At 72.0% G+C, this 113,926-nt stretch carries 104 protein-coding genes, 3 tRNA genes and 2 pseudogenes (2 of these 109 only partly in view); 54 read left to right on the top strand and 55 right to left on the bottom strand.

The window, feature by feature from the left end; translation table 11 throughout:
* The 6 genes from HDA31_RS30965 to HDA31_RS30940 form a co-directional block, all read right to left on the bottom strand.
* Window positions 1-1,936, bottom strand: partial view of a coiled-coil domain-containing protein gene (locus HDA31_RS30965; protein WP_178066833.1) — the 5' portion only. 1,082 nt of this gene lie to the left of the window's left edge; only the first 1,936 of its 3,018 coding nucleotides appear in the window; it begins with the start codon at window positions 1,934-1,936; its stop codon lies beyond the left edge, outside the window.
* Window positions 1,933-4,044 (bottom strand): Hsp70 family protein, encoded by a 2,112-nt coding sequence (locus HDA31_RS30960; protein WP_178066834.1) that lies wholly within the window; start codon window positions 4,042-4,044, stop codon window positions 1,933-1,935. Before HDA31_RS30960 ends, HDA31_RS30965 begins: the two co-directional genes overlap by 4 nt.
* Window positions 4,041-5,711 carry an Hsp70 family protein gene (locus HDA31_RS30955; protein ID WP_178066835.1) on the bottom strand — a complete coding sequence of 557 codons (1,671 nt, stop codon included), beginning with the start codon at window positions 5,709-5,711 and terminating at the stop codon, window positions 4,041-4,043. Before HDA31_RS30955 ends, HDA31_RS30960 begins: the two co-directional genes overlap by 4 nt.
* Entirely contained in the window at window positions 5,708-6,403 is a 696-nt protein-coding gene (locus HDA31_RS30950) for a nucleotide exchange factor GrpE (RefSeq protein ID WP_178066836.1), read from the bottom strand. Before HDA31_RS30950 ends, HDA31_RS30955 begins: the two co-directional genes overlap by 4 nt.
* Window positions 6,400-6,813, bottom strand: a complete 414-nt coding sequence (locus HDA31_RS30945; protein ID WP_178066837.1) for a hypothetical protein — start codon at window positions 6,811-6,813, stop codon at window positions 6,400-6,402. The genes HDA31_RS30950 and HDA31_RS30945 overlap by 4 nt, the downstream gene beginning before the upstream one ends.
* A 215-nt stretch (window positions 6,814-7,028) precedes the next feature.
* The gene (locus HDA31_RS30940) at window positions 7,029-7,790 is read right to left on the bottom strand and encodes a crotonase/enoyl-CoA hydratase family protein (protein WP_178066838.1); all 762 of its coding nucleotides are present in this window, start codon (window positions 7,788-7,790) and stop codon (window positions 7,029-7,031) included.
* Window positions 7,791-8,238: 448 nt separating this feature from the next.
* Between HDA31_RS30940 and HDA31_RS30935 the strand changes: the two genes are divergently transcribed.
* The 13 genes and pseudogenes from HDA31_RS30935 to HDA31_RS32765 all read left to right on the top strand — a co-directional run bounded on the left by HDA31_RS30935 (window position 8,239) and on the right by HDA31_RS32765 (window position 22,074).
* Window positions 8,239-8,388 carry a hypothetical protein gene (locus HDA31_RS30935; protein ID WP_178066839.1) on the top strand — a complete coding sequence of 50 codons (150 nt, stop codon included), beginning with the start codon at window positions 8,239-8,241 and terminating at the stop codon, window positions 8,386-8,388.
* A 321-nt stretch (window positions 8,389-8,709) separates the two neighbouring features.
* Window positions 8,710-9,954, top strand: coding sequence for an IS256 family transposase (locus HDA31_RS30930; RefSeq protein ID WP_178062888.1), 1,245 nt, complete (start codon window positions 8,710-8,712; stop codon window positions 9,952-9,954).
* Between the two features lie 1,432 nt (window positions 9,955-11,386).
* Window positions 11,387-11,884: pseudogene (locus HDA31_RS33415) on the top strand (AfsR/SARP family transcriptional regulator); the annotation flags it as partial.
* A gap of 12 nt (window positions 11,885-11,896) precedes the next feature.
* Window positions 11,897-13,585, top strand: coding sequence for an AfsR/SARP family transcriptional regulator (locus HDA31_RS30925; protein ID WP_246384204.1), 1,689 nt, complete (start codon window positions 11,897-11,899; stop codon window positions 13,583-13,585).
* Window positions 13,576-15,441, top strand: coding sequence for an asparagine synthase-related protein (locus tag HDA31_RS30920; RefSeq protein WP_178066841.1), 1,866 nt, complete (start codon window positions 13,576-13,578; stop codon window positions 15,439-15,441). The genes HDA31_RS30925 and HDA31_RS30920 overlap by 10 nt, the downstream gene beginning before the upstream one ends.
* A complete protein-coding gene (locus HDA31_RS30915) occupies window positions 15,422-15,679 on the top strand; it encodes a lasso peptide biosynthesis PqqD family chaperone (protein WP_219824970.1) in 258 nt (85 codons plus the stop codon). The genes HDA31_RS30920 and HDA31_RS30915 overlap by 20 nt, the downstream gene beginning before the upstream one ends.
* A gap of 1 nt (window position 15,680) precedes the next feature.
* Window positions 15,681-16,085 (top strand): lasso peptide biosynthesis B2 protein, encoded by a 405-nt coding sequence (locus HDA31_RS30910; protein WP_178066843.1) that lies wholly within the window; start codon window positions 15,681-15,683, stop codon window positions 16,083-16,085.
* Between the two features lie 76 nt (window positions 16,086-16,161).
* The gene (locus tag HDA31_RS32780; RefSeq protein WP_246384205.1) at window positions 16,162-16,281 is read left to right on the top strand and encodes a keywimysin-related RiPP; all 120 of its coding nucleotides are present in this window, start codon (window positions 16,162-16,164) and stop codon (window positions 16,279-16,281) included.
* 98 nt (window positions 16,282-16,379) lie between these two features.
* Window positions 16,380-18,164 carry an ABC transporter ATP-binding protein gene (locus HDA31_RS30905; RefSeq protein ID WP_178066844.1) on the top strand — a complete coding sequence of 595 codons (1,785 nt, stop codon included), beginning with the start codon at window positions 16,380-16,382 and terminating at the stop codon, window positions 18,162-18,164.
* Between the two features lie 285 nt (window positions 18,165-18,449).
* Window positions 18,450-19,514, top strand: a complete 1,065-nt coding sequence (locus HDA31_RS30900; protein WP_178066845.1) for a sensor histidine kinase — start codon at window positions 18,450-18,452, stop codon at window positions 19,512-19,514.
* A 7-nt stretch (window positions 19,515-19,521) separates the two neighbouring features.
* Window positions 19,522-20,625, top strand: a complete 1,104-nt coding sequence (locus tag HDA31_RS30895; RefSeq protein WP_178066846.1) for a hypothetical protein — start codon at window positions 19,522-19,524, stop codon at window positions 20,623-20,625.
* A complete protein-coding gene (locus HDA31_RS33280; RefSeq protein ID WP_178066847.1) occupies window positions 20,604-21,263 on the top strand; it encodes a response regulator transcription factor in 660 nt (219 codons plus the stop codon). Before HDA31_RS30895 ends, HDA31_RS33280 begins: the two co-directional genes overlap by 22 nt.
* 499 nt (window positions 21,264-21,762) lie before the next feature.
* On the top strand, window positions 21,763-22,074 hold the full coding sequence (locus HDA31_RS32765) for a hypothetical protein (RefSeq protein ID WP_246384208.1): 312 nt from the start codon (window positions 21,763-21,765) through the stop codon (window positions 22,072-22,074).
* Window positions 22,075-22,609: 535 nt separating this feature from the next.
* Here the strand turns inward: HDA31_RS32765 and HDA31_RS30880 are convergent.
* Together HDA31_RS30880 and HDA31_RS30875 are read right to left on the bottom strand one after the other, a co-directional pair.
* Window positions 22,610-22,682, bottom strand: a tRNA-Arg gene (locus HDA31_RS30880).
* A gap of 35 nt (window positions 22,683-22,717) precedes the next feature.
* Window positions 22,718-22,808 (bottom strand) — tRNA-Ser (locus HDA31_RS30875).
* A 1,131-nt stretch (window positions 22,809-23,939) separates the two neighbouring features.
* On the opposite strand from HDA31_RS30875, the gene HDA31_RS30870 reads away from it, so the two are divergent.
* Complete coding sequence (locus HDA31_RS30870) at window positions 23,940-24,653, top strand: hypothetical protein (protein ID WP_181019398.1); 714 nt, start codon at window positions 23,940-23,942, stop codon at window positions 24,651-24,653.
* Here the strand turns inward: HDA31_RS30870 and HDA31_RS30865 are convergent.
* Window positions 24,640-25,413, bottom strand: a complete 774-nt coding sequence (locus HDA31_RS30865; protein WP_178066848.1) for a CPBP family intramembrane glutamic endopeptidase — start codon at window positions 25,411-25,413, stop codon at window positions 24,640-24,642. The genes HDA31_RS30870 and HDA31_RS30865 overlap by 14 nt on opposite strands.
* A 157-nt stretch (window positions 25,414-25,570) precedes the next feature.
* Between HDA31_RS30865 and HDA31_RS30860 the strand changes: the two genes are divergently transcribed.
* Complete coding sequence (locus tag HDA31_RS30860) at window positions 25,571-26,689, top strand: globin domain-containing protein (protein WP_178066849.1); 1,119 nt, start codon at window positions 25,571-25,573, stop codon at window positions 26,687-26,689.
* Window positions 26,690-26,884: 195 nt separating this feature from the next.
* Here the strand turns inward: HDA31_RS30860 and HDA31_RS30855 are convergent, their stop codons facing one another.
* Complete coding sequence (locus HDA31_RS30855; RefSeq protein WP_178066850.1) at window positions 26,885-28,417, bottom strand: peptide deformylase; 1,533 nt, start codon at window positions 28,415-28,417, stop codon at window positions 26,885-26,887.
* Between the two features lie 410 nt (window positions 28,418-28,827).
* On the opposite strand from HDA31_RS30855, the gene HDA31_RS30850 reads away from it, so the two are divergent.
* A complete protein-coding gene (locus tag HDA31_RS30850; protein WP_376701480.1) occupies window positions 28,828-29,553 on the top strand; it encodes an IucA/IucC family C-terminal-domain containing protein in 726 nt (241 codons plus the stop codon).
* A gap of 76 nt (window positions 29,554-29,629) precedes the next feature.
* Here HDA31_RS30850 and HDA31_RS30845 read toward each other — a convergent pair whose 3' ends face one another.
* Complete coding sequence (locus HDA31_RS30845) at window positions 29,630-31,480, bottom strand: hypothetical protein (protein WP_246384210.1); 1,851 nt, start codon at window positions 31,478-31,480, stop codon at window positions 29,630-29,632.
* 211 nt (window positions 31,481-31,691) lie between these two features.
* Here HDA31_RS30845 and HDA31_RS30840 point away from each other — a divergent pair, with 211 nt between their 5' ends.
* Window positions 31,692-32,402: a class I SAM-dependent methyltransferase gene (locus tag HDA31_RS30840; RefSeq protein ID WP_178066851.1), complete on the top strand. Its 711-nt coding sequence runs from the start codon at window positions 31,692-31,694 to the stop codon at window positions 32,400-32,402.
* Window positions 32,403-32,509: 107 nt separating this feature from the next.
* Here HDA31_RS30840 and HDA31_RS30835 read toward each other — a convergent pair whose 3' ends face one another.
* From HDA31_RS30835 to HDA31_RS30820, 4 genes are all read right to left on the bottom strand, one after another.
* Window positions 32,510-33,043 carry a YbhB/YbcL family Raf kinase inhibitor-like protein gene (locus tag HDA31_RS30835; RefSeq protein WP_178066852.1) on the bottom strand — a complete coding sequence of 178 codons (534 nt, stop codon included), beginning with the start codon at window positions 33,041-33,043 and terminating at the stop codon, window positions 32,510-32,512.
* 144 nt (window positions 33,044-33,187) lie between these two features.
* On the bottom strand, window positions 33,188-33,580 hold the full coding sequence (locus HDA31_RS30830; protein WP_052503557.1) for a type II toxin-antitoxin system VapC family toxin: 393 nt from the start codon (window positions 33,578-33,580) through the stop codon (window positions 33,188-33,190).
* Window positions 33,577-33,843, bottom strand: a complete 267-nt coding sequence (locus HDA31_RS30825) for a ribbon-helix-helix domain-containing protein (protein ID WP_074479044.1) — start codon at window positions 33,841-33,843, stop codon at window positions 33,577-33,579. Before HDA31_RS30825 ends, HDA31_RS30830 begins: the two co-directional genes overlap by 4 nt.
* A gap of 78 nt (window positions 33,844-33,921) precedes the next feature.
* A tRNA-Ser gene (locus HDA31_RS30820) sits at window positions 33,922-34,008 on the bottom strand.
* A 144-nt stretch (window positions 34,009-34,152) separates the two neighbouring features.
* On the opposite strand from HDA31_RS30820, the gene HDA31_RS30815 reads away from it, so the two are divergent.
* Window positions 34,153-35,127 (top strand): NAD(P)H-quinone oxidoreductase, encoded by a 975-nt coding sequence (locus HDA31_RS30815; protein ID WP_178066853.1) that lies wholly within the window; start codon window positions 34,153-34,155, stop codon window positions 35,125-35,127.
* Here the strand turns inward: HDA31_RS30815 and soxR are convergent.
* On the bottom strand, window positions 35,124-35,627 hold the full coding sequence (soxR, locus tag HDA31_RS30810) for a redox-sensitive transcriptional activator SoxR (RefSeq protein ID WP_178066854.1): 504 nt from the start codon (window positions 35,625-35,627) through the stop codon (window positions 35,124-35,126). The genes HDA31_RS30815 and soxR overlap by 4 nt on opposite strands.
* Window positions 35,628-35,714: 87 nt before the next feature.
* Window positions 35,715-36,422 carry a glycosyltransferase family 2 protein gene (locus tag HDA31_RS30805; protein ID WP_178066855.1) on the bottom strand — a complete coding sequence of 236 codons (708 nt, stop codon included), beginning with the start codon at window positions 36,420-36,422 and terminating at the stop codon, window positions 35,715-35,717.
* 124 nt (window positions 36,423-36,546) lie between these two features.
* Between HDA31_RS30805 and HDA31_RS30800 the strand changes: the two genes are divergently transcribed.
* Window positions 36,547-38,796, top strand: coding sequence for a glycosyltransferase family protein (locus HDA31_RS30800; RefSeq protein ID WP_178066856.1), 2,250 nt, complete (start codon window positions 36,547-36,549; stop codon window positions 38,794-38,796).
* Between the two features lie 65 nt (window positions 38,797-38,861).
* On the opposite strand, the gene HDA31_RS30795 is transcribed toward HDA31_RS30800, so the two are convergent.
* From HDA31_RS30795 to HDA31_RS30770, 6 genes are all read right to left on the bottom strand, one after another.
* Window positions 38,862-39,479: a hypothetical protein gene (locus HDA31_RS30795; protein ID WP_178066857.1), complete on the bottom strand. Its 618-nt coding sequence runs from the start codon at window positions 39,477-39,479 to the stop codon at window positions 38,862-38,864.
* A gap of 56 nt (window positions 39,480-39,535) precedes the next feature.
* Window positions 39,536-41,014 carry a sensor histidine kinase gene (locus tag HDA31_RS30790; protein ID WP_178066858.1) on the bottom strand — a complete coding sequence of 493 codons (1,479 nt, stop codon included), beginning with the start codon at window positions 41,012-41,014 and terminating at the stop codon, window positions 39,536-39,538.
* Window positions 41,007-41,702: a response regulator transcription factor gene (locus HDA31_RS30785; protein ID WP_074479039.1), complete on the bottom strand. Its 696-nt coding sequence runs from the start codon at window positions 41,700-41,702 to the stop codon at window positions 41,007-41,009. The genes HDA31_RS30790 and HDA31_RS30785 overlap by 8 nt, the downstream gene beginning before the upstream one ends.
* 69 nt (window positions 41,703-41,771) lie before the next feature.
* Window positions 41,772-42,281: a hypothetical protein gene (locus HDA31_RS30780; RefSeq protein WP_043960849.1), complete on the bottom strand. Its 510-nt coding sequence runs from the start codon at window positions 42,279-42,281 to the stop codon at window positions 41,772-41,774.
* A gap of 136 nt (window positions 42,282-42,417) precedes the next feature.
* On the bottom strand, window positions 42,418-43,446 hold the full coding sequence (locus HDA31_RS30775) for a phosphotransferase (RefSeq protein WP_178066859.1): 1,029 nt from the start codon (window positions 43,444-43,446) through the stop codon (window positions 42,418-42,420).
* Between the two features lie 58 nt (window positions 43,447-43,504).
* Window positions 43,505-44,677 carry a thiolase family protein gene (locus HDA31_RS30770; RefSeq protein ID WP_178066860.1) on the bottom strand — a complete coding sequence of 391 codons (1,173 nt, stop codon included), beginning with the start codon at window positions 44,675-44,677 and terminating at the stop codon, window positions 43,505-43,507.
* 143 nt (window positions 44,678-44,820) lie between these two features.
* Here HDA31_RS30770 and HDA31_RS30765 point away from each other — a divergent pair, with 143 nt between their 5' ends.
* Entirely contained in the window at window positions 44,821-45,291 is a 471-nt protein-coding gene (locus tag HDA31_RS30765; RefSeq protein WP_178066861.1) for a PH domain-containing protein, read from the top strand.
* Here the strand turns inward: HDA31_RS30765 and HDA31_RS30760 are convergent.
* Both HDA31_RS30760 and HDA31_RS30755 read right to left on the bottom strand, forming a co-directional pair.
* Window positions 45,288-46,199: a rhomboid family intramembrane serine protease gene (locus tag HDA31_RS30760; RefSeq protein ID WP_074479035.1), complete on the bottom strand. Its 912-nt coding sequence runs from the start codon at window positions 46,197-46,199 to the stop codon at window positions 45,288-45,290. The genes HDA31_RS30765 and HDA31_RS30760 overlap by 4 nt on opposite strands.
* A 64-nt stretch (window positions 46,200-46,263) precedes the next feature.
* On the bottom strand, window positions 46,264-46,794 hold the full coding sequence (locus HDA31_RS30755; protein ID WP_178066862.1) for a peptidylprolyl isomerase: 531 nt from the start codon (window positions 46,792-46,794) through the stop codon (window positions 46,264-46,266).
* 84 nt (window positions 46,795-46,878) lie between these two features.
* Between HDA31_RS30755 and HDA31_RS30750 the strand changes: the two genes are divergently transcribed.
* Window positions 46,879-47,625 (top strand): hypothetical protein, encoded by a 747-nt coding sequence (locus tag HDA31_RS30750; protein WP_178066863.1) that lies wholly within the window; start codon window positions 46,879-46,881, stop codon window positions 47,623-47,625.
* Between the two features lie 171 nt (window positions 47,626-47,796).
* Here HDA31_RS30750 and corA read toward each other — a convergent pair whose 3' ends face one another.
* Both corA and HDA31_RS30740 read right to left on the bottom strand, forming a co-directional pair.
* Window positions 47,797-48,945, bottom strand: a complete 1,149-nt coding sequence (corA, locus tag HDA31_RS30745) for a magnesium/cobalt transporter CorA (RefSeq protein WP_178066864.1) — start codon at window positions 48,943-48,945, stop codon at window positions 47,797-47,799.
* A 392-nt stretch (window positions 48,946-49,337) separates the two neighbouring features.
* On the bottom strand, window positions 49,338-50,432 hold the full coding sequence (locus HDA31_RS30740; protein ID WP_178066865.1) for an aminotransferase-like domain-containing protein: 1,095 nt from the start codon (window positions 50,430-50,432) through the stop codon (window positions 49,338-49,340).
* Window positions 50,433-50,666: 234 nt separating this feature from the next.
* On the opposite strand from HDA31_RS30740, the gene HDA31_RS30735 reads away from it, so the two are divergent.
* Window positions 50,667-51,497, top strand: coding sequence for a 3'(2'),5'-bisphosphate nucleotidase CysQ (locus HDA31_RS30735; protein WP_074479030.1), 831 nt, complete (start codon window positions 50,667-50,669; stop codon window positions 51,495-51,497).
* Between the two features lie 38 nt (window positions 51,498-51,535).
* Window positions 51,536-52,684, top strand: coding sequence for a glycoside hydrolase family 26 protein (locus tag HDA31_RS30730; protein ID WP_178066866.1), 1,149 nt, complete (start codon window positions 51,536-51,538; stop codon window positions 52,682-52,684).
* Window positions 52,685-52,690: 6 nt separating this feature from the next.
* Here HDA31_RS30730 and HDA31_RS30725 read toward each other — a convergent pair whose 3' ends face one another.
* The 4 genes from HDA31_RS30725 to HDA31_RS30710 are packed head-to-tail and all read right to left on the bottom strand — an operon-like array spanning window position 52,691 to window position 55,624.
* Window positions 52,691-53,641 carry a glycosyltransferase family 2 protein gene (locus HDA31_RS30725; protein ID WP_178066867.1) on the bottom strand — a complete coding sequence of 317 codons (951 nt, stop codon included), beginning with the start codon at window positions 53,639-53,641 and terminating at the stop codon, window positions 52,691-52,693.
* The gene (locus tag HDA31_RS30720; RefSeq protein ID WP_178066868.1) at window positions 53,638-54,603 is read right to left on the bottom strand and encodes a sulfotransferase family protein; all 966 of its coding nucleotides are present in this window, start codon (window positions 54,601-54,603) and stop codon (window positions 53,638-53,640) included. Before HDA31_RS30720 ends, HDA31_RS30725 begins: the two co-directional genes overlap by 4 nt.
* A complete protein-coding gene (locus HDA31_RS30715; RefSeq protein WP_083303059.1) occupies window positions 54,591-55,127 on the bottom strand; it encodes a glycosyltransferase in 537 nt (178 codons plus the stop codon). Before HDA31_RS30715 ends, HDA31_RS30720 begins: the two co-directional genes overlap by 13 nt.
* A gap of 56 nt (window positions 55,128-55,183) precedes the next feature.
* Window positions 55,184-55,624 carry a glycosyltransferase family 28 protein gene (locus HDA31_RS30710; protein ID WP_074479025.1) on the bottom strand — a complete coding sequence of 147 codons (441 nt, stop codon included), beginning with the start codon at window positions 55,622-55,624 and terminating at the stop codon, window positions 55,184-55,186.
* Window positions 55,625-55,874: 250 nt separating this feature from the next.
* On the opposite strand from HDA31_RS30710, the gene HDA31_RS30705 reads away from it, so the two are divergent.
* Entirely contained in the window at window positions 55,875-56,858 is a 984-nt protein-coding gene (locus HDA31_RS30705; RefSeq protein ID WP_083303046.1) for a sulfotransferase family protein, read from the top strand.
* Between the two features lie 104 nt (window positions 56,859-56,962).
* Here HDA31_RS30705 and HDA31_RS30700 read toward each other — a convergent pair whose 3' ends face one another.
* Window positions 56,963-57,886, bottom strand: coding sequence for a core-2/I-branching beta-1,6-N-acetylglucosaminyltransferase family protein (locus HDA31_RS30700; protein ID WP_178066869.1), 924 nt, complete (start codon window positions 57,884-57,886; stop codon window positions 56,963-56,965).
* A 202-nt stretch (window positions 57,887-58,088) separates the two neighbouring features.
* On the opposite strand from HDA31_RS30700, the gene HDA31_RS30695 reads away from it, so the two are divergent.
* The 14 genes from HDA31_RS30695 to HDA31_RS30630 all read left to right on the top strand — a co-directional run bounded on the left by HDA31_RS30695 (window position 58,089) and on the right by HDA31_RS30630 (window position 74,547).
* A complete protein-coding gene (locus HDA31_RS30695; protein ID WP_246384215.1) occupies window positions 58,089-59,936 on the top strand; it encodes a lipopolysaccharide biosynthesis protein in 1,848 nt (615 codons plus the stop codon).
* On the top strand, window positions 59,933-60,925 hold the full coding sequence (locus tag HDA31_RS30690; protein WP_178066871.1) for a DUF3048 domain-containing protein: 993 nt from the start codon (window positions 59,933-59,935) through the stop codon (window positions 60,923-60,925). Before HDA31_RS30695 ends, HDA31_RS30690 begins: the two co-directional genes overlap by 4 nt.
* Window positions 60,922-62,433, top strand: a complete 1,512-nt coding sequence (locus tag HDA31_RS30685; protein ID WP_178066872.1) for an O-antigen ligase family protein — start codon at window positions 60,922-60,924, stop codon at window positions 62,431-62,433. The genes HDA31_RS30690 and HDA31_RS30685 overlap by 4 nt, the downstream gene beginning before the upstream one ends.
* Window positions 62,433-63,674: an amino acid adenylation domain-containing protein gene (locus HDA31_RS30680; RefSeq protein WP_246384217.1), complete on the top strand. Its 1,242-nt coding sequence runs from the start codon at window positions 62,433-62,435 to the stop codon at window positions 63,672-63,674. The genes HDA31_RS30685 and HDA31_RS30680 overlap by 1 nt, the downstream gene beginning before the upstream one ends.
* On the top strand, window positions 63,671-64,519 hold the full coding sequence (locus HDA31_RS30675) for a sulfotransferase family protein (protein ID WP_178066873.1): 849 nt from the start codon (window positions 63,671-63,673) through the stop codon (window positions 64,517-64,519). The genes HDA31_RS30680 and HDA31_RS30675 overlap by 4 nt, the downstream gene beginning before the upstream one ends.
* Window positions 64,507-66,042: a lipopolysaccharide biosynthesis protein gene (locus tag HDA31_RS30670; RefSeq protein ID WP_246384221.1), complete on the top strand. Its 1,536-nt coding sequence runs from the start codon at window positions 64,507-64,509 to the stop codon at window positions 66,040-66,042. Before HDA31_RS30675 ends, HDA31_RS30670 begins: the two co-directional genes overlap by 13 nt.
* A 75-nt stretch (window positions 66,043-66,117) precedes the next feature.
* Complete coding sequence (locus HDA31_RS30665; protein ID WP_246384223.1) at window positions 66,118-67,155, top strand: glycoside hydrolase family 26 protein; 1,038 nt, start codon at window positions 66,118-66,120, stop codon at window positions 67,153-67,155.
* A gap of 282 nt (window positions 67,156-67,437) precedes the next feature.
* Window positions 67,438-69,396 (top strand): hypothetical protein, encoded by a 1,959-nt coding sequence (locus HDA31_RS30660; RefSeq protein ID WP_246384225.1) that lies wholly within the window; start codon window positions 67,438-67,440, stop codon window positions 69,394-69,396.
* Window positions 69,397-69,476: 80 nt separating this feature from the next.
* Window positions 69,477-69,926 (top strand): NUDIX hydrolase, encoded by a 450-nt coding sequence (locus HDA31_RS30655; RefSeq protein WP_178066876.1) that lies wholly within the window; start codon window positions 69,477-69,479, stop codon window positions 69,924-69,926.
* Window positions 69,923-70,693, top strand: a complete 771-nt coding sequence (locus tag HDA31_RS30650; protein WP_178066877.1) for a winged helix DNA-binding protein — start codon at window positions 69,923-69,925, stop codon at window positions 70,691-70,693. The genes HDA31_RS30655 and HDA31_RS30650 overlap by 4 nt, the downstream gene beginning before the upstream one ends.
* Window positions 70,694-70,834: 141 nt before the next feature.
* Window positions 70,835-71,566, top strand: a complete 732-nt coding sequence (locus HDA31_RS30645; protein ID WP_074479016.1) for a phosphocholine cytidylyltransferase family protein — start codon at window positions 70,835-70,837, stop codon at window positions 71,564-71,566.
* Window positions 71,554-72,618, top strand: coding sequence for an iron-containing alcohol dehydrogenase family protein (locus tag HDA31_RS30640; RefSeq protein WP_178066878.1), 1,065 nt, complete (start codon window positions 71,554-71,556; stop codon window positions 72,616-72,618). Before HDA31_RS30645 ends, HDA31_RS30640 begins: the two co-directional genes overlap by 13 nt.
* On the top strand, window positions 72,596-73,318 hold the full coding sequence (locus HDA31_RS30635; RefSeq protein WP_178066879.1) for a CDP-alcohol phosphatidyltransferase family protein: 723 nt from the start codon (window positions 72,596-72,598) through the stop codon (window positions 73,316-73,318). Before HDA31_RS30640 ends, HDA31_RS30635 begins: the two co-directional genes overlap by 23 nt.
* Before the next feature lie 419 nt (window positions 73,319-73,737).
* A complete protein-coding gene (locus HDA31_RS30630; RefSeq protein WP_178066880.1) occupies window positions 73,738-74,547 on the top strand; it encodes a pectate lyase in 810 nt (269 codons plus the stop codon).
* A 136-nt stretch (window positions 74,548-74,683) separates the two neighbouring features.
* Here the strand turns inward: HDA31_RS30630 and HDA31_RS30625 are convergent, their stop codons facing one another.
* Both HDA31_RS30625 and HDA31_RS30620 read right to left on the bottom strand, forming a co-directional pair.
* Window positions 74,684-75,901, bottom strand: coding sequence for a tetratricopeptide repeat protein (locus HDA31_RS30625; protein ID WP_178066881.1), 1,218 nt, complete (start codon window positions 75,899-75,901; stop codon window positions 74,684-74,686).
* Window positions 75,891-76,064, bottom strand: coding sequence for a hypothetical protein (locus HDA31_RS30620; RefSeq protein WP_178066882.1), 174 nt, complete (start codon window positions 76,062-76,064; stop codon window positions 75,891-75,893). The genes HDA31_RS30625 and HDA31_RS30620 overlap by 11 nt, the downstream gene beginning before the upstream one ends.
* 393 nt (window positions 76,065-76,457) lie before the next feature.
* Here HDA31_RS30620 and HDA31_RS30615 point away from each other — a divergent pair, with 393 nt between their 5' ends.
* Window positions 76,458-76,616, top strand: coding sequence for a hypothetical protein (locus HDA31_RS30615; protein WP_178066883.1), 159 nt, complete (start codon window positions 76,458-76,460; stop codon window positions 76,614-76,616).
* Window positions 76,617-76,710: 94 nt separating this feature from the next.
* Here the strand turns inward: HDA31_RS30615 and xynC are convergent, their stop codons facing one another.
* From xynC to HDA31_RS30595, 4 genes are all read right to left on the bottom strand, one after another.
* Window positions 76,711-78,423 carry a glucuronoarabinoxylan endo-1,4-beta-xylanase XynC gene (gene xynC, locus HDA31_RS30610; RefSeq protein ID WP_178066884.1) on the bottom strand — a complete coding sequence of 571 codons (1,713 nt, stop codon included), beginning with the start codon at window positions 78,421-78,423 and terminating at the stop codon, window positions 76,711-76,713.
* Window positions 78,424-78,758: 335 nt separating this feature from the next.
* Window positions 78,759-79,832, bottom strand: a complete 1,074-nt coding sequence (locus HDA31_RS30605) for a tetratricopeptide repeat protein (protein WP_246384227.1) — start codon at window positions 79,830-79,832, stop codon at window positions 78,759-78,761.
* A 136-nt stretch (window positions 79,833-79,968) separates the two neighbouring features.
* Window positions 79,969-82,224, bottom strand: a complete 2,256-nt coding sequence (locus tag HDA31_RS30600) for a CHAT domain-containing protein (RefSeq protein ID WP_178066886.1) — start codon at window positions 82,222-82,224, stop codon at window positions 79,969-79,971.
* Window positions 82,225-82,254: 30 nt separating this feature from the next.
* Window positions 82,255-82,584, bottom strand: coding sequence for an effector-associated constant component EACC1 (locus HDA31_RS30595; protein WP_178066887.1), 330 nt, complete (start codon window positions 82,582-82,584; stop codon window positions 82,255-82,257).
* Window positions 82,585-82,847: 263 nt separating this feature from the next.
* Here HDA31_RS30595 and HDA31_RS30590 point away from each other — a divergent pair, with 263 nt between their 5' ends.
* Entirely contained in the window at window positions 82,848-83,846 is a 999-nt protein-coding gene (locus HDA31_RS30590; protein ID WP_178066888.1) for a tetratricopeptide repeat protein, read from the top strand.
* 389 nt (window positions 83,847-84,235) lie between these two features.
* Here HDA31_RS30590 and HDA31_RS30585 read toward each other — a convergent pair whose 3' ends face one another.
* From HDA31_RS30585 to HDA31_RS30570, 4 genes are all read right to left on the bottom strand, one after another.
* Window positions 84,236-84,754, bottom strand: a complete 519-nt coding sequence (locus HDA31_RS30585) for a hypothetical protein (RefSeq protein ID WP_178066889.1) — start codon at window positions 84,752-84,754, stop codon at window positions 84,236-84,238.
* A gap of 596 nt (window positions 84,755-85,350) precedes the next feature.
* A protein-coding gene (locus HDA31_RS30580; protein WP_219825148.1) for an IS5 family transposase occupies window positions 85,351-86,150 on the bottom strand; the annotation gives its coding sequence in 2 pieces (ribosomal slippage) (window positions 85,351-85,814 and window positions 85,814-86,150; 801 coding nt in all).
* A gap of 1,147 nt (window positions 86,151-87,297) precedes the next feature.
* Window positions 87,298-87,480, bottom strand: a complete 183-nt coding sequence (locus tag HDA31_RS30575; RefSeq protein ID WP_178066891.1) for a DUF397 domain-containing protein — start codon at window positions 87,478-87,480, stop codon at window positions 87,298-87,300.
* 14 nt (window positions 87,481-87,494) lie between these two features.
* Entirely contained in the window at window positions 87,495-88,373 is an 879-nt protein-coding gene (locus tag HDA31_RS30570) for a helix-turn-helix domain-containing protein (protein ID WP_246384229.1), read from the bottom strand.
* Between the two features lie 363 nt (window positions 88,374-88,736).
* On the opposite strand from HDA31_RS30570, the gene HDA31_RS33275 reads away from it, so the two are divergent.
* Genes HDA31_RS33275 through HDA31_RS30560 form a run of 3 tightly spaced genes read left to right on the top strand, consistent with a single transcriptional unit; the run spans window position 88,737 to window position 90,401 of the window.
* Window positions 88,737-88,907, top strand: coding sequence for a hypothetical protein (locus tag HDA31_RS33275; protein ID WP_176734093.1), 171 nt, complete (start codon window positions 88,737-88,739; stop codon window positions 88,905-88,907).
* Window positions 88,894-90,096 carry a helix-turn-helix domain-containing protein gene (locus tag HDA31_RS30565; protein WP_246384231.1) on the top strand — a complete coding sequence of 401 codons (1,203 nt, stop codon included), beginning with the start codon at window positions 88,894-88,896 and terminating at the stop codon, window positions 90,094-90,096. The genes HDA31_RS33275 and HDA31_RS30565 overlap by 14 nt, the downstream gene beginning before the upstream one ends.
* A gap of 2 nt (window positions 90,097-90,098) precedes the next feature.
* Window positions 90,099-90,401 (top strand): hypothetical protein, encoded by a 303-nt coding sequence (locus HDA31_RS30560; protein WP_178066893.1) that lies wholly within the window; start codon window positions 90,099-90,101, stop codon window positions 90,399-90,401.
* A 337-nt stretch (window positions 90,402-90,738) separates the two neighbouring features.
* Here HDA31_RS30560 and HDA31_RS30555 read toward each other — a convergent pair whose 3' ends face one another.
* Complete coding sequence (locus tag HDA31_RS30555; protein ID WP_178066894.1) at window positions 90,739-91,398, bottom strand: TetR/AcrR family transcriptional regulator; 660 nt, start codon at window positions 91,396-91,398, stop codon at window positions 90,739-90,741.
* Between the two features lie 149 nt (window positions 91,399-91,547).
* Between HDA31_RS30555 and HDA31_RS30550 the strand changes: the two genes are divergently transcribed.
* Together HDA31_RS30550 and HDA31_RS30545 are read left to right on the top strand one after the other, a co-directional pair.
* Complete coding sequence (locus tag HDA31_RS30550; RefSeq protein ID WP_178066895.1) at window positions 91,548-92,348, top strand: SDR family NAD(P)-dependent oxidoreductase; 801 nt, start codon at window positions 91,548-91,550, stop codon at window positions 92,346-92,348.
* On the top strand, window positions 92,323-92,862 hold the full coding sequence (locus HDA31_RS30545) for a cupin domain-containing protein (RefSeq protein WP_178066896.1): 540 nt from the start codon (window positions 92,323-92,325) through the stop codon (window positions 92,860-92,862). The genes HDA31_RS30550 and HDA31_RS30545 overlap by 26 nt, the downstream gene beginning before the upstream one ends.
* A 199-nt stretch (window positions 92,863-93,061) precedes the next feature.
* On the opposite strand, the gene map is transcribed toward HDA31_RS30545, so the two are convergent.
* Window positions 93,062-93,844, bottom strand: a complete 783-nt coding sequence (map, locus tag HDA31_RS30540; protein WP_178066897.1) for a type I methionyl aminopeptidase — start codon at window positions 93,842-93,844, stop codon at window positions 93,062-93,064.
* Between the two features lie 66 nt (window positions 93,845-93,910).
* Here map and HDA31_RS30535 point away from each other — a divergent pair, with 66 nt between their 5' ends.
* Window positions 93,911-94,228, top strand: coding sequence for a helix-turn-helix domain-containing protein (locus tag HDA31_RS30535; protein ID WP_178066898.1), 318 nt, complete (start codon window positions 93,911-93,913; stop codon window positions 94,226-94,228).
* 52 nt (window positions 94,229-94,280) lie between these two features.
* Here the strand turns inward: HDA31_RS30535 and HDA31_RS30530 are convergent, their stop codons facing one another.
* Window positions 94,281-94,766, bottom strand: a complete 486-nt coding sequence (locus tag HDA31_RS30530; RefSeq protein WP_178066899.1) for a hypothetical protein — start codon at window positions 94,764-94,766, stop codon at window positions 94,281-94,283.
* A 49-nt stretch (window positions 94,767-94,815) separates the two neighbouring features.
* The gene (locus HDA31_RS30525; RefSeq protein WP_178066900.1) at window positions 94,816-96,078 is read right to left on the bottom strand and encodes a glycosyltransferase family 4 protein; all 1,263 of its coding nucleotides are present in this window, start codon (window positions 96,076-96,078) and stop codon (window positions 94,816-94,818) included.
* 24 nt (window positions 96,079-96,102) lie between these two features.
* Here HDA31_RS30525 and HDA31_RS30520 point away from each other — a divergent pair, with 24 nt between their 5' ends.
* The 6 genes from HDA31_RS30520 to HDA31_RS30495 all read left to right on the top strand — a co-directional run bounded on the left by HDA31_RS30520 (window position 96,103) and on the right by HDA31_RS30495 (window position 103,070).
* Window positions 96,103-96,963 carry an Fpg/Nei family DNA glycosylase gene (locus tag HDA31_RS30520; protein ID WP_178066901.1) on the top strand — a complete coding sequence of 287 codons (861 nt, stop codon included), beginning with the start codon at window positions 96,103-96,105 and terminating at the stop codon, window positions 96,961-96,963.
* Between the two features lie 266 nt (window positions 96,964-97,229).
* The gene (locus tag HDA31_RS30515; protein WP_178067940.1) at window positions 97,230-98,801 is read left to right on the top strand and encodes a sugar transferase; all 1,572 of its coding nucleotides are present in this window, start codon (window positions 97,230-97,232) and stop codon (window positions 98,799-98,801) included.
* Window positions 98,802-98,844: 43 nt separating this feature from the next.
* Window positions 98,845-100,068, top strand: coding sequence for a sensor histidine kinase (locus HDA31_RS30510; RefSeq protein ID WP_178066902.1), 1,224 nt, complete (start codon window positions 98,845-98,847; stop codon window positions 100,066-100,068).
* Window positions 100,065-100,826: a LytR/AlgR family response regulator transcription factor gene (locus tag HDA31_RS30505; protein ID WP_074478051.1), complete on the top strand. Its 762-nt coding sequence runs from the start codon at window positions 100,065-100,067 to the stop codon at window positions 100,824-100,826. The genes HDA31_RS30510 and HDA31_RS30505 overlap by 4 nt, the downstream gene beginning before the upstream one ends.
* A 233-nt stretch (window positions 100,827-101,059) precedes the next feature.
* The gene (locus tag HDA31_RS30500) at window positions 101,060-101,410 is read left to right on the top strand and encodes a DUF485 domain-containing protein (RefSeq protein ID WP_043963597.1); all 351 of its coding nucleotides are present in this window, start codon (window positions 101,060-101,062) and stop codon (window positions 101,408-101,410) included.
* Between the two features lies 1 nt (window position 101,411).
* A complete protein-coding gene (locus tag HDA31_RS30495) occupies window positions 101,412-103,070 on the top strand; it encodes a sodium/solute symporter (protein ID WP_178066903.1) in 1,659 nt (552 codons plus the stop codon).
* An 83-nt stretch (window positions 103,071-103,153) separates the two neighbouring features.
* On the opposite strand, the gene HDA31_RS30490 is transcribed toward HDA31_RS30495, so the two are convergent.
* Window positions 103,154-103,972: a class I SAM-dependent methyltransferase gene (locus HDA31_RS30490; protein WP_178066904.1), complete on the bottom strand. Its 819-nt coding sequence runs from the start codon at window positions 103,970-103,972 to the stop codon at window positions 103,154-103,156.
* 15 nt (window positions 103,973-103,987) lie between these two features.
* Window positions 103,988-104,389 carry a RidA family protein gene (locus HDA31_RS30485; RefSeq protein ID WP_219824973.1) on the bottom strand — a complete coding sequence of 134 codons (402 nt, stop codon included), beginning with the start codon at window positions 104,387-104,389 and terminating at the stop codon, window positions 103,988-103,990.
* Between the two features lie 178 nt (window positions 104,390-104,567).
* On the opposite strand from HDA31_RS30485, the gene HDA31_RS30480 reads away from it, so the two are divergent.
* The gene (locus HDA31_RS30480) at window positions 104,568-105,422 is read left to right on the top strand and encodes an NAD(P)-dependent oxidoreductase (protein WP_178066906.1); all 855 of its coding nucleotides are present in this window, start codon (window positions 104,568-104,570) and stop codon (window positions 105,420-105,422) included.
* A 66-nt stretch (window positions 105,423-105,488) separates the two neighbouring features.
* Window positions 105,489-106,442, top strand: coding sequence for a 3-oxoacyl-ACP synthase III family protein (locus HDA31_RS30475; protein ID WP_074478065.1), 954 nt, complete (start codon window positions 105,489-105,491; stop codon window positions 106,440-106,442).
* 575 nt (window positions 106,443-107,017) lie between these two features.
* On the opposite strand, the pseudogene HDA31_RS32760 reads toward HDA31_RS30475, so the two are convergent.
* The 7 genes and pseudogenes from HDA31_RS32760 to HDA31_RS30445 form a co-directional block, all read right to left on the bottom strand.
* Window positions 107,018-107,407: pseudogene (locus HDA31_RS32760) on the bottom strand (helix-turn-helix domain-containing protein); the annotation flags it as partial.
* Between the two features lie 5 nt (window positions 107,408-107,412).
* On the bottom strand, window positions 107,413-108,465 hold the full coding sequence (locus tag HDA31_RS30470) for a MupA/Atu3671 family FMN-dependent luciferase-like monooxygenase (protein ID WP_178066907.1): 1,053 nt from the start codon (window positions 108,463-108,465) through the stop codon (window positions 107,413-107,415).
* Between the two features lie 4 nt (window positions 108,466-108,469).
* The gene (locus HDA31_RS30465) at window positions 108,470-109,834 is read right to left on the bottom strand and encodes an MFS transporter (protein WP_178066908.1); all 1,365 of its coding nucleotides are present in this window, start codon (window positions 109,832-109,834) and stop codon (window positions 108,470-108,472) included.
* Window positions 109,831-111,390 (bottom strand): AMP-binding protein, encoded by a 1,560-nt coding sequence (locus HDA31_RS30460; RefSeq protein ID WP_178066909.1) that lies wholly within the window; start codon window positions 111,388-111,390, stop codon window positions 109,831-109,833. Before HDA31_RS30460 ends, HDA31_RS30465 begins: the two co-directional genes overlap by 4 nt.
* Window positions 111,387-112,502, bottom strand: coding sequence for an HAD-IIIC family phosphatase (locus tag HDA31_RS30455; RefSeq protein WP_178066910.1), 1,116 nt, complete (start codon window positions 112,500-112,502; stop codon window positions 111,387-111,389). The genes HDA31_RS30460 and HDA31_RS30455 overlap by 4 nt, the downstream gene beginning before the upstream one ends.
* A 14-nt stretch (window positions 112,503-112,516) precedes the next feature.
* Window positions 112,517-113,479, bottom strand: coding sequence for a 3-oxoacyl-[acyl-carrier-protein] synthase III C-terminal domain-containing protein (locus HDA31_RS30450; protein ID WP_178066911.1), 963 nt, complete (start codon window positions 113,477-113,479; stop codon window positions 112,517-112,519).
* Window positions 113,476-113,926 carry the 3' end of an acyl-CoA dehydrogenase family protein gene (locus HDA31_RS30445; RefSeq protein WP_178066912.1) on the bottom strand. 659 nt of this gene lie beyond the right edge of the window, so only the last 451 of its 1,110 coding nucleotides appear in the window; its start codon lies beyond the right edge, outside the window; the stop codon is at window positions 113,476-113,478. The genes HDA31_RS30450 and HDA31_RS30445 overlap by 4 nt, the downstream gene beginning before the upstream one ends.

Genomic DNA, 113,926 nt, shown 5'->3' with positions numbered 1-113,926 from the left:
TCCGGCGTACCTCGACCTGGGCGGCGTGCTCGGGCAGCGCCCAGGTCAGGATCACCCGGCCGTCCTGGACCTGACTACGCAGGTCGACGACGTCCGCGGCGACGAGGACCGGTTCGGTCAGCGCGGCGATCGAGTAGGTGCCGCGGCGTTTGGCGAAGACCGCGTACCAGATTGGCTGGCCGGCGAGTCTGGTCGCACCGCGGTCCAGCCAACTCGTGGTACCGGTCTCGGCGATCTGCTGGCCGGGCATCGCCTCGACCGACGTCGGTGGGTTCGGGCCGGTCGTGCGGAACACCACGTACGAGACGCCCGGCTCCGGGGAGGGCTCCCAGTTCAACGAGACGCCGACGGCGGGATCGGCCACGAGGCCCCGGGCCCGGGTGGGCGGCTCGGGCAGGATCTGCCGTAGCCCGATATGGGCCGGCTCGTAGTCGTCGCAGACCGCCAACGCCTCCGCGTACAGCTCGGCCCGGCTGGCTGAGAGCAGGCCCGGTCGGCCGGCCCGCTGGCAGAGCGCCTGCGCGGCGCGTACCGCCCGCTCGGCCTGCCGCAGCAGCTCGTCGCGGTGCAGCAGGCCGGCCGGCGCGGCCCGCAGCTGCCGCTCGGCGGCCACGAACCGCCGCGCAGTGATCATGAGCTGTACCGTCGCGGTCGCTTCGGCGATGGCCTGCTGGGCCTGTTCCAGGCTGAGTCGCTGGCCGGTGATCTGCTCGGCGAGCTGGTCGGCGCGTCCCGGTGGCAGCTGCCAGATCCGGGCGGCCCGGTCCAGGTGCAGCTGAGCCTCGGTGAAGTCCAGCCGCTCGATCGCTGTTCGCCCCAGCAGCACCAGACTCTCGACCAGCCGCCGCTGCCCGATCGGGAAGCCGCACCGGCAGTCCCCGCCGTACCGTCGCTCGGTGCGATCACAGCTCGGGCAGCGCACCTCGAGGTCCTCGCCGCAGGTCTGGCAGCGCCCGTCGGTCGGCTGATTGAGGTCCTGACAGTAAAGGCAGCGGAGCAGTTTGGCGATCTGCCGCTGGGCCTGCTCGGCCGGCAGCTGTACCGGCCAGCCCCGGGCCCGGAAGTGTTCGACCAGATAGGTCGTCGCTTGTTCGAGGTCGTCGACGCCCTCCGCCCGAGCCCGCAGGAGGAAGAGCTCCACCTGCGCGGCACGGACCTCGTTGGCCAGCGAGAGCGCCCACTCGAACCGTACGACCAGGTCCCGGAGCCGCTCCACCCGCATCGACTCGTCGTGCCGGCGACGGAGGTCCTCGGTGGCGAAGACCCGTCTGGCGTGGCTGCCGAGCTTCTGCTTGCGGCCGATGTTCGGATCACTCTTGTCCTTGAACCTCCGCATCTTTCTTTCGAGCGCTTCGGCCGCGTCCATCAGCCGTTCCCGGGGACTGCTGCTGGTCAGGTCAGGGTCGCACTCCTTCAGCACGTCGTAGAGGGAACGGGCCCTGACCTCGGCGAGCAGCGTTCGCAGCTGGTCCTCGACCTCGGTGTCGAGCCTCGAGGAGGCCGCCGGCGGCTGGAGGCTGCGTACCTTCGCCCGCCTGATCCGCTTGGCGAGTTTCGGGCTGCCGGCCAGCACGTCGCCGTACTCGGCCTCTGCCCGCTGCCGCTCGGCTTCGAGGAGGAAACCCCGGGCGAGCCAGACGTCGAGCAGCTCCGTCAACTCCCTACGCTCAGCGAGGACCGCGGCCTCCCGCAGCCGTAACGCGGCGGCCCGTTGCTGTTCGCGCTGCTCCGGGTTGCTCATGTCCCGCTCGGCGTTCCGGATCGCGTGCAGGTTCGTCTTGGCCTCGGATGCTCGAGTGCTCAGGCCGGTGGACGCCTTCGTCCACCGCTGCCGGGCCGCCTCCACCGTCCGGATGAACAGTGCCTGGTCCCAGGGCTGCTGCGGGTCGAGCTCGAGCAGGACGAAGTAGTTGGCTCCGTTGTCGGCGGCGGTCACGGCCGGGTGGCACCTTCGGTGATCTCCCGGGCGATGGTGCCGAACACGCTGCTGAGCTCTCCGAGGTCGGTGAAGAGCGCCTGCTCGGTCGAGGAGGCTATCCGCCGCAGGAAACCCTGGTCGGCACCGCCGAAGCCGACCGCGACGACGTCGATGCCGTCGCGGTGACAGTGCTGGGCCTGCTTGACCGCGCGGCTCTGGTTGGACCAGACCCCGTCGGCCAGCACCACCCCGAACCGGCGACCCGCGCTGCCGGCCAGCAGCTGGCGCAGCTCGTCGAAGGGATGGGTGGCGTTGCCGTACCCGGTGCTACCCACCACGAGTCCCCGGATCGCCCGCTCGATGACGGCGGCGTTGGAGGTCGCCTGCTGCTCGGCGCGCACCCGGTCGGAGAAGGCGATCAGGCCGACGGCGGTCGTGGTCAGATCGAGCTGGCTGACGAAGGTTTCCGCGGCCCGCTTGGCCTCGTTCAGCGGGAGGCCGGACATGCTGCCGGAGAGGTCGAACGCGAGGTAGACGGTCATCGGCTCGCGGGCCACCGAGCGGACCGGCGGCTGCAGGAAGCGGCCGGGAACGTCCTCCGGTAGCTCGGCGACGGTCACCGCCAACGGCGCTCCGCTGCTCCGCTCGGTCGCCGTCACCCCGACCAGGACGTTCTCGTCGTAGGCGTAGGCCACGTCGACGATCACCTTGCGCCGGCCACCGGGCGGGAACCTGGTGACCAGATAGCGGCCGAGGTAGACACAGGTGGACGGATCGTCGGTCTCCCCCTGGGTCAGGTAGACCTCCAGCAACTCCTCGCCCCCGCCGTCCAGCTCGAACTGGTAGGGCCGGGTCTCGGTGCAGGGGATCCGCTGGTTGCGGGGCAGCAGGACGCTGTTGACGTACCGGTCACCGGTCGAGTTCTCGGCGATCATGCCGAGGCTGTGCGCCACCACGCCGCTGACCCTGCGTGGCGCCGACAGCCGCAGGATCGGCTCGGCCGGGACCGCCGACGGGCCGGCCAGCCGCAGCTGGGCGGCGCTCTCCTCTTCGAGCAGGATGGCGGCCTGGGCGGCGGCGCCGAGCGCGACGGCGTGGTCCGGGTGCACGCCGCCCATCGGCGGCCGACCGGACAACTCCTCCAGATAGTCGCGCACCATCGGCATCCGGGTGGAGCCGCCGACCGGCAGTATCCCGTGGATGTCGGCCCAGCTCAGGCCCAGCTCGTCGAGGACCTGGCCGGTCAGCTGGCCGGTCTGCTCGAGCAGATCCCGGCTGGCCCCCTCGAACGACTTCCGGTCGATCCGGGTGCTGAGCGGCGGGCGCCCGTCGACCACCAGCCGAAGCTCGGCCGACTGCCGGGCGGAGAGGGTGCGCTTGAGTCGCTCGACCTCGACCAGCAACGCCCCCGGCTCGTCCTCAAGCGCGGCGGCCTCGGCCGGAAAGGCACGCAGCACGAGCCCGGCCAGCCGGTCGTCCCAGTCCCGGCCGCCCAGCTCGTGGTTGCCGTCGGTGCAGAGCACCCGGATCTCGTCCGGTCCGATCTCGACCAGCGAGACGTCGAACGTGCCGCCGCCCAGGTCGTACACCAGGACCCGGCGGGTCCGGGGACCGGGCCGCAGCCCGTAGGCGAGCGCGGCCGAGGTGGGTTCGCTGATGATCCGCCGGACGTCCAGCCCGGCCAGCCGGCCGGCCTCGATGGTCGCCGCCCGCTCCGGATGGGTGAAGTACTCCGGCACGGTGACCACCGCCCGGGTCACCGGCCGGCCCAGCGCCGCCTCCGCCTGCTCCTTGAGGTGGGCGAGAACGAGCGCGGAGAGCCGAGTGGCGCTCCACACCTCGCCGCCGAGCGGGAACTGGAACGACGGATTCCCCATCGACCGCTTGAACAGGTACGCCACCTCGGACGCGCCGCGGGCCTGGTCCGCCTTGGCCTCGGCGCCGACGATCGGGCGGCCGGCGGCGAAGCTGACCACCGAAGCGGTCAACGGCTCACCCAGGGCGTTCGGGATGATCTCTGGATCGCCGTCGGGGTTGACCCAGGCCACTGCGGAGTAGGTGGTGCCGAGGTCGATGCCGACGGCGAGCGGCCGGGAGTCGACGACGGGGCCGGACCGGCCGGTCAACCGAGGATCCGGATGCTGTTCGCGTGCTTGATGGCGACCGCCACCTGCTCGGCGGAGAGCGCCCGGTTGGTCTCGATGACGGCGGTCACCTCCTTGCCGCCGACCGAACGGTCCCGCCCAGTGACGGTCAGCCGACCCTCGTTGTCGAGCCGGAACACCACGTCCACCGGCGAATCGGCGGGCAGGTCGCTGGCGAGTTCGAGCATCGCGACACCGACCTGCTCGCCGGTGTCCAGATCCTTGACGACCGCCTCCCGGGAGGTGTTCTCGAAGATCCTCAGCTCGACCGCGCCCATGCCGCTGTGCCGGATGCCGAAGGTCCTGGTGGCCTCGGCCGGCAGGGCCTGCTGGGCCAGGACGAGGTTCGAGATGACCTCGGTGTCGTCCGCAGTGAGGGCGATCACCCCGAAGCTGTGGCTGACCACGTTCCGGACCACCATGCCGCTGAGGTACTGCACGGTGCCCAGCCGCAGGCCCATGTCGCTGGCGACCAGCTCCTCGGCCGCCATCCGCACCTTCTCCGGTGCGGCAGCCACGTCCACCTGCTCCGGCGCCCGGTCGAGCTTCTTGCCGATCTCGGTCCGCACCCGCTCGCCGACCGCGAGCTTCTGCCCGTAGATCGCGGCGCCCTTGGCGACCGCCTGGTCCGGCTCGAAGGACTTCACCTCGAGCGAGAACTCCGCTTCGAGTCGAGCGGTGACCTGGGGCATCTTCGTCGAGCCGCCGACCAGCAGGATCAGGTCGATCTTGGGGTAACCGAGCTCCCGGGCGGTCTCCATCACCTGCCTGGTCAGCGACATCGTGCTGTCCAACAGGTACTGGGTGAGGTCGTTGAACTTCTCCCGGGTCAGCGGCACCGTGACTTGCTGTCCGTCGTGGGTCACCGCCACCTTGGTCTGCGCCATGCTGCTGAGCGACCACTTCGCCCGCTCCGCCCGCAGCCAGAGATCCTGCACGGTCTCCGGAGAGTCGAGCGGGTCCGTCCCGGCACCGGGGTGCTCGGCCTGCCACTGCCCGGCGGCGAACTTGACCAACTCCTCGTCCCAGTTGCGACCGCCCAGCTCGTGCGCGCCATCGGTGGCGACCACGGTGATGGCACTGTCCTTGATGTCGATGACGGTGACGTCGAAGGTGCCACCACCCAGGTCGTACACCAGCACGACCTGGTCCTCGGGGTGCTGGGCGCCGTAGGCGATGGCCGCCGCGGTCGGCTCGTTGATGACCTCCAGGACATCGAGCCCGGCGATCCGGCCGGCCGCCGCGGTCGCCTCCCGCTGCGGGATGCCGAAGTACGCCGGACAGGTCACCACGACCTTGTGCGGCCGGGTGCCCTCGTGCCGCTCGGTGTCGTCGACGACCTTGCGCAGGATGTACGAGGAGATCTCCTCCGGCGAGTACCGGTGACCGAAGAACTCGCGTCGCCACTCCGGCTTGCCCATCTCGCGTTTTATCATCTCGACGACGTTCTCCGCCTCCATGACCGCGATGTTCTTCGCCTCCCGGCCGACGACCCGGGTCTCCGCGTCTTCGAAAAGCACGACGGACGGCGTGGTCAGCTCACCCGCGTCGTTTGGGGTGATGTGCGGACGGCCGCTGAGGTCATCAACGTGGGCGATGCAGGTGTAGGTGGTGCCGAGGTCGATGCCGTAGACGCGACTGTCGGTCATGCAGGGTCTCCTTGGTCGGTCTGCGGGGACGGCGCGGGGGACGCCGGGTCCGGGTTGCCGCCGGTGGCCGGGGTCGGCACCGGCCCAACCGGGGGCGGTGCCGTGCTGCGGTCGCCAGCCGGCGGGACGAGCCGGAAGGCGCTGACCCACTCCGGGCGTAGCACCTTGTCGTTCCACTGGAAGCCCGGCCGGAGCCGGGCGGCGACCCGACGGTGCAGCGTCGGGTCCTCGGTGGGTTCGGTCGCGACCACCCGTTGCCGGGTCCGGTCGACCACATCGGCGTCGCCGGTGAACGGCTCGACGCCGTGGCGGGCAAGCATCTGCTCGACGGAGTCCCGGAAGAACCCGACAAGCTTCCCGGTCTCCGCCGAGCGCTCGGCGGAATCGGCCGCTTTGGTCAGGTCGTCGTGCAGCGTGATCAGATCGATCAGTACCGGTCTGAGTTGCAGCTGGGCGCGGTTCTCCCGGTAGGCGGTGAGTTCGTCGCTCATCGACTGGACGAGCTGTTCGCGTACGGCGTCATATCGGATCTTGGAGTCGAAGGCCGACTGCAGCTTACTCATCTGCTCCAGGAGCTGGGCGAAAGGCTCGTTCGCCGGGCCTTCAGCCTCCGTTACCTGGTTGTCGGCGGCCTCGGCCGGCGTGGTGTCTGGATCCTCGACGACAGAGTTGTCAGGCCCGGAGCCGGTCATCTGGTGATCTGGGCGTTGTCGCCGGTGACCAACATGCCGCCGCTGATCGTCGCCGCTCCGATGGCGCGTTCCCCCGAGACGGTCACCACCGGTCCGGCGGTCGACACCAGCTCGGCCAACTCGGTCGCGAGCTGCGGATTCGCCGCCAGGATCTTACGAATCTGCAGCCGGACGGCCGCCACCCGGTCCCCATCGGACACGTCTAACGCCAGCTCACGGACCGCCTCCGAGAGCGGCTGCGTGGGTTCCTCCCGGCCGGTCAGCCGGCGCAGGATCTGCCCGCCGAGATCGAGCGTTGCGTCGGCCGCCGCATCCTGAACGCGAGTGAGGACACCGGCGCCGTACGCCCCGACAGCCGCTGTCACAAACGGAACCACCGCCGTCGCTACAGATGTCACATCAACATCCACGCTGTCACCTCCGCCGACTTATACGAGGTCTTGAGAAATACCACAGGTGGCCCACGACCCTCGCGGTCCGGATGCGTGAATGGACCATCCACCGAGGATAGACAATCCGAAAAACTCCGCGCGGGCGGTGGCGAAGGTGCGGATCGTCAGACGTTCGGCCGAGCCGATTGTCGGATATTCCCGCGAGTCAGGTTCCCGACTGCGCTGACCGCCTATTACCCGGACTCGCCGTGCCGGCCGGCACCGGCGGTGAACCGGGCCGCGCCGGTCAGCGCGTCGGCGGCGAGCGAGTCCAGTCCGTAGGCCAGCTCGGTCGCCAGCGCCTCGTCTTCCGGCTGGCCGACGCCGGCCAGCAGGGCCAGCCGATCGTTGCGCAGGCAGGTCTGCGGTGTGGCGGCGATCTCGGCGGCCAGTCGCTCGGCCGCCGCGCGGGCGGTGCCCGGCTCGACAAGCCGGTTCATCAACCCGATGGCGTACCCCTCGTCGACGGTCACCGGTCGGCCGGTGAGGATCAGGTGCATCGCCCGGCTCTCGCCGATCAACCGGGGCAGTCGAACCGTGCCGCCGTCGATCAGCGGTACGCCCCAGCGGCGGCAGAACACCCCGAGGGTGGCGTCGGACTCGGCGACCCGCAGGTCGCACCAGAGCGCCAGTGCCAGCCCACCCGCCACGGCGTACCCGCTGATGGCGGCGATCACCGGCTTGCCCAGGCGCAACCGGGTCGGGCCCATCGGACCGTCCCCCGCCGCCTCGACCCGGTTGCCGCTCGGCGTACCGATGGCGGTCAGGTCGACTCCGGAGCTGAACGTGCCGCCGGCTCTGCAGAGCACCGCGACCGCCGCGCCGTCGTCGGCGTCGAAGGCCCGGAACGCGTCGGCGAGCGCCTGTGCGGTCGGACCGTCGACCGCGTTGCGGCTCGCCGGTTCATCCAGGATCACCGTTGTCACCGCGCCGTCCCGTTTCACCCGTGCGCCCATCGGCACAGCATGCGGGACGGCCGGTGCGGCTCAACTCTCCGGTCGCCGACCTGGTGGGGGCCGCGCTACAGAGGTTGAAAGGTCACTTTCGTCTGTTGTGGAGTTGATCGTGATGTGGAGGGTGGGGCTCGGGGTAGATCGAAGGTATGAGATACCCCGATGGTGGTGGTCTGTCCCGGCAGGGGCGGGCTCGACGGGAGGCGGTGCGGCGGCAGGCGGCGGACTGGCTGGCCCAGGGCATTCGGTACCGGAGATCGCGGTGCGGCTGCGGTGTCGCAGAGCGCGGTATTCGGCTGGCGTAAGCGGTGGCGTGACGCCGGTACCCGTACGGACGGGCTTACCAGCATTGAGCGGGAGGAGTTGGCGGCGTTGCGGCGGAAGAACCGCCGGCTGCGCGAGGACGTCGACATCCACAAGGGGGCGACCGATTCTTCGCAACGGAGACCCGGTGAACGTGTACCCGTTCATCGAGGCGGAGAAGGCGCGGCCCGGCGGGAACGTGAAGCGTTCCTGTGAGCTGCTCAAGGTCTCCCGATCCGCCTACTATCAGCACCACAACAACGGCCCGTCGCCGCGGGCCCTTGGTGACCAGGGGTGAAACTCCCACCTCCGCCGGTACGCAAGGGAAGGCGACTCTCCGTGGCCCGGGTGCGCAACCACGGGATGGAGGCAGTGGCGTGGCTCACCGCCACGCTGATTGTCCTCCACCACGTCGTTGACCCGGCGAAGCACAGGTCTGGCGACTCGCTCTCATCGCGGCTGTCGTGCCGTCCCTACTGTGGTTCTCTACGGCAGCAGGGCGGTTGCGTCCACGGAAGTGGTGTACGACTTGCCCGTGTTGGGCGTGTTGCGTAGATGAGAGACGGCCATCGCGTCGATCCTTCAAGACGACCAAGTCAGAGAAGGAAGAGAGAACGCGATGGCCGCTTCAGAGAGTGTGAACCCCGTTGACCTGCTGCGCGAGCAGATCGAGGGCGCGTCGCCGGACGTGTTGCAGGCGATGATCAAAACGTTCGCGCAGGCGGTGATGTCCGCCGAGGCCGACGCGATCTGCGGCGCCGGTTACGGACAGCGCAGCGACGAGCGGGTCAACTCCCGCAACGGCTACCGGCCTCGGGAGTGGGACACCCGGGCCGGCACGATCGACCTGGCGATCCCGAAGCTGCGGCAGGGCTCCTACTTCCCGGACTGGCTGCTGACGCACCGGCGGCGGGCCGAGCAGGCCCTGGTCTCAGTGGTCGCCACGAGCTATCTGCTCGGGGTGTCGACGCGGCGGGTGGAGAAGCTGGTCGAGCAGCTCGGGATCCGGCAGCTGTCGAAGTCGCAGGTCTCGGAGATGGCCGCCCACCTGGACGCCCAAGTCGAGGCGTTCCGCAACCGGCCCCTCGACGCCGCCCACTACACGTTCGTGTGGACCGACGCGTTGACGATGAAGGTCCGCGAGCACGGCCGCACCGTCAACGTCCACGCTCTGGTCGCCGTCGGGGTCAACGCCGACGGCCAACGTGAAGTCCTCGGCGTCGACGTCGCCTCGGACGAAGACGGGGCCGGATGGCTGGCATTCCTGCGGTCCCTGACGGCCCGCGGACTGTCCGGCGTCCAGCTCGTCATCTCCGACGCCCATCGCGGCCTCGTCGCAGCGATCGGCGCCGCGCTGCCCGGCGCCGCCTGGCAACGATGCCGCACCCACTACTTGCGCAACCTGCTCACGAAGGTCCCCAGATCGGCGCAGCCGTGGATCGCCACCCTCGTCCGCACGATCTTCGACCAGCCCGACGCCGACGCCGTCCACGCCCAGTTCCGGCGGGTCGTCGCCACGATCGAAGCGAAGTTCCCCGCTGCGGCCGAACACCTCGACGCCGCCCGCGACGACCTGCTCGCCTTCACCGGCTTCCCCCGCGAGATCTGGCGCCAGATCTGGTCCAACAATCCCCAGGAGCGGTTGAACAAGGAGATCCGCCGCCGCACCGACGTCGTCGGCATCTTTCCCAACCGGGCGGCGATCATCAGACTCGTCGGCGCGGTCCTGGCCGAGCAGACCGACGAGTGGACCGAAAGACGCCGCTACATGGGCCTGGAACTCCTCGCCAAAGCCCGCCTGATCACCGTCGACACCCGCCAACACGACACCGACCAGCCCAACGCAGCACCAATCGCCGCATAGCATCAGACCGGATCACGCGATGGCCGTCTCTTACACCACCAGCGCGGACGTGACCGGCAGGGCTTGTCTGGCTGACCCGCCGCCCGGTGGAGACACAGACCCAGCTACCGGCCACGGCTGAGGTTCCCCCGATAACACGAGTTCGTTCTCGCCTGATAGTTCGAGCGGATAGGTGCTTCGGTGTGCTCATGATTCGCACAAGGTTGCTCCGATGGGTGACCCCTGGGAAGACTGAGTGGGTTCTGCTCCTGACCGCCGCGATCGTTGGCGGACTGGCGTGGAAGACGGGTGCACCCGAACGGGCGGGCCTGGTCCTGTCGCTCGCCATCGCCTTGCTTGTCCGATGGGTGCGGCAACAAGGACTCATCGATCGGGCAGCCGTCGGCTGGCTCCACCGGCATGAGGAGCCTTCCGCTTCTTGAGAGCCGGCGGCAGCCTCCAGCGGAGGGACTGGACCGCCGCGGTCCGGTCTCACCAGCCCCGGGGGCGACCGCCGCGCAGGGCCGCCCGCACATGCAGGAATCAGATGCGTCGGCCTCCCGGCCGTCACCGCCGATGATCGCCTGGATGACATCCCGACCCCTGCGCGCCACACCTGCGCCAGCCCAGGTCAACGGCAACCGACCGACCGGACACCCACCCCGCCAAACAAGATCCACTATACCGACCACAGTGGACGTTGATCGCACCCTGACCCATCGCATCCCAGCCACGATCCAGACCAGTCGACATGCAAACGCACTGGTCAGCACAGCCCGGCACGAACCACCGCCGGAACAGCACACCGACAACGGAGCACGATCGGAGCACCAGATTCCAAATCCTGGGAAGATCCGTCCCAGCCCGCGAAAGCGATCAAGGCCGCGACCCGCGTTTCCGCTGGTCACGACCTTGATCGTGAAGCGCGCCCGAAGGGACTCGAAGCCCTAACCTTCTGATCCGTAGACGACAAGCCAGCCGAACCAGGTCACAGCCTTGATCGAATCAATCTCGCGCACCCGATTAACCCCACTTTGACGCCATCTTTCGGCCTGTCAAGAACTTCCTTGCGACCGTCCTGCACTGCGAGACGCAGATAGAGCAATCGCTATTGCCGGCAGCGTGGATGGATTTCTGCGGACCCTATACCGCCGCGCAAACCACTGACGAACGGCGTCGAGATCGGCACTCGTCAACCGCGATGCGGATCGACGCGGCGCGGCGGGACTGCACAAGTAGTAGCCTTGACAGATTTGTCAACATGTCGGACGCTCCGTCGAGCGCATGGATCAGGCAAACCGGCGAGCGCTTCGGGCCGCCCACCAGCGGTTTCGGGCACGGTCAGAGCGGTGCGCGGGGCACCTACGAGATCAACTATGATGACAGCGGGGGCATTACTTCACTTCGAGCGATCAGCATGGCGTGGGAATCTCGATGATCACCTGAACGGGTCATGCCCGTCTTGTTGCCAGCCGCAGTGGAGTTTCTGCTTCAAGCCGCCCGAGCCAGAAACACCAGGACCTTGCCGTGGCCCTGCCGACGTTCTGATCCGCAGAATCACTCCTGCCCACGCTCCCGGCGGGGTCGCTTGTGGGGTGAAGAACCCACATTCGGGCCATGCGGATCTCGCTATGGTCTGGTAGTCCAATCAGCTAGAGCTCTCGGGGGCGCGGCCATGGGCGGCTTCTCTATTGCGATGCTGGGCGACCTGCAGGTGCAGACGGCGGGACGCTCAGTGCCAGTACCCGGAACCAAGCAGCGACTGCTTCTTGCCACGCTTGCTTTGAGGTCTGGTCAGATCGTAAGCGTCGATGAACTAGTTGAGCGATTGTGGGACGAAGAGCCACCACGCTCTGCGCGGACCACGCTGCGGGGCTATGTCAGGCGCCTGCGGAGCGTACTGCGCGGGGCCGGCCGCACTGATTCCACAGCTATAGACTTCGATGCTGGCGGATACCGGTTGATGGTTGAGTCGGAAAGCATCGACCTCAATCGGTTCAGGCGGCTTCGCCAGGAAGCCACTACCTGTGCCGATCCGCTTGAGGAGGCAGCACTGCTCGCCGAAGCTCTTCGGTTGTGGCGGGGCCGCCCGCTGAGTGGGCTTGGAACCGCCCGATGGGCTGACGATATCGCTGTCGGCCTGGAAGAGGAAATGTTGCAGACCGTCGAGCGACAGTGCGACCTCTCGCTCGATCGCGATGAGGCATGGATGGTCTCTTCTGAGGTGCAGAGGTTGATCGCCTACTACCCGCTTCGGGAGACTCTCTGGCACCGACTCATCCTCAGCCTGCATCGCGGCGGTCGTACGGCCGAGGCGCTCAGTAGGTACCAACAGGTCAGGCAGTTGCTGGCGGATCAGCTCGGGGTGGCACCATCCGCGAATCTCCGCGCCCTGCATCTACGAATCCTCAGTGAGAACACCAAGCTAGAAGGAGAGGTCAGGTCGCCAACCGCCGTGTCGGCGGTGCGTACTCCGACGTTGCCGGCTGACAGGTTCGTGGGTCGCCGGGGGGAGATAAACGCCCTCGATCATCTCTGCAGGGACACGGCCAGGGTCGTGGTGCTCGATGGGGGCGCGGGGGTCGGCAAGACCGCCTTGGTTCGGCACTGGTTGGAACACACCTCGCTTCCGTTCCCCAATGGCCGGCTATACCTTGACCTACGTGGGTCCCGTCCCGGGCAGGCGCTCCCGCCGGGCGAGGTCGCAGCGGAGCTCCTTCGCGCGTTCGGCACCGGGGACGGCGACATCCCTGAAGGGGACCTCAGCCGGATCGCGCTCTGCCGCTCGGTGCTGACGAGCCGGCGGATGCTGGTGGTCCTGGACGATGCCCGCGACCACCATCAGGTGGAGAAGCTGCTGCCCGGGGTGGGCGGAGTGGTGCTGATAACCAGTCAGAACCAGCTCCGTGGCCTGGTGGCTCGGAACGGGGCGGCCCGACTCTCGGTGGGTCGGCTACGGCCCGATGAGGGTCGGGAGTTGGTCGGCGCGCTCCTGAAGCAGTCCCGGCGCGCGGTTGAGGCGGACGCGGTAGACCAACTTCTCGACCTCTGCGCCGGACTGCCGTTGGCGTTGCGGATCGCGATCGAGCGATTCTGTCGGATCACCGAAGTCAGCCTTGGCCAGTTGGTGGCGGAACTTCAAGACGAGCGCAACCTTCTAGACCTGCTGCAGACCGACGACGACGCCGAGGCCAACATTCGGGTCGTGCTGAGTCGTGCCTTCAACTGGCTGGAGCCCGCCGAAACCATCCTGCTGCGACGGTTGTCATCGCGTCTGTGGCCGAGCTTCGATCTGGACGCGGCCGCTGGCCTGATGGGGGTGGACCGTGCTCAGGTGCGGGTCCTGCTGGAGCGACTCATCTCGATGAGCCTGGTTGAGCAGCGTGGCTTTGGATCGTACCGGATACACCGGTTGCAGCAGGCCGTCGTGCGCGACTGGGCTCCGGCGGACGCAACGGCCGCGCCCAGGCACCAAGACTCAGCGGCCCCCCGGCCACCAGCACTCGGCGGAGATCACGGAAGCCAGCGCGGATCATCGTACGAATCCGCTTCACCACGGCAGGACCACGCCAGGTGCACTGGTCGATGCCAGCCTGGTGGCAACAGGAAGTCAGTGCACACGAATTGGCGCGGGGAGGCAGGGTGTCCGTGATTGCAGGTTGGGGTTTCGTGGTGCTCCCCGATACCGACTCGGCCGTACCACTGGCCCGCCGCCTTGCTCGTGAGTCAACCGTCCTGCATCATCCGTCAGGCCGGCCGTGGCTGGTGCATAACCATCCGGCTGAACAGGTCGCGGTCTCGGCGGACAGATCCGACCACCGCTTGGCTGTGGTCGGTTTCTCCGCCGCAACCCCAGCCAGCCTAAACCAGGCCGCCCGGCATCTGGATGGCCCGGACCGGCTTGCCCGCGAACTGGACGGCAGTTTCTGGGTGGTCGCGTCGTTCGCCGGCAGGTCGCATGCATTGGGATCGGCCCTGGGAGTACGGCGGGTTTTCCGTGCCCGGATCGATGGTGTCTGGGTCGCCTCAGATCGGGCTGACGTGCTGGCCGAACTAGGTTCGTTCGACTTCGACGAGACCACGCTCGCAATGCGCACCATCATGCCGTTGGTGCATCCTCTGTCAGAGGAACCGCTGTGGCGCGGGGTCGAGCCGGTCGCCCCGGGAGACTCGCTCACCATCGAGGCCGACGGCAATCGATGTTGGCATCGGCGATGGTGGACCCCTCCGGGGGCCGAGTTGGATCGGAGGCGGGGTGCCCAACGGCTTCGCGACCGGCTGGCTGCAGCCGTCGCGACCCGTACCAGCAGTGGAGGGGTGGTGCACTCAGATCTGTCCGGCGGTTTTGACTCGACCCCGGTGACGTACTTCGCGTCTCTCGGCCGGGCTAGAGTCGTCGCCTCCACGGCGTACAACACCGACCCGGGCGGTCGCGAGGACTTGGTCTGGGCACGCAAGGCATTGCCGGCCATGCGGGGCATCGAACACAGCACCATGTCACTTGAGTCGCTGCCGGCATTCTATCTCGGGCTGTCCAAGGTGACCGCCCGGTTCGACGAACCGTCCGAGACCATTCGGGCCGCGCCGAGGATAGCGGCGATGATCGAGGTCGCCCGGAGTAACGGCGCACGGGTCTACCTCAACGGCCTTGGCGGTGACCACCTGCTTTCCCCTATGCCCGCCTGGGACCACACCCTCTTGCGACGCTGGCCGCTCACCGCGCTCCGCCGGGTACGCACATCGCAGCTTCTCGAAGGGACGGATTGCCGGACGGCGTTCCTGCCCCTGTTGCGCTCACAGCCGTACCGGACCTGGTTTGGCCACATGGTCGAGGCTATGGAGTTCCGGGATCCATACCGGAAGGTGACGGCTATGGAGCTGGCCTGGGACCAGCAACTGTACTGGCCGAGATGGCTCACGACTGCACACCGTGCCGCCGTCAGCGCGCGTCTGCGTGAGATCGCAGGCACTGCCGACCCTCTCGCACCGGCACTCGGAGACCACGCCTACTTGGCCGTCATTCGGGGCGGTGCCCGGGTTGCCCGAGCGGGGGCACAACTCGGTGCCGCCCAACAGGTTGCGTTCGAGTCGCCCTTCCTCGATGACCGGGTCGTTGAGGCATGCCTGGCAACTCGGATCCAAGACCGTGGGCATCCCAAACAGTTCAAACCGCTGATCCGGGACGCGATGCAGGGGCTGCTCCCGGACGACTTCCTGCGGCGGACCCGTAAGACCTCGGGGGATCCGCAGGCGTCTCGTGGAATCCGGGCGGCCGAGCCGGAATTGATCGACATCTGTCACCACTCGGTGCTTGCAGAACGGGGCATCATCGACCTGGACGTGTTGCGATCGCACGCCTTCCCGCGCGAGCGGTGGATGCCGGTGCGTGATGTCGACGCCACGCTCACCTGTGCTCTTTTTGCCAGGAACCACACGAACCGGCACCACGGGTCTCAACCGACTGACGCTCAGTATCCGGGAGAACGACGTGGAGATATTCCTTCGTAGTGAGCTCGAGCTCGCTGTCACCGAGTACGGCGCGGTCCTCCTGGACCTGCGCGATGGACAGTACTGGCAACTGAGCCGGACCGCGGCGAGGGTCGTACAGGCGCTGCGGGACGGCCGAGGGCGGGACGGGGCGGTAGCGGATCTCACCAGCCACTTCGACGTGGCCGTCGAACGGGCCCGCCAGGACGTGGACACCTTGCTCGACGAACTCCGGTCGGCCGGATTGGCGGTGCGTTGAGATGCCTGTACTTCCGGATCATGACGTCCGGGTCTCGACGCCACAGTGGGTGCTCACCGCCGTGGCGGTCGTGGTGGCCCGGCGGTTGGTGCGCAGGACTCCCCAGGAACTGTGCCGGCTCCTCACCAGGGTCAGAGGGGACGCTCCCCTGGCCACATATGCCGAGGCTAAACGAGCCCGGGACACCGTACTCGCCGTGAGCACCCGGTGCTGTGGTCGTAACGCCTGCCTGCTTCGTTCGGTCGCGACCGTGCTCGTCTGCCGGATGAACGGCAGCTGGCCGACATGGTGCACCGGGGTGCTCTCGGCCCCACCGTTCGTGGCGCATGCCTGGGTCGAGGCCGAAGGTTCGGCCGTCGACGAGTTCGCGGACGGAACGACCTACTCAAGGATCTGCTCGGTCTAGATTCCACCGAGCCACCGAGCCCCACCCGAACTACGGGTGCGGAGGAGCACGCAACCACTGGAAGGAGGTGATTCTGATGAAGGAGACCTACCAGGCCCCCACCCTCACCCCGTTGGGTGTGTTCGCCGAGGAGACGGGCGCCTATGGCGTTCGCAACCAGGACGAGATCGTCTGGTTCTTCGACACCTGGTCCTGACGCAGGGATCCGGAGCCAGGCCAAGTCGTGGCCGGCACTTCGGTGCCGGCCACGGTGCGGCGATTCACCAACAAGCGCGAGCGCGGGAGAGGGCTCCGATGGGCGTTACTGGCCGGCTACCCTACGGGATCCGCTCCGGGCGCGAATCCCTGCAGACTCTGCTAAAGCTTGCCTGGCCGCACAGAGGTGCTCTGGCGCTTGCGCTGCTGTTGACCCTACTCGCCAGCGCAGCCGGGCTCATGCAACCCCTGGTGGCACGATGGGCGCTCGACGCGCTGGCAGGCGGTGACCGCATGGCCGGAGCGATGCTCCTGCTTGCCGCCCTCCTGCTCGGGGCCGTGGTCATCAACGGCTTCAACGCCTGGTTGCAGCAGCGGATCGCCGAACGCGTGGTCCGACAGGTGCGTCGGCGACTGGCTCACCGCCTCATCCGGCTGCGGTTGGCCGAACTCGATCAGCGTTCTCCAGGTGATCTGATCTCGCGGGCGACCTCCGACAGCACGCTGCTGCAGAGCGCGGCCACCGGTGGTCTGATCGCGCTGGTCAACGGGCTGCTGACGCTGGTTGGCGCGTTCGCACTGATGGCCACCATCCACGTCGGCCTGTTCGCCGCGACGCTCGGCGTGCTAGTCGTGCTGGCGCTTACGCTGCTGTTCGTACTGCCCCGGATCCGTCGGGCCGTCACCCGCGCCCAAGCGGCAGTTGGTGAGGTTGGTTCCGTGCTGGATCGAACACTCGGCGCCATCCGTACGGTCAAGGCTTACGGTGGCGAGCGCCGGGAGACCGCCGCCGTCGGCACCGCGATAGAACGCGCCTATCAGGCCGGCCTGACCGGTGCCCGACACCGCGCAATGGTCAGCGTGCTCTCGGCGATCAGCGTGCAGACGGCAATCCTGGTGGTCCTCGGACTCGGTGGCTTTCTGGTCACCACTGGGGGGCTCACGCTGTCCGCCCTGATCGCCTTCCTGCTATATGTCTTCTATCTCTCCAGCCCGATCTCCGCCCTTACTGGCTCGCTGAGCCTGTTGCAGCAAGGGCTGGGGGCAGCCGTCCGGATCGGCGAGGTCGAGTCGATGGCCGTCGAGGAGGACGTGGACTCGCCCATGTCAACGCTCGCTGTTCCGGGGCCACCCCAGATAGAGATCCAAGATCTTGAGTTCGCCTACCCCACTCGCAGGCCGGCGTTGCGTGGCGTCTCGATCAACGTTCCCGCCGGAGGTCAGACCGCGCTTGTCGGGCTCTCCGGGGCCGGCAAGACCACTCTGTTCGCGCTTCTGGAACGATTCTATGAGCCGGATCGCGGTCGCATCCGCCTGGACGGCCGGGATATCGCTGAGCTCACCCGAGCCGAGGTACGCCATCTGATCGCCTATGTCGAGCAGGACGCCCCCATGATGGATGGCACGATTGGCGAGAATCTTACCTACGGCGATCCCACGGCAAGTCCGGATGAAATCGCTGCGGTGCTACGGGACGCTCGACTCAATGACCTCGTTGACCAGCTCGAATTCGGGCTGGAGACCCCTGTCGGAGCGCACGGAGTCGCGCTCTCCGGCGGGGAGCGGCAACGGGTCGCGATCGCCCGCGCACTGCTCCGCAAGCCAAGGGTGCTGTTGCTCGACGAGGCAACCGCGCACTTGGACGCCCGAAACGAGCTGGCCCTGCGTGAGGTGCTGGAGACCGTTTCGGCGAGATGTACGGTGCTGCTGATTGCCCACCGTCTGTCAACCGTCGCCTCGGCAGAACAGATCATGGTGCTCGAGGACGGCATCATTCGCGCGGCGGGCACCCACGAGTCGCTGCTGCGGAGCGACGCGCTCTACCGCGAGTTGGCGACGACTCAGTTGCTGACGGATGCAGCATCTTCTCCCACCACACGTTAGAACGACCCACAGCTTTTCGGGCTTACCCTGCTGAATCGACCCAGATCGGTCTTCATCCCTGCCTTGACCGTGCTGCTGGTTGAGCCGTTCACGAGGACCGCCTATCGTCAGGGAAGGGAATTCTCGCCGTGGTCGGGCGCCACGGCGGAATAGTTTCAAGCGCACCAGAGGCGGTGAGGCGTAAAGGTGATAACCGATGTGCCGAGATATTCGCCCGAGGCACCGAGACCGATTGGGCCGAGTGAAAGCGAACTTGCTCGGTCGGTTAGCTGGTACGCATTATGGGTGCGTAACGCGGTTGTCGTGCTATCCGGTGCGTTCGGCGTCGTCGCGGTTGGCACTGACGGCGCGCTCGCGACCGCCTGCCTGGTCGGGTACGCCACTGCCTGGTGTGTCTTTCAGACATACTGGCGATTTCGTCGGCTACCGGCGGATTGGTTCATAGCGGCCGAAGGGCTGATGCTACTCTCGGTCACCCTCAGTCAGGTGCATCTAGGGCCACAGACGGTCGGCAGTTGGACATTCGTGGTCGTCTCGATCACTACGGTGACCTGTCACTTCGAGTGGGTCCACTGGCCGGCTGGCGGATTCATCGTGGCCGTCCTGAGCATCGGTAGTTACGCGCTTGGCAATCTCCTCAGCGGGCCTGATGAGGGTGTTGCCAGCCATTGCCTCGGCTTCGCCGTGCAGTCGTTTCTCGCCTGGATGAGCCTCGCGCTGGTCCGAGCTGGTGCCCGCGCCGCTGATCGCATTGCTGAAAGAGCCGCTCATCGACGGCGGGAGGCCGCCATCGCCGCGGCGCGGCGGGCCGCCGAGCTTGAGGATCTCGCCATGCTGCACGACACCGCCAGCACCACCCTGCTGATGGTCTCCTCGGGGACCCTCGACAGCGACGGGTGGTTGCCGGATCGGGCCCGGCACGACCTGGAAGTGCTCGGCTCGGTGCCCGGCACGGTAGCACGCGATGTGGATCTGTCCTCGCTGCTCAAAACTCTGAGCGAGTATCCCGGAGTGCCGATCCGCCTGGGCATCCGAGGGCCGCTGACGATACCGGCGAAGCCGGCGTTCGCGATCTTTCTGGGCGCGCAGGAAGCTCTGAATAACGTACGGCAGCACGCGGGGGACACCGACGTGTGTCTGTGCGCGGGCCGGGATCACGACGGCAGGGTGCTGGTCGAGTTGCGCGATCTGGGCTGCGGATTCAATCCAGCGGACGTGCCCACACACCGGCGAGGCATCTCTGGCTCCATCGTGGCTCGGATGAGCGCCGCGCACGGGATCGCCCAGGTGGTGTCCCGGCCCGGAGCGGGCACGACGGTGCGATGGATCTGGCCAGGCAGCGAAGGGTGAGACCAGCATGTCGATCACGCTGACCGAACGACGACTGCTTAACGGACTGAGAATCGCGCTGCTGATCGTCGCTGTCGTGGTGCAGTTCGGACTGAGTCTCGCGCCGGCCATCCGGCGGATGAGGCAAGCGGATGGGGCGTGGCTTGAGAGCGTAGCGTTCGTCCTCATGGCCCTGGTGGGCGTCGGCGGTGCCTTCTTCGTGATGCGTCGGCGGTACTATCCGCCGTCGGCAAGGTGGTTGGGCGTGGCGACCTTGCTGCTGGCATCGGCGCTTACCTGTATAGCCTTGCCACCCGAGCCAGTTGTGCGGGTCGATCACTGGTACTTCGGCCTAGTCGGTTGGTACGGGCTGTTCCTGCTTTTCGATCTACCGATGGTCGCCATCACGGCCTTCCTCGCCACCCACGTGGCCATGACGATGAGCGTGGTGGTGATGGTCGGCGCACCAGTCGTGGACCTAGCGTCATCGGTGATCCAAGGAGTGTCGGTAGTCGGCCTCCAGCTCGGTCTGGGACTGGCCGCGCTGGTTATCCGACGCGTGGCACGGTCCGCGACCGAGTCTTTCCGAGCCGCCGAGTCGATCCGTACCGCAGAGATGGCCGCCGCGCTCCTGCACCGAGACCGGGAACGGCGATACGCGCAGTTGCTGGAGACGACGGCACCGCTTCTGGCTGCTCTGGCGTCCGGCACACTTGACCCGGCTGCCGCGGGCACCCGACGCAGATGCGCCATCGAAGCGGCGCGGATGCGGCGCCTGTTCGCTGAGAACGACAACACCCCGGACCGTCTGCTTCACGGCCTACAAGCTGCCATCGACGTTGCCGAGCGGCATGGCGTCGTCGTCCAGCTGGCTATCCGTGGCGAACCGTGCCAGCTTGCGGCGGAGGTGCGCCGGGAGTTGCTCGAGCCCATCACCGAGGTTCTAATCGCCGCCACATCCGTTGCTCGGGTGACCCTGATGCGCCGACCCGATCAGGTACGGGTGAGCGTCGTCAGTGACGTGGTGGAGGTGCCGGCACCGAATCAGTGGCTACAGCACGTCCGGGTCGACCGGGTGGCGAGTGGCAACTCGCTGTGGATGGAGGCCGTGTGGGAACCGAGAAGCCGATAACCGCAGTGGTGATAGATGATCATCCTGCGATCCTCGCTGGAGTGGAGGCGTGGCTCGCCGCTGCGGATCCGCCGATCCAGGTGGTAGCCACTGGTTCCACGATCAAGGCAGCCTGGGTTCCGCCGGGCGACTCGGCACAGGTCGTGGTGCTGGATCTACGGTTGTCGACCGAGCGCTCGCTGGCCTACGGCGACCTACGGCGCTTGGTGAACGCTGGCCGGCGTGTGATCGTCTACACCATGTTGGAGGACGAGCAGGTCGCTCTTAACTGTCTCGATCTGGGCGCGGCCACATTCCTTACCAAGACGGAGGGCAAGGAGCATCTGGTTGCAGCGACGATCGCGGCGGCCGAACATCGCCCGTACATGCCGCCTGCTCTGGCCGGAGCAATTGCGGCGAATGCTCGATCAGATCAGCCGCGTCTTTCCTCGCGCGAGCAGGAGGTACTGGCCGAGTGGTTCCAGAGCGAGTCAAAGCAAATGGTTGCCGAACGCATCGGCATCACGGTTCGCACGGTGAACACCTATCTCGATCGAGTGCGGATCAAGTATGCGAACGTTGGCAGGCCGGCTTCGACCAAGGCAGCTCTCGTAGCGCGAGCCATTCAGGATGGGCTGATCGAGGCGGACGAGCTATGAACCATGGGCACCGCCTAAAGGCGAGGCGAGGTCGAGGTCAGTGCTGGCCTTTCACGTCTTGGTGGCCTGCCAGGAGATACCGGGCCACGATCTACTCGGCGTCGTTCTTGCAGCTGGACAATCAGATCGCTGAGGGTGCCTCGACTCCTATCCCCCAACCGGAGAGTCATGTCCGCCAACCGCCCGAGCCCACGCCGCCGCGTGTTCACCTCCTGATCGCTGCCGTGGGCGCCGCGCTCGGGCCGGCCTTCGTTATCAGCCACTCCGGTGCCACGTCGCCGCTACGTGCCGCCGGGATCTCCTGGACATTCAGCGGCCACTGCAGCGACCGCAACAACCCCGACCTGCACCTCATTCGAGGGTGCCCGGCAGGCGACCACCAACGGGATCATCACCTTCAAGCGCCGGCGGCTGCCCCGCCACCATCACCGCCGGCACCGAGACCGGCCACTCCGGAGGCACCTACAGCCACTAAGACGGCTACAAGCTCAACATCGCGTTGAGCACCTGCGTGCAGAACTACCTCTCCACGTACTACACCTACGTCGGGTACATCTCCGGCTTCGGCTACCAGCACCGAGCGCCCTCCTGGAACCTGTACACCAAGGAGCGCAGCCACGCCTGTTCAATACCTGCGGCGGCGGCTGAACGACCCGGCCCCCTGGCCGTCCTGGACCCCGACGGCATCCTGCTCAAGAGCCGCATCATCAAAGAGGGCCACGACGTTGGAAAGTACGTATGGGCCGTCGCGGAACGCAACGGACGCCAGTTGCCAGCACCGAGAGGCCTCGCCGCCGACCCGGGGTTCTGACGGTGGGCGGGCGGCACCGGATCAATCGGCCTCGACCGGCGCTTCGCCGATCCGGACACAGAGCAGACCAGAAGCGCAATGGTGACACCTACACCCGACTCGCTGCCCGCTCGTTCCCGTCGATCGAGCCGGGACTGCCTCGCATGTGCGGCAATCAGATGCGTGGACATTCCGGTCGTCACCGGCGATGCATTGCCCGAACAATGTGCCGAACCCCAGCTCGTCGCCGCGCCCACCCCAGGTCAACAGCAACCAACCGCCCGGGCATCCACCTCGGCAGGGAAGATCCACAACACAAACCACAGCAGACGGCGATCGCACCCCAACGCGCAGGCACCCGACCATGATCCAGACTAGCCGACACGCAAACGCACTGGTCAGCACAGCCCGGCACGAACCACCGCCGGAACAGCACACCGACAACGGAGCACCATCGGAGCACCAGATTCCAAAACCCGGGAAGCTCCGTCCCAACCCGCGAAAGCGATCAAGGCCGCGACCCGCGTTTCCGCTGGTCACGGCCTTGATCGTGAAGTGCGCCCGAAGGGACTCGAACCCCTAACCTTCTGATCCGTAGTCAGATGCTCTATCCGTTGAGCTACGGGCGCTTGCTGCTGGGCCAGTCTACACACCGGCTTTCGCGCGGAGACTCCGGGATTCGAACCCGGGAGGGGCTTTAAGACCCCAACCGCATTAGCAGTGCGGCGCCATAGACCAGACTAGGCGAAGTCTCCCAGGTGGCCCGTAGACCACCGCGCCCGAGGATACAGGCCCGCACCCTTCCGGGGCAAAGCGACTACCGCAGCGGGGCGCGGCGACCACCGCAGCGCGGCTGGCCGGGTCCGAAGGAACTCGGAGGCTGGGCGGGACGGGGGCCTCCCGCCCAGGCGTTTCCCTGCTGTGCGGCATCCGGATCGGGGCTAGGCTCCATCGACATGGAGGAGCAGTCGCCGAGCGAGCCGAACCGCCGCGAGCCTGGTGAGGGTGCGCGACGCCGCCGTTCACCGAAGGCCACCTTCATGCCACCGGCCGTCCCCGCCTCGGCGCCACCCCCGGGTGAGGACCAGGCCCCGGAACCCGCGGAAGCCCCGAAAGCCGCGCGGCCTCGCCAACGCCGACCAGGCGCGGCCCCGGGAGTGATCTTCCAGCCGCCTGCGGCCGACCAGCCGGCATCGTCACCGCCACAGCGGGGGCGGGTCTCGACCCCGTCGGCCCCAGTCCCCTCGGCGGCCCCCGAGCCGCCCGAGCTCCCCGAGCCGCCCGAGCCGTCCCGCAGCACCGCCCGGGGAGGTGATCAGCCACACGCGGAGGCCGGGGCGGTGCCGACCGGCCCCATGGAGGCCGAGCCGGCCGCACGGGCCGCTGCGGGCGGCGTGTCCCCACCGGTGTCCGGGGCCGGTCCTGACGTCGAGGTGCCCCCGTCGAGCGCCGACGCCGACGCCGCTGGCGAGATCCCGAAGAGTCCGGCGTCGACACCGGACACGCGTCCGCCGGACGGGCCTGAGGCGGAGGTCACCGCCGCCGGCCCGGCTCCTCGGCCACGGACTGCCCGGAAGGCACCCGCCCGAAAGGCGACGCCGGGCAAGGCGACCACGCCCGCCAAGGCGACGCCGGCCGAGGCGACCACGCCGGGTAGGGCCGCGCCGGGCAGGACAGCCGCGCAGGCGGGTGTGCCGCGACGGGCCGCCCCGGCAGGAAAGCGAGCGGAGCAGGCCGCCGTCACCCCGACCGCCGGGCCGCCGCCCCTGGCCGCACCCGTGTCCGGGCAGTCGACCCGCCCGGGGCCTGACCCGGAGGCGGACGCCGGGGCCGTTGGCCGGGTGCCGGGAACGGCGTCGGCGCGTACCCCCGAGGATGGCCTGCGGGTGACGGCCGGGTGGGTGCTCGACCACCCGGACCTCGCTCCGGAGCTGTTGGCCCTCGCCGCCGTGCGGACGCTCGGGCCGCGCGCGGCCGACTGGGCCGCGTGGCACCGCGCCGCCTACCCGGGGGCGACGCCGGACGGGTTGGCGCGGCTCGCGGCCCGGCGGTTCGTCCGGCTGGCCGGGGCCGGTGGGGCCGTGGCGGCGCTGGCGGGCCTGTTCGCCCCGGTCGTGGAGCTGACGGCGGTGCTGTGGGCGCAGGCCAACCTGGTGCTGCATCTGGCGGCGGCGCACGGACGGGATCCGGCCGATCCGGAGCGGGCGGTGGAGTTGCTGGTGCTGACCCGGGTGCATCCGGATGCGCGAAGCGCCCGGACCGCGGTGGAGGCGGCGGAGCGGACGACGAGGGAACGGACGACGGCGGTGCGGCCCACGACGGCGGACCGGCCGTCGGCGGGGCAGGTGACGGCGGGGGCGCCGCAGGCGGCGCGGGCGGTCTGGCGGTTGGCCGGGCCGTTGACCGGGCGGGCCGGCGGGTGGCTGGGGCTGCGGGTGGCGTCGCGGCTGCTGCCGGGCGCGGCGGTGCTGACCGCCGCAGTGGGCGACTCGGCTGCCGCCGAACGGTTGGCGGCCCGGGCGGTCGCCGCCTATCGTGCGGCCCCGGCCCCGGCTCCGGTTCCGCCGGGGCCGCCCGCGGGGCCGGTCAGAGCCAGCTGAACCAGTCCTTCGGCAGGAGCGCGTAACCGACGAAGGCGACCACGTCGAGCAGGGTGTGCGCGACGATCAGCGGCATCACCCGCTTGGTGCGCAGGTAGAACAGGCCGAACACGACGCCCATCACGGCGTTGCCGACGAACGCGCCGAAGCCCTGGTAGAGGTGGTAGGAGCCGCGCAGCACGGCGCTCGCCGCGAGCACCGCGCCGAGCCGCCACTGGAGCTGGCGCAGCCGGGTGACCAGGTAGCCGACGACGATCACCTCCTCCAGCACGGCGTTCTGCACGGCAGCGAGGATCAGCACCGGGACGGCCCACCAGACGTCCGGCAGGCCGGCGGGCACGAGGGTGGCGTTGACGCCGAGCTGGGCCGCGGCCCAGAAGAGGGCGAGGCCGGGCAGGCCGATGAGCGCCGCGAGGCCGGCGCCACGGGCCAGGTCGGAGCCGGGCCGGCGCAGGTCGACCCCGAGGGTACGGGCGGGGTCGCCGGGGTCACGGGCCAACAGGTGTACGGCGAGCAGCACCGGCAGCAGCGCGAAGACGATGCCGAGCAGCTGGTAGGTCAGGTCGAGCCAGGGGCGGGCCGACTGGGAGGTGTTCAGCGCGGCGGTCTGCTTCGACAGCGGCCCGTCGGCGGTCAGCTTCGCGATGATCGACACGAGCGCGTAGACGGCCGACTGCCCGAGCGACAGGCCCAGCACCAGCAGCGTCTCCGTGCCGAGGACCCGGCGGGAGACCGGGCGGGTGAGCTCCTCAACGGTCACCGCACCACTGTGCCCGACCGCCCCGCCCGACGGACACGGGTCAACCGGGCGGTGTGAGGCGATCGCACATTCTGTGCGACCGACCAGCACGCTCCGTGGACATTCTATGGGTGCCCGATCGCCGTCAGCCCGATCCGCCGTCAGGAGGAGCGCCCCCGTGGACCATGTCGCGCGGTTGCTGAAGGAGAGCTGGACCCTGGTCGAGGAGGACCGGGACCGGCTGAGCGGTCACTTCTACGCCCGGCTCTTCCTCCTCGACCCCGCGCTGCGTCCGCTCTTCCCGGTCGAGATGACCGGCCAGGGCGACCGCATCCTCGACGCGATCGTCACCGCGACCCAGGTGGTGGACGATCCGGAGAGCTTCGACGAGTATCTTCGCTCGCTCGGCCGGGACCACCGGAAGTACCACGTCGACGCGACGCACTACGAGACGATGGGCGTCGCGCTGCTCGACGCGCTGCGCAGCACCGCCGGTGACGGCTGGAACCTGGAGTACGACCAGGCGTGGCGGGACGCGTACGGGGCGATCTCGGCGAAGATGCTGGCCGGGGCGGCGGCGGACGACAATCCGCCGTTCTGGCACGCGGAGGTGCTGACCCACGAGCGGCACGGGCAGGACACCGCCGTGTTGACGGTGCGCGCCCTCCAGCACCCGTTGCGGTGGCGGGCCGGCCAGTACGTCAGCGTCGAGGTGCCCCGTCACCTGCCGAGGGTGTGGCGGACGTACTCGGTGGCGAACGCCCCGAACGACGACAACGTGCTGGAGTTCCACGTCCGTACGCCGCCGGGGGCGGGCTGGGTGTCCGGGGCGCTGGTGCGGCGGACGAGACCGGGCGACCTGCTGCGCGTGGCCGCGCCGATGGGCTCGATGGTGCTGGACCGCGACTCCGAGCGGGACGTGCTCTGTGTCGCCGGCGGGGTGGGGCTGGCCCCGATCAAGGCGCTGGTGGAGGAGTTGGCCGGCTGGAACCGGACCCGGTGGGTGCACATCTTCTACGGTGCCCGGCACACCGCCGACCTGTACGGGCTGGCCGGGCTCCGCGAGCTGGTGGAGGCCCACCCGTGGCTGTCGGTGACGCCGGCGTGCAGCGCGGAGCCGGACTTCGACGGTGAGCGGGGCGACGTCTCCGACGTGATCACCCGCTACGGCCCGTGGACGACCCACGACTGCTACGTCTCGGGCTCGGCGCGGATGGTCCGGTCGACACTGCGGGCCCTCGCGGAGGACGAGGTCCCGCCGCCGAACATCCGGTACGACACCTTCGGCGACCTGTAGGTCGGCCGCCGTCCGCCGTCCCCCTCCGACCGGCCGCCGGCACCGCCGGCCCGCCGGACCGGTCGGCGGTGCCGGCGGCCAGAGAGGCTTTCCTCCCCCCGAAAAGGACCGGGTCGCGTGCCCCCGCCCCCTGGGGCACGCGACCCGGTCCGCCTCTTCCGGCCCGGGACGACACCCGCCCGGGACCGCTCCGGCTCAGTACCGCCAGGGGGTGCCGGTCTCGCGGTACTCCTCCACGGGCACCAGCGGCACGCCGGGCGTCATCCGGTCGACGTACAGGCGGCCTTCCAGGTGGTCGATCTCGTGCGCCACGAGCCGGGCCATGGCGAACTCGAACGAGGTGATGAGGCGGGCGCCGTCCCACTGGGCGTGCTCGACGTCGATGCGCAGCGGCCGGGGCACCAGCCCCCGGTGGTCGAAGAAGGAGAGGCAGCCCTCGTACTGCTCGTCGGTCTCGGGGGACGAGTCGACGACCCGGGGGTTGAGCAGCACCACGGGCTCGGCGGCCCGGTCGGGTGGGCGTACGACGGCGGCGGCCCAGGCGAGGCCGAGTTGCGGCGCGGCGATGCCGACCCCCTTGCTGAACGGGTGCAGCTCGTCGAGGCGGACGAGTGCCGAGCCGAGCCGTTCGACGACCTCCCGGGCGACCCCCTCCTCGGCGGGCAGGTCGAACTGGCGGCTGGGCTGGCGGAGCAGGTCCGCGCCGCGCTGGACAATGCCGAGCCCGCGCATCCGGTCGCTGGCCCGCACCCGGGCGACGCCGGCCGGGCCGCCCGGGTCGGAGTCGGGCGGGCGGCTGCGGAACCGCCACTGCAACCGGTACCGGGCGTTGAGCGGCGGGTCCTCCGTCGCCCAGTCGAAGATGGCCCGGTCGGCGCGGTTCTGGCGGACGACGGGGCGGCGCAGCGGGCCCTCCTCCGCCGAGAGCGAGGTCTCCAGCCCCCAGACCTGGGGGTCCAGCGCGGTGGGGAGGTCCAGCCGCACCGCCAGGTGCCGGGTGGGCAGGCGTACGGCGCGCTGGAACCAGGGGCCCCACTTCTCCCGGCCGACCTGGTACGCGTATTCGATGGTGACCCGGTCGCCGGGGTAGAGCGGGAACCGGCCCTCGTCGTTCTCGAACAGCAGCCAGATCTCCTTGAACGCGTCCCGGTCGTGCTTGGCCCGCCAGTGCATCGGCTCGGGCTGCCCGCTGCCGTCGTCCCGGTGTGCCCGCAGTTGCAGCTCGGCGAAGGTGAGCGGATGCTCCCGGTGGTGCCGGTTGGACCGGCCCGGGTCGTTGGGGTAGCGGTCGACGGCGACTCGGACGAGGTAGCGGGTGACGGGTTCGGTGCCGGCGTTGTAGAGCTCCCGGCGGATGAGGCAGTGGTAGGCGTCGTCGGTGTAGGTGAGGACGGCCTGTTCGCGTTCGACGATCAGCCCGGTGCCGGGGGGCATCCACTGCCCGGGGGCGGGGTGGTCCCGGGCGGGCGTGGCGGAGCGGCCGTGCCGCAGCTCGTCGTACTCCCGGAAACGCTGCCAGATCGCGCCGCTGGCCTCCAGGACGGCCTCGGCCCGGCGGGCGAAGTCCTCGGTGGGCCGGTGCCGTCGCCCCTCGACGTGGCTGACGTAGGACGGGTCGAAGCCCATCAGGGTGGCCAGCTGCTTCTTGGACAGCCCCCGCTCGGTCCGATGGCGGGCAAGTTCGGCCGCGAACGACTCGGCGGCCCGCTCGATGGGAGAGGTCGTCATCAGCTTCCTCAACGCCGGGGAGTATCAGTTTCACGTTCCGTGCATGAACCCGCACAGGAATGACATCTTGCCGACATTCACCTTGACAATTCACCCGGCAACGTCAACCAATTCACGACCCACCCCCGGCCACCACCCCCGGAACCCCGACACGGGGTGTTTCCGGCACGCGACGGCGGGTAGTAGCGGCGCACGACCCTCCCGGCCGGCGAGCCACCGGAACCACCGGAGCCTCCCGCCTGCGATCAGGTGAGGCTTTCCTTATCCGACCGGGATGGTTAGGCTAGCCTTAGCTCACTGTCGGGAGCGTCCGGCGGACACCAGAGGCGAGGGGGGATCAGGTGACAGCGGTGCTGCCCACTCGGGAGACCGCGACGCCGCTCGCCCCGGTGACCGCCACCCTACGCGCCATGTTCGGCACCGACGACCTGCCCGGCCTCGCCCCGGGACTGCTCGTGACCGACGACCGGTTCGGCTGGGCCCCGGCCAGCACCCTCGTCGACGGCAGCCGGCTGCCCGAGCTGCTGGCCGCCGCCGCGCTGCGCTGGGGCGGCACCCCGCACGCCTGCGCCGCCCTGGCCTGGAAGTCGTACAGCTACTGGGCGGCCCTGCCGGCCGTCCTCGGCTGGGCGGCGGCCCGCCGGGTGCCGCTGCTCGACCCGGCCGACGTGTTGATCCACTTCGAGGACCACCGCCCGCTGGTCACCCTCGGGCTGCGCCGGTCGACCACCGTCGCGGTGCTCCCCGGCGACCCGCTGGCCCTGGCGGGGCTCCCCGAGGTCCGGGTCGTCGCCGACGAGGCCGCGCTGCTGGCCGCGCTCCGCGCCTCGCTCCTCGACGCCCACCTCGTCCCGCTGGTCGCCGCCATCCAGGCCGAGGTCCGCATCGGCGCCCGTACGCTGCTCGGCTCCGTCGCCTCCGGCGTCGCGCACGGCGTCCTGCGGGCGGCCGACGCGCTGCCCGGGCCCGCGGCCCGGCACGTGGAGACGCTGCTCGGCGCGCTCGACCTGGCGGACCTGGTCGAGCTGGTGCCCGGCCCGGCCGGCGAGCCGACGGTCCAGCGCCGCACCTGCTGCCTCGCGTTCACGCTGCCCCGGCCGAAGGTCTGCCAGGGCTGCTGCCTCCGCGCCGCCTGACCCCGCGACCCGCCCGCGCCCTCCGCCGGGCTTCCGCGCCGCCTTTCCCTCTGGACAACCGCGCCGCCGCCGGACTTCAGTTCGTCAGCGGGCGGACGTCCCACACCCAGGCCCCGCCCGTGTACGTGGGACGGATGCCGGTCAGCTCGGTCATGCCCCGGCGCAGGGCGTCGGCGTGCTCGTGCGGGCCGAGCACGACCACCCCCGCCCGCCAGTACCGCAGGTCGTCCACGGCGCTCACCCGGGTCAGCGGGGTGACCGGGGGCACCTGGCCGGTGCGCCGGATGGTGATGAAGAAGCTGCTGGTGGGGCGGGGCGGGGCGGTGAACAGGGCGATCCGGCCCTCCGGCGCCCGGGGGCGGGTGTCCGGCCCGAGGAAGTAGCCGCGCGCCAGCGGCAGGTCCAGCCCGGTCGCCGCCGACCAGCGCAGCGGGTCCGGGTAGTCGGTGTCGGGCAGCGGCAGGGTCACCACGCTGCGGCCCCCGGCCACGTACGGCCGCCAGGCGCCGGAGGTGACGAACTGGGGCACGGGGTCGAGGCGGGCCGAGGGCAGCGGGGTGGGGAACGCGGGGAGCAGGGCCATGGTCAGCACGGTGGCGGTGGCGAAGCGGATCTGCGGCCGGGCGGCGGGATGCTCCCGGGCGAGCCGGCGGACGCGGTCCGCGCCGAGCGCGAGCAGCACCCCGACGATCGGCACGGTCGCCAGCGCCCACCGGGTCGGCACCACGGAGTGCAGGATCGGCAGGTCCTCCAGCGCGGCCCAGGGGCCGGGGACGCCGGTCGCCCGGCCCTCGAACTGGATCTCGCGGCCGAGCGAGAGGACGGCGAAGAGGAGGCCGACCGCCGCGAGGCCGAGCACCACCGGGCTGCGCCGCAGCCACCACACGATCGCGCCCACCAGCACGACCAGCGGCCAGCCGAAGAAGCCGTTCTCCTCGGTGGGGTTCTTCACCAGCTTCACGTTGGCCTCCGGGTCGCCCGCCACCGACTCGCGGGCGAACGCGGTGAACGCGGCGAGGTCGGTGCGGTAGCCACGGATCAGCCGGGACAACCCCTCGTACGCGCCGGGGCCGAAGAACTGCACGTAGAGCGGGTAGGCCAGCAGGACGGCGGAGAGCGCGGCGGCGACCGCGAGGCCGGCGAGGAACGGCCGGGCCTGCCGACGCACGCCGGCCCGGCCGAGGGCGAGCGCGACGACCACGACGCCGAGCCCGATCGCGGTCATCAGCAGGATCTCCAGGTTGATGAACGCCTGCCAGACGATCACGAGGCCGAGCAGTACGCCGTTGCGCAGCCACCGGCCCCCGTCCGCCAGTCGCAGGGTGCGCCAGACGATGAGCGGCACGACGAACTGGCTGACGATGTTGGGGTGGGCGTTGGCGTGCGACACCATCGCGGGGGCGAAGGCGCAGAAGCCGGCACCGAGCCAGGCCGGCCCGCGCGCCCCGATCAGCACCCGGGAGAGCACGAAATACCAGGCGGTCGCGGTGGCGATCATGCCGCCGGTGAGAAAGACCAGGAATGCGGTACGCGGGCCGAACAGGACGGTGACCGGCGTCATTGGCAATGAAATGGACAATACGGATGTATTGGCCATGAGATTCACGCCGTCCGGCACGTTCATCCGATCCGAGCCGAACGGATATGCGAAATCGGTCACCACGCGCGCGCCGTGCGCCAGCATCCATTCGAAGAGCGCCTGATCGGACCGGTTGTCCCGCACCCCGTGCGCCGGGTTGAGCCAGAACCGCAGCGTCACCCAGAAGGCGATCAGCGCGAAGCTGAGCACGGCGGCGACATCCGTCCAGCGCCCCCGACCAGCCGCCGCGGCGCCGACTTGCCCCTCGTCGGGCGCGCCCCCGGCCGGGGAGCCGGCCGCGCCGCCCCCGGCCCCGCCATCCGGGCGGCCCGATTGATGAGTAGTCATGACAATTCGTAGAGTAGTCAGGGTTTGGCACTGACGTGACATGTTTCTGGGGACTGGCGTACTATGTGCCGGGTTCGCCGACCGCCGATCTCGTGCCCACCCCCGACCGCAATTCGGCCACTTCGGTGCCCCGATTTCCCCGCCGTCCGCTTCGGATGGTTCACTCTGTCGGTCCCGGGGCAGGTCGAGTCACACCGTGAGGAATCGACGCATGGCAGATATCACTGGGGATCAGCGAGTCCAGTCCGAAGTCCTCGAAGGGCTCGCGACGGCGGTCAACCACCGCAGGTGGTTCGTCGAACTGGCCGTCCCGCACCTCGGTGACAACCCTATCGAGATCGGCAGCGGCCTGGGCGACTACGCCCTGGAGTGGTCGGCGCGCCTTCCCCGGTTCACGGCCACCGAGGCCGACCCGGACCGGCTGGTCGCCCTGAAGGAGCGACTCGCCGAGCAGCCGACCATCGAGGTGCGGCAGATGCTGCTGCCGCACTCCGAGCGCGGGGACTACAGCGCCGCCGTCTCGTACAACGTGCTGGAGCACATCGAGGACCACGTGGGCGCGCTGCGCAGCATGCGCGACCTGGTCCGGCCCGGCGGCAACGTGATCATCATCGTGCCGGCGTTCGAGTTCGCGATGAGCCCGGCGGACATCGCCACCGGCCACGTCCGGCGGTACACGAAGAAGACCCTGGCCGCCGCGATGACCGACGCCGGCCTGACCGTGGAGAAGATCCACTACGCGAACGCGCTCGGCCTGATCGGCTACTTCATGGCGACCAAGGTCTTCCGGCTGATGCCGAAGGAGGGCCCCATGGTCAAGGTCTACGACACCCTGGTCCTCCCGGCGACCAAGGCCGCCGAGCAGCTGGTCCGCCCCCCGTTCGGCCAGTCCGTCTTCGCCGTCGCCCGGGTCCCCGCCTGACCCGGCCCCCCTCCTGCGCGATCTTGCACTTAGGGCCCCGACAGAACGGGCAAAGGCCGTGAACGGTGGGCCCCAAGTGCAAGATCGCGGAAGCGGGTGGGTCAGGGTCAGGCCTTGACCTGGTACGTCGGGCGGATCACCGCCCGAGCCAGGGTGTGGAAGGCCAGGTTGAAGCCCACGTACGCGCAGCTCGCCCCCGTACCCACGTCGAGACGCTCGACGTCGACGGCGTGCACGGCGAAGACGTACCGGTGCGGGCGGTCACCCGCGGGCGGGGCGGCGCCGCCGAACCCGGTGTCGCCGTAGTCGTTGCGGACGCTGAACGCGCCGCCCAGGTCGGCCTCCTTGACGCCCCGGGGCAGCTCGGTCACCGAGGCGGGCACGTCGACCAGCACCCAGTGCCAAAAGCCGCTGCCGGTCGGCGCGTCCGGGTCGAAGCAGGTGACCACGAAACTCTTCGTCTCGGCGGGGAAGCCCGACCAGGCCAGCTGGGGCGAGACGTTCTCGCCGCCGACGCTGCCGTGGGCGTACCGGGCGTCCATCGGCTCGCCGTTGTGCACGTCGTCGCTGGTCAGGGCGAACGACGCGACGGTGGGCAGCAGCTCGTACGGGTCCGGGGCGATCGGTCGTTCCAGGGACATCGGGGATGGTCCTTCCGGTGGGCGTGATTTCCTGCGCCCCTTCTTACCCCGCGACGTCCCGCCTATCGACCACCGGCACGCTTTCGATCCCTGCCCGTCGCGTTACCTGCAAAGCCCTTGACGCGACGGTGTCTGCATCCACCGTCAGAGGCGGCGGATGACCAATCCGGGCTTGACGTCTGCGGCGGCCGACAGTTGCGCGATGTCCTCGGGGTCGCTGGTGAACACGATGCCGCCGCAGGCCAGGGCAACATTGACCACGCAGGCGTCGACCACGTCACGCGTGCCCGCCTTGCCGCACAGGACACCGGCCGCCTTCGCCAGCTCGACCCCGACCGGAACGACCTCGCAACTGTGCAGGAACCGACCGAGCTGGACCTGCCGACGGGCATCGCGCCACGCCTGGCCCACCACGACGGACGGGATGAGCAGGCGTCGCCCCTCCTCCACGGCCAGGTGGTGGATAACCCACATCCGCCGGTCGTTGCCGTCGATCGCGAGCAGCACCCCGGCGTCGTAGACGTAGGGAATGCTCACGCGGCAGCTTGCCCTGCGGCACCGAGCGCCTGTGCGTCGGCGGCGGCCATCTCGGCGCGCGCTGCGGCGAGTTCCTCCACCGTGAACGCTCCGTGCTCGGCTTGCCACTCCGCGACCAACCGTCGACCCACCCGCCGCCGGAGTTCGCTCTCCGCTGCGCTGGCGACGAGCCTCGACAGCGGCACCCCATCCTCACTAGCGGCCGCGCCGAGCGCTTCGACCAACTCTTCGGGGAGGGTGACGGTGATCTTCCTAGCAGCCATACGATCACCATACCGCGATATGGCGGTCTACCACCCTTGCCGCGGCACCACTTCGTGGGTGTTTTCGCTGCCAGGAAGCGGAGGGTGTGGGATTCGAACCCACGAAGACATCGCTGCCTTACCGGTTTTCAAGACCAGCGCCATCGGCCACTAGGCGAACCCTCCCGGCCCGCGCCCCGCGGGGCGCGACCGCTGCCTAGTCTGCCAGAAGCCGGCCAACCTGTGACTCACCGTCCCACCGGCACCGGACGGCGACGGACCGGGACAGCCCGGACGTGGCGCGCGCGCCGGATCGGGTATGACTGGGGTATGCGCGCGATCACGATCCCGGAGCCCGGTGGACCCGACGCACTCGTCTGGGCGGAGGTGCCCGACCCCGAGCCCGGTCCCGGCGAGGTGGTCGTCGACGTGCGGGCCAGCGCCGTCAACCGGGCTGACCTGCTGCAACGGCAGGGGCACTATCCGCCCCCGGCGGGCGCGCCCGCGTACCCCGGGTTGGAGTGCTCGGGGGTGATCAGCGCGATCGGCCCCGACGTGGCCGGGTGGGAGGTCGGCCGGGAGGTCTGCGCGCTGCTGGCCGGCGGCGGGTACGCCGAGCGGGTGGCCGTGCCCGCCGGGCAGTTGCTGCCGGCGCCGGACGGCGTCGACCTGGTCGACGCGGCGGCGCTGCCCGAGGTGGCGTGCACGGTGTGGTCGAACGTCGTGCGGCTTGCCGGGCTGGCGCGGGGCGAGACGCTGCTGGTGCACGGCGGGGGCAGCGGGATCGGCACGTTCGCCGTGCAGCTCGGCGCGGCGCTGGGGGCCACGGTGGTGGTGACCGCCCGGTCGGCGAAGCACGAGCGGCTGCTGGGGCTGGGCGCGGCACACGCGGTCGACTACCGGGAGCAGGACTTCGTCGAGGAGGTCCGCCGGGTCACCGACGGTCGGGGCGCGGACGTGATCCTCGACATCATGGGCGCGTCCTACCTGGACCGGAACGTGGCGGCGCTGGCCACCGGCGGCCGGCTGGTGGTAATCGGGATGCAGGGCGGCCGGAAGGCGGAGCTGGACCTGGGCGCGCTGCTGGCCAAGCGGGCATCGGTGGCGGCCACCGCGCTGCGCTCCCGGCCGCTGGCGGAGAAGGCGGAGATCGTGGCGGGCGTACGCGAGCAGGTGTGGCCGTTGGTCGCCGCCGGCAGGGTCCGCCCGGTCGTCGACCGGCGGCTGCCGATGGCCCAGGCCGCCGACGCGCATCGTCTGGTCGAGTCCAACGCCCACGTGGGGAAGGTGCTGCTGACCGTCTAGGCGGGTGCGGGGGCGCAGTCGCCGCAGGCGGAGGTCGCGGGCGCGGGGCCGGCGGCGGGCTCGGGGCGGGGAAGCATGAGGCGGGCGCCGGGGCCCTCGCCGGACAGCTTGTCGTCGGGGTTGTAGAGGACGCAGCGCTGCAACGACAGGCAGCCGCAGCCGATGCAGCCGTCGAGATCGTCGCGGAGCTTGCTCATCAGGCGGATCTTCTCGCTGAGCCGGGCCCGCCAGGCGGTGGAGAGTTCGGCCCAGTCGGCCGCCGTGGGCGTGCGGGAGGCGGGCAGGGAGTCCAGCGCCTCGCGGATCTCCTCCAGCGAGATGCCGACCTGCTGGGAAACGCGGATGAACGCGACCCGGCGCAGTTCGGTGCGGGCGTAGCGGCGCTGGTTGCCGCCGGTGCGGTCGGCCCGGATGAGGCCGAGGCGCTCGTAGTAGCGCAGCGCCGAGGGTGCGACCCCGCTGCGCGCGGCGAGCTGGCCGATGGTCAGGGATTCCTGCATCACGTCGCCTTGAATTGAAGTGGACTTCAACTTGTTCAGGCTAACGGCACGGCCCGCATGACCGCCACCGCGGCGGGGGCGTCGGAATCAGTGCTGCGAGGCGGCCAGGGGACGGCGGCGGGTGCGCTCCCGGCCGAGGATCCAGATCGCCTCGACGCCGTCCTTCCAGGTGATCTTCTTGCCCTCCTCGCGGCCGCGCGCGCGGTAGCTGATCGGCACCTCGTACGGGCGGATGCGCCGGCGCAGCAGCTTGCCGGTCACCTCCGCCTCCATGCCGAAGCCCCGCGAGCGGATGTCGAGGGAACGGTAGAGCTCCACCGGCATCAGCTTGAAGCAGGTCTCCAGGTCGCCGATGTACGAGTTGAACAGCACGTTGGCCGCCATGGTGACGCCCTTGTTGCCCATCACGTACCAGAAGCTGTAGGCGCTGTGGCTGCCGAAGGTGCGGTTGCCGTAGACCACCGTGGCGCGACCGTCGAGCACCGGGTCGAGCAGCCTGGGGATGTCCTGCGGGTCGTACTCCAGGTCGGCGTCGAGGATGACCATGTATTCACCCTCGGCGTTGTCGACCGCTGTCTTGATTGCCGCGCCCTTGCCGGCGTTGCGCTGGTGGGTGATCACCCGCAGTCGCGCGTCGTCGGCGCGGCCGAGGATCTCACCGGTGCCGTCGCGGCTGCCGTCGTCGACCACGACCAGCTCGATCTCGCACGGGTAGTCGACCGCCAGGGCCTGCTTGAGGGCATCCGCGATGCGTTCTTCCTCGTTGTAGACCGGCATGAGGATCGAGAGCTTCACGGGAATCTCCACGGTTGCGACGGCACGTCGGGCCTAGCCTAGCTTGGCAGCTCAGCGCGGCGGGGTTCAGCACGGCCGGGCGTCGGACGCGGCGCATTCAGCCGGATGGTGTTTACTTCGCGCCATGTCGGCAGCCGGCTCCCTGCTCGTGGCGGCCCCGCTCGTCGCCGTCCCGTCCCTCGTCGTGGCGCTGCGCCCCGCCCGGCCGGACACCGTCGCCCCGCTGCGCCTCGCCGTGGTCCGGGCCGCGGTGGTCACCGGCGCGTTCGCGGTGCTGACCGTGGAGCTGCTCGGCGCGCTGCGCCTGTTGACCCTGCCCGCGTTCGCGGTCGCGTGGCTGGCCTTCGTCGCCGTCGCCGTGGCGGCGGCGACCTGGCGACGCCGCCGGGCCGCCGGGCCGGGCGGCGCACCGGGCCCGGTCACCGTCCGCGCCCGGCTGGCCGACCGGTGGCGTACGGCCGGGCGGGGCGAGCGCCTGCTCGCCGGCACGGTCGGCGGGCTCGTCCTGGTGGAGCTGCTGGTCGCGCTGCTCGCCGAGCCGAACAACTTCGACTCGCAGACGTACCACCTGCCGAAGGTGGAGCACTGGGTGGCCCAGGGCAGCCTGGAGTTCTGGCCCACCGCCATCCACCGGCAGGTGACGATCCCGCCCGGCGCGGAGTACCTGCTGCTGCACCTGCGCCTGTTCACCGGCGGCGACGCGTTGTACAACCTGGTCCAGTGGGCCGCCGGGGTGGGTTGCCTGCTGGCGGTCGCCCGGATCGCGGCGCAGCTCGGCGGGGGCCGGCGGGCCCAGCTCCTCACCGCGTTCGTGCTGGGCACCACGCCCATGGTGGCGCTCCAGGCGACCAGCACCCAGACCGACCTGGTCTGCGCCGCCTGGGTGGCCTGCGTGGCGACCCTCGCCCTGGACGGGCTGCGCCGCCGGGCGGGGTTCGGCACGCTGCTGCTGCTCGGCGCGGCGACGGGGCTGACCGCGGTGACGAAGACCAGCGGCCTGATCGGCGTCGGCCCGCTGCTGCTGCTCTGGGGGATCGGGCAGCTCCGGCTGGCGTACGTCGGCGGGACCGGGCGGGTCGCGGACCGCGACCGGCGGGTCGGGGCCAGGGTCGACGGACCGGCCCGGCCGGCCCTGGTCGGCGCGGGCCGCGTCGGTCTGCCGACCGGCGGGGCCGACCCGGTGGCCCCGGCCGCGACGGCCGGCGTCACCCGGCCGGGGGCGGGCGGCGGCGCGCCGGAGCCGCCCGGGCCGCCGGGGTCCCGCGCGGGCGGCACGGCCCGGACCGTGGCCGGGTCGGTGCTGGTGGTGCTGGTGGCCCTGCTGGTGGTCGGCCCGTTCCTGGCCCGCGTGCAGGCGGAGTTCGGGCACCCGCTGGGGCCGCCGCGGCTGCGCGAGTCCATCCCGATGGAGCGGCACGACCCGCCGTCGGTCCTGGTCAACGCCCTGCGGATCGGGCACACCGCGCTGGACACGCCGCTCGCGCCGGTGCGGGCGGGCACCGCCGAGGCGATCGTGGCCGGGGCGCGGGCGATCGGGGTGGACCCGCAGGACCGGGCCATCACCTTCGGCCGGGAGACCTTCCCGGTGCCGGCCTGGTATCCCGACGAGGACCGGGTGGCGTTCCCGTTGGCCGGCGCGCTGGCGCTGGTCGGCGCGGCGCTGGCGCTGGCCCGGCCGGCCCGGGTCAGCCCGACGGCGGCCGGCGCCCTGCGCGGGTACGCGATCGTGGTGGTGACGGCCGTCGCGCTGCACACCGCGATGATCAAGTGGCAGCCGTGGGGGAACCGGCTGCTGCTGTACGCCCTGGTCCTGGCGGCCCCGCTCGCCGGGCTCTGGCTGGACTCCCTCTTCCGTCGCCGGCTGGCGTCGGAGTCGGACTCCGCGAGCGGCTCCTCCGCCCCGGGCCGCCGACGGTCGGTGGCGGCCGGGCTGGCGGTCGCGATGCTGGCCGGGTCCGCGCTGGCCGGCGTGCTCGCCCTGTCGTACGGCTTCCCGCGCCGGCTGGTCGGTGCCGGCTCGGTCTTCACCACCTCGGAGTGGGACACCCGCTTCCTGCGCCGGCCACAGTGGGCCGACGAGTTCCGGGCGGCGGCCGACGCGGTCCAAGCCAGCGGCGCGCGGCGGATCGGGCTGGTGCAGCAGAACGACAACTGGGAGTACCCGTGGTGGCTCCTGCTGCGCGACGCCGACGGCCGGCCGCCCGAGCTGGTGGCGCTCCAGTCGGTGCTGCCGGACCGGCCGCCGGCCGACCCGGGCTCGACGGACGCGATCGTCTGCACCGGCACCCGGAAGGTCTGCGCCGACCTGGTGCCCGCCGGCTGGACGCTGCTCTGGCGGGGCTACGTCGGGTACGCCCTGCCGCCGCCCGGCTGACGCGGCGGGTTGTTAGCAGGGGCCCCCTGTGCAACAGAATGCGTTAACAGGGGGCCCCTGCTTGCTCACTTGAGCAGGACGAGCCGGGCCTTGGCGGCGTCGCCGTCCTTCGCGCCGGCCACGCCGACCGTCGCGCCGACCCGCACCGCCTCGGGCTGGATCGTCTTGCGCCGCTCGACCACCCGCAGGTCGTCGCCGAAGGTCCACGTCATCGTGAACCCGTCGGTGGACTTCACGGTCATCGAGTCGCCGTCGATCGCGGTGACCTCGCCGCGCTGCACGGCGACGGTCCTCGTGCCGCCGTCCTTCGTGCCCACCACGACCTCGCCGTGCAGGGTGTTCTTCTTCCGCAGCAGCACCCGCGCCTGCCGGCGCTTGCGCCACTCCTGCGCCCGCTCGCCCCGCCGCTCCTTCGCGCCGGGCTCGCCGCTGGCCGGCGCGGGCGAACCCGACTGGGTCGGGTCCGCGCCGGCCGGGGCCGGGGCGGCCATCAGGTCGAGGTCGCCCGGGTCGAAGCCCAGCGCGGCGAGCGCCTGCCCCTCCGCGCCCAGCGCGGCGGACACGTCGACCGCGACCTCCCCGGAGGCGTCCTGCGCCACCTGCGCCGGCCCGCAGCCGGTGACGCCCAGGGCGACCGCCGCGAGCAGCGAGGTGGCGGCGACCGCGAATCCGTGACGTGCCATGGGTCTCCCTCTCGTCAGTGAGGGCCCCAGCGTCCCGCCCCGGTGCTCAGGGGGCGTCAGCGCGGTGTTCGGGTCAGGTAAGGGCCGGCCGGCAGCCGCACGGTGAACGCCGCCCCGCCCTCGGCGGCGTGACCGGCGGCGATCTCGCCGCCGAGCCGGCGGACCAGCCCGGCGGCGAGCGCCAGCCCGAGGCCGCTGCCGACCTTGCGCACCCCCCGGTAGCGCGCGTGCAGCGCGCCCCGGTCGAACGCCACCGCGAGGTCATCGTCGGTGAAGCCGGGGCCGCCGTCGCGCACCTCCAGGATCCCGCCGGCCGCCGGGTCGGCCCCGGCGGGCCGGGCCGCGAGCACCACCGGCGCGCCCGGGGGCACGACCCGCAGCGCGTTCTCCAGCAGCCCGTCGACCACCTGCCGGATGCGCCCCGGGTCGGTGTACGCGGGCACCACGCCGTCGGGGATCTCCAGGCGGAACGTCACCCCCACGGCGGCGCAGCGGTCGGCCCAGGTGTGTTCCGCGTCGGCGGCCAGCCGGGCCAGGTCGACCGGCACCGGTTCGAGGGGGAAGTCGGCGGCCTCCAGCCGGGCCAACGCGAGCAGGTCACGGACCAGCCGGTCCAGGTGCTCGGCCTCGGCCAGCATGGTGCGCCCGGTGCGCGGCGTGTCGTCCGCGTCGATCACCCCGTCGGCCAGCGCCTCGGCGTAGCCGCGGATGGCGGTGAGCGGGGTGCGCAGCTCGTGGGAGACGGAGAGCAGGAACTCCCGCTGCCGGTCCTCGCTGGTGGCCAGCGCGGCGGCGAGCCCGTTCAGGGCCAGGGCCAGCTCGGCGACCTCGTCGGGCGGCTCGACCGGCACCCGGACGGCCCGGTCACCGGCGCTGAGCCGGGCGGCGGCGGTCGCGGCGACGCGGATCGGCCGGGCCAGCCGGCGGGCCAGCAGCATCCCGGCCGCCAGGCCGGCGGCCAGGCCGGCGAGCAGCGGCAGCCAGAGGCCCCGGACGACCCGCCCCCACAGGCCGGGGGTGGCGGGCCGGGTCAGCACCACGCCGTCCCCGCCGGCCAGCGGTCGCCCCTCGACCAGGGCGCGCTCGCCGGAGACCAACCGCCGGCCGGAGACACCGTTGCCGGCGGCGACCCGGTTGACGACCTGCCGGGGCAGGCCGGCGTGGTCGACCGCGCCAGCGCGGATCACGTACACGTCGATGTCCTGGTCCTGGAGTTGGCGGATCAACCGTTCGCCCGCCGCGTCCCGCTGCCTCGGGGCCCGCACCCGCAGCACGTCGGCGGCGAGCCTCGCCTGCGCCGCGAGCGCCTCCTGGTCGCGTCGCTCCTGACCGCGCACCGCCAGCGGGACGGCGACGAGCGCGGTGACCAGCACCGAGACGAGGGCGACCGCGCAGGTGACGAACACCGCGCGGGCCGTGAGGGTACGCCCGGGGCGACGCCGGCGCGGGCCGGCCGGGCGCGGGCCGATCACCGGCAGCGCGACGGTGGGCTGGGCCGGCACGGACTCCCCCGGCGTCGCCGGTCGGTCAGCCATCGGCGGCGTACCCGACGCCCCGGTGGGTGCGGATCACCCCGGCCGCCCCGCCCAGCTTGGCCCGGACCTGCGCCACGTGCACGTCGACGGTGCGGGTGCCGGAGTGGGCCGCGTAGCCCCAGACTCCGGCCAGCAGCTCCTCGCGGGTGAAGACCCGGCCGGGGCGGGCCATCAGGTGCGCGAGCAGGTCGAACTCGGTGGAGGTGAGCTGCACCGGCGCGCCGGACACGGTCACCGTGCGGCGGGTCGGGTCGAGGGTGACCGGGCCGACCGTCCGGGGCCGCTCGACGCCCTCCGGCACGCCCGCCGTGCGGCGCAGCACCGCCCGCACCCGGGCCACCAGCTCGCGCGGGCTGAACGGCTTCGTCACGTAGTCGTCCGCGCCCAGCTCCAGGCCGATGATCCGGTCCACCTCGTCGTCGCGCGCGGTGAGGAAGAGCACCGGCGTCCAGTCGCCGGCCTCGCGCAGCCGCCGGCAGATCTCGGTGCCGGCGAGCCCGGGCAGGGCGATGTCCAGGACACAGGCGACCGGGCGCAGCCGGCGGGCGGCGGAGAGCCCCGCCGCGCCGTCGCGTTCCAGGTGTACGCCGAAGCCGTCCCGCGTCAGGTAGAGCCGGACCAGCTCGGCGATCGCCGGCTCGTCCTCGACGACGAGGACCAGCCCGCGCTGCGGTGCGTCGACGGTCACCGGACCATGATTGCCGACCACCGCCCGACGGGGCGCGTCAGGACATGTTCGGATCAGGTAAGGAACCGATCAGTGCACCACGACGGGCCGGAACGCGGCGCCCCGGGCGGCGGTCGGCGCGTCGCCGATGGCGGCCACCACCCGCTCCCGCGAGCTGCGTAGCCGGGTGCTGAACGCGTGGTGCAGCAGCGCGTCGAGCTGCCACACCTGCCTCGGGTGCTGGACGCGGATGACGAACCGTTCCCGCACGCCGTCGATGGCCGTGGCGGCCAGCTCGACCGCCGGCTGACGCGGGTCGGCGCTCCAGGTGACGTCGCTCAGCTCGCCCAGCTCGGCGTTGAGATGCAGGCGGAGCCGGTGCAGCACCCGGGTCTGCCGGGTGACCACGAGCCGGCGGTGGGTGAGCAGCAGCAGGTATTCGCCGGCCGCCCGGTCGGGTCGGCCGCACCGGGCGACCAGGACGCTGGCGTCGCCGGCGCCGACGCAGCGGCGGAAGACCGGCACGTGCCGGCTGACGGCCTGCACGGCCAGCCCGGTCTCGGCGGCGGCCGGAAGGAACGTGCGGGAGAAGACGTCCATGACGTGCCCAACGAGCCCGCCCCGCGCCTGATATGGGCAACCGCCAATCTACGGAACTTCCACGCGCAAGGAGGGGCCCCTTGTTAACGCATACGGTAGAGAAGGGTCCCCTTCTTACAATCCATCGGCGGCGGGGTCAGAGGCGGTCGGGTTCGAACAGCTCGGCGAGCCAGCCGGGGACCGCCTCGGCGTACTCGGCGCGGGTCGGGTCCGGCGTGCTCAGCGCGCGCCGCCAGGACAGCGCCCGGCTGACCTTGGTCACCGTGACCGCGAGGCCGGCCGCCTCCCGCAGGTCGGCCCGGTCGTGCCGGTCGGTCCACGGTTCGAGGTACGCGTCGCGCAGCCGCACCAGCACCGGGTCGCCGTCGGGCAGCTCGAAGGAGTGCGCCACCGAGTTCAGCGTCACCAGCAGCGTCCCGAACGGGTGGGCGACGGAGGCGTCCCCCCAGTCGAAGAAGCGGTGGTCGGCGGCGAAGACGTTGCCGTCGTGCAGGTCGTCGTGCTGCACGCTGTCGGGCACCCCGAACGCGGCGAGCCGGCGGCAGCGCTCGGCGTACTCGGGCAGGAACGCCCGCAGCCGCGCCGACGTCTCGGTGGTGAGGCCGCCCGCCGCGCCGACGAGCAGGGCGTCGGAGTCGTCGAGCAGCCCGGCGAGGAGGGCGGGCAGCGCCCCGGGGCGGTGGTCCGGCACCCCGAGGGCCAGCAGCTCGCCGGCCCGGGGCGCGGCGGCGCGCTGGAGCGCCGCGTACCGGGGCAGGACGCGTTCCCAGACGGCCGGGTCGCGGCGCCGGGCGAGCGCGTCGCGCAGGGTCTCGCCGCCGTCGGGCAGCAGCGACCAGCCCCGGTCGGCGTCGACCGCCACCGGGTCGGGCACCTGGCCGGGGGCGATCCGGGCCAGCGCGCCGAGCAGCCCGGCCTCGAAGCGGGTGCCGGCGTTGTTGGCCTTGAACCAGTACGGGCCGGCGTCGGTGGGCACCCGCCACACCAGCGACCAGGGCCGGACCCGGGGTTCCACCGGCCCGGTGATCCGGCGGCCGGACCGGTCGAGCTGCCCGGCGACCCAGCCGTGGGCGCGGGCCTGCCAGCGCGGGTCGGCCCAGTCGGTGGGCGGCGGCGGTGCGTCGGCGGACGGGGTCCGTGCGTCGGCGGACGGTGCGTTGGTCACGGTGGGCAGGGTAGGCAGCGGCGTGCCCGCCGGCGAGGGGTTTTCCCCGCCCGCCGGCTCAGAGCAGCTCGACGATGGTGGCGTTGGCCATGCCGCCGCCCTCGCACATGGTCTGGAGGCCGTAGCGGATGCCGTTGTCGCGCATGTGCTGGAGCATCGTGGTCATGATCCGGGCCCCGGACGCGCCGAGCGGGTGCCCCAGGGCGATCGCGCCGCCGCGCGGGTTCAGCCGCTCCGGGTCCGCCTCCGTCTCGGCGAGCCAGGCCAGCGGCACCGGGGCGAACGCCTCGTTCACCTCGTACACCCCGATCTCCTCGATGCCCAGCCCCGCGCGGCGCAGGGCCTTCGCGGTGGCCGGGATCGGCGCGGTGAGCATGGCGACCGGGTCGTCGGCGGCGACCACGGCGGTGTGCACCCGGGCCAGCGGGCGCAGGCCGTGCCGGCTGGCCCACTCGGAGGTGGTGACGGCGAGCGCGGCGGCGCCGTCGGAGATCTGGGACGCGGACCCGGCGGTGACGACGCCGTCGGCACGGAAGGGGGTCTTCAGCCCGCCCAGCTTCGCCAGCGAGGTGTCCTGCCGGATGCCCTCGTCGGCGGCGAACTTGCCGCCGTCGGCCAGCGCCACCGGGGCCAGCTCCGGGTCGAACGCCCCGGCGTCCTGGGCGGCGGCGGCCTTGACGTGGCTGGCGAGGGCGAACTCGTCGAGCTGGGCCCGGGAGAAGTGCCAGCGGGCGGCCATCAGCTCCGCGCCGACGCCCTGGTTGAACGGCAGCGGCTCGTCGTCGGCGAAGCCCTCGACGCCCCGGTAGCGGTCGCGGACCTGGGCGCTGAACGGCATGCCGCCGCCGACGCTGGAGCCCATCGGCACCCGGGTCATCGACTCGACGCCGCCCGCGACGACCAGGTCGGCCTGCCCGGACAGGACGGTGGCGGCGGCGAAGTGCAGGGCCTGCTGGCTGGAGCCGCACTGCCGGTCCAGGGTGGTGCCGGGCACCGACTCGGGCCAGCCGGCGGCGAGGACGGCGTTGCGGGCGACGTTCCACGACTGCTCGCCGACCTGGGACACGCAGCCCCAGATCACGTCGTCGACCTGCCCGGGGTCGATCCCGGTGCGCTCGGCGAGGGCGCGCAGCACGTGCGCCGAGAGGTCGACCGGGTGCACGGCGGCGAGGCTGCCCGCGCGCCGCCCGACCGGGGTGCGCACCGCACCGACGATGACCGCGTCACTCATGTTTACTCCCCGGTAACCTGGCTGCCCCGATAGTACGTCCTCCGCCGCCCGGTCGTCCCCCCGCGACGGCCGGGCCGGTCGCGGGCGGGCCCCGGTCGCAGGCGGAACCCTGTCACGGTGGGCCCGGCTGGCATCCTGGTGGGATGGAGCCGGCACCGACCCCCGCAGCACCGTCGGCCCGGCAGTGGCGGGTGCCGCCCGCGCTGCCGGCGCTGAAGCTGGTCGGCGCGGCGGCGCTGGTCGGGCTCGGGCTGGTGTTCGCCGACGGCGACCGGGTGCGGCTCGTGCTCGCCGGGGTGGTGGCCGCCGGGCTGGCCGGCTGGGCGCTGCGGGACCTGCTGGCCCCGGTGCGGCTCGCGGTCGACCCGGCGGGGATCACCGTGGTCCGGGGCTTCGCGGGCCGGCGGCACCTCGACTGGGCCGCCGTCGAGACGATCACCGTGGACCGGCGGCCCCGGCTGGGCCTGTCCGCCGAGGTTCTGGAGATCGACGCGGGCGAGTCGCTGCACCTGTTCGGCCGCTACGACCTGGACGCCCCGCCCGGCGAGGTGGCCGACGCCCTGCGCGCCGCCCACGCCCGGTCGCCCGGTGCGGGCCAGCTCGGTGCGGGCTAGCCGGTCAGCGTCAGGGTGCGCACGACCGCCAGGGCGAGCAGCGCCACCAGCAGGACGGCCGCGCCGGCGACCTGGAACAGCGTCCGCCGGGACCGGGGCGCGTACGCCAGCACCAGCGCCATGGCCCCGCCGGTCACCAGGCCGCCGAGGTGGCCCGGGATGGAGATGCCCGGCACGGTCAGGGTGAAGACCAGGTTGATCACCAGGACCGGCAGCACCGAGGAGATGTCCCGCCCCATCCGGCGTTCGATCACGATCAGCGCGGCGAAGAGGCCGAAGATCGCCGTCGACGCGCCGGCCGTGGTGGCGTTCTCGGCGCTGAACAGGTAGGCCGCCACGTTCCCGCCGAGGCCGGCGACCAGATAGAGGGCGAGGAAGCGCAGCGGGCCGAGGTTGGCCTCCAGGGACCGCCCGAGCACCCACAGCGCCCACATGTTCAGCAGCAGGTGCACGATGCCGTAGTGCAGGAACATCGCGGTGACCAGGCGGTACCACTCGCCCTGGGCGATGCCGTGCACGCTGCCGTCGGGGAAGAGGGCCTGGCCGAGCACCGAACCCCAGTCGGTGAGCGGGGTGCTGCCGCCCATCAGGCCGCCGAAGCCGGAGCCGCCGGCCAGCGCGTCCCCGCCCCGGTCGGAGGCGATGGACAGGAGCATGAGCAGCACGTTGAGCGCGATGAGCGCCTTGGTGACGTAGCCGAGGCGGCCGACGGCACCGCCACCGAAGGCGGTGCGCGCCGGCCGCACACTGCGGCGTCCCTCGTCCACGCACTCCGGGCACTGGTGCCCGACCGAGGCGTCCCGCATGCAGTCGGGGCAGATCGGCCGGTCGCAGCGGGTGCAGCGGACGTACGTCTCCCGGCCGGGGTGCCGGTAGCAGACCGGGGTGGTCGGCGGGGACTCACTCACGGCTGCTGCCTCCCGGTGCGGCGGGGCGCTCGGTCATGCGAGCAAAGGTACCTCGCGCGGCCGGTCAGGCCGGGGTGCGCTCGATCTCGACGCGCTCGATGACGACGTCCTGGAGCGGGCGGTCGCTCGGGCCCGTGGGGGTGTTGGCGATCGAGTCGACGACCTTCGCCGACGCCTCGTCGGCCACCTGACCGAAGATGGTGTGCCGGTTGTTCAGGTGCGGGGTCGGGCCGACGGTGATGAAGAACTGCGAGCCGTTGGTGCCCGGCCCGGCGTTCGCCATGGCCAGCAGGTACGGCCGGTCGAAGCGCAGCTCGGGGTGGAACTCGTCACCGAACTTGTAGCCCGGGCCGCCGCGACCGGTGCCGGTCGGGTCACCCATCTGGATCATGAAGCCGCTGATCACCCGGTGCGAGATCGTGCCGTCGTAGTACGGCCCGTTGCCCGGCTGACCCGTCCGTGGGTCGGTGTACTCCTTGTTGCCCTCGGCCAGGTCGACGAAGTTGCGGACCGTCTTCGGCGCGTGGTTGGGAAACAGCTCCAGCCGGATCGGACCGGCGTTGGTGTGCAAGGTGGCGTAGACAGCCTCGGCCACGGGTACTCCTCAGTCGTTGGTCAGTTCCATGCGGATCCTCCCATGTGCCCGTTCTGGCAGTGCGGAGGCATCCGAAGGTGGAGGATGACGAAGGAACAACTCCCAGGAGGTGGGACCGTGTTTGGAATCGTGCGGCGCAAGACCCAGGGGCAGCTGGCGAGGGCCGAGCTGAACCAGGGCATCGGCCACCTGCGACAGGCCGCGACGTACGCCGCCAAGGGTGCCGGTGCCACGGTCGGCCCGCGGGTCCAGGCGGCCCGGGGAGCCGTCGCGCCGACCGCCCTCGTGGTGCGGGACCGGGCGTCCAGCGGTCTCGCGTCGACGGCCGCGGCCCTCGCGCCGCTCGCCCTGGCCGTCCGTAACGCACAGGCCGAGGCGGCCGGGAAGGCCGTCGCGGGGAAGAAGGCCGCCGCCGCGCGGCAGGCCGCGGTGAGCAGGAAGGTCAAGGCGAAGAGCATGAAGGCGAAGCGGAAGCAGAAGCGCTCGCGGGGCACGATGGTCGGCCTGCTGGCCGCCGGCACGGTCGCCGGCCTGGCCGGCGCCATGGCGCTGCGTCGCCGTCGCGAGCAGCAGGAATGGTCCGAGTACGACCCGACCCGCACCCTGGAGCCGGCCCGCGACGAGGTGGACACCCTGGTCGTGGAGACCCCCTCGGCCGGTGCCTCGGCCCCCCGGCCCGGCGCCCAGCCGGTGATCCACCCGACCGACCGGGTCCCCTCGGTCGCCGAGGGCGCCCGGGACGTCTCCGGCCGCCCGGCCGACAACCTCGACAAGGCCCTCGACAAGGGTCTCGACAAGGAGAAGGCGGCCGGCTCCGGCGGCCGCCGCTGACCCACGTGCCACCGCCCGCGGCGCGGCGACGACCCCCGTCGTCCCGCGCCGCAGGCGCTGCCGGCACGACCGGCCAGCTACGGCGGAGCCGTCAAGCCAGCCGCGACGGCAGCGCCGTCAGAGCCAGCCGCGACGGCAGCGCCGTCAGAGCCAGCCGCGACGGCGGAGCCGTCAGAGCCAGCCGTTGCGGCGGAACCAGCGGTAGAGCGCGAGCGAGATGGCCAGCATCAGGGCGAGCACGACCGGATAGCCGTACGTCATCTTGAGCTCCGGCATGTTCTCGAAGTTCATGCCGTAGATGCCGGCGATCGCGGTCCAGACCGCCGCGATGGCGGCCCACGCCGCGATCTTGCGCATGTCGTTGTTCTGGTCGACCGTGACCTGGGCCAGCCGCGCCTGGAGGATCGAGTTGAGCAGGTCGTCGTAGGAGTTGACCTGCTCGACCGTGCGGCTGAGGTGGTCCTGCACGTCCCGGAAGTAGCGCCGCACCTCCTGCGGGATCTCCCGGCTGACCTGCGCGGTGAGGGTCATCAGCGGACGCTGCAACGGGACGACGGCCCGCTTGAACTCGACCAGCTCCCGCTTCATCTGGTAGATCCGCTGGATCCGGCCGCTGCTCTGCCGGTCGAACACGTCGGCCTCCAGGACGTCCAGGTCGTCCTCCAGCTGGTCGGCCACCTCCAGGTAGAGGTCGACCACCCGGTCGGTGACCGCGTACGCGACGGCCCAGGGGCCGTGCGCCAGCAGGTCGTGCTTGGCCTCCAGGTCGGCGCGGACCGGGGCGAGCCGGCAGGCGTCGCCGTGCCGGACGCTGATCACGAAGTTCGGGCCGATGAAGAGCATCACCTGACCGGTCTCGACGACCTCCGAGTTCTCGGTCAGCTCGTCGTGCTCGCAGTACCGGGCGGTGCGCAGCACCAGGAAGCTCACCTCGCCGAAGCGTTCCAGCTTGGGCCGCTGCTGGGCCTTGACGGCGTCCTCGACGGCCAGCTCGTGCAGGCCGAACGTGGCGGCGATCGCCGTCATCTCGGCCAGCTCCGGCTCGTGCAGGCCGATCCAGACGAAGCCGCGCTCCCGGCGGGCGGCGGCCAGCGCCTCCGCGTAGTGCCGGTCGCCGGGCTGCCGCCGGCCGTCGACGTAGAGGGCGGAGTCCATGACCGCGCTGCGGCCGGAGCCGACGCCGGGCGGCACGGGCGCGCGCTGGCTGCCGTCGGCGTTGAGGATCCGGGTCATCGCCCGCACCGGGGCCCAGGCCCGGGGTTTGATCGCCCGCGCACCCGTGGGCGACGTGGCCTCGTTCCGCTCCGTCCGGTCCGACATGGCGACCCCCTCCCCGCGCTGCCGCGACCGCCGACGCCGCCGCGGGTTGCAGGGTACGCCCGTCGGAGCCGGGCCGGCCGGCACCGCCCGCCGCAGGCCGGCCCGCCGACGCTGCCGCCGGAGAACGGGCCGGCCGCCGCCACCCGCCGGGGCGGGGCGGCGCCGGGTGGGCCGGGTCGCATCAGGGGGGTGAGGGGCGGCCCGGCCCACCCGACGCCCTTGGGGGCGGGGGTGATGCCTCGCGCGCCGCCGGCCGGGGCCGCCCGGCCCACGTCGGGGCAGGCGGGCCGGCCGGTGTGAACGGCGCTCGCAGCATTGTGGGCCGTGGACCGGGCGGAGGGGAGACCCCACCCGGCCCGCACCACCGTGTTGTGACCAAACTGACAGGAAAGTCAGCCCCGAACGGCTGCCATCGCCTCCGCGAGTCGGCGGACGCCCTCGTCGATCCGGTCGGCGGTGACGGCCGAGAAGGCCAGCCGGAGCGCGTGCTGCCCGCCGTCGACCACGAAGTCACTGCCCTTGACGACCGCCACGCCGCGCTCGGCCGCCGCCGGGGCGAGGCGGTCGACCAGCACGTCCTCGGGCAGTTCGACCCAGAGGAAGTAGCCGCCGTCCGGCTCGACGAAGCGCGCCTCGGGGATGTGCCGGCGCAGCGACTCGGCGAGCACCCGGGCCCGCTCGCCGAGGGCCGCGCTGACCTTCTCGATCGAGCGGGTGATGTCGCCGGAGACGCAGAACTGGTGCACGATCGCCTCGGAGACCATGCCCGGCGAGATGTAGAGGCTGGTGGCCTTCTTCGCGATGTCGCCGATCAGGTCCGCCGGCCCGACCAGGTAGCCGACCCGTACGCCGGGGCAGACCGTCTTGGTGAAGCTGGAGGCGTGCACCACCACGCCCCGGGTGTCCATCGACAGCATCGAGGGCAGCGGCTCGCCCCGGAACCGGATGTCGGCGTACGGGTCGTCCTCGAAGAGGGTGAAGCCGTACTCGGCGGCCAGGTCGAGCAACTCCCGCCGCTTGTCCAGCGACAGCGTGACGCCCGCCGGGTTCTGGTAGTTCGGGATGACGTGGGCGAGCTTGGGGCGTACCCCGGACTCCAGCAGCTTGCGCAGCTCGGCGGTGTCCAGGCCGTCGGGCTGGACGGTCACGCCGTGGACCTCGCCGCCCATCCGCTGGAGGTTCAGCAGCGTCCGGTCGTAGGTGGGGCGTTCCACCACGACCGCGTCGCCGGCCCGGACCAGGTGGTCGAAGAGGAACGCGTCGGCCTGGAGCGAGCCGTTGGTGACGAGCACCTGGTCCGCCTCGACGCCGTGCTTCTCGGCGATCCACTTCCGCAGGGGCGGGTAACCGACGGAGGTGCCGTACGCCGTGACCCCGGCGGGGTCGGCGTCGAAGGCGCGGACGGCGGCGGCCTTGAGCCCCTCGACATCGACGATGTCCAGCGAGGGAGCGCCACGGGCGAAGGAGATCAGCTGCTCGGCGGTCATGCGGACGAGCCTAGGGCCTGGCCCGGGCGCTCCGACCGGCATACACGCCAAGTTCAACATGCGGGCAGGACACGGGCGGCGAACGGCCGAAGCGGGAGACACCGAACGTGCGCGACACTCGTTGTCGATTATCGGACCGGTCTCTGGCCGCGCCCGGGCGACCGCCGAAGGATGGCGTCCGCCGGGCGGCGCAGGACGGTCCGGCAGCGGCACCGGAGGAGTGGTGAGGTTCACGTGACCGAGGACGGTACGGGTCGGCTCGACGACCAGGCGTTCGCCGAGTGGCTGGCCGGCGAGGCCGGGGTGGCGCTGACCGCGCTCCGCGCCGAGCAGGGCTTCGCCGACCCGAAGGCGCTCAAGGACGCCGGCGACAAGGTCTCCCACGACCTGATGTCGACGGCCCTGGCCCGGTGGCGTCCGGCCGACGCGGTGCTCTCCGAGGAGCAGGCCGACAGCCGGCGCGCCTGGGTCGACGACCCGTCCGCCGGGGACCGGCCGACCCGGCTCACCGCCGACCGGGTGTGGATCATCGACCCGCTGGACGGCACCCGCGAGTTCTCCGAGTCCGGCCGCGACGACTGGGCGGTGCACGTGGCGCTGTGGCAGCGGTCGGCCGGACCGGACGGCGCGCTGGTCGCGGGAGCGGTCGGCATGCCGGCCCGGACCGGCCCCGACGGCACCCCGCTGGTGCTCGGCAACCGGGTCCCGGCCGCGCCGGCCGTCGACGGGCCACTGCGGATCGCGGTGAGCCGCAGCCGTCCGCCCGCGTTCGTCAGCGAGCTCGTCGAGGGCATCGGCGCCCGCGCGGTGCCGATGGGCTCCGCCGGGGTGAAGGTCTGCGCGGTGGTCACCGGCGAGGTCGACGCGTACGTGCACGCCGGCGGCCAGTACGAGTGGGACTCGGCGGCCCCGGTCGCCGTGGCCCTCGGCGCGGGCATGCACGCGTCCCGGATCGACGGCTCGCCACTGCGCTACAACCGGGACGACCCGCGCCTTCCGGACCTGCTGGTGTGCCGGCCGGAGCACGCGGGGTCCCTGCTCGCGGCCATCGACCGCTACCGTTGACGACGCCCGCTTCCGGCACCGCCGATCCGAGGAGGGTCATGAGTCCCGGCCCCACCGCCGCGCCCGCTCTCGCGCCCGCCCCGCCCGAGCCCGACCCGCCCCGTCCCCGGCGACGGCTGCTGCTCGGCCGCTGGTGGCTGCTGCCGCTGACCGCCGGGGCGCTCGCGCTGGGCACCACGGTCGCCCTCGCCACCAACGGGGACCTGCCCGGCCGGCAGGCCCCGCCGGGCACCGACGCCACCGGCGGCAAGGCCGGTCTCGGCCCGGCCGCCCCCGGCAGCCGCCCCACGCCGGGCGGCAACGAGGGCTTCGGCGCGGGCCCCAGATCGGGCTCGCCGAGCCCGAGCGTCAGCGGCGGGGCCACCTCGGGCGGCTTCCCGGGCGGCCGGAACACGCTGCCGGGGGCGAGCATCTACCTCCAGAACGGGGAGAGCTTCGCCGCCGGGCTCGCCCGGTCCGACCGCAGCTACGGCCCGCTGCGCATGGTCCGGGTCTTCTACCCGGGGCTGCCGCCGTCCTGGTCGGGCAGCCGCGCCGACGTCGCCGACCGGACGGTGGTCGTCTCGTTCAAGGCCCCGCCCGGTGAGGTGGCCGCCGGCAAGCACGACTCGCGGCTGGCCTCCTGGTTCCGCTCCGTGCCCCGGGACCTCGACGTCTACTGGTCCTACTTCCACGAGCCGGAGGACGACATCGAGCGCGGCTCGTACACGGCCGCCCAGTACCGGTCCGCGTGGAAGCGCCTCGCCGGCCTCGCCGACCGGGCCGGCAACGCCCGGCTGCGGTCCACGCTCATCCTGATGTGCTGGACGCTCAACCCGAACTCCCGGCGCAGCTTCGACGACTACTGGCCGGGCGGCGAGGCGATCGACGTGCTCGGCTGGGACTGCTACAACAGCGGCGGGAAGTACGACCGGTACACCGACCCGGCGCAGGTCTTCACCCCGATGATCAACAAGTCGAAGGCGCTGGGCAAGCCGTGGGGGCTCGCCGAGACCGGCAGCGTCCGCATCGCCGGCGACAGCAGCGGCACCGGCCGGGCCGCGTGGATCCGGTCGATGAGCCGCTATCTCGACGGGCAGCGCCCGCTGTGGGTGGCCTACTACGACTACGAGGTGTCCGGCGGCGACTTCCGGCTCCTCGACGCGCCGAGCCGGGAGGCGTGGCGGGCCTGGTGCGCCGCCTCCTGACGAGGCTCAGATGCCCCGGCCGCGCTTGTGCAGCGTACGCAGGACGCGGTCGGGGTCCACGGCCCGGCTGGCCACGGCCAGGGCCAGGTAGGCGCGCGGCTCCCGGGGGTTGCGCGACAGCGTGCGCCGGGCCCAGCGCACGGCCTCGCCCCGGTTGCCCAGCGCCGCCTGGGCGAACGCGATCTGCCCACTGACCCGGGCCTCGCCGGCCGGCACGGTGGCGAACTCCGGATAGCGGCCGAGCAGCCACTGCAACGCCACGGAGATGGTCTCCCAGCGCTGGGCGAAGTAGGACTGCTTGTGCCAGCGCACCGTCACGTACGGCTGCGCCAGGTTGACCAGCGGGGCGTGCCGGGCGGCCCGGAGCAGGAACTCGTAGTCCTCCGCGTAGCTGCCCGGGATCTCCTCGTCGACGAGCCCGATGCCGTCGAGCAGCGCGTCCCGGCGGATCAGGAACGTCGACGGGTGCAGCTCGGTGTGCCGGTCGCGCAGCAGGGCGGCCAGCGGCACCCGGTCGACGGGCAGCACCCGGTCGACCTGGCGGCCGTCGTAGTCGACGCGGATGCCGCAGCTCACGAACGCGCCGTCGCCGGCGGCGGTGAGCGCCGCCACCTGGGCGGCGAGCTTGCCGGGCAGCCACTCGTCGTCGTCGTCGCAGAACGCCACCAGGTCGCCGGTGGCGGCCAGGATGCCGGTGTTGCGGTTGCCGGCCAGGCCGGGGGTGCGCTGGTTGACCAGCACGGTGATCCGGGGGTCGTCGGCCAGCGACCGGTCCGGCTCGGACTGGTCGTAGACGACCACCGCGTCGACCCGACCCGGGTAGTCCTGGCCGAGGATCGCATCGAGGGCCTTGCGCAGCAGCTCGGGGCGGTCCCGGGTGGGGACCACGGCGGTCACCGACGGGTACGGCGCGCCCGGCTCGGCCGTCGCGTCTGCGTCGTTCACCGACTCGGTCATGGTGCCTCCGTGGAACCCGGGCGGCCGAGGCCGACGTATCCGTACCGCAGACGCAGGGGCAGCGTCGCGGCGCTCACCACCACCCGGCTGCGCGACGGCAGGGCCGTGCGCCAGGCGTCGTCCTGCCGGACCCGCAGCGGGCCGGCGTTGAACCGCAGCGGGTTCCCGGCGATGCTGTGCGCCCGGCGCAGGGGCACGGGCGACGGGTCGAGCACCCGCAGCGCCTCGGGGTCGTCGGGCAGGCCGGCGAAGCGGCGCAGCCGGGCGACCGTGCCGCGCGGGTCGGCGGTGAAGTCCTCGTAGCGCAGCCGGACCACCGGCGCGCGGGTGGCCAGCAGGTGGAACGCCGCGTTCTGCGCCGTCCACAGCTTGCTCACCGTGAACGGCGAGAAGGTCGGCATGTACGCCTCGGCGTCCACCACCTCGGGCCGGCGCACCTGCTTCGCCCACGAGTAGGCCACCGCCCGGCTGTCCCGCACCAGGTGCAGCACCCGCAGGTCGAGGTCGTCGGCCCAGCGCAGCGCGAACGCCGTGGACGCGTGCTTGCTGGAGTCCACCACCAGCAGCGCGCCGGTCACCGCCATCGCGGCGGCGTAGATGCGGGTGTAGAGGTCGGCGTACCGGCGCACCTCGTCGAGCTGCGCGGCGGGCAGCTCGGCGCGGGCCAGCCGGGGGATGTGCCGGGTGCGGTCCACGGCGTCCTTGAGCGCCAGCACCTCGGCGCGGTCGACGGCGGACCAGCCGCCGAACGCGTGCTCGCCGACGCGCTGCCAGAAGTCGCAGGCGGTGAACCGCTCGCCGCAGCCGCACCGCTCGTCGCCGCCGAGCGCCCGCTCCCACAGGTGCACCACCTCGCCGACGGCGCAGACGTCGGGGTGCTGGGCGAGGATCAGCTCCAGCAGGGTGGAGCCGCTGCGCCCCAGCCCGCCGACGAAGAGCACGCGGGCGGTCACCGCCACCACCTGCGCCGCCCCGGCGTCCGGCTGGCGCGGACCAGGTCCTCGACGATCCGGCCGACCTCGGTGGCGGCGGCGACCCGGGGGTCGGGCCGGTCCGGGTCGGCCGCGAGGGCGTACGTCAACGGGTCCGCCACGCCCTTGTCGAGCGCCTCGACCAGGTCGGCCTCGGCCTCGACGAGCCTGACCATGCCCGCCGCGCCGAGCCGGCGGGCGAAGAGCTGCTGGTGGTTGTCGACGTGCTCGTCGCGGGTCGGGTCCCGGGGCACCACGATCGGCAGGTGCCCGTGCCGGCGGGCCTCGGTGATGGTGGCGGGGCCGCCGTGGCAGACCACCAGGTCCGCCTCGGTCATCGCCCGCTGGAGCTCGTCGTGGGCCAGGAACGGCGCCCCGCCCGGCAGCCGGGGCGCGCGGCTGCGGCCGTGCTGCACGACGAGGCGGACCTCCGGCGCGGCGGCGTCGCGGCCGGCGTGCCAGCGTTCCAGCCAGTCGACCAGCCGGTCGAAGCGGTGCACGTCCGTGCCGACCATGGCGAGGATCGTGCGGGGGGCCGGGGAGTTGCCGCGCTGGCGCGGGATCGGCAGGCTCACAGCAGGTTTCCCACCACGGTCGCCTTCGGGTAGAGCCGGCGCTGCTCCTCCCACTGCACGAGCATCGCCGAGAGGAACGGCCGGCACAGCCGGGCCGACAGGGTCGGGGTGTCGATCCGGTCGTACACCTCGATGTAGACCGTGGGGATGCCGCGCAGCCGGGCCACGATCACGAACGGCAGGGCGACGCCGGCGCCGGTGGTGACCACCGCGGCGACGTCCCGCCCCCGGAACACCCGCACGGCCAGCCACAGGTTGCGGGCCAGGTTCTTCAGGTTGCGGGTGGTCGGGTGGTGCGCCCAGACGACGTCCTCGCCGTCGAGCAGCGAACGGGCGTCCGGAGTGTCGAAGGTCACCCAGGAGCGGGCCCGGTCGCGGTACCACGGTGCGAGCGCCACCAGTTGGGCGAGGTGCCCGCCGCTGGAACCGACGAGCATGACTTCACCAGACTCCACGTCCACCCGCCTCCCGAGGGCCCACCGCGCCCCGGGACGCGCCCACCGGGGGCGGTCGACCGGACGGCGCGACGCCGCCACAATGTAGCGGCCTCCGGAACTGAAACATAAGTGGCGTTCACCATCATCCGGCCTGTCGGATGGTTGCCAGCAGGACCTTCCGCCAATGCCGGGCTCCCCCGTTGCGCACCTAGACTGCCGCTGACAGCACCGGGGGGCGAGGGGATCGCGGATGACCGACGAGACGGCCGAGGCAGCGCAGGGTGCCGGCGACGGGGTGGCCCCCGACCCGGTCACCGTCCTCTACGTCTGCGGCATGCCGCGCAGCGGCTCCACGCTGCTCGATCTGATGCTCGGCCAGTTCGTCGGGCACTGCGACGTCGGCGAGCTGTTCTACCTCTGGCAGTCCGGCGTCGAGCGCAACTTCCGGTGCGCCTGCGGCGAGCACTTCGACGCGTGCCCGTTCTGGGGCGAGGTGGGCCGCCGGGCGTACGGCGGGTGGTCGCAGATCGACGTGGCCGACGTGCGGGCGCTACAGAGCCGGGTCGACGCCACTTCCAAGATTCCGCTGATCGTGAACCCGGGGATGTCCACGGCCTTCCGGCGGGACCTGGACCGCTACGTCGAGCTGCTGACCCCGCTCTACCGGGCGGTGGCCGAGGTGTCCGGGGCCCGGGTGGTGGTCGACTCGACCAAGCGCCCCTCGCTGGCGTACATCCTGGCCCGCGCCCCGCAGATCGACCTGCGGCTGGTGCACGTGCTGCGGGACCCGCGCGGGGTGGCGTACTCGTGGAGCCAGGTGGTCGAGCTGCCCGAGGGCACCTCGGCCAAGGGCCGGATGAACCAGCGGTCGGCCCGGCTGACCGCCCGGCGCTGGGTCACCGTCAACGCGATGGTCGCCGCGCTGGGCCGCCGGGGCGTGCCGCGGGTCACCGTCCGGTACGAGGACCTGGTCCGCGACCCACGCGGGGAGCTGGGCCGGATCGCGGCGCTGACCGCCGACGTGACAGGTGTCGTCGACCCGCTGGAGTTCCTCCGCGACAACGAGTTCGAGCAGGCCGGCTCGCACGCGGTGGCCGGCGGCCGGATCCGGATGCGCAGCGGCCCGATCACGCTGGCGCTGGACGAGAAGTGGCGTCGCGAGTACGCCCCGGGGCCCCGCCGCCTGGTCGGGGCGATGACCTGGCCGCTGCGCCGCCGCTACGGCTACCGCTGAGGGCTACGCGGGCTGCCGGCCCGGCTCGGCCGGCCCCGCGCGTCGGCTGACGGTGTTAGGAGGGGGCCCTTCCTATACTGAAAGCGTTAACAGGGTGCCCTTCCTTACGACCTCGCCAGCTGGGCGTCGAGGGTGTCGAGCAGCTCGGGGGCCCGCTCGTAGTCGAACTTGCGGGCGAAGTGCGCCCCGCTGGCCAGCGCGAGGGGGAGGTCCTCGGCGGTGAGCGACTTGGGGTGGTTGAAGGTGCTGTCGCGGAAGTCGAAGTAGCGCTTGCAGTCCGGCACCAGGTCGAACCGGTCGGCGCTGCACACGATCGTCTGGAAGACCGCCTCGACCGGGGAGAGACAGTGTCGGAAATAGTCCACCACGTCCGGTCGCCGGTCGAAGTAGTCCCGCAGGTAGGCCACCACGGGCCAGCTCAGCGAGGAGAACGCGGACCCGCCGTGCAGCCGCAGGTCGGGGCCGAACGGGGTGCGGGCCCGGCGGCCGACGGCCAGCCCGTAGGACACGTGCACCCGCACCAGCGGCTGCACCCGGTTGACCGCCTGGAGCGGGCGGAGCAGCTTCTTGCCCCGGGGACTGAGCGGCAGCAGCCGGCGGTGCTGGAAGTGGTAGCGGGAGCGGACGCGGCTGCGCGGCCAGTGGCTCTCCGGCCCGTTGGCGTCCCAGTACTCCATGAACCCGTCGGCGCCCGAGTCGACCAGCTCCGCCTCGCACTCGCCGAGGGGCCGCAGCGGGTAGTCCTGACCGGTGATGTTCACCAGCCAGTCGACCTGCACCCCCTCGTCGTTCAGCCAGTCGACCGCGGCCATGTAGCGGTCGACATGACTGAAGTCACCGTATCCACCCTCGTGCATCTGCACGACGACGTCGGTCATCGAACGCAGCTCGGCGAGGTCCGGCGGGGCACCGTTCACGTCGTGGCTGACGTGCACAATGCTGTCGGGACTGTACTTCTTCACCGCGTGCACCAGCCGGTTCAGCTGCTCGGGCGACCGGTGGCTCTGGATGTGGTAGCAAAACCGCACCCGCCTATCCTCCCCTGCGACGCCGGTGCTGGAAAGCGACGCTTCGTCGGCTTCCCCTGACCGCCCGGATCAGGGAGACTCAGGTTTCCGCCGTGACGCCGCCCGTCACGGACGACTGGCCGGTCCGGTCCAAAGGGAGCGACACACCCCGATGCCCTCGTCTCACCACGCCGATCTGCGCGACTCAGACGGCCCCACGCTGATGACCTACCTCGAGTGGCTACGCCGCCGGTGGTGGATCCTCGTGGTGGCCGCGCTGCTCGGCGCGGGCGCCGGCATGTTGGTCAGCCAGGTGCAGACCCGCACCTACGTGTCGACCACGTCGCTGCTGGTCCGCCAGGTCGGCCCGGACGCCAACCCCGGCGCCAAGGTCAACCTCGACACCGAGGCGCAGGTCGTCCGCTCCCTGGTGGTCGCCGAGCGGGCCCAGGCCCTGCTGAAGACCGACATCCCCGCCGAGGACCTGGTCCGGTCGCTGTCGGTGACGGTGCCGCCGAACAGCCAGGTGCTCCAGATCGCGTTCGAGGCGGCCAGCCCCGAGGCGGCGCAGGCCGGCTCGCACTCCTTCGCCCAGGCGTACCTGGACCTGCGGCTGGCCACGGCCACCCGGACCCTGGAGAACGAGACCACCGCGCTCAAGCAGCAGATCACCGAGACCAACAAGCAGCTCGCCGCCGTCGCCGGCAAGATCGCCGCCGCGCCGCCGAACTCGGTGGAGCGCGCCCGCGCCGAGGCCGACCGCAACGTGCTGACCAATCAGCTCGCCAGCCTCAACAGCCGGCTGAGCCCGCTACTGAGCACCGCCCTCGACCCCGGCGAGATCATCTCCGACGCGCCGCTGCCCCGGAAGCCCAGCTCCCCGAACACGACCCTCAACCTGGCCAGCGGCCTCGGCGCGGGGCTGCTCTTCGGCATCGTGGTCGCCCTGGTGCTGGACCGGCTCGACACCCGCGTCCGGCGCGGTCGGGACGTCGCCGACCGGCTCGGCGTGCCGATGCTGCTGGAGCTGCCCACCGGCCAGGCCGGGCTGACGATCCTGCCGGCGGGCCACGAGGTCTCCCGCGAGCTGGGCCGGCTGCGAAACGTGCTGCTGTCGACCATGCCCGAGCCGCAGCCCGGCCGGGGCCGCCAGCTGCTGCTCACCGACACCTCGCCCGGCCCGGCGGCCGGCTTCGTGGTCGGCAACCTCGCCGCGGCGTACGCGCGCACCGGCGCGCAGGTCGCGGTGGTGACGACCAAGCGGGACTCCCCGCTGCCCATGATGCTGGGCGGGACCAAGCCCCGGCACACCCTCGCCGACGTGCTGCGCCACGACGTGTCGGCGCTGACCGCGCTGACCCCGGCCCCCGGCCTCGGCCAGCTCCGGGTGCTCTTCCCCGGCGCGCTCGACACCGAGGTGGAGCTGCCCGTCGCCATGATGCTGGAGGTCCTCGGCGAGCTGGCCGCCCGCTTCGACCACGTGCTGATCGAGACGGCCCAGCCGACGGCGGCGGTGGAGGCGCAGGCGCTGGCCCGGCACGTCGACGGCGTGATCCTGGTGATCGAGGGCGGGCAGACCCGCAGCAGCGAGATCACCGCCGCGATCCACCAGTTCGAGCAGGTCGACGCCCCGGTGCTCGGCGCGGTGCTGGCCCCCCGGCTGGCCGAGCGCGTCCCGGCCCCGCCCGCGGCACCGGCGGCGCGGCGCGACGGTCCGCCGTCGCCCCGTCCCCGGTCCAACCCGGCGGTGCCGTCGCAGGCCGGTCCGCCCAACATCGAGTCCACGATGATCCTCCCCCGCCCGGCCACCAGCAACCGGGACACCCGCCCCTCGGCCGGCGGCCGGGACGTCCCTCCGCCGACCGGGCCGCAGGGGTCCGTCCGGCCGACGCCCGCCCCGGCGACGCAGACCCCGCCGCCCGTCCCGCAGACCCCGCTTCCGCCGTCGCGGCCGACGACGCAGCCGAAGCCCCCGGGCAAGTCCACCGTCTACCGCTCGTCGCGGGACTCCGACGGTGTCGACCCGGGCCGCTACTCGATGGCCCTCGACCCGGTCGAGGACAGGGAGTGAACCGCCGGCGCGCCCTGGGCAGCACGCTCGCGGTGGCGCTGGTCGCCACGTTCGGCGCGGGCTGCGCCGAGGAACAGCCGCCCGGGGCCACCAACGTGGTCGACCCGGGCTCGCCGGCCCCCCGGCCCACCCCGACCCCGAGCCTGCCGACCGCGCCGCTGTCCGGCAAGCCGGTCGCCGAGGAGGTGGCGGCCCGCCAGGCGGTCGTGGTGCCGGTGCGGGTGACGCCCGGCACGAGCCCCGTCGGGCTGGCCGAGGCCGACGTGGTCTACCAGGAGTTCGCCGAGTCGGAGAGCCTGCACCTGACGGCGGTCTACCAGTCCCGGGACGCCGGGAAGGTGGGCCCGGTCGCGGAGATCCGGCCCGTGGACATCCGCACCGTCGGCGTGCTGCGTCCCTTCGTCGGCTACGCGGGCGGGCCGACCGGCTTCCTCAACCAGTTCGCCGTCGCCGAGCTGAAGGGCGTCACCCCGGCGCAGCGCGAGGGGGCGTTCCCGTCGGGGCAGGCGTCGACCGCCGCGCTGCGGGCGGCGGCCCCGAAGGGCGGCGTCGCGCCCACCCCCGTCCTCGACCACGCCACCCCGGGCGCGCCACTGGCCAGCCAGGGCGTCAACCCGGCCGGCAAGCTGACCGTCGCCGCCCCCGGTCACCCCACCCAGACCTGGACGTACGACGCGGCCAGCGCGTCGTGGCGCGGCAGGATCGGCAAGGTCACCGTGAGCGTCGCCTCGGTGGTGGTGCTCACGATGGAATACCGCACGCTCACCGTGCGCAAGCCCAGCCCCCGCTCGCTGCCGGGGGCGAACGTCTACGGCTCCGGCGCGGCGCTCGTGGTCTCGGGCCCGTCCAGCGCCAAGGCGCAGTGGAGCAAGCCGGGGCAGAAGCTGGTCTGCAACGTCACCGACGAGGGCGGCTTCCAGGTCCGGCCGCAGCCCGGCCCGGCCTGGGTGATCTACGCCCCGAAGACCGCCAAGGTCAGCGTGACATGACCATGGCCGCCCCGCTCCGGCCGGCACCGGGACCGCAGCCGGCGTCGGCGGGACGGCATCCGGCCGGCCCGTCGCAGCACCCCGCGCAGCACCCGCCGGAGGCGCCGACCCGGCGCTGGTCCCTGCGGCTGCCCGTCGCCTGGCCGGTGACCGCGCTCTTCGTGCTCTACCCGGCGTGGTGGGCGCTGGGCCTGCCGTCGTTCATCTTCGCCATCCTCGCCATCCCGATGGCGTTCCAGCTCTACCGGCGCGGCAACGTGAAGGTGCCGCCGGGCTTCGGGATCTGGCTGATCCTGCTGGCCTGGGTGGTCCTCTCGGGGCTGATGCTCGGCATCACCGCGCCCAACACGCTCCCCCCGAGCGGCTCCGGCCGGTACATCGGCTGGGGCATCCGGGTGATGAACTACACCGCCCTGACGGTGACGATGCTCTACGTCCTCAACCTCAGCGAGCGGGAGCTGCCCCGGGGCCGGCTGGTCAAGCTGTTCGGCTTCATGGCCGTGGTCACCGTGATCGGCGGGTACGTCGGCGCACTGTTCCCGCAGCTCAAGTTCGTCGCGCCGCTCAACTACATCCTGCCCGCCGCCATCGCCAAGGAACCGTTCGTCAACCGGCTGATGCACGTCGAGGTCGCCCAGGTGCAGGAGGTGCTCGCCGGGGAAGCCAGTTCGCCCCGCCCGGCCGCCCCCTTCGAATACACCAACACCTGGGGCGAGAACATGGCGATCCTGCTGATCTGGTTCATCGTCGGCTGGGTGGTCCTCGGCCGGGGGCCGCGCCGGCTCACCGGCTACCTGGTCGTGGTCGCCGCCGTCTTCCCGATCGTCTACTCGCTCAACCGGGGGCTGTGGATCGGTCTGGTGGTCGGCGCGGTGTACGTCGCGGTGCGGCTGGCGCTGCGCGGCCGGGTCGTGGTGCTGGTCGGGCTGGCGCTGGCGAGCGGGCTGATGGGCGTGGCGGTGCTGGCGTCGCCGCTGGGCGACCTGCTCAACGAACGGATGGCCAACGGCCACAGCGACGACATCCGGGCCACCCTGTCCAGCGGCGCGGTCGAGGCGGCCAACCATTCCCCGGTGCTCGGCTACGGGGGCAACCGCGCCCTGATCGGCAGCAACCGGTCGATCGCGATCGGCAAGTCGGCCGAGTGCAAGCAGTGCGGCAACCGGGAGCTGGGCAGCAACGGGCAGGTGTGGAACCTGCTGACCGGCCAGGGCTGGGTGGGCGCGTTCTGCTACAGCGCGTTCTTCCTGTGGTGCCTGTGGCGGTTCCGGCACGACAACACCCCGATCGGCATCGCCGGCAGCCTGGTGCTGATCCTGATGCTGTTCTTCCAGTTCCTCTACGGCTCGCTGAACACCACCCTGGCGTACGGGCTGATCAGCGTGGCGCTGCTCGCCCGCAACGACCTGCACCTGCGCGAGGCGCGCCGCGAGGCCCGGCTCGCCGCCGTCGAGGCCGCGTCCGCGCCGGCCGCGCCGGGTGCCCGGCCCGAACGGCGGTTCCACTGATGCTCACTCCTCCCCCCGGCGCGGACGCGCGCGGCGCGTACCTGCCGGAGCTGGCCGGCCTGGTGTGGCCGGCGCCGGCCCGACCGGCGCTGCGCCGCGGCGGCCGGGCCGGTTTCGCGGTGGTGCCGTCGGCGGCGCGGCCCCGGCTGCTGGTGCCGGCCGGCTCCCGCCGGGCGGCGGCCGGCGCGGTGCGGCACTCGACGGAGGCACAGAGCGCGAAGGCCCGGCTGCGCCGCGCGGTGCTGGCCACCGCGTTCCGCACCGGGCTCGGCCGGCTGGCGTTCCGGGACCGGCTGGTCGTCGAGCCGGGAGGCGGCGCGGGCGGCGGAGCGCTCGACGCGCACCTGGCCGCCGTGCTGGGCCGCCCGGCGCTGCTGAGCATCCACATCGGGCCGGCGCGGGCCAACCGCAAGCCGGTGGTCCAGCTCCTCGACGCCGCCGGTGTCCCGATCGGGTACGCGAAGCTCGGCGTCGACCCGCTCACCCGGGCCCTGGTCGAGGCGGAGGCGGCGGCGCTGGCCCGGCTGGCGACGCTCGACCTGCCCGGTGTGCAGGTGGCCGAGGCGCTGCACCACGGCGTCTGGGGCGCTCACGCGCTGCTGGTGCAGAGCGCCCTGCCGGTGGGGCTGCCCCGGGCCGCGCCCGGGGCGGCCGCCGAGGCGGAGCGGGCCGCCATGGTCACGGTGAGCCGCTGCGCCGGGGTGGACCACCGCCCCTACGCGGGCAGCGCCCACGACCGGCGGCTCGAAGCCGAGCTGGCGGCGCTCGGGGACCGGCCGGAGGCGGCCCGGCTGCGCGCGGTGCTGGCCGGGGTGCGCCGCGTCGACCCGGTGCTGGGCCTGGGTGCCTGGCACGGCGACTGGAACGGCGGCAACAGCGCGGCCCTGGCCGACGGCCGGGTGCTGGTGTGGGACTGGGAGCGGTTCGCCGACGACGTGCCGCTGGGGTTCGACGCCCTGCACCGGCGGGTGCAGACGGCGATCACCCGGGCCGGGGTGGAGCCCCGGTCGGCGGCGGCGCGGCTGATCGCCGCCGCGCCGGACGACCTGGCTCCGTTCGGCCAGCCGGCCGGGGTGGCCGACCTGGTGGCGGTGCTCTACCTGGTCGAGTTGGCGGCGCGCTACCTGCGCGACCGGCAGGCCGAGGCGGGGGCCCGGCTGGGACACGTGGACGCCTGGCTGCTGCCGGCGGTGGAGGAACACCTGGCCGGACGGCCGGGTGCGGGAGGAGTGGCGAAGTGACGCTGGTCAAGGCACAGGCGCGGCGCGCGGTGCGGTCGGTGAGCCGGACGTACGGCCGGTGGACCGCCGGGTCGCGGCTCGCCCCCGACTTCCTGATCGTGGGTGCCCAGCGCTGCGGCACGACCTCGCTGTTCAAGACCCTGTCGCAGCATCCGGCGGTCTACCACAAGGGCGTGCACTACTTCGACACCGGCTACGACCGGGGGATGGACTGGTATCTCGGGCACTTCCCGACGGTGCGCCGGGCCGAGTCGGTGCGTGCGCAGGTCGGGGTGCGCGGGGTGACGGGCGAGTCGAGCCCGTACTACATGTTCCACCCCCTCGCGGGGCAGCGGATCGCGAAGGACCTGCCGGGGGTGCGGCTGCTGGTGCTGCTGCGTGACCCGGTGGAGCGGGCCTACTCGGCGCACACCCACGAGGCGGCGCGGGGCTTCGAGACGGAGGGCTTCGAGCGGGCCCTGGAGCTGGAGCAGGAGCGGATCGCCGGGGAGCGGGAGCGGCTGCTCGCCGACCCGACGGCGCACAGCCACCACTTCCAGCACAACGCGTACCTGACCCGGGGGCAGTACGTGGAGCAGCTCGAACGCCTGGAGTCGATCTTCGGCCGGGACCGGCTGCACGTGATCGACGCGGACGACTTCTTCGCCGAGCCCCGGCCGGCGTTCGACGCGGTGTGCGACTTCCTCGGCCTGCCGCACTGGGCGGACATCTCGTTCGGCAAGCACAACGCGCGGTCCCGTTCGCCCATGGACCCGGCGCTGCGGGCCCGGCTGGAGGAGCACTTCGCCCCGTACGACGAGCGGTTGAGCGCCTGGTGGGGACGCGTGCCGTCGTGGCGACGGTAGCCCCGGCCCGGTCGGCCGCCGGCGAGCTGGGCGGCGCGGCGCGGCACGGGGTCGCGAACCTGCTCGGGGTGGCGGTCGCGGCGGTCGCCGGCTTCGGCCTGAACATCGTCGTCACCCGCAGCTGGTCCATGTCCGACGCGGGCCTCTTCTTCGCCGCCACCAGCGCCTTCATGATCGCGTACGCGGCGGCGCGGCTGGGCACCGGCGTCGGCTCGGTCTACTTCATCAGCCGCTACCGCACGTTGGGCCAGCCGGAGCGGCTGCGCGCCTCGGTGCTGGTGGGCCTGCTGCCGGTGCTGGCGATCGGCACCCTGATCGCGGTGGCCGGCTGGTGGGCGGCTCCCCGGATCGTGGCGTTGACGTTCGACGAGCCGGTGCCCGGCGCGGTGCGCGCGCTGCGGGTGCTGCTGGTCTTCGTGCCGGTGGCCGCGCTGTGCGACTTCGCCCTGGCCGCCTGCCGGGGCTTCGGCAAGATGCGCCCGCTGCTGCTGATCGAACGCCTCGGCCGCACGGGGTTGCAGGTGGCCGGGGTGGGGCTCGCCGCCGTCCTCGGCCTGTCGGCGACGACGGCCCTGCCGCTGGCCTGGGTCGCGCCCTACCTGCCGGCGGCGCTGGTCGGCACGGTGTGGCTGGCCCGGCTGGTGCGGCGCGCGGAGCGGGGCGCGCAGGCGCCGGCGGTGTCGCTGCGCGAGGAGTTCTGGCCCTACTGGCGCTACAGCGGGCCCCGGGCGCTGAGCGGGCTGGCCCAGATGGCGGTGCAGCGGCTCGACATCGTGCTGCTGGGCGCGCTGCGCGGGCTGTCCGAGGCGGCGCTCTACACGGCGGCCACCCGGTTCCTCGCCCTCGGGCAGCTCTCCGGGCAGGCGCTGTCCACGGCCGTGCAGCACCGGCTCGCCGAGCACCTGGTGCGCGACGACCGGGAGGCGGCGGGCCGGCTCTACCAGGCCGCGACGGGCTGGCTGGTGCTGCTGGCCTGGCCGGCATATCTGCTGTTCGCGGTGTTCGCCGAGCCGATGCTGCACCTGTTCGGCGAGGGATACTCCGCCGGGGCGCGGGTGACCGTGTTCCTGGCCCTGACGATGCTGGTGGCCACCGGCTGCGGCATGGTCGACACGGTGCTCAACATGGCCGGGCGCACGTCGTGGACGTTCTACAACGCGCTGGCCGGCACCCTGGTCAACGTGGTGCTGAACGTGCTGCTCATCCCGCGCTTCGGCATCATGGGGGCGGCGGTCGCCTGGTCGGCGTCCATCTTCATCACCAACCTGGTGCCGCTGGCGCAGCTGCACCACGCGTACCGGCTGCACCCGTTCGGCCGGGGCACGCTCGCCGCCGCCGGCCTCGCGGTGGCGTGCTTCGGCGTGCCGGCGCTGATCGCCCGCGCGCTGCTCGACGCCGGGCCGGTGACCCTCGCGGTGCTCGCGGTGCTCGGCACCGCCGGCTACCTCGCCGGTGCGTGGCGGCTGCGCCGGGTGCTCCAGCTCGACGCGTTGCGGGCCCTGCGCCGGGGCCGGCGGCGCTGAGGCCGGCTCGGGTCCCACAGCCACGGAAACGACCGCCGCCGGCACGCCGACGGCATGGGAAAGGTGCGGCACACGATGAAGCGGTTCCACAGGGCGGCGGCGCTCCTGCTCGCCTCGGCGCTGGCCGTCACGGCCTGCTCCGAGCAAGCCCCGGACTTCGTGCCGCCCCCGTCCGGTGCCGCGCCGACGGTGTCCCCCCGCGCGACGGACGACCTGGCCACCACGGGCCGGGGCCCGGAGCTGCCCGGGAAGGGCGCGTGGCTGGGCGCGTGGGTGAAGCCGGACTGGCAGACCCCGGAGGGGCGGGTGGAGGCGCTGGCCGCGTTCGCCGCGCAGACCCAGGGCAACGTGAACCTGGCGCACATGTTCCACGAGTGGGAGGACGACTTCCCCGGCCCCACCGAGCACGCCTTCCAGGCCGCCGGGAAGCTCCAGATGATCTCCTGGTCGGGCGCCGACACCCGGTCCATCCGCGACGGCGTCTACGACCAGCTCATCCGGCAGCGGGCCGAGAAGATCAAGCAGTTCGGGGTGCCGCTGATGCTGCGCTGGCGGTGGGAGATGGACCGGCCCAACCTGCAACAGAGCGTCCACTCGCCCGAGGACTACGTGGCCGCCTGGAAGCGCATCCGGGGCATCTTCACCGAGGTCGGCGCGACCAACGCCGCCTTCGTCTGGTGCCCGCACGTGCAGGGGTTCGTCGACTCCTCCCGTAACGCCGCCGCGTACTATCCGGGCGACGACCAGGTCGACTGGCTCTGCACGGACGTCTACCCGGGCAAGGGGTTCGAGGGCTTCGCCCCGCAGATGGACACCTTCATGGCGTTCGCCGCCCAGCACCCGCGTCCGGTTGTGATCGGCGAGTTCGGCGTGACCTATCCCGGCTCGCCGGGGCAGCGCGGCGCGTGGCTGCGCGAGGCCGGCGACTACATCAAGCGGCACCCGCAGATCAAGGCGGTCGTCTACTTCGCGGCGAAGCAGACCAAGCCGGCGTACGACAGCACCTTCAACGACGACCCGGACGGGCTGGCCGCATTCCGGGAACTGACGGCCGACCCGTGGTTCTCCGCGCCGCCGCCGCCCACCCCGGCGCACGGCCCGCGCACCCAGTGAACTCGTCTCTTCGTACGGCCGGCGCGGCTGTCCCGGCAGCGGCCGGCGCGGTGTCGGCCACAAGACGCAACGCGGGGTAGACGCCGCGCCTTCCGTGCGCGATTGTGTCATCGAGCTCTCCGTCCCCCGGTCGCCGCCTCAGCGCCCGGCGGTCAGCGAACGGGTTCACCCGCTCGCACGGAGGCTTCCTCCCCATCGATCTCCGCTGTTCACCCGGAGTTGCCAGTGGCCCGTTTCCCGGCGCTTGGTCGCCGACCCCTCGCGGTCCTGACCGCCGCCGCGTTGACCGTTTCCGGCCTTCTCGTCGCCGGCCCGGCCCCCGCCGCCCCCGACCACGCCACCATGGTCGGCGCAGTCCCCTCCTCCCTGACCCCGAACATCCTGGATGGCACGGTCTTCGCCATCCACGACGCCGGCGACAAGGTCCTCGTCGGCGGCTCGTTCACCCAGGTGCAGAACCGCAACTCGGACGTCACGCTCACCCGCAACTACGTGCTGGCCTTCGACAAGGCCACCGGCCAGGTCGACACCGCGTTCGCCCCGGTGGTCGACAACGAGGTCTACGACATCCTCGCCGGCCCGACCGCCGGCACCGTCTACCTCGCCGGCAAGTTCAACAGCGTCAACGGCACCAACCGCCGCAAGCTGGCCCTGCTCGACTTGGCCGACGGCAGCCTGGTCACCAACTTCCCCAACCTGGCCTTCAACGGGCTGGTCAACGACGTCGTCAAGGTCGGCAGCCGGCTGTTCGTCGGCGGCATCTTCACCACCGCCGCCACGAAGCCGCGCGCCGGCCTCGCCTCGCTCGACGCCGTCACCGGCGTGGTCGACGACTACCTCACCACCTCGCTCACCGAGCACCACAACTACGACGGGATCAGCGGCGCGAGCGCCGGCGTCGGGCCCGAGAAGCTGGCCGTCTCGCCCGACGGCACCCAGCTCGTGGTGATCGGCAACTTCAAGAAGGCCGACGGGGTGCTGCACGACCAGGTGGTCCGGCTCGACCTGGGGGCGTCGACCGCGACCGTGTCGCCGTGGAACACCAACCGGTTCGAGCCGCGCTGCTCCTACAACTCGTTCGACTCGTACGTGCGCGACGTGAGCTTCTCCCCCGACGGCAGCTACTTCGTCATCGTCAGCACGGGCGCGCCGTACGCGGGGACGCTCTGCGACTCGGCGGCCCGCTTCGAGACGTCGTCCACCGGCACGTCGGTCCAGCCGACCTGGGTCGCCTACTCCGGCGGCGACACGTTCCTCTCCGTGGGCGTCACCGAGCAGGCGATCTACGTCGGCGGCCACTTCCGCTGGCTCAACAACACCTCCGCCACCAACTCGGCGTACCCGGGCGCGGTGGCCCGGCCCAGCATCGCCGCGCTCGACCCGGTCAACGGCCTGCCGCTGTCGTGGAACCCGGGCCGGCACCCGCGCGGCTACGGCGTGGCGGCGCTGCTGGTCACCCCGTCCGGCCTCTGGCTGGGCTCCGACCAGGAGTACATCGGCAACTTCCAGTACCGCCGGGGGCGGATCGCGTTCCTTCCGCTCAGCGGCGGGGCCGCCCCGCACTCCACCGCCACCGCCACCCTGCCCGGCAACGTCTACCAGGCCGGGCTGGGCTTCGGCGCGGCCAACGACGTGCAGCGCCGGTCGTACGACGGGACGAGCTCGATCGGCGCGGCCACGGCCGTCGAGAACACCGACGGCACCACCTGGTCGTCGGCGAAGAGCGCCTTCTGGGTCGGCGGCACCCTGTTCTACGGGATGAGCGGCTCGCTGTGGCGACGCACGTTCGACGGCACCGCCTTCGGCACCCCCACGAAGGTCGACCCGTACCACGACGCGCTGTGGGACACGGTGGAGACCGATTCCGGGCCGGAGGGGCAGACGTACGCCGGCAACACGGTGAGCTTCTACCCGGAGATCGCCAACGTGACCGGCATGTTCTACACCAACGGCCGGCTCTACTACACGCTCAGCGGGCAGAACGGCCTGTACTGGCGCTGGTTCAGCCCGGACAGCGGCACCGTCGGGGCGGACAAGTTCACCGCCGCGACGTCCGGCTTCTCCGACTCCGGCGGGGTCTTCGTCTCCGGTGACCGGATCTACCTGGTCAGCCGCCTCCTGGGCAACCTGTCGTCGGCCACCTGGGTCAACGGCGCGCCGTCGGGTGGCTGGACGCTGCGCAGCAGCCGCCTCCTCAGCGGCATCGACTGGCGGGCGAAGGCGGTCTTCGTCGGGCCGTGAGCCGGGCCCGACGCCAGCGGTGACGAGCCGGGGCCGGACGGGGCATCGCCCTGCCGGCCCCGGCTCGCTACTGTCGTGACGTGCCCACCGAGCCTCTCCGCTGCGCCGGCGCGCTGATCGTCGACGACGACGGCCGCCTCTTCTTCCAGCGCCGGTCCCCGCAGCGGGTCCTCTTCCCCGACACCTGGGACATCGTCGGCGGCCACCTGGAACCGGGCGAGGAGATCGAGGACGCGCTGCGCCGGGAGGTCACCGAGGAGACCGGCTGGACGGTGTCGCACCTGCTCGGCCCGGTCGGCGAATACCGGTGGACCGGCAACGACGGCCTGCCGCGGGTCGAGAGCGACTTCCTCGTCCGGGTCGACGGCGACCTGAGCCGACCCCGGCTGGAGGAGGGCAAGCACACCGAGTTCCGCTGGCTGACCGAGCGGGACCTGGCCGTGCTGGACGAACACCGCGACGTCAACGACGGGCTGATCCGGCGGATCGCCGAGGACGGCTTCGCGGCGCTGCGCTCGATCGGTCTGTGAGCGACGACGTCGAGCTTCCGCCGCACCGGTTCGCCGGGCTGGTCGCCCCGGCCGTCGACCGGGTCTTCGCCGCCGGCATCCTCGCCGGGCGGGACGGGGGCGGCGCGGAGCTGAGCCAGCGGTACGGCGGGCCGGCGGCCACCGGCTTCCTCGTCGAGTTCCGCACCCGGCTGGCCGCGCCGGGCGGGACGGTCGACCCGGCGGGCTTCGCCGCGGTCACCCGCTACCGGGACCCGGCCTCCTGCCAGCGGGCGCTGGACAAGCAGGTCGCGTACGGGATGCTGCACCGCCGCCCCGACGGCTGCCTCAGCGCCACCGAGCGTGGTCTCGCCTTCCTGGAGGAGCTGTTCCAGGTGCACGCCGAGGTGACCGAGGAGCTGTGGGCGGGGCACGACGAGCGGGTGCTGCGGCTGGTCGAGGCCCTCGGCCGGCTGCTGGCGCACGCGCTGGTCAGCGCCGAGGAGGAGACCGACGTGCTGGGCGACGCGTTCGCGGTGACCGCCCCGCCGTACGAGCCGGACGGCACCGCGCCGGGGGTGCTGCTGCTCAACCGCCTGGGCACGCTGCGTTACCACCGGGCCGACGCGCACGCGGCGGCGTGGACGGCGGCGGGGCACACCGCGCTGAGCGTCAGCGAGCTGCCGGCGGGCCCGGAGCGGCTGGCCATCGAGCTGGAGACGGACCGCCGGGCGGCCGGCCCGTACGCGGCGCTGACCGCCGAGGAGCGGCTGACGATGCTGGCGGACCTGGCCGCCCTGCCGGGCTGACCCGCCGGGGCCGGGCTGACCCGCAACCGCCGGGGCCGGGCGCGGCCCTGCCGGGGCCGGCGCGCCGGTTGACGGCGGGCGGGGTCGACCCCGGCGCTATCCTCCACCGGTGACCCGGAGTCGAACCAGGGAGGCAACTGCATGATCGGGATGGTCCTCGCGGCCGGTGCGGGGCGTCGGCTGCGCCCGTACACCGACACCCTGCCCAAGGCGCTGGTGCCGGTGGACGGTGACACCACCATCCTGGACATCGCGCTGCGCAACCTCGCCGAGGTCGGCCTCACCGACGTGGTGGTCGTCGTCGGCTACGCCGCCGACGCGGTCGTCTCCCGCCAGGCGGAGCTGGAGAAGCGGCACGGCGTCACGCTCACCCTCGTGCACAACGACAAGGCCGAGGAGTGGAACAACGCGTACTCGCTGTGGCTGGCCCGGGAGCACTTCGCCAGGGGCGTGCTGCTGGTCAACGGCGACACCGTGCACCCGGTGAGCGTCGAGCGGACCCTGCTGGCCGAACGCGGGCCGGGCATCCTGCTCGCCGTGGACACGCTCAAGACGCTGGCCGAGGAGGAGATGAAGACCACCTTCGACGCCGCCGGCCAGCTCACCCGCATCACCAAGCTGATGGACCCGGGCGAGGCGTACGGGGAGTACATCGGCGCGACGCTGATCGAGCCGCAGGTGGCCGACGCGCTCGCCGACGCGCTGGAGGCGACCTGGCGGCGCGACCCGAACCTCTACTACGAGGACGGCTACCAGGAGTTCGCCGAGCGGGGCGGCGAGGTGCGGGCCGCGCCCATCGGGGACGTCTCCTGGGTGGAGGTCGACAACCACGACGACCTGGCCCGCGCGCGGGAGATCGCGTGCCGCTACTAGCCCGGACGATCCTCACCCCGCTGCACATCGACGTGCGGCGGGGCGCGGTGGCGGACCTGGCGGCGATCCTGGCCGACGGGCGGATCTCCTCCGGCGGGGACGTCGCCGTGGTGGTCGGGCCGGGGCAGGGCGGGCAGATCGCCGAGCTGATCCGCCCGTCGCTGCGCTCGGCCGACGTGTTCACCGTGGCCGGGGGCACCCTGGAGGCGGCCGACGACCTGGGCGGGAAGCTGCGCGCCCGGTCGTACGACGCGGTGGTGGGCATCGGCGGCGGCAAGACGATCGACGTGGCGAAGTACGCGGCCACCCGGCGCGGCCTGCCCATGGTGACCGTGGCGACGAGCCTGGCCAACGACGGCATCGCCTCCCCGGTGGCGTCGCTGATCACCGGCGGGATCAAGGGCTCCTACGGGGTGCACATCCCGATCGCCGTGATCGTGGACCTCGACTTCGTGGAGGCCGGGCCGGAGCGGCACAACCGGGCCGGCATCGGCGACGTGGTGAGCAACATCAGCGCGCTGGCCGACTGGGAGCTGGCCCGCCAGGTGCGCGGCGAGCCCGTCGACGGCCTGGCCGCGTCGCTGGCCCGGATGGGGGCCGAGGCGGTCCTCGCCCACCCCGGCGACATGACCGACGACGCGTTCGTCACCGTGCTCGCCGAGGCGCTGATCTCCAGCGGGCTGGCGATGGCGGTGTGCGGCACGTCCCGCCCGTCCAGCGGCGGCTGCCACGAGATCATGCACGCGGTCGACGCGCTCTTCCCCGGCACCGCCTCGCACGGCGAGCTGGCCGGCCTCGGCGCGCTGTTCTGCACGTTCCTGCGCGGCGACGGGCGTCGCTTCGCGGAGATGTCGGCGTGCCTGGCCCGGCACAACCTGCCCCGGCTGCCGGCCGAGGTGGGGCTCACCGACGACCAGTTCGTCGAGGCGGTGCAGTTCGCGCCGGCCACCCGCCCCGACCGGTACACCATCCTGGAGCACCTGGCGATGTCGGCTACCGAGACGCGGGAGCGGCTGGCAGACTACGCCGGTGCACTCCGCGACCTTGGCTGATCCCGCCCGCCCGTCCGTAGCCGACTTCCACCGGGTCAACCGGGGCGGCGGCCTGTTCAGCGAGTCGGTCAGCCAGTGGCTCGGCGCGGTGTTCGCGCTGGTCGCCCAGCGGCTCGGGCTGCGCCCCACGGCGCTGACGCTGGCCAACCTGGTGCTCGGGCTGGCCGCCTCGGTCACCGTGGTCGCGCTCGCCGACGAGGTGGCCGCCGGCACCGTCCCGGCCTGGGTGGTCGGGGTGGTGGCCCTGGTCGGCTGGCAGGTGGCCTACTCGCTGGACTGCGCCGACGGGCAGCTCGCCCGGGTGACCAAGACGGGCAGCCCGGCAGGTGCCCGGGTCGACGTGCTCGCCGACGTGGCCGCCCAGATCGCCCTGGTGGCCGCCCTGTCGGCCACGGCGGTGGCGCAGCGCCCGTCGACGCCGACGTGGCTGGTCGCGCTGTTCGCGGGCACCTGGATGGTCAACCTCGTCACGTCGGTGATGCAGTCCGGCCCGAACGCGGCCAGCATGGTCACCTCGACGTCGCTGCCGGTGCGGCTGGTGAAGCTGGTCCGCGACTACGGCGCGGTGATCTTCGTGGCGGGCCTGGTGCTGGCGTTCGCCCCGGCCCTCACCTTCTGGGTGATCGTGGCGTTCACGGTCGTCAACGGCGGCTTCCTGCTGGCGAGCATCGCCTTCTCCGCCCGCGCTTCGCTGCGGTAAGGAAGGGCACCTTGTTAACGCTTTCTGTATAGGAAGGGCCCCTTCCTAACCGCCGCTGGGCGCGCGGGCGCACGACGGCGGCAGGCAGGCGGCAAGCTGGGACCTTGGACGGTTTCGGTTACTGGGAAACAGTTTCTGTCCACGTTTGCCGGCGCTGCGGGCAGGCGGCATGGCGCCGGGGTGAGCCACCGGGAGGGCCCCGCCCCAGCGTGACCGGGACACCACCATGCGTTGACCTTCGCGCCCAGATTCCGACGCCCGCAAAGTAAGACCCTTCCGCGCCATCGACGGTTGTCGTACCGTAACAACTCGTAGGCAAGCGCTTTCCCGGTGCGTGCGGCGATACCGGCGAGGCGCTTGCCACGCCCGCGGACGCACGTCCGCCACCACCCCGTCCCTTGATCCGTTTCGGAGGACACGTGAGCACACGTGACAACGGCGCGACGCCACGCCACCGGCGGTGGCAGCTCGCCCTGCTGCCGCTCGTCACCGCAGGACTGGTCGCCACCGGCCTGGCCGCAACCCAGACCGGCGCGCAGGCCGCCACCTGGCCGACGCCCAAGAGCACCACGACCGTGACCAGCACCCAGTCGGTCAGCGGCACCAAGGACTTCGGCCTGGTGCGCTACAAAGCCGGTGGCGCGATGGGCGACGGCGGCCAGAGCGAGAGCCAGAAGCCGCTCTTCGAGCTGGCCGACGGAGCCGTGGTCAAGAACCTGATCATCGGCTCGCCGGCCGCCGACGGCATCCACTGCAAGGGCAGCTGCACTTTGGTCAACGTCTGGTGGGAGGACGTGGGCGAGGACGCCGCCACGTTCAAGGGCGGCTCGTCGGCCAACTACACGGTCGACGGCGGCGGCGCCCGGTCCGCCTCCGACAAGGTGTTCCAGCACAACGGCGGCGGCACGCTGACCATCAAGAACTTCGACGTCAGTAACTTCGGCAAGCTGTACCGGTCGTGCGGCAACTGCTCGACCCAGTACAAGCGGATGGTCGTCATCCAGAACGTCACCGTGACCGCACCCGGCTCGGCGCTGGCCGGCATCAACACCAACTACGGGGACACCGCGACGTTCTCGGGCATCACCATCTACGGCGACAGCAGCAGGAAGATCTCCATCTGCGACCGCTACACGGGCAACAACAGCGGCAAGGAGCCCGTCAAGACCGGCAGCGGAGCCGATGGTACGTACTGCAAGTACACGTCGTCGAACATCGTCTACAAGTAGGCCGGCAGGCCCAGTTCTCGCCGTACCAGGCGGGTCGCGCACACACGGTGCGCGGCCCGCCGCCTCGTCGACACCACGAGGAAGGGAACCGCCACGGCTGACGTCAGGAGCGTCTCGCTTGCGTCAACCCGCGCCGTTACCGTCCCGCAGGCGATTCTGATTCCTGGGCTGCTGCATGCTGTCGGCGGAACTGTTCGAGGACGGCAGCGGTGGCTTCGAGGTCGGGATGGTCGATCTGCCTTTCCAGGTCGACGACGTGTTCAAGCTCCCGGATCGCTCGGTCAAGGTCACCGCTAGCCTCGTGGACCATCGCGATGTTGTACCGGACGATTGCTTCGCCCCTTCGGTCGCCAACCTCCTGCAAAATGGGGAGGGCTTGGTGGTGGTAGTCAAGAGCCCGCCGCCAGTGCCCCAGCCCGGCGTACACATGGCCGATGTTGCTGAGACTGAAGGCCTCACCAACCCGGTCGCCGACGTCCTGCCGGATGGAGAGGGCCTGGTGGTAGTGGTCGAGGGTCCGCCCCCACTCCCGCAATCCGAAGCGCACAAGGCCGATGCTGCTCAAGGTGGCGGCTTCGCCAGCCCGATCGCCGACCTCCCGCTGAATCGGGAGTACCTGGTGATAGAAGTCGAGAGCACGCCGCCAGTCCCCCATTCCGTCGCACACATGCCCGAGGTTGCTAAGGGTGGCGGCTTCACCGAACCGGTCGCCGACCTCCCGCCGAATGCAGAGGGCCTGGATGAAAAAATCGGCAGCCCTCTTCCACTCTCTCAACCCGACGCACACATGGCCGATGTTGTTCAGGATGGTGGCTTCGCCGGCCCGGTCACCGGTCTCCCCCCGAATGAGGAGGGCCTGGATGAGGTAGCTGAGAGCTCGACGCCAGTCCCCCAACCTGGCGTGCAGGCTGCCTATGTTGGTCAGGGCAGCGGCTTCGCCAGCCCGATCGTCGACCTCCCGTTCCAAGGAGAGGGCCTGACGGTAGTAGTCGGCAGCCCGCGCGCGCTCTCCGAATCCGGCGTACACGTTACCGATGCTGTTGAGGACGGCGGCTTCGTTGCCTCGGATGCCGGCCTGCTGGTACATGGTCAGGGCCTGCTGGTAGTCCTCCAGCGCCAGCCAGGGCCGACCGGTCAACACCCGCGCACAGCCCCGTTCGTAGAACGCGTGGGCGTCCGGGCCCAGGGTCAGGGTCGCGGTCGCCACGGCCTCCACCGCAGCGAACCGCGACGTACGCAGCCACACCCGGGACACCCGGAGACCGGTGACCCGGGCGATCTCCGCCTGTCGACCGGCGACGGCGAGCCGATGCACCTCCACCCACCGGGCGAGGCCCGCCGGGTCAGTGACCATCAGGGGCCGCAGGGCCGAGGCACCTGAACTGATAGTGGGACTGGGCGGCGACGGCGGGCACGGATAGTTCGACGACGTCGACGTGCGGCTCGCCGTCGACGGACAGGCGCAGCTGGTAGCAGTCGGAGGTATGCGCGAAGACCTCAAACTCGAAGGTGCTCATCTGCCCATCCCGTCGTGACGGCCGGCCACGGCGGCTACTGTACGTTCCATTCGCATCCCGGGCCCGGCCGGCCGGAGAACCCGGCTCAGGTGACGAGTTTCCGACTCACCGACTGCATCCCGGCCGTCGTGGGACGAACAATGACGACCGGCTCACCCTCCAAACGTCGTCGTGCCAGGGTTCGTCCTTGATGATCGTCGAACAGGTATCCGGGAGGAGCAGCGGGAAGAACTGAGGTGGCTCGGCATGGAGGATCGAGAACTGTCGCGCCCCTCTCCTGCACGCCGGGCTGGGAGATTGGCGGCGGGCCCTCGACCACCTGCGCCGCACCTTCCCATCCTGCGGGAGGTCGGTGACAGAGCTGGCGAAGCCACCACCCGGTACAACATCGCGATGGTCCACCAGGCGGGCGGTGACCTCGACCAGGCGATCCAGGAGCTCGAACACGTGGTGGATCTGAACCGGCAGATGGGCCACCCCGATCTCGAAGCACGCACCGCCGTCCTCGAACAACTCCGCCGCCGACGCGCGGGAGACCAGGGACCCACCTGAGAGGCAACGGCAGCAGTACGTACGCCGGGTGCGGCTCCTCCGTCGCCGGAGGGGCCGCACCCGGTTCTTCGTCGGTCGGTGGATCCTGCGGCGGTCAGACCACCGTGCAGGCGACGCCGTTGAGGGTGAAGGCGGTCGGCTTGGCGGTGCTGCCGCTGGTGTTCGCCTGGAAGCCGATGCTGATGGTGGCCCCGGGGGCGATCGTGGCGTTGTAGTCGACGTTGCGGGCGCTCACCTGGCCGCTGGAGGGCGAGTAGGTGGCGTTCCAGCCCGACGTGATCGACTGGCCCGAGGGCAGGGTGAACGCCAACGTCCAGCCGTTGATCGCCGAGGTGTCCGTGTTGGTGATGTCGATGCTGGCCGTGAAGCCGGAGCCCCACGAGTTCATCGTGTAGGCGACCCGGGGGCCCGAGCCGCTCGGCGGGGGCGTGACGGTGGGCGTGGGGGTCGGGCTGGGCGGCGGGGTGGTGGGCGGCGGCGTGGTCGGCGGCGGGGTGCCGTTCAGGCTGGTCACGAAGGTCATGATGCTGCGCGCGGGCAGGTTGACGGTGAGCGAGCCGTTGGACATGGTGAGCGCGTTCTGCGGCGCGACCGTCCGGCTCGCGTCGGTCAGCCAGTTCTGGACGCTGCCCGACGCGGTGGCACCCGACAGGGTGAACTGCTGGCTCACCGACGAGGTGTTCTTGTTGACGGCGACGATGACGACGGTGTTGCCGCCCCGGTACGCCGAGACGTAGACGTTCGACGCCGGGTTCGCCGTCGCGTCGATCCGGGTGTAGCCGGGCCGGACGAACCGGGCGAAGTGCGTCATCATGGCACCCCGCTTGCTGATCTGGCCGTCCTCGCGCATGGGGCCGTAGCTGCGCCGCAGATACCACCAGACGTACGCCTGGAACTCGGCGTCGACCATGGCGCGGTGGATGTGCTCGCCCACGTCGAGCGCCTCGGGCCAGGCGTCACCCGAGTTGGTGTTGCTGTTGGGGTAGTAGACCTCCGTCATCCACAGCTCTTTGCCCGCACCCTTCTGCTTGAACAGGGGGTACGGGAAGTTCGAGTACGACGTCCCGTAGAGGTGGGCCCCGATGATGTCCACGTTGGCCAGCGCGGCGGCGTCGTTGAGGATCGGGTCCGACATGGACTTGACGTACTGGAACGACTCGGGCGCCATGACCCGGGTGCTGATCGAGCCGGCGTTCTCCTTCAGGAACTTGACCATTTCGGTGGTGGTCCACCAGGTCCAGTCGTGCGCGTAGTCGGGCTCGTTCTGCACGGAGATGCTGTAGAGGGGCACCCCGTTGTTGCGCATGTAGGTGGTGAAGTCGTTGAGGTGCTGCGCGTAGGCGGCGTACGAGCTGTAGCGGAGCCGCTTCGCGTTGGTCTGGCTGCCCCGGGTGAAGGTCTCGATCATGCTGGCCGGCGGGTTCCACGGCGACGCGAAGACGGTCACCCCCAGCTCGACGGCGCGCTTCGCCGTGGCGAGGTCGCGGCCGAAGTCGGCCGAGCTCTCGCCGACGGGGATGCGCAGGATGGAGAAGCCCAGCCGGCCCTCGCCGGTGCCGAACGCCGTCTCCCGCTGGGCGGCCGTCAGGTCGCCGATCCAGGCCGCGTGGGCCATCGCGCCGTACCCCTTGATGGTCTGCCGCTGCGCCGACACGTTGATGGTCGCGGGCGCGGCCGAGGCTCCCGTGGCCCCCAGCAGTGTCCCGGCCGCTGCGGCGACCGGCACGGCCCCCACCGTCGTCAGGACGGCTCTCCGGCTCAGCACTCGCCGCTCGCCGCTGACCGGCCCGTTCTGGTCTTGCGTCATGTTGCGTCCTCCTGGCTGGTGGTGGTGACACGCGCGTGCCCCGGTCCTGCCCGGACCGGTCGGCACCGCCCTCCAGCGTCGCCATGGGGACTGCCCTTGACCCCGGCGTCAATGACCCGTCGGCTCTCATCGACTGACGCCACTGTTAGCGATAACAAGGCGAAAGTTTAGGTTCCGTCCATAACACGGGTCAAGCACCCAGCGGCCAGGTGAACAGGCGAACGGGCACCGGCTCAGGCGGCGCCCAGCGCGATCCCCTCGGGGGTGCGGGGCCGAACGCGACGCCCCCGGTCGGGGTCAGGAAACACTTCGACCGGGTCGTCGGCACCCTGCCATCACGGTCCCGCAGGTGACGACTCGGATCCGTGCTTGTTTGCGCGCTGTCGGCGGAGTTGTTCGAGGAGGACGGTGTCGGCTTCGAGGTCGGGATGGTCAACCTGCCGGTCGAGGTCGACGACGTGTTCGAGTTCCTGGATCGCCTGGTCGAGGTCACCTTCTGCTTGGTAGACCATCGCGATGTTGAACCGCGTGACGGCCTCGCCGGCGCGGTCGCCGACTTCCCGCCGGATGGGCAGGGCTTGGTGGAAATGGTCCAGGGCCCGCTGCCGGTCGCCCAACCTGTTGTACACGCTGCCGATGTTGCTGAGGGTGGCGGCTTCGCCGGCCCGATCGCCGACCTCCCGCCAGATGGGCAGGGCTCGGTGGTAGTGGTCCAGGGCCCGCTGCCGGTCGCCCAACCTGTTGTACACGCTGCCGATGTTGCTGAGGGTGGCGGCTTCGCCGGCCCGATCGCCGACCTCCCGCCAGATGGGCAGGGCTCGGTGGTAGTGGTCCAGGGCCCGCTGCCGGTCGCCCAGGTTGTCGTACACGTGGCCGATATTGGTGAGGGTCGTGGCTTCGCCGGCCCGATCGCCGACCTCCCGTTGAATGGGGAGGGCTTGGTGGTAGTGGTCGAGGGCCTTCTGCCGGTCGCCCAACCCGTTGTACACGCTGCCGATGTTGGTAAGGGTGGCGGCTTCGCCGGCCCGATCGCCGACCTCCCGTTGAATGGGGAGGGCTTGGTGGTAGTGGTCCAGGGCCCGCTGCCGGTCGCCCAGGTTGTCGTACACGCCGCCGATGTTGGTAAGGGTGGTGGCTTCGCCGGCCCGATCGCCGACCTCCCGTTGAATGGGGAGGGCTTGGTGGTAGTGGTCCAGGGCCCGCTGCCGGTCGCCCAGGTTGTCGTACACGCCGCCGATGTTGTTGAGGGTGGCGGCTTCGCCGGCCCGGTCGCCGGCCTGCCGGTAGAAGGTCAGGGCCTGCTGGTAGTCCTCCAGCGCCAGCCACGGCCGACCAGTCGCAGAACGCGCCCAACCCCGCTGGTATAGGGCATCGAAGTCCGGGCCCAGGGTCAGGGTCGCGGTGGCCATGGCCTCCACGGCGGCGAACCGCGAGGTGCGCAGCCACACCCGGCACACCCGGCGACCGACGTCCCGGGCGATCGCCGCCTGCCTGCCAGCGACAGCGAGCCGATGCACCTCCACGTAACGGGCGAGGGCCCTCAGGTCATTGGCCATCGGAGGCGGGGTCGACGACCCAGAGTTGGTAGAGGGACCTTGCTGCGGCGGCGCACGCCTCAACGTATTCGTCGTCGGTGAGCAGGGGCCGGACGAGGGGATGCAGGACGTTGGAGACGTAATAGCGGGGCTGGCGGGTTTCCGGGTCGGTGCCCTCTTCGAGCAGGCCGAGTTCGACGGCCCGCTGGATGTGCTGGTCGGCGTCAGGGTGCTGGTGCAGGGCGTGGACGGTGGCGGCGGGCACGGGCAGCTCGACGACGTTGACCTTGGCGAGCATGCGGCGGAGTTCGAGGGGCTGCGAGTCGAGCAGGTTGTCGGCCAGGACGGTCTCCCGGCGGAATCGCTCGGCTTCGTTCTCGATGGCGGTGAGCAGGCCGTCGATGTCGAGGGTGGCATCGCCGACGATCCGGTTGAGCCAGTCGAGCAGGCGAGGGTTGCCCGCTGCGGCCTCGATCGCCCGGTCGCGGATGGCAGGGTCGATCGTGGACTCGGGGCGCAGGTTGGCCAGGTTGGCGATCTTCTTGTCCTGCTCGACGGGGGTGAGGGTTTCCAGGGCCTCGACGGCGACGGTGGTGCCGGCCGGGGCGGGGAATCGGTAGCGGCTGGTGATGACGACGCGGCTCGGGCTTCCGGTGTCGCGGATCGCGGAGAGCAGGGCGGGCAGGATCTCGGCCATCGCCGGGGCGAGCACCCGGCTGCCGTCGGCGCGGGTGTCGAGGTTGCCGGCCTCGAAGTCGTCGAACACGAACAGACAGGGCGTCCGGCCGAGCGGCCCGTCGACGTCGAGCAGGTGCCGCAGCCGGATGGGAAGCGGGAGCTGCTCGTTGTCGAGGAGCTTGTTGGCCTCGATGGTCTGGTCGACGCTGTCGAAGCGAATCTTGCTGGTCAGCTCACGAAACTTGATGGCGTCGACCCGGCCGAACCAGACGGCGCGCTGGTGGGTGGGCATGCGCTCCAGCAGCCGGGAGGCGAGGCTGCTCTTGCCGAGCCCACCCATGCCGGCCAGCAGCAGGCCCTGCGCCGCGCCCGGGGTGTCGGCGGGTTGCCGCAGGACGCGCAGGCACCGCTGGATGACCCGACGTCGGCCGACGAACTCGGCGCGGGACGCCACCCGGGACAGTTGGGTCTGCGGATCCAGGAACTGCTGGTCGGCGGGGCGGACCTGCAAGCGTTTGCGGCCTCTGGTGTGCAGCGGCGTGACCATGGGTGCCAGCGGGGACCGGTCAGCGTAGAGCCGCAGCAGGTGCCAGTAGCTGCTCTTCTTGTCGTGGAACAGGTGGCGGCGGGCCTCGACGACGGCCTGGTCCAGCGGCTGACCGTCGGCCAGAGCCCGGTAGAGGGCGGCAGCGAAGTCAGTGGCGGAGACGTCTCCGACCGGCAGCGCCCAGCCCAGCACCGCAGGGGCACCGGCCTGCACCAGGCTCTCACTCATCGACGGGAACATCCCACCGTCGGGGGCGTCGGCGGTCAGGCAGCCGGAGACGAACACCAGCCTCGGCCAGTGCCCCTGCATCGCCTGGGCGAGCTGGTCAGCCGTCGCCCTGGCGACCCCGCCGAACTCGTCCTCCACCACGAACACCGGCTCCCCACCGGCGGTGGTGGCATGCCCGCTCAGGTGCAGCACGTCGAAGTAACCGGGCCCGTAGTCACGGGTCAGGAACCGCAGCCCCTCCAGGGTGCCGCTCTCCTCCACCACCAGATCGGTGCCGGTGCGCCGCGTCGCCGCCAGGATCGCGGCTTCCTCGGCCTCGAAGTTGAGCACCGGCTCGACGCCCTCCGGCGACGCTGCCATGAACAGCACCCGCAACGGCCGGTTGCCCGGCGCGACCGCACCGGTCAGCGCCGCGTGGGTGCCGACCGCGCGCACCGGCAACAGCGGCGCCCGCCCGGCCACGGTCAGGAACGCGCCCTCCCGGGCGAGCAGCTCCCAGGGCAGGTGCCGCAGCCGCTGCTCGGCGGTGATCCGCAGCACCGACCCGGCAGGATTGGCCAGCATCGGGGCCAGCCACCGCTGGTCGCCGTCGAGGAACTCCGCCAGCCGCGCCCCCAGCTCGGCCAGCCGGGTCGCGCCGTACACCTTCCGCGCGGCAGCGTCGGTGCTGTAGTCACGCCGCACCAGCGCGATCAGGTCATCGACCGCGGCCCGGTCCAGACCACGGGTGCGGGGCGGCTCGCCGTCGGCGGACAGGCGCAGCTCGTAGTAGTTGGAGGTCTGCGCGAAGACCTCCAGCTCGAAGGTGCTCATCCGCCCATCCCCCGTCGTGGTGGCCGGCGGTCAGCGCGGCCCGGTGTCGTCCTGCCGCATGGCGATCTCCAGCCGCGCCTGGCTGCCCTCGGTCAGCTCGATCCGGGTGCCGTCAGGCAGCAGCACCGTGACCGCAGCACCGTCTCGACGGCGCGCACCCCACCACTCGGTGATCGTCTTGGCCACCTCGACCCCGGAGAACACCAGGCCGATCACCGCGATCACCATCTCCGCCGACCGCTGCACCTGCACCGGCGACACGCTGCCCGCCGGCCCCACGGCCTCGGCCAGCGCGGCCCGCAGCTCCGCCGCCCACCGCGCGGCCTGCGCCCCGGAAACCTCCACAGTGGCGTTACCCATTACCCGCGCCTCCCCCAACGTGCGTGGTCAAGCCGGCCCACAACCGCCCCCGTCCGGCCCAGGCCAGGTGATCGACGGCGGGCCATGGCGGTCACTGTACGTTTCATTCGCATCCCGGGCCCGGTCGGAGGACCCGGCTCAGGTGACGAGTTTCCGACTCACCGACCGCGCCCCGGCCGTCGTAGCAAGAAACTTGACGACCGGGTGCACCCGCCCCACGCCGGTGCTGCCGAGGCTCGCAGAACGAAGGGGTGGCTCGGGGCATGGAAGACCCAGAACCCTCACGATCACGTCCCCTCGCCCTCGCTGGGACGACGACCGTTGCCCGACACGTGGAGGTACATCGACTCGCCGTCGCCGGCCGGCAGCCGGTGATCGCCCGAAACACCGGTGCCCGGGTGAGCCTGGTGTGGCTGCGCACTTCGCGGTTCGCCGCCGTGGAGGCCATGGCCACGGCCACCCTGACCCTGGGCCCGGACGCCAGCGCCTTCTACCAGCGGGGTTGGGCGCGGTCGTCGACCGGCCGGCCCTGGCTGGCGCTGGAGGACTGCCAGCAGGCCCTGACCAGGTACCAGCAGGTCGGCGACCGGACCGGCGAAGCCGCCACCCTTAACAACATCGGCCGCGTATACGACGGTTTGGGGAACCGGCAGCGGGCCCTCGACCACTACCACCAAGCCCTCCCCATCCGGCGGGAGGTCGGCGACCGGACCGGCGAAGCCACCACTATCAACAACATCGGCCTCGTGTACGCAAGGTTGGGTGACCGGCAGCGGGCCCTCGACTACTACCACCAAGCCCTTTCCATCCGGCGGGAGGTCGGCGACCGGACCGGCGAAGCCGTAACCCTCAACAACATCGGCCGCGTGTACGACAGGTTGAGAGACTGGCAGCGGGCCCTCGACCACTACCACCAAGCCCTCCCCATCCGGCGGGAGGTCGGCGACCGGACCGGCGAAGCCACCACTATCAACAACATCGGCGGCGTGTACGCAAGGCTAGGAGACTGGCAACAGGCCCTCAACCACTACCACCAAGCCCTCCCCACCCTGCAGGGGGTCGGCGACCGAGCCGGCGAAGCCACCATGCGGCTCAACATCGCGGTGGCCCACCGGGCGCAGGGGGACCTCGACCAGGCGATCCAGGAACTCGAACACGTCGTCGACCTTCACCGCCAGATCGACCACCCCGACCTCATAGCCGACACCACCGTCCTCGAACAACTCCGCCGACAACGCGCGGAGACCCGGGAACCCACCTGAGCTGAGAGCGGGGCCGGCTCCGGCCCGCCACTTCGCCCGCCTCAGCCCACAGACTTTGCAGTTTCAGAACCGACAAATGGTGTGAAACACCCACCGCCGGGGTCACAATTGCAAGATCTGTGCGTCGTGGAGGGCAGAGGGCTGCGGCCCAGGAAGCAACGCGCCCCGGCTCCGAAGTGGGGAGCCGTGGCGAGTTGCTGCGTTGCCGGTGCGGAAGGCCGCGCTAGTTGCTCTTGAGGGTCGATGTACGTGCGCCAGCCCTGGGCGTCGAAGGCCAGCTTCGGGCCGAACTCAGCGGGTCGCCCGACCGACCGGCATCATCCGTGCGACCCACCGGAAGGCTCACTCAGGAACATGACGACCATGGCGCCTTGGCCCTCACCGAACTCCTAGCCGGCGATCACCTTGCTACCCGGCAAGGCGGCGATCGGCCGAAAATCGCTTGGGCACTCACCGGGGCCGAGGTAGTACGCGCCGACCATCCGCGCCCAGTGAGCGTCGAGACACAGCCCACGAAGATGCCGTCGTAGCGCATCGTCGCCGACCTGGTCCAGGGCCGATTCCCAACGAGGGTCAACCACACCCACCTCGGACGTGACGTACCCATGCCGCACGAGGCTCTCGCCGATGTCGGACAGGCCGTCCGGAGCGCTCATCGTCCACGTCGCCGCCCGCATCGCGTCCACTAGCGAGCCGTCCGTCCGTGGCCGCAGAAGCAGGTGGGGAAACAGCCGGTAGCCGTCGGGGCTGAGCTCGTCGAGGCTCAGCGAGCCGGCCTGCAGCACCCTGCCGATGTCCCTGCCCCACACCATGGCCCGGTCGTCGTCCGTCGTGACGGTCAGCAGCGGCTGGAGCGCGGCGGGCCGCACCTCCGTGGCGACGAACGCCGACCTGGCCAGGTCGGGCACCCAGCGGTCCGGATAGAGCCCATCGCCGCCCTGGTCGCCTGACCTCCCGTTGATCGACTCCGTTGGGGCGAAGTTGGGTATCGACCGCGCCGGGATACCGCTGCTTCGACCCACAGGCTTTGGACCACTCAGATCTCCGCTCCCGTGCCGACGTCACTCGGCCATAACGTCGGGGGTGGGCCGAAGGTGCGACGGGTAGCCCGCCCCCGGCCCTGGCCAGTGTGGCGAGGGTCGGCTTCAGCCCTTCACTGCCGGAGCCCAGATGACGCCGGTGACGGTCACCTCGGGGTACCTTTCGTTCAGGTCCGGTGGATAGTCGATGCGCATCAGCCCGCGCCTGGTCCCCCATTTGACGCAGGTGTACGTTCCCGCGCTGACCTGATTCCAGTTGAGAGCCGATGCCCATGCGGTCTTGGCCTGGCAGGCGCTGAACGACCGGGCCTCGCCCGCTTGCAGCAGCGCAAGTTGGTTGCCGTCGCGGCCGACTATCCCAGTGCGCGTGAACTGGATATCGCTGCCGGTTCGGTTCCAATCCTCAAGGTCAAGCTGCTCGTCGTCACTGATTGACAGCGTTGCCGAGCCGCTACTGAGAACTCCTAACTCTGGGTGCGTTGGAGTTGGCGCCAGCAGATGAGGGCGCAGGCGAGGCTGAGGAAGGCTTCGTGGATGTCGTCGCGGATTTCCCAGCGGATGCGCAGGCGGCGGAACCAGTGCAGCCAGGCGATGGTGCGTTCCACGACCCAGCGTTGGGTGCCGAGGCCGGAGCCGTGGGGTGTGCCGCGTCGGGCGATGACCGGGGTGACGCCGCGGGCCCGGACTTGTTGGCGGTGGCTGTCGTAGTCGTAGCCCCGATCGGCGTACAGCCGGTCGGGGCGACGCCGTGGTGGCCCTGGCCGGCCGCCGATCGCGGGGATGGCGTCGAGCAGGGCGGTGGTCTGGGTGGAGTCGTGTCTGTTCCCGCTGGTCAGTGTGATGGCGAGGGGGATGCCGCCGGCGTCGGTGATGACGTGGTGTTTCGAGCCAGGCTTGCGGCGGTCGACCGGGCTCGGACCGGTTTTGGGCCGCCTTTGAGCGCCCGGATGTGGGAGCCGTCGATCACCGCCCTCGACAGGTCCAACTGCCCCGCGCCGCGCAGCCGGGCCAGCAGCAGCTCGTGCAACCGCTGCCACACCCCAGCCTGGTTCCAGTCGCGCAACCGGCGCCAGCAGGTCATCCCGCAGCCGAACCCGAGTTCCTGGGGCAGGTACTCCCAGGGGATCGCGGTGTAGAGCACGAACAAGATTCCGCACAACACCTTCCGGTCATCCAACGGCTTACGCCCCGGGTACCGGCTGCGGCGTGGTGGGCGGGGTGGCAACAGCGGCGCGATCTCGGCCCACAACTCGTCCGAGACGATCCACGGCGGCTGCTCACCCCTCCTCACGTTCAGACGAAACGACCCTCACATCCAGTCGGTTACGCCCAACATCATTAAGTTAGGACCTCTGAATGGCTCTACGTCGGAAAGGGCGAAAGGATCACCTGCCGGTTCGACGCCGCCAGCGGTGGGAGCCGATGACGGCCCTGGTCCTGTTGCCGCGCCGGACGGTTGCGTCTCAGGCGTGGGCGGCTCCAGCGACTGATCGACGGAAATCGACGGAGTCGCTGACGGCGACGATGACGGCGACGGGCTGGCGCTTGTCGGTCCCGCCGCCCCGGGGGCGGTGGGCAGGCTGCTGCGGGCCAAGGCCCATGTCGTCATGATGGCCATCAGCAGAATCAGCAACAGGACGCTAATGATCGTCGCAGGTCGGGACCAGAACGCCACGAAGGGGCTGCTGGGATACGCCGGGATCGGCCGGGCGACGAGTTCGATGGGAGGCCGCTGGGTCGTCAGGCTCGCCGGGAGCCCTGCGCCGGCTGGCGGCACGGGGTAACCGAGTTGGTACGGCCTCATCTGGCCCGACGAGGATGGCGGCGAATCGGCTTTGCCGGTACGGCCTTCGGTGCGCGGCTGATCACTATCCGAATTGGACACGAGTCCATGATGGCGACGTTGTCAAACTATCCGGGAGCCCGCGCGGCACGTGCGCCGGGCACAGGGCCTTTGGGCTCACGTCATCCAGGTTGGTGTAGCCCGACCTCCACGATTCACTGGTGTGGATGGATTCAGTGGGGGCGCAGTGGCGGTATCGACCGCGCCCGGAACAGCTACTGCGGCCCAACAAGCGAAGGAGAAGCCGCGGCCTCTCAGCTCCCCGGCGGCGGCCCGTCGGCGCCTCGATCCTTCCACGGCTGGCTTTCGGTGATCCAGGCTTCCGCGTCGTTCACGAGCAGGCCGATACGCCTGCCAACCGGTCGATGGACTCGGGGAAGTCGGGGCGGCTGGTGAGCTGGATGATGTGGGCGCGGGACACGCCCCGGCGCTGCTGAAGCTCGGCACTTCCGTAGAGGTTCCGCCGCCAGCCCGTCATCAAGCGTCGGCCGCGTGGGAAAGCGACGTGCCCCGACTCCGGAGATGGGAGACGGGGCACGTTGCTGCTTCGTTGGTGCGAGCAGCGGCGCTAGTTGCTCTTGAGGGAGTCGATGAACGTGCGCCAGCCGTGGGCGTCGAAGGCCAGCGTCGGGCCGGACTTGTCCTTGCTGTCGCGGACGGCCACCCCGTCGCGGAGGTCCGCCACCTCGACGCACTGGCTGTTGGCGTCGCTTCGGCTGCTCTTACGCCACACGGCGACTGACCGGTCCATTGCCCCGCCTCTCCCTACGTCATGTCCTTGGCGATGGCGGCGATCAGGTCCCGGGACTTGTTGACGCTGAGCGCCGCCGCGTGCAGGTGAGTGTAGGTAAGCGTAACGCGCCGCAAGTCATCCTCGCGTTCGAGATAGGCGTCTCCCGCCTGGCTCACCACGTACACGACCGGGCTGTGGATGCCGTCGGGGAACTCCAGGATGGAGAACGAGCCCACGGTGCCCGGGTGCCACCCCTCGCTGAACGGAAGCACCTGAAGTTCGATGTTGGGCCGATCGCTCATCTCGATGAGGTGGTGGAGTTGGGCGCGCATGACGTCTGGGCCGCCGGTCTGACGCCGCAGCACGCTCTCGTCCACGATGCCCCAGAACTTCAGCAGCGGCTCCTCGGTCAGGCAAGCCTGCCTGGTCATGCGCACCTCGACCCGGCGGCGCACTTCCTCGCTCTGCCCAGGCCAAGCGGCACTGGTGATCGCGTGGGCGTATGCCTCCGTTTGGAGCAACCCGGGCACGACGGCCAGCTCGAAGTTCCGGACTGTGGTCGCTGCGGACTCCAGCCCGATGTACATGCTGTAGGGGTTCGGAAGCTGGCCGAACTTCGCCCACCAGCCGCGTTCCTTGCCCTGGCGCTGGAGATCGAGGGCCGTTTGCCGTATCCGGTCGTCGCTGACGCCGTAGCGGGTGAGCATGACGATCACGTCGGCTCGACTGACGCCAACCGCCCCTGATTCGATCTTGTAGATCTTCGACTCCGAGCAGCCCAGTTCGGTCGCGACCTCCTTGTGTGAGACGCCGGCTGCCTCGCGAAGCCGGTGCAACTCCCGGCCGAGCTGCCATCGCGCGATCGTCGGGCCACTTGCCCTTGCCACGTCTACCTCCAGAGTCGCGAACACCGCCAGTGTTCTCCCCTCCACGTCAGAGATCAAGGAGCACAGAGCGAGGCCCTGCCTTCCACAGAAACTTTCCATGGAAGCCTAGACTTCTCGACTACAACTGGTCACTCTCTGCTTGGAGTCCGCTACGCGTTCAGGAGGACTCATGGCTCGGCATGCGAAGAACCCGACGCGCCCCGGTCTGCTGCGCCGGCTCTGGCCCTTCGAGCGCCGTCGCGCGAACCCGCCCGACTGCCTCTGCCCACCGAGGACAGCTCCGGATCGGCCGGCGGCATACCGGGCCGTCGGCGTGGCGCGGGTGCCCTACCTGCCGGAACGGCCAGTGCCGGCCCTCGCCGGGAGCCACCGCGCGGGGCGCTGGTCGTGACGGCGCGACGCAAGCCCGAGCGCGAGGACAGGGGCGAGCAGATCCAGGCCGCCGAGCGGGAGGCCGCCCGGCAGCGGATCCTTGCCCAGGCCGAGGCGGAGCGGATACCCGCCGAGGAGAGCACCCGGGCGAAGCCGGACCGGCGGTGGCAGCGTGAACAGCCCTGAGCTGCTGCCGGTGGGCCGGCGGGTGGCGTACTGGCGGGGACGGCGGAGGCTGTCGCAGCAGGTGTTCGCCGATCGGCTCGGCAGGTCGAAGTCCTGGGTCGACAAGGTCGAGCGGGGTGTGCGGTCGCTGGACAAGGTGTCGACGTTGCGGGACATCGCCGCCGTGCTGCGGATCGACACCGCCGTGCTGCTCGGCCGGGACGCCCGGCCCGCCGCCACGACCGAGCGGGTCGAGGGGGTGGAGCGGATCCGGGAGGCCCTGTCGACGTACGAGATCGCTTTGGGGCGGCCGTCGGCCCGCAAGGGTGCCGTGCCGGCGGACCGGTTGGCCCGGGATGTCGAGCACGCGTGGGTGACGTTTCAGCATGCGCGGTATCCGCAGGTGATCGCCGCCGTGCCGGGCCTGCTGGCCGGGGTGCAGCGGGCTGCCGCCGACGATCCGGGCTGGGGTCGGCCGCTGCTGGTGGAGGGGTACCGGCTCACGGCGTCGGTGCTGGTGAAGCTCGGCGAGGTGGAGCTGGGCTGGCTGGCGGCGGACCGGGCGATGGCCGCCGCGACCGGCGATCCCGTGCTGGTGGCCGCCGCTGCGGTGCAGCTCGGTCAGGTGTTCCGCGCGGCGGGGCGGGCGCGGGCGGCGCAGTCGGCGGTGCTGGCTGCGGCGTACCGGATCGCGCCGGACCATCCGGCGGAGGGTGCCCCCGGGGCGTTGTCGTTGTGCGGGACGCTGCTGGTGCAGGGGGCCCTGTCGGCGGCCCGCCGGGGCGACGACCGCGCCGCCGACGAGCTGCTCGACGAGGCCGCCGGCATGGCCGCCCGGGTGGGCGACGGTCAGGATCATCATCGGACGGCGTTCGGGCCGACGGCCGTCGACCTGGCCCGCGCCGCCGCAGCCCTCGACCTGGGCGACGCGGGCGGGGCGGTCGCCTGGCACGAGAGGACGACCCGGCGGGACGGCTGGCGGTGGCTGCCGCTGGAGCACCGGGCGGCGCACCTGGTCGACGCGGCCCGCGCCTACGCCTGGGCCGACGACCCGGCCCGCGCGGGTCGGGTGCTGCTCGACGCGGACCGGCTGGCACCCGCAGAGGTACGCCAACGGCCGGCCGCCCGGGAGGTGCTCGCCCAGGTGGCCCGCGACCCGCACGCCCCGGCCACCATCGTGCAGCTCGCCGTCGCCGTCGGGGTGACCTGAGCATGACCGGGCCGTTCCTGTCGCTGGCCCAGATCCGCAACCGGCTGGTCCTGACCGCGAGGGCGGTGCTGCGCGACCATCGCGCCGGGCCGGACGGCCGCTGCCGGGTGTGCCGGGTCCTGGAGTGTCAGGTGGCGACCGCCGCCCGCAACGTCATCGACGCCGCCGCTGCCTGCCGCGCGGCAGAAGACCAGGCGACGGAGGAGGAGATCCGGGCCTTCTACAGCGGCGAACAGACACCGCGCCCCGCAGGCATCGCCCCCGCCACCGAAATCGAACTCAGGCCAGCGGACGACCGGTGGTAGGCACCGACACAGATCTTGGAATCAAATGGCCCCTCCAGGGGCCGATTTCTTCCAAGATCTACGCACTGATCGGCGGGTCACTGCGCCGACCAGCGGGCCATGCGGTTCCGGCTACATGCGGAACACGGCCGCCCTGGGCGAACGAGGTGCCTTGGCACCAGGAGTGAAGTCGGCCCATCCCAGCTCGGGGTCGCGCCGGATCAGGAAGCAAGGTCGTGCTCGATCAGGGAAGGAGTGGTGTCGTGGCCGCTCGGAGGCCACTCATTCCGCGATCGAGCACGACCTTGCACCTCTCGCCCTTCTCGTCCTCGCGGTCGACCAGCCGTACCCACACTGGTCAGCGGTCCTGGTCGGCTGGCGGCTTCCTGAGGAGCAGGCGGACGGCCTTGTCGACCCGGATGCCGGGGTCCATGAGGGGCAGTGCGCGGACAGCCCCGACCAGGAGTTGGATGCTCGCCTCGACGAGCACCGGGACGGTGAACGGTTGTCCCGCGCGGAGCCATTCCACGGTGAGCCGGTCCACTCCGTCGCCGAAGGCCCGCAGCGCCATGGCCACGGCGGGATGGTCGGGGTCGAGCCCGAGGATCAGGCAGAGATCGTGGAGGCCCTCGCGGCGGGCGGCTTCGAATTCGGCGGTGCCTTCGGGGGTGCCGGAGTCGGACAGGACGAGGTTGAGCGCCAGGTCCGGATGGTCCGCCAGGTAGGTGAAGTGGCCTTCCCAGTAGAGGCGGATGCGAGCGCCCGGGGGGAGGTCCGGGCGGGTGGCCGGCAGGCTTCCGAGGCCGCGGCGGGCCGCGCGTAGCGCCGCCAGGTATGCGCCGCACTTGTTGTCGAAGTGGTGGGCGAGCAGCCCCTGGGACACACCGGCGGCGCGGGCGATGTCGCCGACCGTCACCTCGACGTAGGGCCGCCGGGAGAACTCCGCCATTGCCGCAGCCAGCAGCCGTTGGCGGGTCTGCTCGGCGGCGGCCTGGCGTTTCGTGGTCGGTCCGGTCACGTGCCTGTGCTCCTTACGCGTCGATCCCACAGCCAGTGTTGCACGCCGTTCATTGAACGAGGTTCAGTGACATCGATCTCATTGACCGCCGTTCAACGAAATTCGTACGGTGAGCCGAGAGCGGAATCCCAGCGCAAGGGAGGCACGGCATGTCAGGGGAGTTGGCCGGGCGAACGGCGATCGTCACCGGCGGGGCACAGGGAATCGGTGCGGGGGTGGCACGGGTGCTGCATGCCGCAGGCGCGACAGTGGTGATCGCCGACGTCCACGTCGCCGAGGGAGGCGAGCTCGCGACGGCCCTCGGCGAGCGGGCGCGGTTCGTGGAACTGGACGTGCGGGACGCCGGGGCCTGGTCGCGGGTCGTGGCCCAGGCGCAGCGCGCGTACGGGCGGGTGGACGTGCTCGTCAACAACGCGGGCGTCGCCGCCATCGCGCCGTTCGCGGAGCACAGCGAGGAGGCGTTCCGGCGGGTGCTGGACGTGAACGTGATGGGGCTGTTCCACGGCATCGCCGCCGTCGCGCCCGCGATGCGGCAGGCCGGCGGAGGTTCGATCATCAACGTCGGCTCGATCGGTGCGTTCCGCGCCTACCCGCTGATGACCGGTTACATCACGAGCAAGTGGGCGGTCCGCGGGCTCACCAGGGCCGCCGCCCTGGAGCTCGGCGCGGACGGCATCCGGGTCAACGCCGTCCACCCCGGGCAGACCGAGACGCCGTTGACCGACGGCGCTGACTTCGACACCGCCCACGTCGCCCTCAAGCGCGTCGGGCAGCCGGCCGACATCGCCGGTGCCGTGCTCTTCCTCGCCGGCGACGGTTCCCGATTCGTCACCGGGGCGGACCTGGTCGTCGACGGTGGCGACCTCGCCGGCGCGGCGAACTGGGCCTCGGTGCCCGACCAGAACGGAAGGGAGGGTGATCGGCATGGATCCGCTCAGCTCGCGGCCTGACCGGAGCGACCCGATCTGGACCGCCGCCAACGGCTTCGTGGTGCGCGATACCGAAGGCGACGTCAAGCTGATCAACGGCGGGCAGGAGATCATGCGCGTCAAGGTCACAGGGAGCCGGACCAATGGCCGGTTGAGCCTGATGGAAGGCCGGATCGCACCCGGGTTCGGCAACCTTCCGCACGCTCACGGAGCCGAGGACGAGGCCTTCTACGTGGTGTCCGGCGAGTTCCGGTTCATCAACGGCGACCGCGCCTTCACCGCCGGTCCGGGCGACTTCGTCTACATCCCGCGTGGCACCCGTCACGGGTTCAGGAACCTCGGCACGGAGGAGGCCAGGCTGCTGGTCTTCTACACCCCGGCGGGGGCCGAGGAGTTCTTTCTCCAGCACGGCGAGGATCCTGACCCGTCCGGCAAGCTGCCGCCCGTGTGGACGGCGGAGAAGTTCGCCGCGCTGGGAGAGTCGCTCGACGCCCACCAGATGATCCTGCTGTCCGACGGCGACGACTGGGCCTGAGCCGCTACCCGATCCGAACCCGAGTCGCGCGAAGCCCGCCGAGCAGGCTGAACGGGCCGATGCCCGGACCATCCGGTCCGGGCATCGGCTGGACCGGAGCAGGGCAGGTCGACTGTTCGGGAGGGTTTGCCGGACCGGGCTCCACCTCCGGAGCCCGGCAGGCGGGTCCGCTCGACTCAGCGGGGCTAGGGCTGCGGCGTCACGACCGGGGCTGCCTCGGCAGGGTGAGGATCTCCGCCCCGTCGTCGGTGATGGCGATCGTGTGCTCGCTGTGCGCCGTGCGGCAGCCGGTCTTGCTGCGCAGCGTCCACCCGTCTTCGTCGGTGACCAGCTCGGCGGTGTCCGCCATGATCCACGGCTCCAGGGCCAGCAGCAGCCCGGGGCGCAGCTTGTAGCCCCGGCCGGGCCGCCCGGTGTTGGACACGTGCGGGTCCTGGTGCATCGTCGACCCGACGCCGTGCCCGCCGAACTGCGTGTTGACCTGGTAGCCGGCAGACTGCAACGTCGTGCCGATGGCGTGGGAGATGTCGCCGATGCGCGCGCCGGGCCCGGCGGCGGCGATGCCGGCGGCAAGCGCGCGTTCGGTCGCGGCGATCAGCGCCACGCTCTCCGCGGGCTTCGAGTCGCCGACGATGAAGCTGACGGCCGAGTCCGCGACGACGCCGCCCACGGAGACGGCGAGGTCGAGGGAGAGCAGGTCGCCGTCGACGAGCACGTAGTCGTGGGGCAGCCCGTGCAGCACGGCGTCGTTGACGGAGGTGCAGATGTAGTGGCCGAAGGGCCCGCGCCCGAAGGACGGCGCGTAGTCGACGTAGCAGGACGACGCCCCGGCCTCGACGATCATGGCCTGGGCCCACCGGTCGATGTCGAGGAGGTTGGTGCCCACCTCGCAGCGGCCCCTGAGCGTCTGGAGGATGTCGGCGACCAGGGCGCCGGCCTCCCGCGCCCGGGGCAGTTGGGTGGGGCTCAGGATCTCGATCATGCGGCGCCTTCCTCGTGCCACCAATAACTATCCCGGCCATACTATCCCGGTACTAGAATCGGCCGCATGGTCAGGTTGCCGCTCACCCCCGAGGAGGTCGAGCGCGGGCAGCGCCTCGGCGCGCTGTTGCGCCACGCCCGGGGGGACCGCCCGATGCTCCAGACCGCGCTCGACGCCCGCGTCTCGCCGGAGACCCTCCGCAAGATCGAGTCGGGGCGCGTGGCGACCCCCGCCTTCCCGACCATCGCGGCGATCGCCGACGTCCTCGGCCTCTCCCTCGACGCCGTGTGGGCCGAGATCAACAAGGCCGAGGTCGACAGGCCCGTGCGCGCCGTCGAGCCGACCGGCCCCCGCCGCCACACACCCGAGCGGCTCGCCTCGTAGCAGCCGAAAGGCTCGGGAGGACTCAGCGCGCCGGTGACAGGATCTACCCGATCTACGCGCCCTCTGCCTCGCTGAGGTCCTCCACCCGCACCGGCCGGTCCCGGTCGAACGTGACGATGATTCCGTACGGGTCGCAGATCGGCATGCCGCCCTCCGCGAACCGCAGATCCCACTCGTCGCCGGTGCGGAACGTCAGTTCCGGCTCCGCCAGCGGCAGATCGTGCAGCTCCAACGCCCCGTACGCCGCCGCGTCGTCCATGCCCAGCCCGAAGAACCCCGGGTCCGCCAGCAGCTCGGCCCGCAGGTAGGCGAGCGCAGCGTGCACGTACCCGTCGAGGTTCTGCACGACGCCGCGGATCAGGCCGAGATCGATGCCCTCCGGGAAGTCCGGCTCGCCGCCCTCACGCACCACGTAGACGCGCACGTCCCGTTCGCTGGCCCAACAGACCGCCGGCGCGTCCGTCCCCCAACACCGGATGCCCTGCGGCGCGTCGATCACCTCGAAGGGCGGCAGCCCCTCCACCGTCACCACGGTCATCCGCCCCTCAGTTCCGTCCGAGACACCGCCACCCTGCGGGTGCGGTGGCTCAACGGGGCGAACGGGCGAGTGAGGCGTACACGTCGATGAGGCGCTTGGTGACCACGTCGGGGTGGAACGTGCGCTCGTAGCGCAGCCGCGCCGGGGCGGCCAGCGCCGCCGCGCCCGCGCGGGCGACCGGCAGCGCGGCGGCCATGGCGGCCGGCTCCGGGGCCACCACCCAGCCCGTCTCGCCCTCCTGCACCCCGTGCGGCAGCGCGACGCGGCCCACCCCGGGGGCGGCCGTGGCGACGGCGGCCGGGCCGGTGCCGGCGGGCTCGCGGGGGGCGTCCGCGCCGACGAGGTACGGGATGCCGCCGAGGGCGGTGCCGAGCACCGGCCGCCCGCTGGCCAGCGCCTCGATGATCACCGTGGGCAGCACGTCGTGCCAGGTGGACGCGGCGATGATCACCGCGCTGGCCTCGATGGCGGCGCGCACCCCGGCGCGGTCCAGCGGCCCGAGATAGGTGACGTCGGCGCGCTCGGCAGCGGCGGCCTCGGCCAGGTGGCGCAGCTCGCCGTCCCCGGCGATGCGCAGCGGGCCGAGGGCGCCGTCCGGGTGCCGCCGCCAGGCGTCCAGCAGCAGCCCCAGCCCCTTCTCCGGGGAGAGCCGCGCCATGTAGAGGAAGCCGTCGCCCAGCGGCGCGGGGGTGCCCGGGTCGGGGATGCCGTTCGGCTTCACCACGATCCGCTCCGCGGGCACCCCGTAGTCGCGCAGGTGGTCGCCGACGGCGCTGGTGAGGGCGACGAACCGGTCCACCGAGTGCCAGGTGCCCCGGTGCACGGCCAGGGTGGTGGCCATCAGCGCGCTCTGCGCCCGCGACCCCCGGTAGCAGCGGTGCACGATCGCCGGCACGCCCAGCGCCCGGCCCCGGCAGTCCTGGCAGATCACCCCGTCGCGGAAGTAGAGCCCGGAGGAGCAGACCTGCCGGTAGTTGTGCACCGTCTGCACCACCGGCACATTGTGCTTGTGCGCGGTCCGCACCACCCACGGCGAGAGCAGGGGGTACGGGTTGTGCAGGTGCAGCACGTCCGGCCGGTGCTCGGTGATCAGCCGGCTCAGCTCCTGCTGGGCGCGGGGGGCGTAGATCGGGGAGATCGGCAGCAGCGCCTTCGCCGTCTTCGGCAGGCTCGGGATCTCGTCGGAGCTGCGCAGGAACGGCAGCACCTCCACCCCGGCCGCGCGGAGCTGGGCGATCTCCGCGTCGACGATGGTGTTCTCGCCGGACGGCTGGGCTTCCCGGTACCGGTTGTGCGCCACCACGATTCTCACGGGAAGGAAGGCTACCGTTGCACCATGCCCGAACTTCCCGAGGTGGAAGCGCTCGCCGGCTACCTGCGGGAGCGCGCCGTGTCCCGGCGCGTCGACCGGGTCGAGGTCGCCGCGATCAGCGCCCTGAAGACGTACGACCCGGCGCCCGCCGCCGTGTCGGGGCGCGCCGTGACCGACGCGCGGCGGCACGGCAAGTTCCTCGACGTCGTCTTCGAGGGCGACCTGCACCTGGTGGTGCACCTCGCGCGGGCCGGCTGGCTGCACTACCGGGAGGCGTTCCCGTCCGGCGTGCCGCTGCGCCCCGGCAAGGGGCCGATCGCCCTGCGGGTGCGGCTCGACGACGGCTCCGGCTTCGACCTGACCGAGGCGGGCACCCAGAAGAAGCTGGCCGCCTACCTGGTGGCCGACCCGGCGACGGTGCCGGGGGTGGCGAAGCTCGGCCCGGACGCGCTCGCCGCCGACCTGCCCACGTTCGCCGCGCGCATCCGCAGCCGGCGGGGCCAGGTCAAGGGGGTGCTGACGGACCAGTCGGTGCTGGCCGGGGTCGGCAACGCGTACTCCGACGAGATCCTGCACGCGGCGAAGCTGTCGCCGTTCGCGCTGACCGACCGGCTCACCGACGATCAGGTCGCCGCCCTGCACGGGGCGACCGGGCGGGTGCTGGGCGACGCGGTGTCCCGGTCGCTGGGACACCGGGCGGCCGAGCTGAAGGGCGAGAAGCGCTCGGGACTGGCCGTGCACGCCCGCACCGGCCTGCCCTGCCCCGTCTGCGGCGACACGGTGCGGGAGGTCAGCTTCGCCGACTCGAGCCTGCAATACTGCCCGACCTGCCAGACCGGCGGGAAGCCGCTCGCTGACCGACGGTTGTCACGCATCGTACGGTGAGTGACGACACTGGGGGGTTACGGAGGGGAATCGCCTCCGGAGCGCCGATGCCTCCGGTCCGCGCCTCTACCCGGCCCGTCATCCATCGGTATAGTGGCCCGGTCCCCGGCTTTTCGCACCTGAGGTGGAGCCGGCCGGATCCCACGCGGCGCACTGTGCGCGAAGTCCCTCGGGTCGACGTCCGGTGCGGGCCCCGCGTGGGAAACTGAACGGTGGGCGACCCGGGCCCTCACTGCGAGTGAGCGGCACGCGTCATGCGGGAGGACATGGGTGAGGTGACGACTAGCCTCCAGCGCCCGGTAACCAACACAGGCCGGAGCCAACTCGTGCGGCACGTCGACAGCTTCGAGATCCAGCCGCCGACACCGCCGTCCCACAACGGTGTCCCCCGGTCGGCGTGGGCGCGGGCCCGCCGGCGCGTCTCCCGCTGGCACCGCCCCTACACGGCCGCCCTGCTGTTCGTCGACTTCTTCGCCGTGGTGCTGGCCGACTGGATCGCCCAGGAGGCGTTCGGCCAGGCCCGCGCCGGTTTCTACAACGCCCAGGCGGACCCGACCTGGTTCTACACGGTCGCGTTCCTGCTGCTGCCGCTCGGCTGGCTGGTCATCCTCTGGGGCAACCGGGCCTACGACCGGCGTTACATGGGGCTCGGGCCCGACGAATTCAAGCGGGTGATCCGCGCCGGGGTGGCGGTGGCCGCCACCGTCTCGTTCATCGCGTTCGCCACCAAGACCGACCTGTCGCGGTGGTCGGTCGGTTTCGCGCTGCTCGGGGCATTGGTGCTGATCCTGCTGGGCCGCATCCTCGCCCGGTTCACCCTGCACGCGGTGCGCCGCCGGGTCGGCCAGGCCGGGCATCGGATGGTGCTCGTCGGCACCCTGCCGGAGTGCCTGGAGGTCTACACCGCGGTCACCCGCAACCCGAGCGCCGGGCTGGTCCCGGTGGCCATCCACATCACCGACGGCTACGCGGCCGCCCGGGGCATCCAGACCCCCGTCCCGGTGTACGCGGGCCGCGACGTCCTCGCCCTGGTGCGGGAGGTCGGCGGCGACACGATCGCGGTCTGCGGCTCCGCCAGCGCCGAGCCGGGCGAGCTGCGCCGGCTGGCCTGGCAGCTCGAAGGCTCCGGCGTCGACCTGGTGGTGGCCCCGCAGCTCACCGACATCGCCGGCCCCCGGGTGCACATCCGCCCCATCGAGGGGCTGCCCCTGCTGCACGTCGAGGAGCCGACCCTGTCGGGCCCGGCGCTGCTGGCCAAGAACCTGATGGACCGGGTCGCCGCCGGCCTCGGCCTGCTCCTGCTCGTGCCCGTGTTCCTGGCGATCGGGGCGGCGATCCGGCTCTCCGACCCCGGCCCGGTCTTCTTCCGCCAGCCCCGGGTCGGCCACGAGGGCCGCACGTTCCGGGTGTGGAAGTTCCGCACCATGTACGTCGACGCCGAGGACCGCCTCGCCGGCCTCGTCGACCAGAACGAGACCGACGGCATGCTGTTCAAGATGAAGCACGACCCCCGGGTCTTCCCGGTGGGCCGCTTCCTGCGGGCCTCCTCGCTCGACGAGCTGCCCCAGTTGATCAACGTGCTGTGGGGCGAGATGTCGCTGGTGGGGCCGCGTCCGCTGCCCGCCGACGACGGCGACTTCCTCGGCGACGTGCGCCGCCGGCTGCTGGTGCGGCCCGGCATGACGGGGCTGTGGCAGGTCTCCGGCCGCTCCGACCTGTCGTGGGACGAGGCCGTCCGGCTCGACCTCTACTACGTCGACAACTGGTCTCTGGCGTACGACCTGAGCATCCTGTGGCGCACGGTGGGCGTGGTGCTGGCCCGCAAGGGCGCATACTGACGCGGGGCTGGCGCGGGGCGACGGCAGCCGTCAGGATCGCGGGGTGGCTGGCAACCTCTCCGCCGTGCTCGGCGTCGTCTCCCTGGTCACCGCGCTGGGCGCCGCCCTGTACGCGGTGGTGCGGCTGCGCGCCCGCCGGGGCATCGCCACCGCCACCCAGCGGGCCACGTACGCGGTGCTGCACACCGCCGGGCTGGCCGCCGAGCCGCTGCGTACGGGCCTGAGCGCGGCGGGCGCGGCGAAGGCCGTACGCCACCTGCGGGCCCTCGTGGGCGCGGCCGGGCTGGCCCTGACGGACCGGGACGCGCTGCTCGCCCTCGACGGGCGCGGCACGCACCACGCCGACCAGCTCGTCGCGGCGGCCCGGCGGGCGGCCGACGGTGGGCGGTCGACGGTGCTGGGGGAGGCGGAGCTGCACTGCGACCGGGTCGACTGCCCGGTGCGGGGCGCGGTGGTCGCGCCGCTGCGCGCCGACGGCCGGGTGGTCGGCGCGCTGATCGCCGTCGCCGACGACCAGCCCGCCCCGGGACTGGTGCAGGCCACCCTGGAGACGGCGCACTGGGCCGGCAACCAGCTCGCCCTGGCCGAGCTGGACGCCTCCCGGGAGCGGCTGGCCCGCGCCGAGGTACGCGCGCTGCGCGCCCAGATCAGCCCGCACTTCATCTACAACGCGCTGACCGCCATCGGCTCCTTCGTGCGCACCGACCCGGAGCGGGCCCGGGAACTGATCCTGGAGTTCGCCGAGTTCACCCGCTACTCCTTCCGGGCGCACGGCGAGTTCACCACCCTCGCGGAGGAGCTGCGCTCCATCGACCGCTACCTGACCATCGAGCGGGCCCGGTTCGGCGACCGGTTGCAGGTGCGGTTGCAGATCGCCCCGGAGGTGCTGCCGGTGACCCTGCCGTTCCTCTGCCTCCAGCCGTTGGTGGAGAACGCCGTCCGGCACGGGTTGTCCCGCAAGCCCGGCCCCGGCATGGTGAGCATCGAGGCCCGCGACGCGGGTGCCGAGTGCCACATCACGGTGGAGGACGACGGAGTGGGCATGGACCCGACGACACTGACCGCCGGCATCGCGGAGCTGGCCGGGGCCGGCAGCGACCCCACCGACGACCCGGGCCAGCACGTCGGCCTGTCGAACGTCGACGAGCGGCTCCGCTCGGCCTTCGGGGACCGGTTCGGCCTGGTCGTCGAGACCGGCCTCGGCTCCGGCACGAAGGTGAGCATGCGGGTGCCGAAGTTCCACCCCGGTGTGCGGGTCGCCTCGTGACCACCCCCGGCTTCCTGCGGGTGCTCGCCGTCGACGACGAGCCGCCGGCGCTGGACGAGCTGGCGTACCACCTGCGGGCCGACCCGCGGGTGGCCCGGCTGCACACGGCGGGCGACGCCACCGAGGCACTGCGGGTGCTCCGCGACGCCGACGTGGACGTGGTCTTCCTCGACATCCGCATGCCCGGCCTCGACGGCATGGAGCTGGCCCGGGTGCTGCGCCGGTTCGCCCGGCCCCCGGCGATCGTCTTCGTCACCGCGTACGACGACGGGGCCGTGGACGCCTTCGACCTGGGCGCGACGGACTACGTGCGCAAGCCGGTGCGGGCGGAGCGGCTGGCCGAGTCGCTGCGCCGGGTCATCGGCTCCCGGGTGGTCGCCACGCACCCGGCGGCGCTGGCCCGCGCCGAGGAGGACCCGACGATCCCGATCGAGCTGGCGGGGACGACGCGGATGCTGCCCCGGTCGGCGGTGCGCTGGGTGGAGGCGCAGGGCGACTACGCCCGGCTGCACACCGCCGACGGCTCGCACCTGGTGCGGGTGTCGCTGGCCACCCTCGCCGAGCGCTGGGCGGACGCCGGGTTCGTCCGCATCCACCGGTCGTACCTGGTGCAGCTCAAGCTCATCGCCGAGCTGCGGCTGGTCAACTCCGGCTACGTGGTGGTGGTCGACTCGACGGAGCTGCCGGTGAGCCGCCGGCACACCCGGGAGCTGAAGGACAAGCTGGTCCGCGCCGCCAAGCAGGACTGGAACCGCTGACGCGGTCTGGTCGGCCAGGTTGTCCACAGCGCGCGTCCACCAAGTTATCCACCGGGTTATCCACAGGTGTGGAGAGTTCTCCACAGGTTGTGCACAGCGCAGTGTCTTGACATTCCCACCGATCGGGCCAGACTGCCGGGGTGGCCGCACCCGACGACCCCGTACCGTCGCCCCGGTCGACCGCCCGGGACGAGGCACCGGGCGGCGCGCCGACCGCGCCCGGCCGGACCCGGATCGTGCTGGCCGAGGTGTCCCGCCGGGAACCCGACGCCGACCGGGCCCGCGCCGAGCTGGCCCAGCAGACCCGGGTCGGCGAGGCGCTGGTCCGGGGCCTGGTGCGGGCCCAGCTCGCCCTGGCGCTGCGGCTGAGCCTGGTGGTGCTGATCGGCCTGGGCGGCCTGCCCTGGCTGTTCGCCATCGCGCCCTCGGTCGGCCGGGTCACCGTATTCGGGATCAACCTGCCGTGGCTGCTGCTGGGGCTGGTCTCCTTCCCGTTCCTCATCGCCGTCGGCTGGGCGTACGTGTGGCTCGCCGAACGCAACGAGCAGGACTTCACCGACCTGGTCCAGCGGCCGGAGCGCTGAGATGGGCAACGGGTACGTCGTCCCCGCGATCGTCGCGGTCACCCTGGTCACGGTCGGCATCGGCTTCTACGGGCTGCGGCTGGCCCGGACCACCTCCGACTTCCTCGTCGCCTCCCGCTCGGTCAGCCCCACCTGGAACGCCGCCGCGATCGGCGGGGAGTACCTGTCGGCGGCGAGCTTCCTCGGCGTGGCCGGGCTGATCCTCAAGTACGGCGTCGACGTGCTCTGGTATCCCGTCGGCTTCGCCGCCGGCTACCTGGCCCTGCTGCTGTTCGTGGCCGCGCCGCTGCGCCGCTCCGGGGCGTTCACCCTGCCGGACTTCTGCGAGGTGCGGCTCGGGTCGCGGCGGCTGCGTACCCTCGCCACCGCGTTCGTGATCTTCATCGGCTGGCTGTACCTGGTGCCGCAGCTCCAGGGGGCGGGGCTGACCCTGGCCACGCTGACCGGGGCGGCGTACCCGGTCGGGGCGCTCGTGGTGGCGGCGGTGGTCACCGCGAACGTGGCGCTGGGCGGAATGCGGGCCATCACCTTCGTCCAGGCGTTCCAGTACTGGCTGAAGCTGACCGCGCTCGCCGTACCCGCGATCTTCCTGGTGTTGCAGTGGCAGGCCGACGCCCGCCCGGCGGTGACCCCGCCCGACGGGCCGACGTTCCGCACCGCGACCACCGTCGTGGTCGAGCACCGCGCGACCCTCACCCTCCCCGACGGCGACATCCGCGAGGTACGCCCCGGCGACCGGCTCGACTTCGCCGCCGGTGACCCGGTGCCGCAGGTCTCCGGCACGGCCACCGACGCGGCGGACTGGCTGCTGCCCAGCACCGCCGGGGACGACGACCGGGGGCTGTTCGCCACCTACTCGCTGATCCTGGCCACGTTCCTGGGCACCATGGGGCTGCCGCACGTGCTGGTGCGGTTCTACACCAACCCCGACGGGGCGGCGGCCCGGCGCACCACGCTGGTGGTGCTGGCCCTGGTCGGCGTGTTCTACCTGCTGCCCACCCTGTACGGGGTGCTGGGCCGCATCTACACCCCGCAGCTGCTGGTGACCGGGCAGACCGACGCGGTGGTGGTGCTGCTGCCCGGCGCGGCGCTCGGCGACGGGTCGACCGGCCGGCTGCTCGCCGCGCTGGTCGCCGCCGGGGCGTTCGCCGCGTTCCTGTCGACGTCGTCCGGGCTGCTCACCAGCGTCGCCGGGGTGATCTCCACGGACGTGTTGGGGCGCGGGTCGGTGCGCGGCTTCCGGCTGGCCACGGTCATCGCGGGCGGGGTGCCGGCGGTGCTCGCGCTCAACGTCTCGGGGATGGACGTCTCCCAGGTCGTCGGGCTGGCCTTCGCGGTCGCCGCGTCCAGCTTCTGCCCGCTCCTGGTGCTCGGCATCTGGTGGCGGGGGCTGACCGACGTGGGGGCCGCCGCCGGGGTGCTGGCCGGCGGCGGGGCGGCGATCGGGGCGGTGCTGGTCACGGTGCTCGGCCCGCCGCTGTCCGGCTGGCCGGCGACGCTCACCGCGCAGCCGGCGGCCTGGACGGTGCCGCTCGCGTTCACGGTGATGATCGCGGTGTCGGTGGCGTCCCGGCGGCGGCTGCCGGCCGACGTGGCCGGCACCATGCTGCGCCTGCACTCCCCCGAGGCGCTCCGCTCCGAAGGAAGGGCCCCTTCTTAACGCATACGGTAGAGAAGGGTTCCCCTCTCACGCGCCAGGGCGAGGTGGGCGGGGGCTCGGGGGCGTTGGCTGAGGACGGGCGGTCAGAAGAGGTGGGCCTGTTGTTCGGCGGCCTCGCGCAGCGCCGCCGAGTATTTCACCGTGCCGCCGGAGGCGCCGTAGTCGAGGCGGCGGGCCCCGCTCGTGCGGCGGAGCATCGTCACGCTGTTCTGCGTCAACTTGTGCGGCTCCAGCAGATTGACCATCTCCAGTTCACCTGGATTGGACTGCTGGAACCGGCGCAGGTAGCGCAGAATCGCCTCCCCTTCGGGATAGGTCATCAGGTAATGCATCAACAACACGCCGCCGTCGGGGTTGATGCGCTCCCAGAAGTGCTCGAAGAAATAGAGGCACTCCCAGGCGTCGACCCAGGCGAAGTCGATGACGTCGTAGTCGGCCGGCAGTTTGTCGCCGCACTCCCGCACATCGGAGTTGACCACGGTGACCAATTCGTCGACGGACAGCTCCCGGAGCACCTCCAGCACCCGGCCGGCGGACGAGAACGGGTTGGACAGGTCGTCGACGGCGACCAGGCGGGGCTCGTAGGGCCGGAGGTGGAAGGCCGGCGCGGCCAGCGCCGGCTCCTCGTTGAGCCACTCGTCGTGCAGCCCGCCCGCGAGGTGCCGCCCGGTCTTCGCCGCGAGCGCGGGAGCCTCGGCGGCGACCTGCTCGCGCACGTCGGCGAGGGCCGCGACGAGGAACGGGGTGGTGTAGCCCATGCCCACCTCGAGCACCCGGGCCGGTCGCAGCAGGTGAACCAGGTTGACCAGCAGCGGGGCGACCACGTCGGTGCCCATCTCCGGCACCCGCAGGCCGGTGACGACGCGCTGGAACTCCGGGCTGACGGTGCGGTCCACGCGCATGGAGGCCCCCGCCGCTCAGCCGGCGGCGACGACGGCGGTGACCTCGATCTCGATCAGCGCGTCGTCGCGGAACAGCTTCGACACCTCGACCGTCGTGCTGGTCGGCAGGTCGCCGGTGAAGTACTTCCCGCGCACCGCCGCGTACTCCGCGCGGTGGGCCATGTCGGTGAGGTACGTCCGGATGTTGATCACGTTGGCAAAGGTCGCGCCGTGCGCTGCCAGCAGCTGCCCGATGATCTCCAGGGTGCGCTCGGCCTGCGCCGTCATGTCGCCCGGCCCGACGATCTCGCGGTTGTCGTCGTCGAGGGCGACCTGACCCGAGAGGACGAGCAGCGTGGTGTCACCGAGGCGCACCTCGGCGACCTGGGAGTAGGGCCCCGCCGGGGCGGGCGCTCCGCTCGGGTTCACCAGTCTCATCTGCATTGTCTGCTACCTCGCACCGGGATCCGGAGAAACACCTTCGCCAACCTACGGACGCCGGGGACGTTACCACAATCAGCGGTGGACGCCATTCCCCGACAGAGGCGGTGAGTCACAAGTAGTCGCAATAATTGCGGCGTTGTCGCGTCGTCGGACCGACGGTTACACTTCCGCAATGCAGCTCCGAATCGCATTCCTCGGGCTCGGCCGGATGGGCCTGCCCATGGCGATCCGGCTGGCCCGCGCGGGTCACGACGTCGCCGTCTGGAACCGGACCGCCGGCCGGGCGGCGGAGGCCGTCGCCGCCGGTGCCCACGGTGCTGCCAGCGCTCAGGAGGCGGTCGCCGGGCGACCGCTCGTGGTCACGATGCTCAGCGACCCCGACGCGGTGCTCGGCCTCCTCGACGGGCTCGTCCTCGACCCGGGCGCGACCCTGGTCGAGATGTCCACCATCGGGCCGGACGCGGTCGCCGAGCTGCGCAAGCGGCTGCCCGCGGAGGTGGCGTTGGTCGACGCCCCGGTGCTGGGCAGCGTTCCCCAAGCGGAGAGCGGCGCGCTGCACATCTTCGCCGGCGGGACGGCGGAGGACGTGGCCCGTTGCGCGCCGGCGCTGTCCGCGCTGGGCACCGTGGAACACGTCGGCCCCCTAGGCGACGGGGCCGCCGTCAAGCTCGTGGTCAACGTCGCCACCATCAACTCGGCCGTGCTCCTCGGCGAGGCGCTGGGCCTGGCGGCCCGGCTGGGCATCGCCCGGGAGGCCGCCTTCGACGCGCTCGGCCGCACCACGCTGGGCCCGATCGCCGGGGTGATGCGGCCCCGGGTGGCCGCCTCCCACCAGCCGACGCTCTTCTCGTTGGGGCACGCCGAGAAGGACCTGCGCCTGGCCGTGGCGGCCGGGGCCCGCCCCGACGGGGTGATCGTGGCCGCCCGGCGCGCTCTGGCCGAGGCACACGCCACCGGCCTCGGCGACGAGGACGTGAGCGCGATCGTCCGGGCCCTCGCCGACGGGGGCAGCAGCCAGTCGGGTTGAGGCCGGGGGCCGCCCTGCGCGGCCGGGCCGAGGCCGGAGGAACGCGTCGAGCGGGAGGAGCGAGGCATGGCGGCGATCGTCGACTTCGAGGTGCGGCTGCCCTCCGGGCAGGCCGACGTGCGGGACATGCAGCAGGCTTCCGGGCTGGCGCTGGCCGAGATCCTGGAGATCACCCACACCGAGCGGTTCCCCGTCCTCGACGAGTACGAGACCGCATGGGAGCTCGCCACCGAGGCCGCCGGCACGGTGCTCAAGCGCAGCGGCGTCTCGCCGGCCGACGTCGACCTGGTGCTCTACGCCGGCTCCGGCGAGTGGGACCGGCCGTTCTGGTCACCGGCGGCGAAGGTCGCCGCCGAACTGGGCATCGAGCGGGCGCACTGCTTCGAGGTGTCCAACTTCTGCAACGCGGCGATGACGGCGGTGCAGCTCGCCGCCGACAAGATCACCCTCGGTCGCGCCCGGCACGCCCTGGTCCTCGTCGGCGACCGGCTGAGCCAACTGGTCGACTACCACGACCCCGACTCGAAGATGCTGTTCAACTTCGGCGACGCCCCCGCCGCCGTTCTCGTCGGCCGCGACGGGCCGCTCGAACTGCTGCACTCGCAGATGCGCACCGAGCCGGAGTGGGCCGACTACTACTCCGGCGACATCGAGGACGACCGCATTCTCATGCGTCGGCGCGGACACCGCCGAGGGCTCGGCGACGCGTACCTGCGCAACTTCGTGGAGCTGACCAACGACACGCTGTCGACCCTGGACCTGGCCCCGGCGGACGTGCGCTACTTCCTCATCAACCAGGGCGACCGCAACATGCACGAGCGGGTCCTCGGGGCGTTGGGCGTGCCACCGGAACGGTCCGTGTTCAACTACCACCGCTACGGGCACATGGGCGGCTCGGACCCGTTCCTCGCCCTCGCCGAGCTGATGGACGAGGGTCGGCTCTCCCCGGGGGACGTGGTGCTGGTGGCGAGCAGCGGGATGGGCTTCTCCTGGGGCGTGACCGCGCTGCGCCGCCGTTGAACGTCGGGGGCCGGCCGGCCCGCCCACCGGTCCAGCAGCCGCTGCCAGCTCTGGGCCACCGGCACCGGATGCAGGTGGAACCGGGGGTGCGCGCCGAGCCAGGCCCGCACCGCCGGGTGCCCGCGTGCCGTCCGCCCGATGCAGGCGACGTGCACCTCCCACTCGGGTGGCAGGCGCGCGTCGAGCGCGGCGAGGAAGTCGAGCACCTCCCCGACGGCCCCGCCGGGCGTCAGGCCGGTCGGATCGGGGCCGGTCGGATCGGGGCCGGTCGGATCGGGGCCGGTCGGAGCGGGGCCGGTCGGAGCGGGGCCGGTCGGGGCCGGGCCGGTCGGAGCGAGGCCGGTCGGAACCGGGCCGGTCGGAGCGAGGCCGGTCGGGGCCACGGAGCGGGGGCCGGAGGGCGGGCCCGGCTGGCCCGGCCCGACCGGCTCCGTCGCCAGCGCCAGGATCCGGTCGCCCGCCGCGGTCCGCAGCCCGGCGACCAGGCGTACCGTCGCCGCGAAGCGCGGATCCTGGAACAGCCGCCAGGTGGCGACCTGGTGGGGCCGCAGGCCCGCCGCCCGCCAGAGCCGGGAGACCGCGGTCTGGTTGAGCCCCACCGCCGCCGCCATGGCGCGGGTCGACCAGAGCCCGGCCCCGGCCGGGGGCGCCGTCTGGAGCGTCCGGGCCAGCACGGCGTCGGCCTGCGCCGCCGTGATCCGCCGGCCGGCCCCCGACCGTGGCCCGTCGAGCAGACCGGCGAGCCGCCGGTCGACGAAGCGGGCCCGCCACTTGCCCGCCGTGTGCGGCCCCACCTCCAGCTTCGTGGCGACGTCCCGGTTGGACAGCCCCTCCGCGCTGGCCAGCACGATCCGGGCCCGCAGGGCGAGGCGGCCACCGCCCGTCCACGCCGCCCACTCCTCCAGCGTGCGGCGCTCGCCCCCGGAGAGGACCAGCTCGGCCTTCGGTCGCCCCCGCGCGGCCATGCCGGTCAGCCGTCGGCGGAGGCGAACCGCAGCCGCAGCTCGTTGAGCTGGTCCAGCCCGGCCAGCACCGTCTTGTCCGGCAGCCCGAAGTCGATCAGGCAGGCCACCTCGTCCACCCCGATCTCCCGCAGCCGGTCCGCCACGCCGTACGCCTTGTCGACCGTGCCCAGCAGGCCCCCCTCGTCGAAGTAGCGCTGGAACGACCGCTCGACCAGGAAGTCGAGCTCCTCGGGGGGCAGCCGGGACGGGTCGATGCTGCGCTTGCCGTCCATCCTGGACCCGAGGATCAGGTGCAGCGAGCTGCGGATGTAGTCGCTCAACGCGGGGCGTACGAGGTCCCGCGTCTCGTCCTCGTCGTCGCCGAGGTGGGTGTGCACCATGAGGGCCACGTGCCCCGGCCAGCCGCCGGGCCGGGCCGCGGCGGCCTCCCGGTAGACCGCGATCTTCGCGGCCAGCTCGTCGAGGTCCTGGCCGAGCAGGTGGGTCAGCAGGCCCGCGCCGAGCTCGCCGGCGGTGCGGAAGGTCTCCACCGCGCCGCCGCTGGTCAGCCAGATGGGCAGCTCCGCCTGCACCGGCGGCGGGAAGACGCGTACCTGCCGGGCCTCCCCGACCCCGTCGGTGGCGGTGATCGACTCGCCCCGCCACAGCGCGCGGACCTGCTCGGCGTACTCGGCCAGGAGGGCGCGGCGGTCGGCGTACGTCTCCGGGCGGAGCACGAAGTCGGCGGCGTGCCAGCCGGAGGCGAGGGACACGCCGACCCGCCCGTTGGAGAGGTTGTCCACCATGGCCCACTCCTCCGCGATGCGCAGCGGGTGGTGCAGCGGCGCGACGACGCTGCCCGCGCGGATCGCCACCCGGCTGGTCACCGCCGCGACCGCCGCGCTGGTGACCGACGGGTTCGGGTAGAGGCCGCCGAACGGGTGGAAGTGGCGCTCCGGCGTCCAGACGGCGGCGAAGTCGTTGGCGTCGGCGAACCGGGCGCCCTCCAGCAGCACGCGGTACCGGTCGTGCTGGCCGAGCCGGCTGTCGTTGGCGAAGTAGAAGAGGCTGAAGTCCATCCGGTCAGCTCCTGTCGGTCGAGAGGGGATCACCGGCCGCCCCGTCGCCGGCCACCGTCGCCGACTCGCCCGCCGTCGGCTCGTCCGTCGCCGGCCTGGTCTCGGGCACCTTCGCCGGCTCGTCCGGCGCGGAGAAGCCGCTGCGGGTCGGGTCCTTGCGCGCCGCGCGCACCACGACGGGGGCGAGCAGGCCGGCGGCGCACATGACCGCGCCGAAGACGAGCCAGCCGGACCAGCCGAAGCCGATGATGAGCACGGTCGCGGCGAACGGGGTGATGGTGGAGCCGAGCTGCGTGGACATGCCGAACAGCCCCTGGTACTGGCCGTGGCTGCCCTCGGGGGCCAGCCCGTACGCCAGGGACCACGCCCCCGAGCTGTGCAGCATCTCGCCGAGCACGTGCACGAGGGCGCCGGCGAGCAGGGCCGCCACCGCGGCCCAGACGGGCAGGCCACCGGCGAGGGCGAAGAGCACGCAGCACGCGGCGAGCACCAGCCCGGCCCGTTGCCAGGCCCACGCGCCACCGTCGAGGCGTTCCGCTCCCCGGCTGACGCGTACCTGTAGCAGCACCACGCAGATCGTGTTGATCACGAGGATGACGGGGTAGATCGCGGTGGGGGCCTCGGTGCGTTGCGCGATCCAGATGGGCAGCGCCACGGTCAGCAGCGGCCCGTTCATCACCAGCAGCGCGTTGAGCACGACGAACGCCGCGTACGGCCGGTCCCGCAGCACGACGAGGCTGGGCTGCGCCTCGGTGTTGCGGGTCGGCGGCACGACCGGCACCCGCAGGTAGGCCAGGCCGGCGACCGCGAACAGCGCACCCGCGAGGAGCAGTAGCGCCCGGTAGCCCGCCTGGGAGTCGAAGTAGAGCCCGATCCCGCCGATCACCGCGCCGAGGGTGACGCCCAGGTTGGCCACGGCGCGGAAGTAGGACCAGGCCCGGACCCGTTCCTCCGGCGGCACCACGCCGGCGACCAGCGCCCCCCGGGACGCGTCGGTGGCGGACTCGCCGGCCAGCACGAGACAGGCGACGGCGGTGAGCCACCAGAAGCTGGTGGCGAAGGCGTAGCCGCAGGTGACCAGCCCGAGCGCGAGCATGGCGAGCACGGTGGCGTTGCGCGGTCCGAAGATGTCGGCGGCGTGACCCGCCGGCACCGCGACCAGCATGCCGACCGCCGCCCCGATGGTCAGCGCCAGGCCGACCCTGGTGGCCGAGATCCCGATCGACGTGGTGAAGTACAGCACGCTTACCGACATGATGATGCCGTGCGCGGCGGTCTTGGCCAGGTTGCTCAGCGACACCACCCGCACCACGCCCGCGGGCGGGACGAGTTCGGCCGTCACGGCACGCAGCCGGGCGGTCGCCGTCACGCCGGGCCCGCCGTCGCCAGTTCCGCCACGGAGTCCCGCAGCACCCCCCGGTCGATCTTGCCGTTGGCGTTCAGCGGCATGGCGGCCAGGTGGTTGAGCACCCGGGGCACCATGTGCAGCGGCACCTGCCGGCGCAGCCAGCGCCGCAACTGCGGCGCCTCCTCGCCCGTGTAGAAGCCGATCAATTCCGTCTCTCCTGTCCGGTTGACCGCGACGACGACGGCCTGGGTCACGCCGTAGTGCCGGCGCAGCGCCGCCTCGATCTCACCGAGCTCGATGCGGTACCCGCGCACCTTCACCTGGTTGTCCAACCGGCCGAGGTGGACGAGGTTGCCGTCCTCGATGCGGACCCGGTCCCCGGTGCGGTAGTAGTGCTCGTCGGTGAGGCCGCCGCCTTCGTACGGTTCGGCGCCGTCGGGACCATACGTCAAGAATCGGCCGACATCGTCGCCGGAGTCCAGGTATCCGACGAACCTCTGCACCCCGCGCACGCACAGCTCGCCCTCCTCGGCGGCGCGGCCGTCCGCGCCGACGATCACGTGGTCGAGGAAGTCGTAGACCGGCCCGATCGGCACGGTGTCGTTGGAGGTCGCCGGCCACCGCAGCGGGTCGAGGTCCAGCCGGAACTCGGTGCAGGCCACGGTCAGCTCGGTCGGCCCGTACACGTTGGTGACGACGGCCCCCGGGGCGATCTCCTGCCACCGTTCGGCCTGCCGGTAGGTGAGCGGCTCGCCGATGAAGATGCTGTACCGCAGGTCGGTGACCTGCCCGGTGGGCAGGGTGCCCAGCTCGTCACCGACCGAGACCACCGACGGCACGGAGAACCAGTGCGTGATCCGCCGGTCCCGCAGGTAGTCCACGGGGTTGAGCAGCTCCGCGCGGCGGGGCACGGCCAGGGTCGCGCCGCCGGCCCAGGTCACGAAGAGGTCGAACACCGACGGGTCGAAGGTGAGGTCGAAGGTGTGGGACACCCGCGCCCCCGGGCCCACGGCGAAGCGGTCGACGTTGTGGCGGACGTACGCCACCGCCGCGCGCTGCGGGACCGGCACCCCCTTGGGCCGCCCGGTCGACCCGGAGGTGAACAGGACGTAGGCCACGTCGTCCGGGCCGCCGTGGTAGCCGGCGAGGCCGACGCCGGTGCCGGCGAGCGCGCGGACCCGGTCGTCGTCGAGCGCGAGCACCGTCGGGGCGGCGTCGCCGAGGCCGTCGGCGAGTTGCGGCGCGCCGGACTCGTCGGCGACCAGCACGTCCACGCGGGCGAGGTCGCACACCCGCCGGTTGCGCAACACCGGGTAGCCCGGGTTGAGGGGGGTCACCGCCGCGCCGAGGCGCTGCGCGGCGAGGTAGCCGGCGAAGGCGGTGACGCTGCGCTGGGCGAGCAGCGCCACCCGGGCCGGCACGCCGCCGTGCCGGGCGACGATCTCCCCGGCCAGCGCGAGGGCGTGGCGGTGCAGGTCCGCGTAGGACACCTCGTCGCCCTCGACCTCCAGCGCGATCGCGTCCGGGTAGCGGTCGGCGGAGGCGGCGAACAGCTCGTAGAGGGTCGTCCCGGTCATGCCGGCACCACCTCCGACCAGTCCCGCAGCCCGGTGTCGGCGTCGTCGAGCGCCGGGGCGCGCAGCCGCAGCGACGTCGGCCCGCAGGTGCGCTCGGGCCGCAGGTGCAGCAGTTGCACCCCCTCCTCGCCCGCCGGGCCCACGTCGGCCAGGCAGTCGCACCCGTCGTCGGCGAAGCCGGCGAACCGGTAGGCGACCTCCATGATCCGGTTGCGGTTCGTCGGCCGGAAGTCCGCGGCGAGGTGCACGCCGGCCCGCGCCGCCTGGTCACCGATCCAGCGCAGGATGATCGCGCCCGCGCCGAAGGACACCACCCGGCAGGAGGTGGCGAGCAGCTTCAGGTGCCACACGCCCGGGTGCCGGGCCAGCAGCGCCACCCCGACCGCGCCGTGCGGGCCGAACCGGTCGGTCATGCTGACCACCAGCACCTCGTGCCGCGGGTCGTCGAGCAGGCCGCGCAGGGTCGCGTCGGAGTAGTGCACGCCGGTGGCGTTCATCTGGCTGGTGCGCAGGGTCAGCTCCTCCAGGCGGGAGATGTCCTCGTCCCGCGCCCGGTCGATGACCATCTCCAGCTCCAGGCTGCGCAGGAACTCCTCGTCCGGGCCCTGGAAACCCTCCCGCGCGGTGTCCCGGCGGAACTTCGCCTGGTACATCTGCCGGCGGCGGCGGGAGTCCACCGTGACGGCCGCCGGGCTGAACTCGGGCAGGCCGGTCAGCGTCCCGGCCTGGTCGGCCCGGTAGCACCGGACCTCGGGCAGCTGGTGGCCGATCTCGGCCAGCTCGGTCGGCTGGTCGTCGATGAACGCGATCGTGTTCAGGGCGAACTGGAGCTCGTCGGCGATCGCCCGGATCGAGTCGGGCTTGCGCCCCCAGCCGATCTGCGGGACGACGAAGTAGTCGGCCACGCCGAGTTCCACCAGCCGGGCCCACGCGTGCTCGTGGTCGTTGCGGCTGGCGACCGACTGGAGGATCCCCCGGGCGTCCAGGGTGGCGATGACCTCCCGCACCTCGTCGGGCAGGGTCACCTCGCCGTCCTCCAGCAGCGTGCCCCGCCACAGGGTGTTGTCCAGGTCCCAGACGAGACACTTCACCGTCGGTGGAGTCTGGCTCACGGTCGTTCCCTTCGTCAGATGCGCCAGACCGTGGCCGCCCAGGCCGCCACGGGGCTGTTGTTGAGGACCAGGACGTGATCGCCGGAGCCGACGTCGCCACCGGCGAGGAGCCGGTCCAGGTTGAGCACGACGTCCATCGCGCCGAGGTGGCCGTACGCGGCGAGCTGGCGCTGGCAGACCGGGTGGATGGGCAGCCCGAGCAGGGACTGGTAGAAGCCGTACGCGCTCGCGGTCACGTTCTGCATGAGCGTCGCGGCGACGTCGGCCTTGGTGATCCCGGCGTCGGCGAGGACCGTCTCGACCATCCGGCCCAGCCGCTGCCGGCTGTGCAGGGCCAGCTCGAACCGGTACCGGTCGGGCGACTCGCACTCCTCGCGCCACTCGTACCAGGGGGACTGCTTGTAGTCCACCCGGAACAGGTCGTGGAACGTGCCGTCGCTCTCCTGCCGGTGCGCCACCAGGGCCGGGCTGCCGCCGCGGACGACGGTCATCGCGTACGCCCCGTCGCCGATCACCGTCACCGGGAAGCGCACCCGGTCCACGCCGGTGGGGCGGCTGGCGTGCGCTATCAGCACGCTCTGCCGGCCCGGGTCGGCGACCAGGAGGTCCCGGGCCAGCGCCCAGGCGGCGCTGGAACCGGTGCAGCCGAGACCGTCCAGGGTGAAGGCGAACGCGCGGTCGAAGCCGCCGTCGAGTTGCAGCCGCCCCGAGTCGGAGCCGAGCAGGACGTCCGGCGCGCGCGACCCCACCATGATCAGCACGTCCGGGTCCAGCGGCGTCGCCTTGCCCAGCTCCTGACACGCCTGGACGGCGAAGTCCGTGGTCGGGGCGTCCGGGAACACGCCGACGCGGTCGATCCCGCAGGTGCCGACGAACTCGCGTTCCTCGGTCCGCAGCGCGTCGACCTCGGGCAGCCCGGCGACCGGGGTGGACCCCTCCGGCAGGACGCAGTGGATCGCCCCGATGCCGACGGTCATGACCAGGCCGCCAGCGCGTGGTCGGCCAGCATGAGCTGGGACATCTCGTTGCTCCCCTCGATGAGCTCCATGAGCTTGGCGTCCCGGTAGGCGCGGGCCACCGGGTGCCCGTCGCGGCTGCCGGCCGACGCGAGCACCTGCACCGCCGTGCTCGCCCCCTCGGCGGCCCGGGTGGCGGCGAAGTGCTTGGCCAGCACCGCGGCCATGACCAGGTCGGACGTCCGGGCGTCCCAGGCCCGGCTGGCGTGCTCGCACAGCCGGGTCGCGGCCTGCTCGGCGACCGTCAGCTCCGCCAGGTGCCGCCGCACGAGCTGGTGGGACGCGAGCATGGCCCCGCCCTGGGCCCGGGAGGCGGCGTGCCGGGCGGCCTCGGCCAGGCAACTGCGCAGGATCCCCACGCAGCCCCAGGCCACGGAGACCCGGCCGTACGTCAGCGCCGTGGTGGCG

The organism is Micromonospora carbonacea, from assembly GCF_014205165.1.
Lineage (GTDB): Bacteria > Actinomycetota > Actinomycetes > Mycobacteriales > Micromonosporaceae > Micromonospora > Micromonospora carbonacea.
The sequence above is the reverse complement of the archived record's forward strand: the minus strand, read 5'-3'. Positions and strand labels throughout refer to the sequence as shown.

Coding starts and splice junctions, on each gene's coding strand:
- HDA31_RS30685 (WP_178066872.1), top strand. CDS start 60,922: ATGACCATGGCCGCCCCGCTCCGGCCGGCACCGGGACCGCAGCCGGCG.
- HDA31_RS30850 (WP_376701480.1), top strand. CDS start 28,828: ATGTTCGGCACCGACGACCTGCCCGGCCTCGCCCCGGGACTGCTCGTG.
- HDA31_RS30450 (WP_178066911.1), bottom strand. CDS start 113,479: ATGACCGTCGGCATCGGGGCGATCCACTGCGTCCTGCCGGAGGGGTCC.
- HDA31_RS30815 (WP_178066853.1), top strand. CDS start 34,153: ATGCGCGCGATCACGATCCCGGAGCCCGGTGGACCCGACGCACTCGTC.
- HDA31_RS30490 (WP_178066904.1), bottom strand. CDS start 103,972: ATGCGCGTGGACCGCACCGTCAGCCCGGAGTTCCAGCGCGTCGTCACC.
- HDA31_RS30895 (WP_178066846.1), top strand. CDS start 19,522: ATGTCGATCACGCTGACCGAACGACGACTGCTTAACGGACTGAGAATC.
- HDA31_RS30955 (WP_178066835.1), bottom strand. CDS start 5,711: ATGACCGACAGTCGCGTCTACGGCATCGACCTCGGCACCACCTACACC.
- HDA31_RS30770 (WP_178066860.1), bottom strand. CDS start 44,677: ATGAGTGACGCGGTCATCGTCGGTGCGGTGCGCACCCCGGTCGGGCGG.
- HDA31_RS30680 (WP_246384217.1), top strand. CDS start 62,433: ATGCTCACTCCTCCCCCCGGCGCGGACGCGCGCGGCGCGTACCTGCCG.
- HDA31_RS30705 (WP_083303046.1), top strand. CDS start 55,875: ATGACCGACGAGACGGCCGAGGCAGCGCAGGGTGCCGGCGACGGGGTG.
- HDA31_RS30800 (WP_178066856.1), top strand. CDS start 36,547: ATGTCGGCAGCCGGCTCCCTGCTCGTGGCGGCCCCGCTCGTCGCCGTC.
- HDA31_RS30560 (WP_178066893.1), top strand. CDS start 90,099: ATGACCGGGCCGTTCCTGTCGCTGGCCCAGATCCGCAACCGGCTGGTC.
- HDA31_RS30825 (WP_074479044.1), bottom strand. CDS start 33,843: ATGGCTGCTAGGAAGATCACCGTCACCCTCCCCGAAGAGTTGGTCGAA.
- HDA31_RS30715 (WP_083303059.1), bottom strand. CDS start 55,127: ATGGTCGGCACGGACGTGCACCGCTTCGACCGGCTGGTCGACTGGCTG.
- HDA31_RS30645 (WP_074479016.1), top strand. CDS start 70,835: ATGATCGGGATGGTCCTCGCGGCCGGTGCGGGGCGTCGGCTGCGCCCG.
- HDA31_RS30840 (WP_178066851.1), top strand. CDS start 31,692: ATGGCAGATATCACTGGGGATCAGCGAGTCCAGTCCGAAGTCCTCGAA.
- HDA31_RS30600 (WP_178066886.1), bottom strand. CDS start 82,224: ATGAGCACCTTCGAGCTGGAGGTCTTCGCGCAGACCTCCAACTACTAC.
- HDA31_RS30695 (WP_246384215.1), top strand. CDS start 58,089: ATGACCTACCTCGAGTGGCTACGCCGCCGGTGGTGGATCCTCGTGGTG.
- HDA31_RS30550 (WP_178066895.1), top strand. CDS start 91,548: ATGTCAGGGGAGTTGGCCGGGCGAACGGCGATCGTCACCGGCGGGGCA.
- HDA31_RS30930 (WP_178062888.1), top strand. CDS start 8,710: ATGGCCGCTTCAGAGAGTGTGAACCCCGTTGACCTGCTGCGCGAGCAG.
- HDA31_RS30790 (WP_178066858.1), bottom strand. CDS start 41,014: ATGGCTGACCGACCGGCGACGCCGGGGGAGTCCGTGCCGGCCCAGCCC.
- HDA31_RS30765 (WP_178066861.1), top strand. CDS start 44,821: ATGGAGCCGGCACCGACCCCCGCAGCACCGTCGGCCCGGCAGTGGCGG.
- HDA31_RS30590 (WP_178066888.1), top strand. CDS start 82,848: ATGGAAGACCCAGAACCCTCACGATCACGTCCCCTCGCCCTCGCTGGG.
- HDA31_RS30545 (WP_178066896.1), top strand. CDS start 92,323: ATGGATCCGCTCAGCTCGCGGCCTGACCGGAGCGACCCGATCTGGACC.
- HDA31_RS30780 (WP_043960849.1), bottom strand. CDS start 42,281: ATGGACGTCTTCTCCCGCACGTTCCTTCCGGCCGCCGCCGAGACCGGG.
- HDA31_RS30475 (WP_074478065.1), top strand. CDS start 105,489: ATGGCGGCGATCGTCGACTTCGAGGTGCGGCTGCCCTCCGGGCAGGCC.
- HDA31_RS30470 (WP_178066907.1), bottom strand. CDS start 108,465: ATGGACTTCAGCCTCTTCTACTTCGCCAACGACAGCCGGCTCGGCCAG.
- HDA31_RS30480 (WP_178066906.1), top strand. CDS start 104,568: ATGCAGCTCCGAATCGCATTCCTCGGGCTCGGCCGGATGGGCCTGCCC.
- soxR (WP_178066854.1), bottom strand. CDS start 35,627: ATGCAGGAATCCCTGACCATCGGCCAGCTCGCCGCGCGCAGCGGGGTC.
- HDA31_RS30595 (WP_178066887.1), bottom strand. CDS start 82,584: ATGGGTAACGCCACTGTGGAGGTTTCCGGGGCGCAGGCCGCGCGGTGG.
- HDA31_RS30925 (WP_246384204.1), top strand. CDS start 11,897: ATGGTTGAGTCGGAAAGCATCGACCTCAATCGGTTCAGGCGGCTTCGC.
- HDA31_RS30750 (WP_178066863.1), top strand. CDS start 46,879: ATGACGAAGGAACAACTCCCAGGAGGTGGGACCGTGTTTGGAATCGTG.
- HDA31_RS30665 (WP_246384223.1), top strand. CDS start 66,118: ATGAAGCGGTTCCACAGGGCGGCGGCGCTCCTGCTCGCCTCGGCGCTG.
- xynC (WP_178066884.1), bottom strand. CDS start 78,423: ATGACGCAAGACCAGAACGGGCCGGTCAGCGGCGAGCGGCGAGTGCTG.
- HDA31_RS30910 (WP_178066843.1), top strand. CDS start 15,681: ATGCCTGTACTTCCGGATCATGACGTCCGGGTCTCGACGCCACAGTGG.
- HDA31_RS30495 (WP_178066903.1), top strand. CDS start 101,412: ATGGGCAACGGGTACGTCGTCCCCGCGATCGTCGCGGTCACCCTGGTC.
- HDA31_RS30485 (WP_219824973.1), bottom strand. CDS start 104,389: ATGAGACTGGTGAACCCGAGCGGAGCGCCCGCCCCGGCGGGGCCCTAC.
- HDA31_RS30835 (WP_178066852.1), bottom strand. CDS start 33,043: ATGTCCCTGGAACGACCGATCGCCCCGGACCCGTACGAGCTGCTGCCC.
- HDA31_RS30615 (WP_178066883.1), top strand. CDS start 76,458: ATGGTCCACCAGGCGGGCGGTGACCTCGACCAGGCGATCCAGGAGCTC.
- HDA31_RS30515 (WP_178067940.1), top strand. CDS start 97,230: ATGGGTGAGGTGACGACTAGCCTCCAGCGCCCGGTAACCAACACAGGC.
- HDA31_RS30625 (WP_178066881.1), bottom strand. CDS start 75,901: ATGGTCACTGACCCGGCGGGCCTCGCCCGGTGGGTGGAGGTGCATCGG.
- corA (WP_178066864.1), bottom strand. CDS start 48,945: ATGTCGGACCGGACGGAGCGGAACGAGGCCACGTCGCCCACGGGTGCG.
- HDA31_RS30460 (WP_178066909.1), bottom strand. CDS start 111,390: ATGACCGGGACGACCCTCTACGAGCTGTTCGCCGCCTCCGCCGACCGC.
- HDA31_RS30730 (WP_178066866.1), top strand. CDS start 51,536: ATGAGTCCCGGCCCCACCGCCGCGCCCGCTCTCGCGCCCGCCCCGCCC.
- HDA31_RS30605 (WP_246384227.1), bottom strand. CDS start 79,832: ATGGCCACCGCGACCCTGACCCTGGGCCCGGACTTCGATGCCCTATAC.
- HDA31_RS30535 (WP_178066898.1), top strand. CDS start 93,911: ATGGTCAGGTTGCCGCTCACCCCCGAGGAGGTCGAGCGCGGGCAGCGC.
- HDA31_RS30950 (WP_178066836.1), bottom strand. CDS start 6,403: ATGACCGGCTCCGGGCCTGACAACTCTGTCGTCGAGGATCCAGACACC.
- HDA31_RS30855 (WP_178066850.1), bottom strand. CDS start 28,417: ATGACGACCTCTCCCATCGAGCGGGCCGCCGAGTCGTTCGCGGCCGAA.
- HDA31_RS30530 (WP_178066899.1), bottom strand. CDS start 94,766: ATGACCGTGGTGACGGTGGAGGGGCTGCCGCCCTTCGAGGTGATCGAC.
- HDA31_RS30575 (WP_178066891.1), bottom strand. CDS start 87,480: ATGGACCGGTCAGTCGCCGTGTGGCGTAAGAGCAGCCGAAGCGACGCC.
- HDA31_RS30725 (WP_178066867.1), bottom strand. CDS start 53,641: ATGACCGAGTCGGTGAACGACGCAGACGCGACGGCCGAGCCGGGCGCG.
- HDA31_RS30845 (WP_246384210.1), bottom strand. CDS start 31,480: ATGACTACTCATCAATCGGGCCGCCCGGATGGCGGGGCCGGGGGCGGC.
- HDA31_RS30940 (WP_178066838.1), bottom strand. CDS start 7,790: ATGGGCGCACGGGTGAAACGGGACGGCGCGGTGACAACGGTGATCCTG.
- HDA31_RS30710 (WP_074479025.1), bottom strand. CDS start 55,624: ATGCTCGTCGGTTCCAGCGGCGGGCACCTCGCCCAACTGGTGGCGCTC.
- HDA31_RS30740 (WP_178066865.1), bottom strand. CDS start 50,432: ATGACCGCCGAGCAGCTGATCTCCTTCGCCCGTGGCGCTCCCTCGCTG.
- HDA31_RS30795 (WP_178066857.1), bottom strand. CDS start 39,479: ATGGCACGTCACGGATTCGCGGTCGCCGCCACCTCGCTGCTCGCGGCG.
- HDA31_RS30905 (WP_178066844.1), top strand. CDS start 16,380: ATGGGCGTTACTGGCCGGCTACCCTACGGGATCCGCTCCGGGCGCGAA.
- HDA31_RS32780 (WP_246384205.1), top strand. CDS start 16,162: ATGAAGGAGACCTACCAGGCCCCCACCCTCACCCCGTTGGGTGTGTTC.
- map (WP_178066897.1), bottom strand. CDS start 93,844: ATGATCGAGATCCTGAGCCCCACCCAACTGCCCCGGGCGCGGGAGGCC.
- HDA31_RS30520 (WP_178066901.1), top strand. CDS start 96,103: ATGCCCGAACTTCCCGAGGTGGAAGCGCTCGCCGGCTACCTGCGGGAG.
- HDA31_RS30620 (WP_178066882.1), bottom strand. CDS start 76,064: ATGAGCACCTTCGAGTTTGAGGTCTTCGCGCATACCTCCGACTGCTAC.